Genomic DNA, 115,343 nt, shown 5'->3' with positions numbered 1-115,343 from the left:
GGGTCATCCTTGATGCTGAAAATGGGGAGCAAGCGCGGCGCAGGCCATCACGGCCGGCGCCGCACGGGTCATGCCGTAACCGCGTGAAGGTGAATCAGGATTGCCTGGTCGGGGTCCAGCACCGGCAGGGCAAGGCCTTCACGCATCAGGTACTCACCGGAGACGACGACCGGCTCGCCGGCCTGTTGTCCGCTGATCCACGCGGGTAGCTGCTTCATGCGTCGCTCCGGGTGCTCCGGCAGTTCCAGCAGCTCGAGCCGGTAGGCCGTGTCGGCTTGCAGGCCGGTCAGCGGCTGGGCGGCGGGCACGGCGTGACGAGGCATGGCCAGCTGGCTGATGCTGAAAAGGGCCTGCTGGCCATCCTGACTGACCACGCCGTGGGCATGCTGATTGTCATCCAGGCAATCCAGGCGCCAGCTTACACCGTTGTGCAGCAGGCCACGCAGCGCCTTGTAACGCGCTATCCAGCCGCGCAGTTCACTGCGCTCCGCCTGATCGAGCTGGCTGACATCCAGCTCCAGCCCCAGATGACCGAACAGCGCCGTGGAGGCACGGAAGGCAAGCGTCGTGCGGCGTGAGGTGGTGTGAGCGTGTTGCGGCCCGATATGCGCGCCCAGAAGCTCCGGCGGCAGTACGCGACTGGCCCCGCGCTGGATATGCGTGCGCTCGTGGGGGTCGTTGCAGTCAGACGTCCAGACGCGATGGGTGTGCCGCAGAATGCCGTGATCGGTGCGCGCGCCACCCGAGGCGCAACTCTCGATCTCGACGCCGGGATGCGCCTTTCGCAGGCGGGCCAGCAGTGAGTAGAGCGCGCTGACCTGAGCATGGGCGGCAGGCTTGCCACGTCCTTCCTCCGCCTGGCCTCCCGCGTGGGTCAGGTCGCGATTCATGTCCCATTTCAGATACTTGATCGGGTATTCGCTGAGCAGCGCATCGAGACGCGCAAACAGGTAGTCACAGACCTCGCGGCGGGTCAGGTCCAGCACGCATTGATAGCGTCCCAGTGGCTGCTCACGCCCCTCCAGCCCGAGAATCCATTCCGGATGGGTGCGGAAGAGTTCACTGTCCGGATTGACCATCTCGGGCTCGACCCACAGGCCGAATTCCATGCCGTGCGCTTGTACGGACTCGATCAGCGGCCCTAGCCCCTGCGGGTACTTGCCGGCATCCAGATACCAGTCGCCCAGGGCGGCGCGCTCGCCATCCCGGCCGACGAACCAGCCATCATCGAGCACGAAACGCTCGGCACCGACCTCACCGGCGGCAACGACCAACTCTTGGAGGCGCGTCGCATCGTGATCGAAGTAGAGCGCTTCCCAGGTGTTGACGTGTACCGGGCGCGGCTTGTCAGCCACCGGCCAGTCAAGGCGCGCGCGCAGGGTGCGATGCATACGCTGACTGGCGCCATTGATACCAGTATCCGACCAGGCCATCACCACTTCCGGGGTGGTCACGCTGTCGCCGGCGGCCAGCATCTGCTCGCCGGGCAGTAGCAGGGCGCCCATCTGCAATTGGGTGCTGCCATCGAACTGACGCTCGATCAGGGCGCGATGGTTGCCGCTCCACGCCAGATGCGCGGTGATGACTTCGCCACGCTGCTCGCTGAAGCCTGGTGTGCCGGTGATCAGTGTCGGCACACGTTGATGCGAGCTGCGGCCGCGACGGTTCTCGAGCGTGAAGGTGCCTTCGCTGAGACGATGACGCGTCTCGGTGAATTCCTGCACCCAGCGGCCACCGAAGCTCAGGCATTCCTCGAAGCGGACCGGCAGCGGCAGGCAGGCGGCCGCCAGCCATTCGAGCCGGTAGGGCGCTGAAGACTGATTGGTCAGGGTCGTCTGCTGACGCAATACGCCCTCGTGGGTGACGGTCAGCGCGAGCAGCACTTCCAGCTCGCTCAAGCTGTCGCGAAGCGTCAGGCGGGCGTGAGCGCCGGAGGCATCCGTCGAGCAGGCCACATCGCTCAGGCGCATCGCCGTCAGCCAGTCGCGGCCTTCGCGATCACCGATCAGCGCCGGATAGCCGGCAAAGCCGAGTCCGGCATCATTGAACAGGGTGTTCGGCGGCAGCTGATCCAGGCTGGCCTGGGGCGTGGCAGCACCGCTCATCAGGCGGTGCTGAGCCGGATTGATGGGCGCGATGCGCCCGAAATGGGCCAGCTTGAGCAGGCCATCGGCGAGATCCAGCTGCAGCTGGATGCCATCGGTACTCAGGCTCAACCACTGCTGATCACTTGACCAGGTCGCGTCAGGCGCAGCCGAAGGTCGGGAGGATGGGGCGTCTGCGGTCATCATGAGAGGTCCAGAAATAAAGAAAGATCAGAAAGGCAATGGCAGTGTCAGCCCAGCACCAGCGGTGGCTCTGCCAGTCCCTTGAAACCGTGCGCTGACAGGTCCAACGCGAAGAGGTCACCATCACCCGCCGCCTGATCCGGCGTGGCCATGCCTTCATGCGCCGTGGTGACATACAGCGTGCTCAGCCCCTCGCCACCGAACAGCGGGCACGAAGGCTGGCTGACCGGCAGCGCCACATGGGCAATTTCCTTGCCGTCGTGGTCCAGCCTTGCCACGCGGCCGGCCCCCCAGAGCGCAATCCACATATGACCATCGGCGTCGATCACGGCGCCGTCCGGGCCACCTCCGGCATCCCGCAGGTCGGCCCAGACCTCAGGGGCGTTGTATTCACCTGCCGAGGTGAGTGGCCAGCCATCGGCGTCCAGCTGCCAGCGCATCACCTGGCCGGTGACGGTGTCGGTGAAATAGGCGAAGCGGCCATCGGGTGAGAAGCATAGGGCATTGGGAATGGTCAGCCCCTTGAGCACTCGGTGCAGCTCTCCGCGATGCAGCCGATAGAGGCTGCCGGCACCGCTCTCGGCGTTGCAGCCCATGCTCGAGAGCCACAGACTGCCGTGACGATCGACCCGCGCATCATTGCTGCGCGTGGCCGGCGCTGCGTCCGCCTCGAAGGGCATGAAATCCTCCACGGCGCCAGTCTCGGGGGTGAAGCGCGAGAGCATCCCCTCTGCGACCAGCAGGTAATCGCCGTCTTGGGTAACGGCTGCATAGGAGGTGCGGCGCGCAAGTTGAGTGATGACGTGATCACTACCGTCAGCGGCCGCGTGATGCAGCTCGCCAGCGAGGATGTTAAGCCAGCGCACCCGCGCGGGCAGGGCCTTTGTCGTGGGCGTCCAACCCGGTCCTTCGCCCAGCTCGCAGCCACTGGCGACGAGGCGCTTGGCAGTGCCGAGGGAGGGTGATGCCGTCATCTACTGCTCCTTTTTTTGGTAGCCATTCTCGCCTGGCGCCACTTCAGTCCGCTGCCTGCCACGCCGCGACCAGCGTGCGAGCGCGTTCACCGACTTCGGCCGCGCTCAGGCCAGGCGTGTAGATGGCCGTGCCGAGGCCAGCGCCGTGGACACCCGCGGCGCGCCATTCGGCGAAGTTGTCACTGCCGATGCCACCGACGGCGTAAAGCTTGGTGTCCTTGGGCAGCACAGCCAGCATCGCTTTCATGTTGACGATGCCGACCTGAGTCGCCGGAAACAGCTTGAGGCCCGAGGCACCGGCGGCGAGGGCGGCGAAGGCTTCCGTCGGCGTGACGATGCCGGGCAGCGAGACCATCTCCAGCCGGCGGCTTTGGCGGATGACGTCGACATCGGCATTGGGCGAGACGATCAGACGGCCGCCCGCGGCATGCACGTCGCGCACCTGCTGCGGGGTCAGCACGGTGCCGGCACCGATCAGGATCTCGCCGCCATGCGCCCGATCGCAGTGCTCGACCAGCGCGACGATGCTCTCCAGCGGTTGAGGAGAGTTGAGCGGGACTTCGATGCGGGTGATGCCGGCAGCGATGATCTCGTCGGCGATGGCGATGATGTCTTGCGGTGTCACACCGCGCAGTATGGCGACCAGAGGCAGGCTCATGGCGATCTCCAGAAAAGGGGCTGTTCTAAATGGGGGAATGACGTGACTCACTGACGAGCAATGTCTGCAACGCTGAATCAATGGCTCACAGAGGCGTGACCCGATGACGACGCGCGGGCCGAGGACGAGCCACGGTCCGATGACGAGGCCTGCGCGGCTGTTCGTGCACGTTGGATACGTCCGAGCCCCGCCAGAATCATGTCAGCGTTGGCTGCAGTGGTGACCTGGTAGCCCAGATGTTCCAGCGCGACCTGATAGCGCTGGCACAGCACGGCGTCGCCGATCAGGGTGATGGTGGCGTGATCCGAAAGCTCCGCAGTGGCGCCCGCCAGCTCAAGCCCCAGCACCAGGCCGGACAGGCGTGCGCCCAGCAGCGCCTTGCGAGCGTCACCCTCAGGCAGACCAGTATCAAGCAGATCGCGGGCACGAATGCCGAACAGCTGCGCCGAGATGCGCTGAGGGGCGGCAAGCGCCGTGTCGATGCCCGCCAGATAGGCATCGCGCTGGGCGTCGTCGCTGAGATCTCCCGCGGCGACAGAGTGCTTGAGCACCGAATCCTGACTGAGCAGCTTGTAGAGCTCGCCGCTCATGAAGGTGCTGAAGCCGGTGATGGCGCCACTGGCGAGATGTGCCCACTTGGCGTGGGTGCCGGGCAGACACACCGCACCGCTGTAGTCGGGTTGGGCGGCGACCAGGCCCGCCAGCTGGGTCTCCTCGCCACGCATGACGTCAAAGGTAGGCTGCTGCTGACAGAGGCCAGGCACGATGGCGACGGCAAGGCGGCTGTCGCGGGTCGCGACATGGGTCAGCCGCTCACCGAGGGCCGCAAGTACATCATGGGCAGTTGTCTTCTCCGTGGGCAGTGGCAGGTAAGCCGCCTCCTGCCAGCCCTGACGCGCGCCGGCCATGCCACAGATCAGCACCGGCATGGGAGAGGTCGCATCGTCGGGCAGCCAGTCATTGATCAGCACGCGCAGCACATCCTCGAACTCATCCGCCGCCAGTCCCAGCATGCCGCGGGCACTGCTGGCCTGGGTGATGACTGCATCGTCGTCATTGACGGCCCAGGCGCGCAGATTGCTGGACCCCCAGTCGACGGCGATCCAGGTCGGCGTGACGCTGAGGGCGCTCACACTCGGCCTCCGTCTACCACCATCGGCTGGCCGGTCATCATGCGCGAGGCGCTGGAGGCCAGGAACAGGCACGGATTGATCATGTCCTCGACCGGAATGGCCTCTTTCAGACATTGCTGATCAATGCACTCGTTCAAGTCCTTGTCGTTGACCCACAGCTCGCGCTGACGCTCCGTCATCACCCAGCCCGGAATTAGGCAGTTGACGCGAATGGCGTCCGGCCCCAGCTCGCGCGCCAGCGCCTTGGTCATGCCCATGATGCCGGCCTTGGCGGTGACGTAGGTCGGATAGCCGCCCAGCCCCAGCATGTAGCTGTTGGAGGACAGGTTGATGATGGCGCCGCCACCCAGCGCGCGCATGTCGGGGGCGACGGCCTGGGCGGTGAAGAATTGCGGGCGCAGGTTGGTGGCGATGGATTCATCCCACTGTTCCACCGTCCACTCATCCAGCGTATGACGGGTGTCACGCGCGGCGTTGTTGACCAGCACGTTGATCAGGCCGTGGGCCTCACGCGCTTGGGCGACGGCGGCCTGCAGTGCCTCGATGTCCTGGATGTTGCAGGGGATGAACAGCGGACGATTGGCGTAGCGAGCTTCCATGGCGTCACAGAATTCGCTGGCATCGGACAGGCCAACGAAGGCGACCTTGGCGCCCTGGGCGAGGAAGCCTTCGGTCAGCGCGGCGCCGATGCCGGAGCCACCGCCGGTGATGAAGACGCTGGCGCCTTCGAGGTCCGGGTAGCGAAAGTCGGCGAAGGCGGGGCCTTCAGACGTGGATGATGCGGTACGAGTCATGTTGAATCCTTCCTTGAGCGTGACAGGCCTTCGGCGGAAGGCCTGTCCTGGCATGGCATCTAGGTTGTCAGCGGGTGCGTTGTGGCTTGCTCGGCATTACCACTCGGCGACGGAGCCGTCTTCGTGGGTCCACAGCGGGTTGCGCCAGCGATGGCCGACCTTTGCACGCTCCTCCACAAAGGCTTCGTCGATCTCGACCCCCAGCCCCGGGCCTTGTGGAATGGCGCAGAAGCCGTCCTTGATCGCCAGTGCCTCCTTGTCGACCAGGTAATCCAGTACGTCGTTGTCCTTGTTGTAGTGGATTCCCATGCTCTGCTCTTGGATGAAGGCGTTGTGACACACCGCGTCCAGTTGCAGCGAGGCCGCCAGCGTCAGCGGGCCGAGCGGGCAGTGCGGGGCCAGCGCCACATCGTGGGCCGAGGCCAGGGTGGCGATCTTCAGGCCTTCGCTGATGCCGCCACAGTGGGAGAGATCCGGCTGGATGATGTCGACCATGCCGTCCGCCAGCAGATCGCGGAACTGGAAGCGGGTGTGCAGGCGCTCGCCGGTGGCGATGGGCGTCGCGATGCCTTCGGCGATGTGCTTGAGCGACGGCAGGTGCTCAGGCGCGACCGGCTCCTCGATGAACATCGGGTGGAACTGCTCCAGCTCACGCAACAGCGCCTTGGCCATCGGACGATGCACGCGGCCATGGAAGTCGATGCCGATGCCCACATCCGGACCGACCGCATCACGAGCCTCGGCGACACGTGCCACGGCGTCATCGATCTTCTTGTGCGAATCGACGATCTGCATCTCCGGCGTGCCGTTCATCTTGAAGGCGGTGAAGCCCTGATCGACCAGCGCCTTGGCACCTGCGCCGACATCTGACGGGCGGTCGCCGCCGGTCCAGGCGTACATGCGCATCTTGTCGCGCACCGGGCCGCCGAGCAGCTGGTGCACGGGCACTCCCAGATCACGACCCTTCAGGTCCCACAGCGCCTGATCGATACCGGCGATGGCAGACATCAGGATCGGGCCGCCACGGTAGAAGCCCGCGCGGTACATCACGTTCCACAGGTGCTCGATATTGCGCGGGTCCTGACCGACCAGATAATCGGACAGCTCGTGCACGGCGGCCTCCACCGTCGCGGCGCGGCCCTCGATGACCGGTTCGCCCCAGCCATAACAGCCCTCGTCGGTCTCGATCTTGAGGAACAGCCAGCGCGGCGGCACTTGCCAGGTCTTGAGTCGGGTGATTTTCACGATTGCGTCCTTGTTGATAATGGGCGTTGGAACGAAGGTCAGCGCTAGGCGAAGCGGGTCGTTGTATTGGCCGTCATCGGCTGACGCCCGATCGGTATCAGAAGCTCAGGATCAGAAGCGGCGGTCCCCCAGCTGCGGGTGATCCGGCGAGAAGCCGAGGTCGCGCGCTGCGGTTTCCAGTACCCGCTCGGCGCAGGTCCGCGCCATCTCGGGCTGGCGCAGGCGAATGGCCTCCATCACCGCGCGGTGACGATCGAGGCTGGCGCGATGATGGCTGTGATCATGCTGCTGCGCGGACTGCTGGGTGCTGTGGATCAGTTGGCTGATGGAAGGGCGCAGCAAACTGCCAAGCTGTGTCCACACCAGATTGTGCGTGGCGTGGTAGATGGCTTCGTGGAAGGCGACATCGTGCTCGGCATGCGCCTCGCGCGAGCTGTCATTGGCGGTATTGACCATGCCTTCGAAGGCGCGCTCCAGGCGTGCGAGATCCTGGGCATTGGCCTTCATCGCGGCCAGCGCACTGACGTAGGGCTCGACGGAGAGGCGGAAGGCGTAGATCTCGCGCATCAGGTCCGGGTTGATACCGTCGAGGCCACTGACCCAATGGCTCATCAGCGGGTCCAGCAGCTGCCATTCGCTCATCTCGCGCACGATGGTGCCACGCCCGGCGGTGCGCTCCAGAAGCCCGGCGCTCACCAGCTGGGCCAGGGCGTTGCGAACACGGTTACGGCTGGCGTCGAAGCGCTGGCAGAGGTCAAGTTCACGCGGAAAGCTATCACCGGGGCCGAAGCTGCCCGCGAGGATTTCCCGCGCCATGCAGGTGGCGATAGCCTCCATGCTGCGCGGGGTCGCGTCGTCAGCCGAGGCGCTGTCAGTGGCGAGCGAGGCTGCCGCCAGAGAGTCGGTCATTGAGGTGCCTGTCGAGAAGAGAGGGTCAGGAGAGTCACTGCATCGCACCGCCTTGGAGTGCGGCGCTGACGCATGAGATTCCGAGCATCAGAATAAATGTCTGAACACACATTAATAAATGTCGGACATTTCAACAAGACGCACACACTTCAACTTTGGTCGCGCGAGAAGTTCGCCCGACACAGCTAACAAGGGCGCAGCCAACAACGAGGCGGGTAACAAGGGGGGAGTAAAAAGGGGGAGTAAAAAGGGTGCGTCCACAACGAACAGGGCCAGACACGATGTCTGGCGCCTGTCACGGTTGGGAAGACGGGTCAAATGCAAAGCGGGTCATCGGGAAGCGGGTCACAAGGAAAGCCTGATGTCATGATCAGCTCACGCCGATGGCGGGTAGCGAGCCAGGTGGCCATTGAGGGTCAATTGCCATTCCTTGAGTGTCTGGGCACAGGAGAGATCGAGCAGCGTAATCTCGAGCGTCGCGGTGTCTTCCAGGGATGACAGCAGCGATGCCAGGGAATCGGCGGTGGGCGGCGAGGCAGTGCCATTGGCTGGCGCTTCGAACAGTGGCTCATTGCCTTCAGGGCGGCGAGTCACTTTCTGCGCAGGCGAGATATCCCGACATTGATGGCCCATCACGATGAAGTTGCCCTCACTGACGCGGAAGACACGCAGCGGATGGAAGCAGGCATTCAGATGCGGGCCAAGCTTGGCATCAAGGGGGGCAAGTTGCCTGTCGCCAGCATCGCGGCGTGCTCCTTCCTTCCGGCTTAGGCGAAGATGGCATAGCGTGATGTGCTGCCCCATGGCGTCCTGACACTCACGGGAAAGTGCTTCGAGAGCGGCATCCAGCAATGCGCGGGTGAAGCAGCCGCTGTGGTTGTCGCGCCACCGGTTGGGGTCACGTTCTACCTGCTGCGGGCAGAGTCGATGCAGGGTGGGCGCCGGCGGTATCGGTTGCTCCGTCAGCACTTCACGCGCCGCCTGCAGCAATTCTGGCGGTAGATGTCCATGACGGTGTTTGATATCGCACAGCGCCTGGGCCTCACTGACCCCAGTATGACGCACCAGCTCGATGATCTGCACGACCAGCGCCAGAGTGCTGGCAGTGAGCGACGTCTCGCCATGAGAGGTCGCTGCAATATCGTGAGAGGCCTGTTCTGCCTGTGAGATGTCTGCATGAGGAGGGGCACCAAGCATGAACTGCTGACTGGCACGCAACAGGTCAGCTTCCGCGGGTGCCATCAGGGCATCTTCCATCATGCGTGCACCGACCTCGACATGGCGACGCAACAAGTGATATTGATCGAAATGGAGTTCATCGCGCGGCCGCAGCAGTGAGTCGGGCAGCGCCAGCTTGCCGATATCATGCAGCATGGCAACGCGCTCCAGCGTGGCGATTTCCTGGCGGTCCATCCCGAGTCGTGTCGCGATGGCGCCGACAAGATTGGCGGCCAGATAGTCTTCTCCCGAGCGCTCGGGACAGCGTTCCTCGCGGATCATGCGCATCACCGACCCGAGCCTGTCCTCGCCGCGCTGCTCAAGCTCATGCTCCAGCTGATTCATGCGCTGGCGCATCTGCAGCTGTCGTTCGCGATACTGGCGCAGGAAGGCGTAGCCAAAGGCCAAGCAGAGCATCAAGGTCACCAACAGCGTGATCAGGAAATGCCAACGCTCCAGCGCGTGCTTTTTCTTCATCAAGTCTGCGTGCGCCTTGAGGGCGGCTTCACTGATGTCATCGAGATAGACACCACTGGCGATGATCCATTGGAAGGGGGGATACAGGGCGGCGTAGGCGGTCTTGTCGACCTGCTCGGCGCCCGGGCGCTTGGGGAAACGGTAATCGAAGAAGATGCCACTGCCGTTCAAGACACCCTCGAGCTCGGTGCGATACGGGAAGCGGCCACTGCTGTCCTGGTACTCGGTCGACAGCAACTTGCCTTCGGTGGACGGCAGCAGAGGATGGATCAAGCGGCGTGCATAGCCCTCGCCCCCGGCTGGGTCCAGTATCTCGTTGATCCAGACATAGCGGCTTTCCTCGCGCTCGATACTCGCGTGCAGTGACTGTCTCAGCTCATTGGCGACCAGAAAAGCCACCATCTTCGGGTCGATATGCACCAACGCCCAAGGGGCCGGCTGCTGGCGACGATCAAGGCGCACGGCGCCGAGGCTGTCTTCCTCTTGCCCCAGAGGCACGGCAAACACCAGCCCGGCATCCGTGCCGCGCAGGAATTGTGCCTTGCGCACACCTGCGTTGAGGCGCTGATTCAGCTCCTGATTCCACCACTCAGGGTGGAGCGTGGTGGGGAGCTGCACGATGTCGATCCAGTCCGGGTCGATGCGCAGGTCCGGGAACTGGCGCAATAGTTCGGTGCTGATGAAGGAGCGATCACGACCACTCAGATGGCTGATGCCCAGTGATGGGGAGCGCATCGTGGTGATCAGAAGGCTTTGCAGACGATGCTCGTAATTGCGATGACGCGAGGCGATCATGCCCAGTGTCTGCTCCACCATCAGGCTGGCCTGTTGACGACGCTCCGTGGCGACCAGCATCTGGGTCGCCTGGGCCTGCAGAATATCCTGCTCGCGACTCTGCGATTCTTGAAATACCAGCAGACCGCCAAGCGAGAGACAGGAGAGTGCGGTCAACCCCAGCCACAGGCGCAAGGGTTTGCCGAACGGACGCTGTCTGTCCGAGGAGCGACGATCGGGCGGGCCGGTATCTGGCCCATGTCGAGTGAGATCACTATCCTTGATCATCGAGTCACGTCATCCATGAGTGATGCGGTGGTGCTGCGAAGGGCGATGATGGCACTGTTTCGAGCATAGCGGCTAGCGCAAGACCCAGAGGATATCGTTTCAGCCCTCTATGTCATCCAGCCAACGCTACGATGTTACCGCCCCAATGCCAAGTGAGGGCACTCAACACTTCGCGAAGCCCCAGTTCAGGGCACTTGCACGTTTTTCCTGTCGCGCGATGTCTTGCGAGCAGACGTTGAAAGGGGCATGATGAAGCTAGTTTTCTGTATGGCTTTCAAGAAGATATCTGTCATTTATCGATGGCTGTCCAGAAGAGGCTCGCTAACATCTTGATTTGAGGCGCGCCGATCGAGTGTTGAAGGTGTCGTGCATAAGCTGCAAGTCAAATTGTCGCTCATCGTCCTGCAGTGAACTCATAGCGTTGTCTTCTTGTTGTCGACAAGATCAAAAGTGGAAAATCGTGCATGAACCGACATGATGAAAAGATCATTGCTAGTGCTCGCAAGCAGCGTGCTCTCTTTGATGAGCTCGAAAAGGCGTTGGCGGAAGAGCTGAATGCGCTGGATCGCTCTTCTCAGTCTGTCCCCGCCGCCGAGTCGAACCACGACGATGACGAGGCGCGCGCCCAGAAGCGTGATGAGGAGTTCGTGGCGCGACTCGAAAGCCTGATCGCGGAATTCGATCTTGATCGTGAGGCCGCCCAGACATGGCTGCGAGAGCTTGAGGCATTCAAGGGGAACGCAGATTCAGAGTAAGCCCTTGTCTTGCCTGACTTATCCTGCGCTACGCTCTGAGCTACTCTTGATATACGTCCTGAGCTACGCAGGTATGAATCTACGTGTCGCGATGGTCTGATCAGGCCTGCAAGCGTGTAAGTACAACGCCCAGCACTTCTACCTGAAGGCTGGGCGTTGTGCGTTTTTCGCTTGGCTCACCTGGATCCGATGGATCATCTAGCCCGATAGATCTCCTAACGTCTTCTTATTGGCTTGGTGGCTTGCTGACCTGGCGATGACACCTCTAGCCTGTTGTCGACAAGCGCCCTTGGGCAAAGCTCCCACCAGCCCCAGGCCCAGAGCTGCGCCCTAGATCTCTTCCCAGATGGCTTCCTTCAATTCGTCTGTCAGGCCTTGCAGGCGTTGCAGGCGCTTGACGGTATGTTCCTGTACATCACTGACGATCTCCGTCAGGCACTCCTTCGACTCGTGAGGGTCAACGAACCCGGTGGATAGCAGGCACTGGCCCATTTCCATGCTCTTGGTCTGCCACATGCGAACAAACTCGATTTCCTGCTCATATGCCTTGAGGCTCAGGGTCCACCATACCTGCTGACAACGCATCAAGGGGGCGAGGGGATGCACGAGGTCATCGGGCCGATTCATCCAGGGTGGGGTGCTGAACATGGCAGCGAAAGGCTGTATCGGTTGATTGGCGAATGGCATTCTGGACTCCTGTCTCATGGTATCTGATAGCTGATGAGTGCAAACCTTGGGGGAAATACCTGCGGGGCGGCTGGTGTTTGGCGTTATTGTGACCAATAGTGATAGTGGCTGGTGTTTGGTGGCACAGGCTTCGTAACCTGAGCTGAGTTGAGCATAGCTCCCTCTGCTGGAATGCGCGCGAGCATCCTGTGCTGACCCCAGTCAACTCTGTCTTCAACAAGACTGGCTTCAACAACTCAGGCTTCAACAACTCAGGCTTCAACGACCCTGTCCTCAGACAACCCTGTGCCCAGATGATGAATTGAGTGAGGTCACCGACCAGGAGGCGATCATGATCAATGAAGTCAAATCCGTACTGGCAGCATTCTTTGGAGTCCAGAAGGAGGCCAATCGCAAGCGTGATTTCGAGCATGGCCATGCGCTGGACTTTCTGGTGGTGGGACTGGTGATGGCCGCACTGCTGGTGGGAGGGATGGCACTGCTGTCCACGGTCGTCGCCGGCTGATGAGCCGCTCAGGCGACTGAGACGAAACGCCAGACAAGATTCTTCAGATACGAAACATCAGGCATGAACAAAGCCCCCGCCCAGGAGACCATCCTGGACGGGGGCTTTGTGCTTGGCTCACTCGACTGTTTCTGCCTTCTACCCCGCGTCTGTTTGCCGGCAGAAACAGTAAGTGATCAAGAAGGGGCGGTCAGCGACGCGCGAACAGCGGCGTCTTCTGGTCGACACCGGTCTGGTAGCTGACGCTGAACGAGCTTAGGGCATGCAAGGCATCTTCCACGTACTGATCGTCACGCAGGGCGAAAGCACTGATGCCACAACGGCTCATGTAGTGGAGTTGATCCACCAGCACGTCACCGATGGCGCGAATCTCACCCTGGTAGCCGAAGCGCTCACGCATCAGGCGGGCGATGGTGTAACCGCGGCCATCATTGAAGTTCGGGAAGTCGACCCCCAGCAGTGGTGCGTCCGCCAGTGCCTTGCCCAGTTCCGGCGTGAGCTCGGTGTCACTGGCAAGCCAGGGCGCCAGATGATCAGAGCCTTCACCGGCGGCGACCAGCGCCTGCCATTCTGCCAGCGGCAGCAGGGCAGGTTGCTGATAGCTCGGTAGATTGCCGTCTTCATCCAGACTCACGACCTGCCAGGCATCTTCGCTCACCAGCTGATTCTGACGGATGACGCCACCCTGGCGCTGATCGGTCAATTCACGTGCTGATGTCATTTGTGCAGTCACCTCAGGCATAGACCCGCTCCTTGAACGGCTTCATGCCGATGCGGTGGTAGGTATCGACGAAGACTTCATCTTCCAGACGCTGCTCGACGTAGACCTGCAGCACCTTGTCGATGACGTTCGGCATGTCTTCGGCATTGAAGGACGGGCCGAGGATCTTGCCGAGCGTGGCGTTGTCGTCGCTGCGTCCGCCCAGCGAGACCTGGTAGAACTCCTGGCCTTTCTTGTCGACACCCAGGATGCCGATGTTGCCGACGTGGTGATGGCCACAGGCGTTCATGCAGCCCGAGATGTTCAGGTCCAGCGGGCCGAGGTCATACAGGAAGTCGAGGTCTTCGAAGCGGTCCTGCAGTGCCTGAGCGATGGGAATCGACTTGGCATTGGCCAGCGAGCAGAAATCGCCACCTGGGCAGCAGATCATGTCCGCCAGCGTGCCGACGGTCGGGTTGGCCATGCCGAGTTCTTCCAGCGCCTTCCAGAGTGTCTCGAGCTCATCGACAGGCACGTCAGACAGCACCAAGTTCTGCTCGTGTGTCACACGCAGTTCACCGAAGCCATATTGCTCCGCGAGGTCAGCCACGGCGTCCATCTGGTCAGCAGTGACGTCACCCGGGGCCAGTTCACGGCGCTTGAGCGACAGGGTGACGGCCTTGTAGCCCGGCACCTTGTGGCCGACGACGTTGTTGGTCACGAAACGCGCGAAGGCGCGGTTCTCACGGCGCAGGGTCTCGTAGGCCTCGATGGCCTCGGCGCTGACTTCACGGCGCTCAGGCTCGGGGAAGTAGCTGGTCGCCTTGGTGACGGCGGAGTCGGTGAGGGTTTCCGGGCCATCCTTGAGGTGGGCCCATTCTTCCTCGACGCGACGACGGAATTCCTCGATTCCCAGTGCCTTGACCAAGATCTTGATGCGCGCCTTGTACTTGTTGTCGCGACGGCCCCACTGGTTGTAGACACGCACGATAGCGTCCAGATAGGTCAGCAGGTGCTGCCAGTCGAGGCCTTCGCGCACGATGTCGCCGACCATCGGCGTACGGCCGAGACCGCCACCCGCCAGGATGGTGGCCTTGACGCTGCCATCGTCGGCTCGGTTGAGGCGAATGCCGATATCGTGGACCTGGATGGCAGCACGGTCGGCGCTTGCGCCGGTGACGGCAATCTTGAACTTGCGCGGCAGATAGGCAAATTCCGGGTGAAGCGTCGACCACTGACGGATCAGCTCACACCACGGACGCGGGTCGACGGTCTCGTCTTCCGCGATACCGGCGAACTGGTCAGTCGTGGTATTGCGGATGCAGTTGCCGCTGGTCTGGATCGCATGCATCTCGACCTGAGCCAGTTCGGCGAGAATCGCCGGGACATCTTCCAGCTTCGGCCAGTTCAGCTGCAGATTCTGGCGGGTAGTGAAGTGTCCATAGGAACGGTCATATCGACGACTGATGGCCGCCATGGCGCGCAGTTGGACAGCGCTCAACATGCCGTAGGGAATGGCGATACGCAGCATCGGGGCGTGACGCTGGATGTAGAGGCCGTTCTGCAGGCGCAGAGGGCGGAATTCTTCATCTCCCAGACGGCCCGCCAGATAGCGATCCATCTGGTCCTTGAATTGAGCTACTCGCTCGTCGACCAGTGTCTGGTCGTAGGTGTCATAGCGATACATGTCAGGGGTGTCCTGCGGTCGGGCATCAGATGATCGTCCACTGATGCGAATCTTGTTGATGCTGAAGCCACCATACCCTCTATTCTTTATTCTTTAAAAGAATAAATCCTCATAGTTTTCGACGATGGCGTTATTAAGAAGGCGCGTTGAGTTTGCCTACCAGCAGCGAAAAAGAAAAGGGCAGACAGCTGGAATTAGGGGCTGGGAATGTCACCATAGGCAAGGGCCAGCAACGATCTAGGCTTATACAAGCTTCAGGATGGGGGAGTGCTGCTCAAATCCTGCCGCTGGGCCTGTTCGCCACCATCGGGATAGAATTTGGCGATACCGTTATCGCCTGCAACAGCCATTCGATGAATCAGGTCTCATCGGTCCCGTAGTGATCAAGTGTATTGACAGATCCTGCTGTCAGGTGTTTGCGGTGCGGCGCAGTTGCTACCGGGCTTGGCGTGGTCGAGATAGAAGGGCCCTGTGAGACTGAGCAGAAACTGCTGGATCAGGCTGTCGAGGCGTATACCGTCAGTAACGGCTCTGCCGGCGCTCCTAGCATCGCAAAATGGTCACGCAGGCAAGGAACATAGCTGCGTCGTTATCGGGCCAGCAGGCGGATGATCCAGTGGGGGCTGATGAGCTCACAGCCGCCTAGCCACGCCTACGAGAAGGCTGATCTGCCACACCTGGATATACCAAATATTCTTGATCGGGAGTTTGATGTAAGGGGCCCAGACAGGTACGAACCGGCGACAAAATACCTATATTTGGGTAGGAGCACGCTGGGCTTATCAGGCGGTGGTCATTGTGGTGGTCAAGCGTTCAGAATGGACTTGACTGTCGTATTCTTGGCACATGTCGTTTCCTAAGCTCGGTTGCCTTTGGCAGGCTTGAGCCATGCGATCCTCGCATTTCCGGGGAAGCGTCTCTCAAAGTCCGGAATTGGCATTGGGCGACCGAAGAGGAAGCCCTGGAAAGCATAAACCCCCAAATCCTTGAATATTTTGGCTTGGCCAATTTTCTCTATTCCTTCAACCACGACCTGCATGCCGAACGACTTCGCCATGGAGACGATGATCTTCGCCAGTTCTCTGTCTCGGGGGGCGGTCTCGACATTCATGACGAAAGATCGATCAATCTTCAATATACCGAAGGGCAGTTCATGCAGATAAGAAAGACAAGAGAAGCCTGTGCCGAAATCATCCAGTGATAGGTTGATGCCCAGTTTGCGAATGGCATGCAGTTGGTCCCGAAGACCCGGCTTACTATCGAGCATCAGATTCTCGGTGACCTCAATTACAAGCTGTGAAGGATGAATCGTGTGGCGCTCGATTAGTGACTCGAGCTGATGCAGCATGTCTTGATCCCTGAATTGCATGACGGAAGCATTGACAGATAGGTAGCGTCCCTCGAACCCATCCATACGCCATTGACTTAGGATGCTGGCTGCTTCTTCCAACACCCAGTTGCCTATGGTAATGATTTGGCCGGTCTTTTCTGCCGCGGCAATGAATTCATTGGGTGGCACGAGGCCAAGTTCAGGATGCTCAAGTCGGATCAAGGCCTCCGCACCCAATAGTTCCGGGTTGTTTAGATTGGAGCTTTCTGCACGGAAGATGGGCTGTAGATAAAGACGAAACCAGCCCATGGTCAGGGCTTCGTCTATCAAGCGTTCCTTGAGGAATAAGGGTTCCCCATCTTCCAACGCGCTATCGCGAACGCAGGTGCGGTATTGATTGCCCCCCTCGTGTTTGATGTCGACCATAGTCAATTCAAGAAGGCGCATCAGACGACTGGGGCTTTCGTCATTTGCCTGAGCCTCAAGTCCTGCCATGCTGAAACTGATATTAATAGGCTCGCCAGACTTGAGAAGTGGGTGCGAGAAGGCCTTCTGAATTCGGCATACCAGCGTGCTCAGATTATCCTTTTCACAGGTCATGACGAACTCGTCACCCCCGGTGCGTCCAATCCAATCGGGATTACACTCCTTCAGCCGTGTGCCCACCTCTTTCAGCAGGAGGTCACCGTCCATGGGTCCCAAATGGTGATTGATGCTATGGAATCGATCAATGTTGACCAAAAGCAAGCCAAATGCAGTGTCATCTCCGATCAGCTGCTTTACGTGCTGATTGAGCGACATCCGGTTGGGTAACTGAGTCAATGGGTCTATCAGCTCGTGCTCCAGAAGTCGCTGTTGCGTCTTGGTCAGTTCGGTAATGTCTGTCAGCATCATCATTGTACCTTGCGACTGGCTGCCATTGGTGGCAGGAATGACCACCTGAACCTGGCGATCTTCCTGGTGTTGGCAGTTTAAGTTCATTACCAGTTCGTTGCAGGCGTTACCCAGTCGCAAGGCAGTACTGATGCGGTGAATATAATTTCCATTTTCACTACTGATGAGTGTATAGAATGGCATGCCGACAAGATGCTCACGCGCCCATCCGGTCACTTCCAGCATCCTCTCACTGACATCTTGTACCATGCCCTTCTTGTCAAGCACCATCAACAACGCAGGGGTATCACGATAGAAGTGCTGATAGCGCATTTCATTATCGCGCAGCACGCCCATCATGGTGAAGATCCTCTCACCAAGCTTGTTCAACTCCTCGATGACCTTGTTGATTTCGCGCGAGTGAACAGGGGGTGTGTGTTGGAATCTGGTGTGCTGACCTTCCAATTGGCCCATGCCATTTACAGCCTTTTTCAAGGGAGCCAGGACGTAATGCTTCAACTGCCACGAAAGCATCAGCAAGGTCGACAGAATGATGATGATGGCAATCGAGAATAGTACGGTTGCGCCTTGGTAACGAATAGTAACCAAAGGAGCGTTGGTGCTTTCGAGTTCAAGCCTGCCTACAGCCTGCTTGACCAGCGAGTTCTCATAGATGAGTGGTTGCGAGTATGTAAGAGGATCCAATGCTGCTCCGTTCTTGGTAATCTCCTTGACAAGCTTGCCTTCATGATCGAAATAGCGCACGGCATGAACGCTATCTTGATAACTAAGAGATTCTAGAAGGGCATGAACTTTCTGGTCGTCAAAATTCCATATGGCGTCTGGCATCGATAATGCCACGATATCAATCATCTCCTGATGGTCCTCATGCATGCGCTCAAAGGCTTCATTGGCATACAATTGATAACTAACGATTCCACTGATGGTACATATGGTGAGGACCAATGGTGCGAGGACACGCAATATTTTCCACCTGAGCGGTGACGCAGTCTCGCACTCTATATCGCTGGCCAGCGCGCGAGTCTTGGCGAGTTTCGAGGCATCATTTTTCACGCTGTACCCCTTCCATGGCAGAGGTTAGAGGTTTATGTTCCAGCGTTTTGGCAGTAGAGCTCTGGTATGCCGGTAGTGGCAGGAAAGGCGAAGCACTATCAGGCAAGTTCGCTACCTTCTCTACCCAGTGCCCCATCGGTTTGAGTGCCAGTGTCTCCATTGAGATCTCATCAAGATAAGAGTCGGGGGCAGCACTTGTGGCCAGGCCCATGGTGTAATAACGGGTGCCTAGCGCTTCAGACGTGATGACACCTCGCTGCAATGCTGCCAGCAATACAAGTGACCAAGCGGCGGCCAGGGCATCACCTCCTGCACTGGCCTCCAACTCTCCAGTACGGAGATGATTGATTCCCTGGCCAGTCCAGCCCATGCCGGCCACAAGCACATCCTTACCAGGGCGTAAGCCATTAACCTTGAGTGCGTCGATCGCCGCGATTGCCATCAGGTCACTGGCAGCCCAGACGACCCTTAGTGGCAGAGTACTATCCTGATGCTTCACATAGCGGTCCACTAGCCGAAAAGCATCTTCATAACTCCAATTCGCCTGAAATGTTCTATCTCTGTAAAGATAGGGGGCTTGACGCAAGGCATCTTGCATCCCCCGAAGCCTCAAGCGGGATGCTTCGTCGTGTTGCCCGCCCACGAGGGCAATAACGGCGCCCTCAGCTTTGCCATGCAGTATTTGATGTCTTTCGATAAGGGCCTGCATGGTGTCATGCCCTCCTTGCTGATGGTTCGGTGAGACATTCCCTAGCCAATAGGTATGACGGCCAACAACCATGCCTTCATCCTGGAGCTGCTCATGCGTCAGACTGTTGAGTATAATCATGACGGGTACTCCAGTAGCATCACTGGTGGCCAGGATCGGTAAGGCGAGGCCATGATTATTGGTAGTGATCAGTAGGTCGGGGGGATTCTTGCGCATCATGATCTTTGTGCCGAGCCGAAGAAATTCATCGGTATTTCGGTTGGCACTGACAGTTTCCAATGTCATTCCCAGCGAGGTAGCTGTGACAGAAGCTGCCATTATCATCTGTGACCAGAAAGCTTCTGTCGCATGTCCAGGGTTGAGGAACACGATATTCTGGATGGGCATGGATGGGGTAGTAAATTCCGCACCTGCCTGAGAAGACATCAATGGTGATAATAACAACGCACTTGTAATGACTTTTCTAGTCATTCTGACGCAATTTTGTAATAAAAATTGGCGTGTCAATTTCATGATGGCCCCATGCCTCAGGTGTCGATTTGATAATAAATGCTAAAAATTCTCCTGCTACGTCACGACGATCCTTCTTGAAGTGATGCTGGGCTAGTGTTGCGAAAGCCCTGCTTCATTGATTGTGAGTGATGTGGATTAATTTCATTTTTTTTGTTTCTAATATCGATCATCTGCCTCAATGTTATCATCGGATCAAATTCATAAGTGCCCAGAGGATCTTGCAAGCAAAAGGTTTTGAAATCAGCAGTTTCCCAACTAGGGGATTCCAGAATAGGGGCATATAGATCTACATTTTCATGAGTGATTTGGCTCATCGGGAACTGGACAATTCTTGGCGTCCAATTATCAAAATCAGCATGATCACGTATCATGACCATCGACCACGCTCCGGCCATGAAATGCCCTCCGTCGGTCAAAAGCATGCTACGCTCTGACACCCTCCTGATGCCCTCAGGCGACCAATTGAGTCCTGCCACCAAGACATCCTCGCCGGGCGTGAGACCAGCAGATTCGAGGGCAAGAATGGCTCCCTCCGCCATGGCATCATTTGCCGCCCAAATCAGGTCACTTTGACCGCCTGAGAGGTCGACCCACTTGAGGTATTGGGCTGTCAGATGTTCGGCATCCTGACTATTCCATCGCGCCTCGAGAATCCGATCTATGCTGATGGCCTTGTCTTTGGAAAAGCCAGCCACCATCCCTGCATTGCGTGCAATGGAAGCTGGAGTCTGGGTATCGCCTATCAAGGCAAGCCCCTGTAATTGACCAGCGGGAGATTTTTCTCGAGCTGTCTTGACCAATTGGGTTGCCATACGTTTCCCAGCGGTGTGATTGTCCGGAATGATACTACCTATCCAAGAGGAGTAGGTGTTGCCCGAGTCACCCTTACTCAGCGCCTCTTCGCGGGTGAGCCCGTTCAACAGCATCAGGACATGGGTGTCGTGGCTATCCGCAATCGTCAACAACTCGGAGGCCGCCTGCTCTTCATTGACCAGCAGGAGGTAATCCGGAGCAGCAGGTCTCTCCAGGACCTGAGTCGCGAGTTTCTTCAGCAGAAAGGGGTTGCGCTCGGCGTAGACGACTTCCAGTGAGATATTCAGGTCCAGGGCGGCCGCTTGCATGGTGTCGGTTACCATGTCCCAGAAGCGTTCGCCACGCAGTCCGGGGTTCACGAAGGTGGCTGTCAGCGGGCGCCCTGGCATTGCCTTCTGTGCACCTCGCGTCCTCGATTGGCCTGAAGAGTAGGCAGAGGTATGTGTTTTTTCGGAGGCTCGAGGCGTGAGATCGGAGTAGGAAGATCCAGAGGATGCGGCATTGACCAGCCCGCTGAGGGCAAGGCAACCACACAGCCCGATCAGCCTTCGCAAGCCAGGTTGTGCTCGTCCTGTCCTGATCGTGGCAGCGGACATGGCGTTCCCCCCGGTGCATTGACTTATGTTTCTATCAGGGTACACGACTGGGCAAGCTGAGCATGGACTTCAAACTGGCTGCTATTTACCAAGCTTCAACGATTGAACGACATATCTCATTATCTGTTGATGTCTTCCATAGGCTACAAGCGCGAGTGGCAGCAAAGGCTGCTGGATAGCCGCACCAGAGAACATCTTCAAAGGCGCAAGGCTTGCCACGCTCTGCGTTGCCAGATAAGCCCGAAGACGAGCGAGTTGAGCAGGCGATAAGCAAGCTGTATCGCCCAGATGGCGACGAGGCCGCCTTCCTGATGGACGCCCCACCACCAGGCCGCGGGCAGAAAGATCAGCCACTGCAGGCTCAAGGTGGCAAGCATCACGGTGCGATGGGCTCCGGCGCCCAGCAGTGCCTGGGCCAGCACGATGGCGGTGCAGTCGAGTACGATCATGGCGGCTGTCATCTGCAGCGGCAGCAGGCCCAGTTCGATCAATGGCGAGCGATGCAGGAACAGCCCGAGCACGCTTTCCGGCGCGACCCACAGCGGCAAGCCCAGCAACAGCAGACACGGCAGTGCCACACGCACGGTGTCCCACCCCCAGCGGTGGGCCTCTTCATGCTCACCGCTGCCCAAGGCCTGACCTACCAGGCTCATGGCGGCAAGCCCGAGCCCGACTCCGGGCAATATCAGCAGCAGGGAGAGATTCACCAGCACATGGCCGACCGCGACGCTGGCCGCATCGATCTGCCCGAGTATCCAGAACAGCATCGCGTAGCCCGCCGCGAACCATAGCTGCTGAAAGGAGTGGGGCACCGCCAGCTTGAGCAGCGTCAGGTAATGCGTCATCGGCGGCCAGGCATGCAGGACACCGTGCAGACTGCGCTCGCCCAGCGTCGCCTTGATCCATAGCGCCAATGCGACCAGCAGGGATAGCGTCGTACCGGCCCCGGCGCCATCCGCGCCCATCTGCGGAGCGCCGAACAGACCGTGGATCAGGATGATGCTGAGCACGACATTGACCGCCTGGGTGATCAACATGATGCGCAGATAGATGCCGGTGCGCTGCAGGCCATTCCAGAAACCTCGGAAGCAGAACGCCATGGCGACCGGGACCAGCCCCAGCACCCGCCATTGGAAATATGAGGCGGCCGTTTCATGCACGCCAGGCTGGTCATTGATCAGCGACAGCAGTGGCTCAGCCCAGTGATGACAGGCGAGGGTGACGGGAATGCCGATCGACAACGCGAGTACCAGGCCGGCATTCAGGCCTTCGCCACAACGCTCAGGCGCTTCCTCGCCCAGGCGTCGCGAGGTCTGGGCCTGGACGGCGGAAGACAGCCCGAAGATCAGCGCCGTGACCATGAACATGGCATAGCCACCGATCCCAACACCCGCCAGCGCCGTCTCGCCCAGGCTGCCGACCAGTGCCGCGTCGATCAGGTTGAGCAGGCTCTGCGACAGCATCGCTCCTATGATGGGCAGCGCTAGCTTCAGAATCCGTGTGTTGCGCGCAAGATCCCCCAGCATCAGACGCTCCCACGCGGGGAGTCGGAAAAATGAGAAGAGCAGGAGGGGGCAAAAGCCTCGAAGGCGGCTGACAAGCGGGAAATTAGGGAATGGGGCTGCGATGAACAGAACAGCGAGAAACCGAGCAGAGACAAACAGGACAGTGATAGGCAGAGCAGAGACAAACAGAGCAGTGATAAACAAAGCAGTGACAACGGCAGCACGGGCGACTCACGACAGCAGACAAGGAAGAGCGCCATGATAGCGCGCTCGGCAAACTGAAGACATCGGCTCACAGATAACAACGCGCCCCATCTCCTGAGAGGTGAGGCGCGTGGAGCTGTCATTGGCTGCATCAACCGGCGGGGCGGCTGATGGAGGGGATCAATCGGCGTAGGGATCGTAGCTCAGCACCGGCGACAACCAGCGTTCCATTTCGGAAAACTCCATTGCCTTGCGGCTCGCCAGGGACTGCACCTGATCGCGGGTAATCTTGCCGGTGGAGAAGTATTTCGACTCCGGGTGTGCGAAGTACCAGCCAGAGACGGCGGCTGCCGGCCACATGGCAAAGCTCTCGGTCAGCTCCATGCCGGCATGCTGCCCTGGTTCGAGCATGCGGAACAGCGTGGCCTTCTCGGTGTGATCCGGACAGGCCGGATAGCCAGGGGCCGGACGAATGCCGCGATACTTCTCGGCGATCAACGCCTCGTTGTCGAGTACTTCCTCGCTGTCGTAGCCCCAGAATTCCTTGCGTACGCGCTCGTGCAGGCGCTCGGCGAAGGCTTCGGCGAGACGGTCCGCCAGCGCCTTGACCATGATGGCATTGTAATCATCGCCAGCCGCCTCGTACTCCCCGGCCAGTTCATCCGCGCCATGTCCGGTGGTCACGGCGAAGCCACCGATCCAGTCCGGCTTGCCGCTGTCACGCGGGGCGATGAAGTCGGCAAGACTGTGACAGACGCCATCACGGTTCTTGGTCATCTGCTGACGGATGTGATGCAGGCGCTCGACCACCTGGGTGCGTGACTCATCGGCGTAGACTTCCAGGGTGTCGTCGTCGACGCAGTTGGCCGGCCAGAAGCCGATCACACCCCGGGCCAACAGCACCTTGTCATCGATCAGTTTGCGCAGCATCACCCTGGCATCGGCAAACAGCGAACGCGCCGCTTCCCCGACCACCTCATCCTGCAGAATCTTCGGGTACTTGCCCGCCAGCTGCCAGCTCATGAAGAAGGGCGTCCAGTCGATGCGCTCGACCAGTTCATTCAGATCGTAGTCATCGAAGACCTTGAGGCCGGTGAAGCTGGGGGCCGGCGGGGTGTAATGCTCCCAGTCTGGCTGGAAACGACGCTTGCGCGCCTCGCGGTAGTCGAGGTCCGCGGCCTTGGGGCGGCGCTTGGCGTTTCGCTCGCGTACCACGGCGTACTCGGTGCGAATCTGATCGACATAGGCTGCCTTGAGTTCCGGCGACAGCAGCCGCGAGGCCACGCCCACCGCGCGCGAGGCGTCGGTGACATAGATGACCGGCTGCTCATACTGCGGTTCGATCTTGACGGCGGTGTGTGCCTTGGACGTGGTCGCACCACCGATCAGCAGCGGCAACTCGAAGCCATGGCGCTGCATCTCCCTGGCGACATTGACCATCTCGTCCAGCGACGGCGTGATCAGCCCGGATAGCCCGATGATGTCGGCCTTTTCGTCGATGGCGGTCTGCAGGATCTTCTCCGCCGGCACCATCACGCCCAGGTCGATCACCTCATAGTTGTTGCACTGAAGCACCACGCCGACGATGTTCTTGCCGATGTCGTGGACATCACCCTTGACGGTTGCCATGACGATCTTGCCCTTGGCCTGGGTCTCGCCGCTCTTCTCGGCCTCGATAAAGGGGATCAGGTGGGCGACCGCCTGCTTCATGACGCGCGCCGACTTCACCACCTGGGGCAGGAACATCTTGCCGGCGCCGAACAGGTCGCCGACCACATTCATGCCGTCCATCAACGGCCCTTCGATGACCTCGATGGGTCGGGCTGCCTGCAGGCGCGCCTCTTCGGTATCTTCCTCGATATGGACGGTGATGCCCTTGACCAGCGCGTGCTCGATGCGCTGGTTGACCGACCAGCTGCGCCATTCGAGGTCTTCCTTCTTCTCGCCGCTGCTGCCATCGCCCTTGTACTGGTCGGCGATATCGAGCAGGCGCTCGGTGCTGTCATCGCGACGGTTGAGCACTACATCCTCGACGGCGTCACGCAGCTCCCGGGGCAGGTCGTCATAGAGCGCCAGCTGGCCGGCGTTGACGATGCCCATGCTCAGGCCCGCCTGGATGGCGTGATAGAGGAACACCGAGTGAATCGCCTCGCGGACCGGGTTGTTGCCACGGAACGAGAAGGACACGTTGGAGACACCACCGGAAATCATCGCCTGGGGCAGGTTGTCATGAATCCAGCGCGTGGCTTCGATGAAATCGACCCCATAGTTGTCGTGCTCTTCGATGCCGGTGGCGATGGCGAAGATGTTGGGGTCGAAGATGATGTCCTCGGCCGGAAAGCCGATCTCATCGACCAGCATCCGGTAGGCGCGCTCGCAGATCTCGATCTTGCGCTGAAAGGTATCGGCCTGGCCGACATCATCAAAGGCCATGACCACCACGGCGGCACCATGACGACGGCAGATCCGCGCCTGCTGACGGAAGCTTTCTTCGCCTTCCTTGAGCGAGATGGAATTGACCACCGCCTTGCCCTGGATGCACTTGAGCCCCGCTTCGATGATGTCCCACTTCGAGGAATCGACCATGATCGGCACGCGCGAGATATCCGGCTCCGAGGCGATCAGATTGAGGAAGCGCACCATGGCCTCCTTCGATTCCAACATGCCTTCATCCATGTTGACGTCGATGACCTGGGCGCCGTTCTCGACCTGCTCGAGGGCCACTTCCAGCGCGGTGGTGTAGTCCTCTTCCTTGATCAGGCGTCGGAAGCGCGCGGAGCCGGTGACGTTGGTGCGCTCACCCACATTGACGAACAGCGAATCCGACTGGATGTTGAAGGGCTCGAGTCCTGACAGGCGACAGGCCGGGGCGATCTCCGGCACCTGACGCGGCGGATACTGGTCCACGACACGCTTGACTGCACGGATATGCTCCGGCGTGGAACCACAGCAGCCGCCGATGATATTGAGCAGACCATCTGCGGCGAAGGTGCCGATGATCTCGGCCATTTCGTTCGGTGTTTGATCGTACTCACCGAACTCGTTGGGCAGGCCGGCGTTAGGGTGCGCGGAGACGAAGGTATCGGCTTTTTCGGATAGCTCACGCAGGTAGGGGCGTAACTCCTCGGCGCCCAGCGCGCAGTTAAGGCCGATACTCAGCGGGCGCGCGTGACGCACCGAGTTCCAGAAGGCTTCGGTGGTCTGTCCGGACAGCGTACGTCCCGAGGCATCGGTGATGGTGCCGGAGATCATCACCGGCAGCCGCGGATGGCCTTCATCGAACAGTTCTTCGAGGGCGTAGATCGCCGCCTTGGCATTCAAGGTGTCGAAGATGGTCTCGATCAGAATCAGATCCGCGCCACCCTCGAAGAGCGCCAATGCGGCCTCGCGGTAGTTGTCGCGGAGGATATCGAAGGTGACGTTGCGCTTGGCGGGATCATTCACGTCCGGCGAGATGGAGCAGGTGCGGCTGGTCGGGCCAAGCACCCCGGCGACGAAGCGTGGGATGCCAGTCTCGGCGGCTACGGCGTCCGCCGTCTTGCGCGCCAGGCGTGCCGATTCGAGATTGATTTCGTGAACCAGCGCCTGCATGCCGTAATCGGACTGCGACAGCTGAGTGGCATTGAAGGTGTTGGTCTCGACGATGTCGGCGCCGGCCTCGAAGTAGGCGCGGTGGATCGCCTCGACGATGTCTGGCCGGGTCAGCGCCAGCAGATCGTTGTTGCCCTTGATGTCGCTGGGCCAGTCTGCGAAGCGCTCACCGCGGAAGTCTTCCTCCTCCAGCCCGTAACTCTGCAACATGGTACCCATGCCGCCATCGAGGATCAGGATGCGTTCCTGCAGCGCCTGGCTCAGCGCGTCGGGCAAGGACAGAGAATGAGGAACAGGGGATTGGGCTTGCGCCATGACGGACTCCAGCGTACGTGACCTGTCGCGTTGTTTCCCGAGCGGGCAACTTTCTTTACCAGGCCAGTACCTTGCCAAGCCAATGCTTTGCCAAGCCAGCATCTTGCCGAGAAAGTCACACGCCACAGGCGCGAACTCATTGCTATTGAGAGGCGCCGGCGAGGGATTCGCTCACGAAAACCCCGCCTGGCCAGTTGGGGCTATCGTATCAGACTACAGAATCGTCACGATGAGCATGATTCATGCGCAACATGAGTCAGTCAGGAGTGCCCAAAAGGGAGTGGTCGCGCGCAGGGCACCAAACCCGAGTGATTTGCTCAGGATTGCGAGTGCAGCAGGTTTTCCTTAACATGGAGCCATTAGTCACCTGACATCAAGAGAGTCTCTGCGCCATGAGTGAGAGCATCCAGATTACCGATAGCGCCCAGGAGTATCTTGCTGAGCTGCTCGAGAAGCAGAACGTCGAAGGTATTGGCGTGCGCATCTTCATCACCCAGCCGGGCACTCCATATGCCGAGACCTGTCTCGCCTATTGCCGTCCGGGCGAGGAAGAGCCGACGGATGAGATCCTGGATCTGCCGAAGCTGAAGGTCTATCTCGACACGCACAGCGTGCCTTTCCTAGAAGAAGCGACCGTCGACTTCAATGCCGATCGCATGGGCGGCCAGCTGACCATCAAGGCACCGAACGCCAAGATGCCCAAGGTCAACGCGGATAGCCCGCTGGAAGATCGCATCAACTATATCCTCTATAGCGAGATCAACCCGGGGCTTGCGGCTCATGGTGGCGAGATCAAGTTGGTGCAGCTGACCGAAGAGCAGGTCGCCGTACTGCAGTTCGGCGGCGGTTGCCAAGGCTGCTCCGCCGTCGATCTGACCCTGAAGGATGGTGTCGAGAAGACGTTGATGGAGCGTATCCCGGAATTGACCGGTGTCCGTGACGTTACCGATCATACCGACACGACCAACGCTTACTACAGCTGAGGCCGGATCTGGCTTCAGGAGTGTGATCAGGCCAACGCCAGAGGCGATTCAGGCACAGGTCAGAAGCGCAATCTCCCATCGATTTTCGGTGGGAGATTTTTTTATGGGTACGACGTCAAGCCCATCAGGGGGCTGGGGCAATCTGGCGCGAGCCTGGAACATCTAAGCCAGGGGGGCGTATGAAGGAAGGCGCAGTGAAGATGCTGAGTGAAGTATTAGGGTTATCTGGTATCGTGGCAGTATTTTTTTCATGCTGGCAGTGCCCATCGGCTGGCCCGCGTGACACGTTTTACGTCGAACGTTTCCTCCCATCGTCAAGAGATAGCCTTCATGAGTCTGGCCAACCTGCGCTTTCGCACCATCAACATCATTATCTGTGCACTTTCCGCCTTGGCGGGATTGGTGTTGCTGGTCGTGTTGGCATTTATTACCCGCAACGTGTCCGACCTGCAGTATGACTGGCAGGAATATCAGCAGGCGCGCTCTGACAAGCCGCGCTTGGAAGGTCAGCTGACCAAGGCCCTGGGCTATGGTGGCATGGTGCATGACTTCAAGAATCTCGTGCTACGTCAGGACCCCGCGCTGATCGGCGAGGTGCAGAATGAGATCGGTGCCGCTCGCAGCGCTCTGAGCCGTTACCAGAGCCTTGGACTGACCCAGGAGGAGGAAAATGCGGTGGCGGGGCTGCGTGCCACTATCAGCCGTTATGAGCTTATGGTGCCTAGAATACGCACGATGATCGAGCAGGGGCGATCGAGTGGCGATATCGACAAGTTGGTCAAGATCGATGATTTCCAGGCCGTCTCGGGGCTGAATACCCTGCGGCGCATTTCCATCGCGGAGCTGCGTGACAATGACAATCCGCTCGAGAACGGCATGGGCAAGGCTCGCCTGGTGGCCAACCTGCGCCGTGATCTCGGCTATGGTGAGATGATCCACCACTTCAAGAATTACGTGCTGCGCAGTGACGCCATCTACGGTCAGCAGGCGGCGCAGGACATCGAATCGCTGCGCGCCACCCTGGCGGCTTATCGTGCGCTGGGCATGAATACGGCCGAGCAGCGTGCTATCCGTGATATTGCCGATGTCATCCAGTCCTACAGTGATCGTTTGAACAAGGTCAGCCAGTTACATGATCAGCAGACTGAGCTCTCGCCGCATGAGATCGATCAGCAAGTCAAGGTCAACGATGCTCCAGCGCTTAACGCACTGGCGGTGCTGGATCATGAAACCCGCATGCGGATCGGGGCTACTTCTGCTGCGGTAGGCAAGACGCTCAATCTGTTGGCCACGGTGGCCCCATGGGTCAATGGCCTGGCGTTGGCGATGATCGTGGTGCTGATCGGCATCTCGATGTGGCTGTTCGGGCGTTATGTCCTGGTGCCGATACGTCGTCTAACCCAGACCATGAATACCTTGGCCAACGATGATGTGAGCGTGGTGATCGATAGTACTCAGCACACCAATGAAGTGGGCCAGATGGCGCGGGCGTTGCAGAAGTTCAAGTACAACATCATCGAGAGCAACAACTACAAGAAGCGCATCACCCAACTGGCGATGCATGATTCTCTGACGGGGCTGCCCAATCGACAGCATTTCTATGAGCGGGTCGAGCATTGGCTCGAAAGCGTCAGTGACGAAGGCGGGCAGCTGGCGTGTCTCATGCTGGACATCGACAAGTTCAAGCCCATCAATGATACCCATGGCCATGCTGCCGGGGATGTGGCGCTCAAGGTGATCGCGGAACGACTCAATCAGGTGGTGCGCAAGGGCGATTTTGTCGCGCGTCTGGGAGGCGATGAGTTCGTGGTGCTGGTCCACAATGCCGACATCCAGGCAAATCTGGGTCGCCATGGCGAACTCGCCCAGCTGGCCAAGCGCATCATCGACAGCCTAGGCAAGCCATTCCTGTATGAAGAGCACAAGCTGGAAGTGGGCTGCAGCATCGGGATTGCCATCGCACCTCAGCATGGAAGCGACCGTGAACAGCTATCACACAATGCGGACATGGCGCTCTACGCCGCCAAGAATGAAGGCCGCAATTGCGCGGTGCAGTTCAGCCGCCATGATGAGCTGGGCCAGATTGTCGCGATCGCGAGCAAGAAGCGTGATGTGCAGAAACAGCAGTGACGGAAGCCTAGGGTTCGAGCACTAATGCAGAAGCCGCCTCAGCGGCATTGGCAACGATAGCAAGGCTAGATGCCGCATGAGCAGGCAATCTAACGGCGCCCCTCGGGGCGCCGTTTTGCGTCTGGTGGGGACAAACCACCTGCGGGCGGTGGGCAAGGGCGAGTATTGCCCGGTACTGGTACTGGCCCAGGCCCAGGCCTGCACGCTCACCGATACGGGTTTTGGATAATCATGTGTTATCCATGCGCTTCACAAGAATAATTTATGGTTTGCGATACCCATAACAGTTTGTTATGGTTTATAGCGAATTCGCCAACTGCGAAATATTTTATGAAAACCATGACAATGACTTCCACGATTCAGGGCCTGGCCCACCACACCCACGATGCCGTGATCAACCGCGCCAGCGCGCCGTTGTTCATCCGTCAGCCGACTACCGATGATGGTTGGGGCATCTATGAGCTGGTCAAGGCCTGCCCGCCGCTGGACCTCAATTCAGGGTATTCGTACGTTTTGCTGGCCACGCAGTTCCGTGACAGCTGTGCCATCGCGACAGATGAGGAAGGTGAGGTCGTCGGCTTTGTTTCTGGTTACACCCGCAACGACGCCCCGCAGACCTTCTTCCTGTGGCAGATCGCCGTCGGTGAGAAGGCGCGTGGTACTGGCTTGGCACGTCGTTTGATTGAAGCCGTGATGAAGCGTCCCGAAATGGCGCACGTGCGTCATCTTGAGACCACCATCACGCCCGACAACGAGGCATCCTGGGCATTGTTCACTCGCCTCGCCGAGCGCTGGCAGGTGCCGCTGCACTCGCGTGAGTACTTCTCCTCAGACCAGCTGGGTGGTGAGCACCTTGCCGAAAACCTGGTGCGCATCGGCCCGTTCCTGCCGAGCGACATCTAAGTGCTCGACGCGCTCAAGGCTCTTGTGCAATCAAGGCCCATGCGCAGCAAGGGCGGGTAGCAAACCGCAAGAAGTCCTGGACGGGACGCCGTCATGATTCTTGTGTCGGTCGTCGAGAAGAATCACGTCCCGTTCGGCAGATGTTCACGACAGGAAGGTTGTGACATCTCCTGCTGACCCCATGTGTTAGCGAGGTGGGGGCAGTGTCATTCGTTGGATCGTCTTTACATTCTGGTATGGCCTTTTAGTACGCGGCCATCCATCACCAGGGAGGTGACAGCATGAATACGCAGATTCTCGAACAGATGGAATCCGAGGTACGCACTTATTCGCGTTCTTTCCCGACCGTTTTCACCAAGGCGCAGAATGCTCACCTGTTCACCGAGGACGGCAAGCGCTACATCGATTTCCTCGCCGGTGCCGGTGTGCTCAACTACGGGCATAACCATCCGGCACTCAAGAAGGCACTGGTCGATTACATCAGCAATGATGGCATCATCCACGGTCTGGATATGTGGACTTCCGCCAAGCGCGATTTCCTCGAAGCGCTGGAGGAAGTGATCCTCAAGCCGCGTGGTCTGGACTACAAGGTCCACTTCCCGGGGCCGACCGGCACCAACGCGGTCGAAGCCGCCATTCGTCTGGCGCGCAAGGTTTCCGGCCGCCACAACATCGTGTCGTTCACCAACGGCTTCCATGGTGTGACCATGGGGGCACTGGCCACCACCGGTAACGCCAAGTTCCGTGATGCGGCGGGGCTGCCGGCGCAGGGTGCGCAATTCGTGCCCTACGATGGCTACATGGGTGAGGGCATCGACACCGTTGCCTACCTCGACAAGCTGCTCAAGGATTCCTCCAGCGGTCTGGATCGCCCGGCAGCAGTGTTGGTCGAGACCGTACAGGGTGAAGGTGGGATCAACCCGGCCTCCATCGAATGGCTCCAGCGTCTGGATGCCTTGTGCAAGGAGCACAAGATCCTGCTGATCGTCGATGATATCCAGGCGGGTTGTGGCCGTACCGGCAAGTTCTTCAGCTTCGAGCACGCCAACATCGTGCCGGACATCGTCTGCAACTCGAAGTCGCTGTCTGCCTCCGGTGTGCCGTTCGCGATGGTGATGATGCGTCCCGAGCTGGACCAGTGGAAGCCGAGCCAGTACAACGGCACCTTCCGTGGCCACGCCCTGGCCTTCGTGACCGGCGCCGCCGCGCTGCGCCACTTCTGGAGCGATGACAAGTTCGAGCGCGATATCCAGCGCAAGGGTCGTATCGTCGAAGATCGCTTCCAGAAGATTGCCGCCAAGGCCCGCGAGAACGGCTTTGAAGCGCACGAGAAGGGCCGTGGCCTGATGCGCGGTATCGATGTCCGTGACGGTGAGCTGGCCGATGCCATCACCTCACGCTGCTTCGATCAGGGCTTGATCATCGAGACCAGTGGTCACTCCGGTCAGGTCGTCAAGTGCCTGTGCCCGCTGACCATCCGTGACGAAGACCTGCTGGAAGCCCTCGATATCATCGAGGAAAGCGCTGCCGCAGTGCTGTCCAAGTAACGTTGTCTTCCCGCGGGGCGCCCGGTCATCGGCGTCCCGCGGGTCGTTGGCGAACCCTTGGTTTGCCATCCCCACCGATTGCCCATCCAGGTCACCCCTTCGTTTCGGTAATCGCCATCTGTCAGCTGTCGATGTCAGGCAGCCTAGTGAGGAAAACACATGATCGTTCGCAATCTCGAAGAAGCTCGCAACACTGATCGTCTGGTCAAGGCCGAGAATGGCAACTGGGATAGCACGCGCCTGCTGCTCGATGAAGATGGCGGCAAGTGTTCGTTCCACATCACCCGCATCTTTGAAGGCACCGAGACCCACATCCATTACAAGCATCACTATGAAGTGGTGTATTGCATGGAAGGTGAGGGTGAGGTCGAAACCTTGGCCGATGGCAAGATCTGGCCGATCAAGCCGGGCGACATCTATATCCTCAACGAGCATGATGATCACTTGCTGCGTGCTACCAAGACCATGCACCTGGCGTGTGTGTTCACCCCGGGCCTGACCGGCAAGGAAGTCCATCGTGAAGATGGCTCCTATGCACCCGCTGAAGCCTGAAACCCTGTCTCTTCGTGAGTGAGGTGCGAAGCGTCTGAGCTCAAAAGGACAAGCGTCAACCAGAAAGCCCCGTAGCCTTGCTACGGGGCTTTTGTGTCGTGATGGCGAGAAATCGCTGCGATATTGCCACACAGCAATGCATTCAGTGATTTACACGCTCAATTATCGTTTGTGAATCGCCAGTTGCCGATTCTGCCAGTCAACAGTGGAGGCGGGTATGCTCAAGTACGAACATGCGGTTATATCTCATAGAAGTACCAACGAGGCAGTATGCCATGGCAGATTCCGCTGCAAAGACGACCCTCGCGCCGGGTGGCCGGCCCGGCTTCAGGCCGGCGGCACCTCATCCGCGTGAAGAAGAGCGCCTCAATAGCCTGCATTCGCTGCATGTATTGGATAGTGACCATGAAAAACGCTATGACGATCTGACGCGACTGGTCGCTGATATCTTTGATGTGCCCATCTGCCTTGTGTCGTTGGTGGACGAAGACCGCCAGTGGTTCAAGGCCCATTGTGGGCTGGATGCACGGCAGACGGACAGGGATCTCGCTTTCTGTGCCCACGCGCTGCATGAAGAGCGCTTTCTGATCGTCAATGATGCGCGTCAGGATGAGCGCTTCTTTGATAACGCCCTGGTGACGGGGCCACCGCATGTCTGCTTCTACGCGGGTGCCGTGCTGCGTGACAGCAGCGGCCTGCCGCTGGGGACTCTGTGCCTGATCGACCACAAGCCCCGTCAACTGGATACGGCCCAGCTGAAGCGGCTGGAGCGTTGTGCCCTGTTGGTCGAGAATGAGCTGATCCAGCTCGATTCGCTGCTGGGAGAACGAGCACGCGCTACGTTGCAAGCCAATATCGACCCCATCACCGGCTACAGCCTGCGTGGGCGCTTTCTTCATAAAATGTCTGCTTGGCTGGAAGAATATGCAAGCCAAGGGCCGATACAAGTCATTCTGCTCAAGCTGACAAATGCTGAAAGACTGCGCAAGCAGCAGGGCGTCGACTTCTACGAAGGAGTTCTGCAGTCCCTGTCCAACCAGCTCAATGAAAATTTCGATGATGAGAGCCTGCTCAAGGGGCGCATTAGCGAAGATACCCTGATGATCCTGTTGCCGCGTGACCAGGCCTTGCATGGCATGCGCTGGCATCGCTTCGTGGAACAGCCTTGGTTATTGCATCTCTCCGCCAATACCCGACCTGATTTACTGATCGGAGCAGGCACCTTTGTAAGCGACAGCATGTCAGCGGCGGAACTAATCGGCGTGGTAGAAGAGGAGCTTGATTGTGCCAGTGAGTGGGCGCCAAAAGAGAAGGGCGTCCAGCTCGCGGATCTCACGGACAACCTCAATCTGCGCCTCGAGATGAATAACCGCTTTGCCCAGGCGCTGCGTGACAATGAGCTGTGCATCCATCTACAGCCCATCGTCACTGCGGGCAGCCAAGACCTCAGCGGTCAGGAAGTGCTGCTGCGCTGGCAAGACAAGAACCGCTGGATCACACCCCATCAGATGTTGCGCATCGCCAGACACGCGGGGCTGGATGAGGAGCTCGATATCTGGGTGCTGCGCAAAAGCTGCGGCTTGCTCAGCCAGTGGCTGGCGACCAGGAAGGGTAACGACATGTTGTTACCTCTGTCGCTGAATATCACGGCGTCGCGCCTGATCGAAAGCGAGTATATCGATACTCTGCGCCGTGTCCTGCGTCTTTACCGGCTCAAGGGAAATTGCCTGCGCCTTGATATCAGCGGTGTCGAGAGTCTTTCCGCGACGCCGGAGCCACTAGTATTGGCGATGAAATCGCTGGCCAATGACGGTATCAGTTTCTGTGTCGACCGTTTCGGCCCTGAGGATGACAGCCTGCGTCTAATAAGCATGCTGCCCATCACCAGCGTTAAACTGCATCCGCACTGGATCAGTCTGTTGCAGACCGATACGCGTCAGGGGCGCCTGTTGAAAGCCTGGACGGCGGCATTGCATGCCCTGGATATATCCGCCATCGCAGTTGGCATCGAACACTCACGCCAGCGTCAGGCAATGGTTGATTTGGGCTTTGATCAATTGCAGGGATACGCTTTTGGAGTGCCGATGGCGCCAGAAGACGATTACGGCAAGTGGTTGTCCAAGGTGGAGACATCGCTCGAACAGCATGCGGGTGGCTCCGGTGCCTCTTGAGAGTTGGGCTGTCAGGCGCTGGAATCGACAAAGGCTGGTGCTTTCAAGGACTGAAGCCATCAGGGGCCAACATAACTGCCGCGCAAGAGCTGTCATTTCGGCTCAGATGCTGGTGAGTCACAGGGGCAGCGCTGAAATGCCAAGGTGATATTAGCGGCTTCGAGGCCCAGTTTGCGCATCGAGGTCCGGTTCAGGATGCGACCATCCGGTTGCAGATACATCCAGTCATCCATGCTGAACTCCCAAGTACTGTCGTCGATCGGTACCTGGAGCACGTAGTTCATGCGCAAGGCATTACCGCGGGTCGTCGCTGTCGCTTCGCCCGTCACATCTGCCGCTCGACCGATCCATTGGCGATCACCCGCAGGGGTAAAGGTCCAGCGGCGGTGTTGCGTCTCGCCATCGGCATAGACGAAGTCTTCCTCCAGAATCAGCTGATTGCCTTGCATGCTGCCGATGACATCGACCACGAACCGCCGCGTCACCTCACCACGGTAATCCTGCACCATGCCCCAGCCACGTGTATGGCCCAGGAAGTAGTCATCGATGCGAAGTTCAGGGCCGCTGCCCGCGTAATCTTCTATCTGAGGTCCGCTACAGGCTGACAAGCCCGCTGCCATGATCAACACGGCTGCGCGGCCGCTGATGCAACGAATGCCGTTGTGCATGAATCCAGCGCTAGCTGACAGACAGGATGTGAAGAAGGGCATCGCTGACTCCGGTTCGCGCCCATCCGTGAGTCATCACGGTGCGCGGCAATGTTGGGTGACAAGATCTGCGGCGTGGATTACATGTGGCCGTAATTATTATACAACGATTGTGCGTGAGTTGTATCAAGGATAAGTTTATTCGCGCTCCTGAGCAACGGGCTGCTTGGCACTTGGATCGTGAAACAGGCCATCGCTGATGCAAGCCGACAGGTCCACCTCGCTGAGCCTGGCCCGACGAACTTGACCTGATGGGCCTTGCCAGATGAACCAAAGCAGCCGGCCATGCGGGTGCTTAGGTTCACTTATGGGTCCTGCAGGTGATTGTTCGTGTAATATATATTATGTTAAATACAACGTTTCGTGAGCATGCTAAAGCTGTGTGTGCATCAATGCTTGAGCGTCGATCTTCAGGCACCTGGCCTCCTCCGCGTGCATGACAGCTTCTGCATAGCTGCTTGTGAACCTCGTTCTGCTTGTCATTAAAGTCAGCCGATGGAGTCAGTCGACGTTCCCGCCTATCTTTTGCTGAGTGGCCTGCATTTGATCAGTTTGGCGACAGTCTGGCTCGCTTCGTCGGCGCACTCGCATCCGAGATCGTGTCGTTGCCATGCTGTGATCCCGCGCTGATGATGCAGTGGCATCCTGAACAATGCGCAAACAGTGAGGTCTGGCTGTGCAAGTTGCCGCGAAGGTTAGTCCTGTCTGCAGATTGAATTCCATCAAGGTTTTCGTCACCTGAAAACGACGCAAGCCAAGCTGGCGTTATATCTACAGCCGGCTGACAGCGGCTCTGACCCACGACTGGTGGGACCTTGTGTGGTCTGTCCTCGACTGGCGACAGAAAGTGATCGCTACGTTGGTGAATCGCAGGAAATGGCTCGGCGTCAGTTGCTGAAACGTGGACAGTCACCATTCGGGCTACGTATGATCGCCTCCAGTAACGCTTCGGTGCTAGAACGCCAAAGCTATACAAGGGAATACCCAGGCATCGTCGGATCAGTGTGCTGACTGACGATGGACAAGAATTATGTCTGCCGTTCACACAGGTTGTAGAGCGGCAGCAAGGCTGAACAGGAACCTTCTCCCCTATGCTGATCCGCAAGCTGCTATTGCCTGTTTCCTTGACCAGTGTCGTCGTCATGGCCGGCTGCGTCCCGGCACAACCGCAACCGCAGAAACCGGTATTGACGCCAGATGCCTTCTCGCAACGCATCGATGCCCTGCAGGAACAGCTGGCAGGCCAATGCAACGTCCAACAGCAGCAACTTGCCGACCAGCAGGCGCTGAGCCGCTCTCTGCGTCGTGACGTGCGAGAAGTCGGCAGTCAGCTGCGCCAGATCCATGCCGAGATGGAACAGCCCGCACAGCCGCAGGCCGTGGAAGCCTGCAAGGCCGTGACCGACAACCCCATCCTCGACAAGACCCTGCTTGGGCGCGTCGAGTGGGTCGGCTTCCCGAGCATCAGCAGCTACTTCAAGGCACGCGTCGACACCGGCGCCAATACCTCGTCGCTGTCGGCGCGTGATATCACCGAATTCGAGCGCGACGGCGCCAAGTGGGTCAAGTTCAAGCTCGCACTGCGGGATGACGGCAAGTATTTCGTGTCGGGCGATCGTGACAAGTGGGTCGAAGCCCAGGTCAGCCGCACGGTGACCATCATCCAGGCCTCCGGCCGCGAAGAGCGTCCCGTCGTCAGCCTGTTGATGACACTGGGTGACATCAAGCAGAAGGTCGAGTTTACCCTCAATGATCGTCGTGAGCTCACCTATCCGGTATTGCTGGGCCGTCGCTTCATGATGGACATCGCTGCGGTGGACGTCAGCCGTACCTTCATCAATGCACGTCCGGAGTATCCGGGCAGTGCACCCAGTAACGAAGCGGCCAAGGACGAGGACCCGAACGAAGGCAACCGGGACTGAGTGGCAAGCGCCCTCCTGTCTCCTTTGCCCGGCTTCGCTGCCTGACATGGCTCGGTGCGCCACCGAGCCATCATGACTGCTCCAGACATTTCAAGGACTCCCATGTCGCGTTTTGCTTTCTATCTTCTGGTCGGCCTGTTGATGCTGATCGGTGTGGGCCTGACCGCCTATCGCCATATTTCGTTTGATGTGCCCTGGGTACCCGGTGCACAGCAAAAAGTGTGGGATATCGAAGCCCAGGTGGCCTTCACGGCCACTGGCGGTCCGGTCAAGGCGTCGCTGGCGCTGCCGGAAAACCAGAAAGGCTACAGCGTTCTCACCGAGAACACGGCGTCCTCGGGCTTCGGGCTGTCCTATCTGGATGACCTGCCGGGCCGTCGTGCGGAATGGTCGATCCGTGAAGCGGCAGGCTCGCAGCTGCTGTATTACACCGTGACCATGCTGGAGTCCGACAACGCGACCCCTGCGGCCATCAAGCGCCTGCCGGCCCCTCAGGAAGTCTCCTGGGAGCGTCCCTACGATACTGCCGCGGCCCAGGTCATCGATCAGGCCCGTGAGCGCAGTGCCGATTCCTTCACCTTCGCCCGCGAGTTGATCAAACAGTTCGACAATCAGCGTCAGGGCGAGAATGCGCGCCTGCTGCTGACCCAGTTCGAGCGTCCCGAGCTCATGCTGCGCCTGCTCAATGAGGCCGGTGTCAGTGCGCGTCTGGTCAGCGGCCTGAGCCTGGAAGACGGTCGTCGTCGCCAGACGGTCTCGTCCTGGCTGCAGGTCTTCGCCGAAACGCCGCAAGGCAACGAGGCGGTGGAGATCGATGGCGCCGCTGCTGGGGACATCAACACCGACTGGGTGCTGATCAACCCGGAAACTGGCAAGCAAGGTGAGCCGGACAACCTGCTGCTGTGGGAAGGTCGTGGCGCGCCGATGCTGGAAGTTGAAGGTGGCGTGAATTCCCGCGTCAGCTTCTCGATGATCCGTCACAACGAGCCGGCGGCCGTCGCGGTGCGTAACAAGCTGGCCAATGACGAGCTGCTCAACTTCTCGATCCACTCCTTGCCTCTGGAAGAGCAGGCGCTGTTCAAGACCATCCTGCTGATCCCGATCGGCGCGCTGGTCGTGGTGCTGCTGCGTGTACTGGTCGGCCTCAAGACCTCCGGTACCTTCATGCCGGTATTGATTGCCCTCGCCTTCATCCAGACAAGCCTGGTGACCGGCTTGATCGGCTTCCTGCTGATCGTCTCGACGGGCCTGGTGATCCGCAGTTACCTGTCGCGGCTCAATCTGCTGTTGGTGGCGAGGGTCTCGGTGGTGATCATCACGGTGATCGCGATCATCTCCATCTTCTCGGTACTCGCCTATCGCTTCGGCCTGAACGCCGGCCTGACCATCACCTTCTTCCCGATGATCATCCTGTCGTGGACCGTCGAGCGCATGTCGATCCTGTGGGAAGAGGAAGGTCCCAAGGAAGTGCTCAAGCAAGGTGGGGGCAGCCTTCTGACCGCCGTGCTGGCCTATCTGGCGATGAACAATCCGTGGGTGCGTCACCTGACCTTCAACTTCCTCGGTCTGCAACTGGTGCTGATGGCCTTCATCCTGCTGCTCGGCAACTACACCGGCTATCGTCTGCTGGAATTGCGCCGCTTCAAGCCGCTGACGGAGGATTGAAATGCTCTCGTCATGGTTGAATCGCTTGTCTCGCAACTGGACCACGCCGGGCGCCTTGCGCGCCCGGGGGGTTGTCGGCATGAATCGCCGCAACATCGGGTACATCTCGAAGTACAACGACCGTCGTCTCTATCCACTGGTCGATGACAAGCTGCAGACCAAGCTGTTGTGCCAGAAGTACGGCCTGGCCTCGCCGGAGATGATCGGCAAGGTCGCCAGCCAGTTCGAGGTCGAGCGTGTCGTCGACATGGTGCGCGATCACGCCGGTTTCGTGATCAAGCCGGCCAAGGGCTCAGGCGGCAAGGGGATCCTCGTCATCGAGCACCATGATGGCGAAGAGTATGTGAAGCCCAGCGGCGCGCGCATCACGCGTGCCGACATGGAACGTCACGTCTCCAATATCCTGTCAGGGCTCTATTCGCTGGGCGGCTCACCGGATGTGGCGCTGGTCGAAGGCTTGATCTCCTTCGATCAGGCCTTCGCCGAGTTCACCTATGAGGGTGTGCCGGACATTCGTGTCATTGTCTTCAAGGGCTATCCCGTGATGGCGATGATGCGCTTGTCGACGGCGGCCTCGGATGGCAAGGCCAACCTTCACCAGGGCGCGGTCGGTGTCGGGCTGGATATCGGCAGTGGCTGGGCGGTGCGCGGCGTGCAGTACGATCGCCCGCAGTTCGCGCACCCCGATACCGGGCACGATATCTTCTCGCTCAAGGTGCCGCAGTGGGACACCCTGCTCGAGCTGGCTGCCGGCTGTTACGAGATGACCGGACTTGGGTATCTGGGCACCGACATGGTGCTGGATCGTCGTCATGGCCCGATGCTGCTGGAGCTCAACGCCCGTCCGGGGCTGGCCATCCAGATGGCCAATGGCGAGGGCCTGCGCAAGCGACTCGAGCTGATCGAGCGTCAGCCCGACGGTGTGCCGGTCGCCGAGCGTGTCGCCTTTGCGCGCAAGCACTTTTCGCGCAGCAAGGAAGATGTCGCCACTGTCGGCATGGCGCCGATCGCGGACTGATCCGTTGACGTGCCATCGGTAAAGACAAGAACACCCCGCCTTGGCGGGGTGTTCTTGTTTGATGATTCACTTGGCCTCAGCTCAGCCGGGGTCCATGCTCAACATCAGGCGACTGCCATTGGGCACCACCGGTGAGCGATGGATCAGCCCTCGCCCTTCGTTGCCCGGCCAGCACTCGCCCTTGAGCAACGCCAGGCTGCCCGGGCGCAGCTCATGTATCTCGCCAGGGGCCAGGCAGATGTCCTGATGGCCGGGTTGGCCGTGGCCCAGAGCCAGTCTGTCGGCGGCATGTTCCGGCAGCCACTGGGTGCCCGGGCCGTCGTAGGTCGTCACCAATCTGACCGGGATGCGATCGACATGAAAGCGCGGGCACATGGCGCTCTGGGTCATCTCCAGTCGCATGCCGATATCCTTGACCTCGAAGAGTTCGCCCATGGCCTCACCCAGCACACGGATATCATCTATCAGCGCAGCCCCGGCATCCGGTGCGGGAAGGTAGCGCTCCAGCGCCTCACGCATATCACTGATCGGTCCACGCCAGCGCATGCGCAGCGGGTAGGCACCCGAGGACTGAGCCTTGACCGCCATCTTCAATGCCGCATCGATGCGGCGTTGCATCACGGCCAGACTGATATCGGGATCGAAGATGGCTCCCAGGTCATGTGCCTCGTGCCCGATATGCCAATGGGTTGCGGGCCTTGGCGCCGACGCGAGAGTCGAAGGTGACGAGCTGGCCGCCGGGGGTGGCACGGGCCGTGTGTGAAGGGTTGGGTGCAGCGCCTCGAACTGGGCCATGTAATTCTCCTGTCAGGGATGGTCGGTGGTCTATCATCGCGACCAGAAAGCCATTATTGTTATGTTATATCATATTGTTCTGTTGTCCACGACTTCATGTCGGCTCCCGCACCGTGCGTTGCCTTTGAGTGACTCACGCAGCCCCGATGCCTTTGCCGGTGGCCCGTCATGGTCCAATTGCCCTAGAATAAGCATCTGGTCATTCAGGCTGCGCGCTGACGCCCTTATTCTCTTCGCGCTTGACGCCTTTTGACATCCGGGATTCACGACACTCAGGATTCTTCATGCCAGAGCCACTTTCGCTGATCGACCAGGCCGAACGTCAATGTCTGGCGCGCGGTGTGCGATTTACGCCGATTCGGCGACGTGTACTGGAAATGATCGCGACCAGTCATGGCGCACTCAAGGCGTATGACCTGCTGGATCAGCTCGCCAAGGAACATGGCGCTGCCCGCCCTCCCACGATCTATCGTGCACTGGAGTTCCTGCTCGAACAGGGCCTTGTCCATCGCATCGAATCACTCAATGCCTACCTTGCCTGCCACTGCCCGGAACATCAGCACGGCTTTCAGCTGTTGATCTGCCGCGGCTGTGGTCGTGTCGAGGAAATGCATGATGACGATCTCGGCACCCGGCTTGTCGCCAGCGCCGATCGCCATGGCTTCTCGATCGAACGCCAGACCATCGAACTCGAGGGGCGTTGCAAGGAGTGCACCTCTCCAGCAGCTTCCTTGGCAGAAAACGCCCAGTGAACGGCGCTTGCGAGCGCTTTTGGTACGATATAACATTTGCCCCCCCCACGGAGGACGTCATATGCTGGACATCCGCATCACGCAGGCGCAGGTCGTCAATGAAGGCACCATTTCCACTCAGGATGTGGGCATCAAGGACGGGCGTATTCACGCCATCGCCAGCGACCTGTCTCATCTCGATGCACGTGAAGTGATTGATGCCGCTGGCCGACATCTGCTGCCGGGCATGATCGATGATCAGGTACACTTCCGTGAGCCGGGTCTGACCGCCAAGGGCAACATCGCCACCGAGTCAGCCGCTGCCGTGGCCGGGGGGATCACGACCTTCTTCGACATGCCCAACGTCAAGCCGGCGACCCTGGACAGCGATGCACTGGAGGCCAAGTTCGCCGTGGCGGCCGGCCGTGCCCATGCCAACCATGCCTTCTATCTGGGTGCCAGTAACGACAACCTGGAAGCGATCAAGACGCTGGACCCGAACCAGACCTGCGGCATCAAGATCTTCATGGGCGCCTCTACCGGCAACATGCTGGTCGATGACCCTGAGATTCTCGAAGGCATCTTCAAACATGCACCGACGCCCATCGTCACGCATTGCGAAGACACGCCGATGATTCTCGAGAACGAAGCGCGCTGGCGTGAGCGTTTCGGGGAAGATGTGCCCTTCTCCGAACACGGTCTGATCCGCTCGCGCGAAGCCTGTATCAAGAGCTCCCGTCTGGCGATCGATCTGGCGACCCGCAACGGTACCCAGCTGCATGTCCTGCACCTGACCACCGCCGAGGAAATGGCGCTGTTCAAAGCCGGGCCGATGAAGGGCAAGCAGATCACCGCCGAAGTCTGCGCGCACCACCTGTGGTTCAGCGACGCCGATTACGACACCCGTGGCAGCCTGATCAAGTGCAACCCGGCAGTGAAGACCGCTGAAGACCGCGCCGCCCTGCGCGCTGCCGTGATGGATGGCCGTATCGATATCATCGCCACCGATCACGCACCGCATACCTGGGAAGAGAAGCAGAACCCGTACTTCAAGGCGCCTTCCGGCCTGCCGCTGGTGCAGCATGCCCTGCTGTCACTACTCGACCAGGTTCAGGACGGCATCTACGACCTGGCGACCCTGGTGCAAAAGACCAGTCACAACGTGGCGGATCGCTTCTCCATCGTCGATCGCGGCTATATCCGTGAAGGGGCCTTCGCTGACCTCGTGCTGGTCGACCTCAATGGCGAGACCAGCGTCACGCGTGACAATGTGCTCTACAAGTGTGGCTGGAGCCCCTTCGATGGCGTGACCTTCAAGGCACGTATCGATGCGACCTTCGTCAATGGCGTGAAAGCCTACGACGGCAAGACCGTCAATCCGTTGGCCAACGGCCAGCGTCTCTCGTTCAACCGCGGCTGATAGCGGTCCTGGCGTGCCGGTTCTCGGCACGCCCTGCCCGCATCAGGCCGTGATCACTAGCAAGGAAGTGGTGTCATGAGTATGCATGTGGGCTCTCCCCTGGCGTCTCGCCAAGTGTTGTGTGAAAAGCTGCTGTCCCGAATCCAGCGCACGCTGGGTCCGCGGGCCGCGCGTGCCCTGCCGCTGAGTGTGCTGGGCGCGCTTGCCGCGCTTTCCACACCTGCCGCTCACGCCCAGGACGGTGCTCCTCTACATTTAGCTGTCAGCGTACCCCCCATCGAGTGGATGGTCGATCAGTTGGCCGGTGAGCATGTCGAGATCACCACGCTGGTCAAGCCGGGCGACAACCCGCACGCCTACGACCCGACCCCGCGCCAGGTGGCCGAGCTGTCGACGGTTCCCCTCTATCTCGCCATTGGCGTACCCTTCGAGCAAGTCTGGTTGCCGCGTCTCGAGAAGAACAATGCCGACATGCAAGTGGTGCATCTTGAGGAGGGCCTCAATACACGCCACTTCGGCAGTGGCGAAGCGCATCATCATGATCATGGCGCGGATCACGACGAGCATGAGCATGAAGCCCACGCGGATCACGACGAGCATGAGCATGAAGCCCACGCGGATCATGACGAGCATGAGCATGAAGCCCGCGCGGATCACGACGAGCATGAGCATGAAGCCCACGCGGGTCACGACGAGCATGAGCATGAAGTCCACGCGGATCATGACGAGCACGAGCATGGCGATCTCGGCGAAGCCGATCCCCACCTCTGGCTGGACCCTCAGCGCATGCAAACCGTCGTCGAGCGTTCCGCCGAGGTGCTCGAGGCACGCCTGCCGCAGCATGCCAGCGAGATAGATGCCAATGAGCAGCGTTTGCTCAAGTCCTTGAGCGAGCTGGATGAGCAGATCGCGCAGATGCTGGCTCCCTACAAGGGCCGCAATTTCTTGATCTTCCATCCCAGTTTCGGTTATTTCGCGGACCGCTACTCGCTCGAGCAGCATGCCATTGAAGTCAGTGGCCGTGAGCCCACGCCGCGCGAGATGGCCACGCTGATCACGCGTGCCAAGGATGAGAATATCGGTACCATCTTTGTCTCGGGGCAGTTCTCCCAGACGGCGGCCAAGCGGATCGCCAGCTCCCTGGAGGCCGAAGTGGCCGTACTGGACCCGCTGGCAGAGGACTATCTCGACAACCTGAAGCACGCCACCGCAGCACTCAAGGCGGGTTTTGAGTTGACTGATCGCCAGTAATTTCCGGCGAGGTATTGCGCATATCGTCTGATCTTGCACAATACCGCGCCCCATCGAAAAGGCAGACGGGCGCTCATGCGCCCGTCTGCGTTGCAACGAGGTAGCTTACGCCATGGTCAGCCCCACCTCCGTCGCGCGCCCGCGCACGGACAGCCATCCGGAGGCGACAGCCACCGGGCGCAGTGTCGGACCGGTCTTTCGCCCGGTACCGGCAGATGCACCGGATGCCATTGATATTCGCGGCGTAACCTTCCGGTATGGCGAGCAGATCATTCTCGATGATGTCGACTTTCAGGTCGGGGCTCGCGAGATCGTGGGGCTCATCGGGCCCAACGGTGGCGGCAAGAGTACACTGCTCAAGCTGATACTCGGTCTTCACAAGCCAGCAGCTGGCTGTGTTGGCGTGCTCGGGCGGACGCCTCAGGCTGCCGCGCGACATATCGGCTATGTGCCACAGTTTGCCAACTTCGTGAAACGCTTCCCTATTCGCGTGGAAGATGTCGTGCTGATGGGACGTCAGGGGCGTCGCCGTCAGTGGGGCCCCTGGCCACGTTCGGACCGTGAGGCGATCGGTGCCGTGCTGGAAGAAGTCGGTATCAGTCACCTGCGCCGTCGACATATCGATGCCCTCTCCGGCGGTCAGCTGCAGCGTGTGCTGATCGCCCGCGCCCTGGCGGCCGAGCCTCAGCTATTGCTGCTTGATGAGCCCACCGCGAGTGTCGACAGCGACGGCGAGCGCTCCTTGTTCGAGCTGTTCAATCGCTTGGCCAACCGCATGAGCGTGGTAGTGATCAGTCACGATCTCGGCTTCATCAGTGACTACGTCGATCGGGTCGCCTGCCTCAACCGCAAGATGATCGTCCATGACACCGAGGCACTCACCGCTGAATCGATCGAGCGGCTCTATGGCGAACACGTCCAGATGATCCATCACCATCACTGATGCCGCGGCCGGTGACTGTCCCTCTGACCTGTTTCACTTCCTTCACGTCGCCCGCTCTGCGCTCTAGGCTTACACTACATGAATTTCATTACCGCCCTGGGCAGCCAGGATTTTCTCCAGAATGCCCTCTTCGCCGGTCTGCTGGCCAGTCTTGCCGCGGGCCTGGTCGGCCCCTATGTCGTGGTGCGCCGCATCGGTTATCTGGCGGGGGGAATCGCCCATACCGTGCTCGCCGGCATGGGGATCGCCTACTTCATGGGCGCAAGTCCCTTGGTCGGCGCCTTCATCAGCGCCATTCTTGCCGCGCTGTTGATCGGCTACATCAGTCTCAAGGGCTTTGATCAGGAAGACACTGTCATCGGTGCGCTGTGGGCCATCGGCATGGCCACCGGCATCCTGTTCATCAGTCAGACCCCGGGTTACAAGGTCGATTTGATGAGCTACCTGTTCGGTAACTTGCTGCTGGTGCCCGCGGAGGCCATCGGTACCCTCGCCTGGATGGTGGGAGGCCTGGCGCTGGTGCTGTTGCTGGTGCATCGCCCGCTGACTGCGGTGATCTTCGATGAGGAGTTCGCACGTCTGCGCGGCGTCCCGGTCAAGACGCTCTACCTGTTGCTGCTGGTAATGGTGGCGATCACCGTCGTGCTGCTGTTGCAGGCGGTGGGGTTGATCATGGTGCTGGCCTTGCTGTCCTTGCCTGCCGCGCTTGCCGGCCATCATGCGCGCTCACTGGGCATGATGATCGTGATCGCGAGCCTGGCGGCCATGGCCTTCACCACCGGCGGGCTGGCGCTCTCCTGGCAGTTCGACCTGCCCGCCGGCGCGACCATCGTGCTGGTGGCCGGCATCGCCTACCTGCTGTCGCTCATCTGGCGCAGCGCCCGTGGCGGACTGCGTCGCTGATTCGCGGCTTGTGACACTGAATACTGCGTGAGCCCCTACCGGCGTGACATGACGCTTGAGGGGGCTTCGATATGGACTCTGCAAGGAAACACCCCGATGGCTCAGGATGGACTGCTCAAATCGCTGGAAAATGCCGACGTCGGCGAGAAGGTCGCGCTGGAAACGCTGATCGAGGCCTTGCCCTGGAATGGCGACGGTCTGATTCCCGCCATCGCACAACAGCATGACAGCGGCGAGATACTGATGATGGCGTGGATGAACGCCGAAGCTCTGCGCGAGACGCTCTCCACCGGTCGCGTGTGCTACTTCTCTCGCTCGCGCAGCAAGCTGTGGCGCAAGGGTGAGAGCTCGGGCCAGCAGCAGAAGCTGGTCAGTACACATCTGGACTGTGATGGCGACACCCTTCTGGTCAAGGTCGATCAGACAGGCCCTGCCTGCCATACCGGCCGCAAGAGCTGCTTCTACTGGCGCCTGGATGTGGAAGGTGCCGAGATTACCGATCCGCCGATCATTGATCCGAACACCCTGTATGGCAACGCCTGAACGTCGCCACTACCTCAGGCGCGGCATGTCGTCGGTAATGACGCGCCTGCTGACCGGCTTGCTGCGCGGCTATCAGCTGGTGCTCAGCCCACTGCTGGGGCCGCGCTGTCGCTTCTACCCCTCCTGCTCCAGTTATGGGCTGGAGGCCATCAAGGTGCACGGGCCTCTCAAGGGGTGCTGGCTCACCGCCAGGCGTCTGTCGCGCTGCCACCCGCTGGGCGGGCCGGGTGGCGTGGACCCGGTGCCACCGCGCAAGGGGCGCGCCTCGTCTGCCAGCTGCTGCGATGCGCATGATCAGGATGGCGCGCCCAGGCCTTGAGGGCATGCGCCTTGCGAGTGACCGGGTCGTGTGCCCTGCGAGCGGCGGAGTCTTGTGGATGTCTGTGCGCATGTGAAGTATTTCTGTGTTATCATTCACATGTGTATGGCGTCAGCTGTGACGCCATCGTCAGTCAGCAGGAGAATGTCATGTCCACCGCAGCCGCCCTCGATCGTGTGTCGCCGACCAGCCCTGGTGCGGGCCGCGTTGCCCTCAAGTCCTTCTTCAACATCATGGAGAAGTGGCAGTGCAGCGCGGCGGATCAGCGCGTGCTGTTAGGGGGCATCGGCACCACCACCTACCACAAGTACCGCAAGCTGCCGGAAGTACGCCTGCCCAACGACACCCTGGAGCGTATCTCCTACGTGATGGGGATCCACAAGGCCCTGCGCATCCTGTTCAGCAATACGCCCGAGATGGCCCATGAATGGGTACGTCGCCCCAATCGTGCGGCGCCCTTCAATGGCCAGAGTGCGCTGGACTACATGCTGGCCGGGCAAGTGGTCTCGCTGGCCGACACTCGCCGTTATCTCGACGGAGTGCGTGGATGAGCGAATGGACGAGCGAAGGCAAGCATGCCGATGACTCTGCCCTGCCCCCCTTGACGCTGCCGGACTGGCAGAACGCCTGGCGCGTGATCTCCAGCGCCTTCCCGCCCATTTCGGTATTCGAGGACATTCTCGAGCCTGATGAGCTGGAGATGGCGTTTGCCATCGAGGCGCTGACCAATGACCGCCTGCGTGAAGAAGCCGGCGAACTGAGCCGTGTCGCGCCGCAAGACCGCATCAGCGGGCCGGGTTCCACGCCGGTGATGGCGGCCTTCACTCACATCGGGCGTGCCTCGCGCTTCACCGATGGCAGTTTCGGGGTCTATTACTGCGCCAGTACGCTGGATACCGCGATCAGCGAGACCCGCTTCCACATGGCGCGCTTTCTGGCCGATACCGCGCAGCCCAGCCAGGAAATGACCATGCGCAGTTACGTCAATCGCGTGACACAGTCACTGCATGACATTCGCGAGGGCCATGACGCCCTCTGTCAGCCAGACATGGCCAGCTACCCTGCCGGCCAGGCCTTTGCCGCCAGGTTGCGAGAGGCTGGCAGCTTTGGCCTGCTCTATCCAAGCGTGCGCCACGCCCAGGTGGATGCAGGCGCCGAGTGCGCCGCCATTCTGCGTCCGCCGGCGGTCAGTATCCCCATTCAGGGGCCGCACCTGCGCTATGTCTGGGATGGGCAGCATCAGGCCATGACGCATGTGCTGGAAGTGCGCGAGCATCGCTGAGGGTGTGCAGACGCCCTGCTGAACAGGCTGAAATTAGCCTGAGAACGCCCTGAGAAATTCTTGAGAAAAACCCAAAAAAGACGCCCGCCATTCCGCTCGAAATCTCGAGACTGGAATGGCGGGCGTCTTGCGTTACTCATGTCGGCCCAGACCTGAAGCATCAGAGCTAAAGCATCAGAGCGAGAGCGGCAGGCCTCAGGCGTTGGCGTGTAGCTCGGCGACGCCGTAGATACGCTTGAGCATCGCATGCAGGCCGTTGGAGCGCGTCGGCGACAGGTGCTTGTCGAGGCCGAGTTCATTGAGAAAGGTCGGCTGGGTGGCGACGATTTCCTGCGGCGTCCGATCGTTGTAGATGCGCAACACCACGGCGATCAGGCCTGCCACGATGGCGGCGTCCGAGGTCGCCTGGAAATGCAGGCGCTGCTCGCTGCCTTCGCCACGCACTTCGGGGTGAATCCAGACGTTGGACTGGCAGCCGTCGATCTTGGTCTCAGGGCCTTTCAATGCCTCCGGATATTCCGGCAGCGCCTTGCCCATGTCGATGATGTACTGATAGCGGTCCATCCAGTTGTCGAAGAAGCTGAATTCCTCGACCAGTTCCGCCTGCGCTTGTTGCGCGTCGCTCATGCTGACTCCCGATGATGTCACTGCAAAGTGTCTGAAGATACGCTGTCGCCATGATAACGCCTGACCTCGCCGGACGCACGGCGCCTTCGGGTCTGAGCGCCTGTAGCAGCGCTCATGGGTCGTGTTCTGGCGCCTCAGGCAGATGGCCTGGCGTCGCCAGCGAATGTCTGGCCATCTGCTGCTGCCACTCGCTGTCCTCGGCGTGCAGGTAGCGAGATGTCGTATCCAGTCGCGAGTGTCTGGCGGAGCGCGACAGAAAGCGCAGCTCTACCCCAGCCTGTGCCTGATGGGTGATCGCGGTGTGGCGCAGCCAGTGAGGGCTTGCCTGATCGAGCGTGCGTGCCATCAGCTCGCTGGCATCGCCGGGACTCTGGATTCGCTGGCGCATGTCGATGGCGGCCTGTGTGAATGTTTGCTTGATCAAGCGGTAGAGCTGGTTGTCGCCGAGCGGTGTCGTGCCATCCAGGCGCGCCAGCAGTGGCAGCGACTCGTCGGCGGGCAGTGCCTGCGGCAGATCACTGAGCCCGCGCAGGCGTCGCCAGCGAACCAGTGCTTCGAGCATCGGCGGCGGCAGCGGGATCTCGGCCAGCTTGGCGCCCTTGCCGATCACCCGCCACCACCACTGGCCTTCCCGCTTGACGATATCGCCCATCCTCGCGGCGGCCATTTCCGCAATGCGTGGCGCCATCAAGTAGGCGAACGCGAACAGAAAGCGCTGGCGCTCGGCCACGAAGCGCTCGCGGGACACCCCATCCTCAGGTGAAGCACCGAGCGGTGTCAGCTCCTCGCAATGCGCTTCGATGTGCCCCCACAACCAGTCCCACAAGGGGCGCTCGAGATAGCGTTCGATGCGCAGCGTGCGGTTGTCCATGCGGCGCTTGTCACGCATCAGGCGGAACGGGTTGCGTGACAGGTAGCCGGCCTCGATCAGCCAGGCATACATGCCCTGCAGGGTCACCAGGCTCTGACGGCGGCTGGTGGGGGCCAGCGGGCCGCGAAAGGGTCGCCACTGAGGATGCTTGCGGGCGCGCACGCTACCGATCCAGACCTCTGCAGGCTGAGGGTCGGCCAGAAACGCCTCGAAGTGCTCGAGTCGTTCGCGATCCAGACTGGCCAGGGCGGTTTCTCTGCCCTGCTCTCCCTCAGCCTTGAGCCATAGCAGCAGGCGCTCCGCCTCCTTGCGATAGGCGCGCAGCGTCTGAGCGCTGTGACGATACTCGTTGAGCCAGGCGGCCACAGCCTCGACATCGGTGCGGGCGCGAATCAGTGAGCGGCCGTCGGTAGCCGTCAGCTGGGCTTGCTGCTGCACTCTGGATAGCTCGCCCTCCAGATGCCCGACCAGCGCCGTGATACCGTCATGCGTGCTTTCTTTCACCGATCAGCTCCCGTTGCAGCATCTTGGCTGTATATCGCCCGTCTGGCGCGTCATATCAAACGTGCGCCGCTCTGTGGCGCCCCTATTCTTCTCTTGTCTGCCCTTCCTGCCCTGACCTTCCCTGTTCTGACCAGGCTTTCCCTGTCCTCGGGGCTGATTGTGACGTTACGGCCATGATAATTCAAGATAAGGCGCGTAATCATGAATTTATCAGTCTGCTCGTATCGTAAATTACATATTACGTAATATGTAATTATCTTTATCTTGTCAGAAAACATCGCTAAGATGGGCACCAGGCTGATGACAGGCTGACGGCAGAAGAAGGCGAGCGGCATCCAAGGTATTGCTCTCGCCAGATGGCGTGGCCCATCCGCTGCCTTTACGTTACGAGAGTGCGTGCTGGAGAGTGGTAGTTGGCCGCGCTTCGTGGCGTAATGGCGGTCAAGCAGCAACGACTGACGACGTATCAATGACAGACTACGTATCAATGACGGACTAAGGACGGAGATTCCCATGGCGCGCACTGGCGTCCAGTACGAGGATGTACAACGAGCCATCGAGTCACTGATGGCGCGGGGCGAGGCCCCGAGCGTGCAGAAGATTCGTGAAGTGCTGGGGACCGGCAGCTTCACCACCATCAGCGATCACCTGCGTGACTGGCGCCAACGCCGCGCCGAGAAGCGTGATGAGCCGCTGAGCCAGGCCATGCCTGACAGTCTCACCGAGACCCTGGCCACGGTCTGGAAGGAAGCGCAGTCACTGGCCAATGAAAGCTTGGTGCACTATCGCCAGGAAGCGGACAAGCAGACCGTCGAGGCGCGTGAAGCCGAAGCGCAGGCACAGCGCCGCGCGGAAGATGCCGAACAGCGACTCAGCGCCCTGTCCGAGCAATTGGCCCAGGTGCAGGCGCGACTTGAAGAGCGCGTGCAGGCCCTGGCGACATTGACCAATGAGCAGGAACATTGGCAGCAGCTGCAGGACAAGCTCGAAAAGCGTCTGACCCTGGCCCAGGAAGACATCGCGGCCATGGAGCGCACGCGCGAAGTCGACCATGAGCGCCATCAACAGGCAATTCAGACGCAGGAAAGCGAGTGGAAGGAACGCCTCGCGCAGGAAGAGGCGCGTCATGAGGTCAGCGAAACGCGCCTGATGAAGATGCTGGATGATGCGCGCCTCGAGAAGAGTGAGCTTGACAAGCAGCACCGGCGCCGTCAGGAGCAGCTCGAGAAGCGCGTCGAGCGTCTCGATGCCCAGGCGGCCGAGCAACGCAAGCAGCTGCAGGAAGAAGAGCGTCGCCGTTTTGAAGAGACATCGGCTCGCCAGCAGCGCGAGACGGAGCTCAAGGACATGCGTGCGCAGCTGGAGCACTCCTCTGCGGAATACTCACGCCTAGAGGCTCAGCTTGGGCAGTTGACGCACGAGAATAAGCTGCTCAAGGAGCGTCTGGCCTTTGCGCCCTTGCCGCCCTTCGTATGCTGAAAGCCTTGTCGAGTGATCACCACGCACTTGTGGCATGATTCCCGTGACTGACGTGAGTAATGCACACGAAAACGCCGCCCAGATGGGCGGCGCTTTCTGTCAGTGCTGTCGTGCTCTCATTCTGGTGATACCACTCTCTTGATACCGAGCCTGTAATGTCAGAGTCGTCAGTGTCGTGATGACGACACCATCGTGTTGCCAAGAGGTTGTCGAAAGTGTGGTGAACCGCTCACAACAGCTCTTCCGCTACCAGCGCCAGACGTGAGCGCTCAACGCACTTGAGTGTCACGTGACTGGCATGCGGCCACGAGCTGAAGCGCTGCACTGCCACCGCAAGGCCACAGGTGTTGGCGGTCAGATAGGGAGTGTCTATCTGGCCGACGTTGCCCAGCAGTACCACCTTGGTGTTGGCGCCCGCCCGTGTCAGCAGGCCCTTGAGCTGCTTGGGTGTCAGGTTCTGGGCTTCATCGATGATCAGGAAGGTGTCGCTCAGCGTACGGCCACGCATGAAGGACGGTGAGCGAATCTGGACACGATTGCCGATCCAGGCGCGCGTGGCCTCCTCGTTCCAGGCGCTGGTGCCTTCTCCCTCCTTGCGCAGCAGGTTGTCCATGTTGTCGTGGAAGGCGCCCATCCACGGTGACATCTTCTCTTCTTCGGTGCCGGGCAGAAAGCCAATCTCTTCGCCCATCGCGATCGGCGCGCGGGTGAAGATGATGCGTTCGAAACGCTTCTTCTCCAGTGTCTGCTCGAACGCGGCAGCCAGCGTCATGTAGGTCTTGCCGGTGCCGGCACTGCCCGCGATTGACACCATGTCGACGCTGTCGTCCATCAGCAGGTTGAGGGCAAAGTTCTGGCGACTGTCATGGGCATTCACTCCCCAGGCGCTGCGCTCGTTGCGATAGTTCTGCAGCACTTCCAGGCGTGCATAGTCGTGCTCCAGCTCGCGTACGATGGCCTCGAAGCTTGCACCATCATCGCCATCGCAATCCGCGATCAGCATGCCGGGGTACCAGTCCTTGGGCATCTGGCCGGACAGATCGTAGAAGGTGCGATGGTGTTCTCGCGTGACGGTGACATCGACCTGCAAGTCGTCCCACACGCCCTGGCCATCAGGACCGGCTTCATGAAACAGCTTGACGCCCTCGATCATGGCATCGCTGTCGGTGAAGGCGCGGTCCGTCAGATAGTCCTCCACCGCCATCCCCAAAGCGGCGGCCTTGATGCGCAGATTTATGTCCTTGGTGACCAGGATGACCGAAGCGTCCTGGCAGCGTGTAGCCAGGCTGCGGGTCTCGGCGAGAATGCGATTGTCGGCACAGGCGTCGCTCTGATCGACGTGGCCGGAGAGAAAGTGCAGGTTGCCCGCACCATTCATGGAGGGCGGGAGCGGAATTCCACGCAGGATTTCCTGAGGTGTGACATCCGCGGTGAGATCGGACAGCGTACGGCTGATCTGGCGGGCGGTATGGGCAATCTCCTTGTGGCCATTCTTGTGCTTGTCCAGCTCCTCCAGCACCGTCATCGGGATGACGACATCATGCTCGTCAAACTGGAACAGGGCTGAGGGGTCGTGAATCAGCACGTTGGTATCGAGGACGTACAGACGACGGGACTGCTTCTCGACTCTTACCATTGGCGACATGCCTTCCGTTGGAGTGTGCCCCTTGAACCTAGCATGGTGAATATGTCGATCGTGTTGCAAAAACGCGTTCAGATTTCACGCAAGCCTTGCAGACAGGTCACGCAAGGCAGGCGCATACTGTGGCTCCCTCATGAAATGCCCTCTTGCCCGGTACCTGACAGCATCATGTTGAGCAGCATCACCTTGCAGCCGAGAGAGCAAGCCGCGCCGCACGCAACGTCAGCGCTTCAGGCATGAAAAAGCCGCCCACAGAGAATCTCGGGGGCGGCTTTTGTTTATCCCCTCACGGCATCGGCCGTGAGGGTTGGTGCTCAAACGCTACCTTGTCGAGCGGATAGCGCTTAGGCGTCAGGCAACGGCGGGTTGCTGACGGCGTCGACGTACCTGCAGGAAGCCGATCAGCCACAGCAATGCCAGTGCCGGCAGCATGGCGATTTCCTTCGGCGGACGCTCAGCTTTCTGCTGGATGCCATCGATGGTGAAGTCGAAATCGATGCCGGCCTGCTGTGCCACGCTGCCGTACTCGATCATGCTGACCAGCACTTGCTCGTCGCTGATATCCAGCGTCAGGCCGACATCGGTCAGGCGGGCTTCGCCACTCTCGGCGTCAGAAACCGGCAGCAACACGGTCTTGGAGACCTCGTCGCCATCCAGGTTGATGCCCGAGACGTGAATCGGCAGCTTGCTGTCCACCGGCGCTTCGGCGATCAGCGCTTCAATCTGCTGCGGCGCGGCCATGGTGGTGGGCGGATAGATCATGTCCCACCAGTAGCCCGGACGGAACAGCGTGAAGGTGATCAGCAGCAGGCCGATGGTCTCGTACCAGCGCGTACGCGTCAGCCAGTAGCCTTGCGTCGCCGCCGCGAAGACCAGCATCGCCGCGACGGCCGAGGCCACCGTGATCGCCAGGTGCCAGTAGCTGTCGATGTTCATCAGCAACAGGTTGGTATTGAAGATGAACATGAACGGCAGGATCGCGGTGCGGATATCGTAGGTGAAACCCTGGATACCGGTCTTGATCGGGTCTGCCTTGGCAATCGCGGCCGCCGCGAAGGCGGCTAGCCCCACCGGTGGCGTGTCATCGGCCAATATCCCGAAGTAGAACACGAACAGGTGCACGGCGATCAGTGGCACGATCAGGCCGTTTTCCGCGCCCAGATTGACGATGACCGGTGCCATCAGGGTCGAGACGACGATGTAGTTGGCAGTCGTCGGCAGGCCCATGCCCAGGATCAGGCTGATCACGGCGGTGAAGAGCAGGATCAGCATCAGATTGCCGGCCGAGATGAACTCGACGAAGGCGGTCATCTTGAGGCCCAGCCCGGTCAGGGTCACGGTGCCCACGACGATACCTGCCGCCGCGGTGGCCACGCCGATGCCGATCATGTTCTTGGCGCCGATCACCAGGCCATGGAAGAGGTCTTCGCCACCCTGTTGCGCGGCGCCACCGACATTGCCTTGGTTGCGGAAGATGGCCACCAGCGGACGCTGGGTCACGGTGATGAAGATCATGAACAACACGGCCCAGAAGGCCGACAGCCCCGGTGACATGCGTTCGACGGTCAGACACCACACCAGTACCACGACCGGCAGCAGGAAGTAGAGACCGACCTTGACGGTCGGGCCGACCGGCGGCAGTTCATCGATGTCGCCTTCCCCAAGTTCCGGGAAGCGTGCCGAATAGGCGATCAGTGCCACATAGGAGGCCAGCAGCAGCGGCAGCACGATCCAGACCGCGCCATCCCCCGCCAGGGTCTTGATCCAGCCGATGCCGTAGTAGACGACCAGCGTGAGTATCCCCATGCCAATGAAGACGGTCAGGAAGGTCAGCAAGGTCGCGATCATGTTGGTCTTCTGGGTGCGCTTGAGGCCTTCCATGCCGGCCTTGCACGCTTCCAGGTGCACGATGTAGATCAGAGCGATGTAGGAGATCAATGCCGGCAGCAAGGCATGCTTGATGACGTCAAGGTAAGGAATGCCGACGTATTCGACCATCAGAAAGGCTGCGGCACCCATGATCGGCGGCGTCAGCTGGCCATTGGTGGACGCTGCCACTTCCACGGCGCCCGCCTTGGTGGCCGGGAACCCGACCTTCTTCATCAGCGGGATGGTGAAGGTGCCGGTGGTGACGACGTTGGCGATGGAGGAGCCGGAGATGATGCCGGACAGGCCAGAGGCGACGACGGCGGCCTTGGCCGGTCCGCCACGCATATGGCCGAGCATGGAGAAGGCCATGCGGATGAAGTAGTTGCCGGCGCCTGCACGCTCCAGCAAGGCACCGAACAGCACGAACAGGAACACGAAGTCGGTGGAAACGCCGAGCGCGACTCCGAACACCCCTTCCGTGGTCAGCCACTGGTGGCCGAGCAGCTTGTTGAGGCTGGCCCCGGCATGCGCGATGACATCGGGCATGTAGGCGCCGAACAGGCTGTAGAGCAGAAAGACGCTGGCGACGACCGCCAGTGGCGGCCCGAGTGCGCGACGCGTGGCTTCCAGCAGCAGGACCAGGCCGATCCCCGAGAACACCAGGTCCACGGTGGTATAGGCGCCAGCGCGGCGTGCCAGCTCATCACTGAAGATCAGCACATAGGCGACACCCGCCACGGCGAATATCGCCAATGCCCAGTCATAGAGAGGAATGCGGTTGGCGGGGGCACCCTTATAGGCCGGGTACGCCACGAAGGCCAGCGAGATGGCAAAACAGAGATGTACGGCGCGCGCGGTGTCGGAATTGAGCAGTGACAGCGGCGAGGCGTGATAAAGCTGAAACAACGACCATGCCAGTGGAATCAGCCACATGAAGTGGCGGCCCACGAAGCCCACGGGATGACGGCCGCCGGTTTCCGACTCCAGCATCTCGAGGACTTCAGCATCATGATGCGTCTCGGCGTCTGGCGCCTGAGACGTTGCTGCAGTTTGGGTTTTGGTCATTTTGTGTGATCCGGTACGCGAGTCAGGCGATGGCTGACAGTTCACCTTCTTGCTCGACCAGAAGGCGCTGCTCAACCACATGCTTATCAAGCTGGTTACGTCTTCAGTATGTCCGGCCTGACAGATGTTTCCATTGATTCACCCGATCAGGGCGTAAATTTCCTGAACGATGTCCTGAACGGGCAGTGAGCTAGGCTCGTGACGAGCGTGAGACCTTGCCTGGTCACGCCTGTCCATGCTGCGGCTGCCGTCACGCCACTTGCCACTCGCAGGCAAGTCTTTATTGCGCAATGACGGCGGGTGTCTCTGCTGCGCTTTCCCTGCTTGGCCTTTTCCTGCTTGGCCCTTTCCTGCTCGACCTGAGTGGCCGTCCGGGAATGCAGACTTTCCACAAGCACGGAGACCGCAACGAGTGCGGTCTCCGGTAATTCCCTGTGCTCCCTGCGCTCGGGTCCTTGAGCGCAGGGTGAGCGTTCATGCACGGCGCCTCGCAGGCGAGGCGCTCAGGGCATATCACTCGCTCAGCAGGCCAGCTTCCTTGTAGTACTGCTTGGCGCCATCGTGCAGCGGCGCCGTAAGGGAAGCATTGACCATCTCTTCCTTCTTCAGGACCTGGAACGCCGGGTGCAGGCGCTGGAACTGATCGAAGTTGTCGAACACGGCCTTGACCACTTCGTAGGCGACGCGGTCTTCGACTTCGGTACTGGAGACGATGGTGGCACGGACACCGAAGGTGGTCACGTCGTCATCGTTGCCGCGGTACATGCCACCCGGGATAGTCGCGACGGAGAAGTAAGGCTTCTCTTCGACCAGCTTGGTGACGGCGTCGCCGGTGACATTGACGATGTTCGCGTCACAGGTGGTGGTCGCTTCCTTGATGGAACCGGACGGGTGACCCACGACGTAGACGTAACCGTCGATCTTGTTGTCACACAGTGCAGAAGACATCTCGGAAGCCTTGAGTTCGGAGGCCACGGAATACACGCTAGTGTCCTTGCCCTGCGAGGACAGCAGAGTGTCGATGGTCGAGCGCTGACCGGAACCTGGGTTGCCGATGTTCATGCGCTTGCCTTCCAGCTGATCGAACTCGGTCACGCCGCTGTCCTTGCGAGCGACGACAGTGAACGGTTCCGGGTGCAGGGAGAACAGTGAACGCAGGTCCTTGTTCGGGCCGAAGTCTTCGAAGTCGCCCTTGCCTTCATAGGCATTGTAATGCGCGTCAGACTGGGCAACGCCCATGTCCAGCTCGCCGGTACGGATGCTGTTCAGGTTGTAGCCGGAACCGCCCGTGGATTCGACGCTGCAGCGAATGCCATGTTCGGCCTTGCCACGGTTGACCAAGCGGCAGATTGCACCACCAGCCGGATAGTAAACGCCTGTTACACCGCCGGTGCCGATGGTTACGAAGGTCTGCTCGGCGGCGCTGGCGCCTCCGGAGATCCCCATCAGGCCAAGACCTGCGGTCGCGACCGCCGCTGTCAGCGACTTCTTGATCATGGTCATGTTGAAACTCCCTTTGCTGGCTTGTTATTGGTCTTGCCGTCATGCACCTCGATACCGGCCAGGCCCTTGCTTTTATCGCGTGTGAAACAAGCCGATTTTCAGGCTTATCCACTGCCACATGGCTGATATTTCAGTAATTTGAGGTGCATAACGCTGCACTGAGACTAGCATAGCTGAAGTGCGCGAGTACCAGCTTGTCATGCTTTGTGCTACGAAAGGTGTAGGTGTTGGCAGTGAACTGCGCAGGTAACGACGTGTAGATGGCCACTAGAGGATTGCCGCTTCCTCATGGCGTGCAACTGTCAGCACGGATTCAAGTGGTGGCTGCTGCAGACCGTGTAACCTGCAACGTTACTCAGTAACCATGACTCCCCTTTTGCAGTCCATTCGCGTCAGGGTGCAGGCAAAGACGCATGCAAAAACGCCCCACGGCAAGGCCGTGGGGCGTTCTGTTTTCGATGTTCTATTTCGACGTTCAGTCTTTTCGAAGCTCAGTCCTTTCGCTGAGCCGTCTTGGCGACTGGCTTGTCAGGTGCGCGTGACACTGCGCATGGTGACGAACTCTTCCGCTGCCGTCGGGTGAATGCCCACGGTCAGGTCGAAGTCGGCCTTGGTCAGGCCGGCACGCACGGCGATGCCGATGCCCTGCAGGATCTCACCGGCTTCATCACCGACCATGTGCACGCCGACGACCTTGTCGCTGGCATCATCGACGATCAGCTTCATCAGGCTGCGTTCATCGCTGCCGGATAGAGTGTGCTTGAGCGGACGGAAATCGGCGGTGTAGACGCGGATGCTGTCGAACTTCTCACGCGCGGCTTCTTCGCTGAGGCCGACGGTACCGATGTTCGGATGACAGAATACCGCTGTCGCGATGCTGTCATAGTCCAGGCCACCCACGACACCGTCGCCGAAGTGCGCACGCACCAGGTGCATGGCCTCTTCAAGCGCCACCGGCGTCAGTTCCGGGCCACCGATGATGTCGCCCAGCGCGAGAATTGACGGGGTGGTGGTCTCGAAGCGTTCGTTGACGCGCACGGTGCCATCGACATTCAGCGCCACATCGACATTCTCGAGCCCCAGGCCTTCGATGTTCGGCTTGCGACCGGTGGCGGCGAGGATGCAATCCACTTCCAGCACCTGGCCATCGCTCAGGCGCACGCTGTAGACGTCGCCTTGCTTGTCGATGGACTCGACCGTGGTGTTGAAGTGCAGGTTGACGCCCTTCTTGGCCATCTCGTCACGCGTGAACTCGCGCACTTCGTTGTCGAAGCCGCGCAGGAACAGGTCGCCGCGATAGCTCAGATGCGTCTCGGCACCCAGGCCATTGAAGATGCTGGCGAACTCGACGGCGATATAGCCACCACCGATGACGAAGAAGCGCTTCGGGAAGCTTTCCAGATCGAAGATGCGGTTGGAATCCAGCGCATGTTCACGACCCGGGAAGTCCGGCAGGAACGGCCAGCCCCCGGTGGCGACCAGAATCTTGGCCGCGGTGTGGCGCTCGCCATTGACGACGACGGTATTGGCATCGGCGATGGTGGCACGGCCTTCGATCAGCGTGGCGCCGGAATTGTTGAGCAGATTGCGATAGATACCGTTCAGACGAGAGATCTCGGCGGTCTTGCGATCGCGCAGGGTCGCCCAGTCAAAGCGAGGGGCGTCCCCCAGATCCCAACCGAAGCCTGCGCTGTCCTTGAAGGAGTCATGGTAGTGGGCAGCGTAGGAGTAGAGCTTCTTGGGCACGCAACCGACATTGACACAGGTACCGCCGAGGTAGCGGTCTTCTGCCACGGCAACGCGGGCGCCAGTCGCGGCGGCGGTACGGGCAGCGCGAACGCCGCCGGAGCCGGCACCAATGACGAACAGGTCGAAGTCAAACTGGCCTGTCGCAGGCTGATGGGTCTGATCGGTCACGGGAATCTCCTTGATGAATTGGCCACATGGTATCAGGACTCGTGCGGCCTCGGGAGTCCCGTGTCGCTGGGCACGGTTACCCGCGTTTCGGCCTTCAGGTTGACCCTGTGGCCTGTGACACGGTAAATATGTCTCAAGCATGTTAGACAAAAGTTACAACGTGCTGGCACAGGGGCAAGTACCGTCATTGGCGAAGCGCTCCGCGGGCGCGTAACATTGTTGTTCTTAACACTGTCGCTCGTCGCATCAACACTCTGATGTCTTCCTGACGCTGAAGTGAATGCCTGCCTGTTGGCCTGAGCCAAGAGGCTCTCCGCCCGAGGGGCATCACGGTCAACGCCTCTGTGTGAGAACTATCCCCTGCCCCCCGTCATTTGAAAAAGTGGTCTCCCTGCCATGAGCAATATCGAAAAGCTGCTTGAGCAAAACAAGGTCTGGGCTGAATCCATGACCGAGCGCGACCCTGAGTTCTTCAAGCGCCTCTCGGACCAGCAGAATCCTGACTTTCTGTGGATCGGCTGCTCGGATTCCCGCGTACCGGCCAACCAGATCATCGACCTGCCGCCCGGCGAAGTCTTCGTTCATCGCAATGTCGCCAACCTGATCCACTACAACGACATGAACGCGTTGTCGGTGATCCAGTACGCCGTCGATGTCCTGAAGGTCGAGCACATCATGATCGTCGGCCATTACGGTTGTGGTGGCGTGCGTGCCTCGATCACCGGCGGTGACAATGGCATGGTCGACTACTGGCTTCACACCCTGCGTGAGCTCTACAACCTGCACTATGACGAGCTCAAGGACTTGCCGCTGGATGAGCAGGTCGACCGCATGTGCGAACTCAATGTCCGTTCTCAGGTGCAGAACCTGGCCAGAACCAAGATCCTGCAGCGTGCCTGGGAGCGCGGTCAGAAGCTGGAAGTGCACGGCTGGGTCTACGGCCTTTCCGATGGTCGCGTGAACAACCTCGATTGCACCATCAGCAATCTGTCACAGGTCCCGCAGCTGTATCGCGTGGACCGCATCGAGCCTTTGCCGCAGCAGGACTGAGCAGGCCAGCCTGACCTGATCCAGCTGCCGATGCCGCAGAGTGCCGGTAGCATCGTCAGCAGTGCCTCCAACGCGCCTCCCACTCGGGAGGCGCGTCGCGTTTCAGCCTCCCTCTTGTCAAGACTGGCCCTCAGCCGCCTTACCTCAAACGCTCCTCCCCTTGCCAGTGCTTGGTCGCGAGTGTTTGTCAGCGGCGACTGCCAAGGCGCCTGCCCACCTGACTTGCAATGTTCTGATCACTCTATGGTTTGGCGTCTATTGAATGGGATCAAGGCTCGCGATCATCCGCGCAGGAAAGTCTTTCACGTGTTTTCAGCGCAGCGTTCGGGGATTTGACAGCGCAGTATCGACCTTGCAGCCCTTCGTGGAGGGCCTCTGAGGCGCAACTTTGGTCGCAGTACGCCATGCGCACCAATCAAGTGCAGAGACTGCACGCATTGAAAAATCACTGCTCATCCTGGCGTCTTTTCTGCCACTGATGGTGTCTGTTTATCGCCAGGTGGCCTGAAGTCTGGGTGGCGGTATTCAGCGTACGCAAGGTCTCTCAAACAGGCGCCGTCGACTGACGGAACTGATACACACCACGGCCATGCAGCGCCCGAGAATTCCCCCAGACCTCGATCATCAATATTGCTTCAAATAGTTGATTCTATAGGAGTTTAATTGTCATTAAGGCTTGCAGCGTGAACGAGGCAGGCCAGTGTCATGGTGGCTTGCCCGGCAGGTGATAGGGCTGATTCGAACCGCATTTCCCCGACAGGAGACGCACGTAGCTCACGGCGTTATTGAGGTGAGAGATGGCATTGTCGTATGACATCCGGTGTGTCGCTTCGTCGATCTCGCGCCCTGCACCAGCCTGGATGATGTTGCGTGGTCAGGAAAAGGCTATTCACCACCTGAATCCGGCTACTCAACATTTCGATTGTCTCCATGCAGCCAGCCTCACTACTGTGAAAGCGCATCCTTGCGTGATGTCCTGACAGGGACAACGCGAAGAGAGCCACAAGAACAACCAAACATCACAAGCAAAGGGAAGCTCATGACCCGTCAGAATGCCTTCCAGACCCTCTTCCACAAGAAGACCCTGTGCGCGCTGATCGGCAGCGCGACATTGGCCATGGCGGCTCCGGCAATGGCCGCCGAAGACGTCACCCTGCGCATGGCCTACGACGCTGACCCCGTGACCCTCGATATCCACGAGCAGCTCTCCGGCGGCACCCTGCAGCTGTCGCACATGGTCTACGACCCGCTGATTCGCTGGAACAAGGATCTCGGCTTCGATGGCCGCCTGGCCAAGAGCTGGGAGCGTGTCGATGACAACACCATGCGCTTCCACCTGCGCGAAGGCGTCAAGTTCCACTCCGGCAATGACTTCTCCGCCAAGGATGTGGTCTGGACCATCGAGCGCCTCAAGAAGAGTGCCGACTTCAAGGCCATCTTCGCGCCGTTCACCGACGTCAAGGCTGTCGATGACTACACCGTGGACCTGGTGACCGAGAAGCCCTTCCCGCTGGTGCTCAATGCAGCCACCTACATCTTCCCTATGGACAGCGCCTTCTATACCGGTGAGACCGAAGACGGCAAGGCCAAGGACGAGATCGCCAAGGCGGCCAACACTTTCGCCTCACGCAACGAGTCCGGCACGGGCCCCTACAAGGTTGCGGACCGTCAGCAAGGCGTGAAGATCAGTTTCGAGCGCTTCGAGGATTACTGGGATACCGAATCCCCGGGTAACGTCGATGACATCGTGCTGACGCCGATCAAGGAAAACGCCACGCGTGTCGCGGCGCTGCTCTCCGGCGACATGGACTTCATCGCGCCGGTACCGCCGACCGACCTCGAACGCATTCGCAAGCAGGACGGCGTGCATCTGGTCGAGATGGGCGGCACCCGCATCATCACCTTCCAGATGAACCAGGAGCGTGTCGAGGCCTTCAAGGACAAGCGTGTCCGTCAAGCCGTCAACTACGCCATCAATCAGGAAGGCATCGCCCAGAAGCTGATGAAAGGCTTCGCGACGCCCGCCGCCCAGATGTCACCGGATGGCTATCAGGGCCACAATCCTGAGCTGACGCCGCGCTATGACGTGGCCAAGGCCAAAGAGCTGATGAAGGAAGCCGGCTACGAGGATGGCTTCGAGATCAGCATGATGGCGCCCAACAACCGCTATGTGAACGATGCCAAGATCGCCCAGGCCGTGGCCTCGATGCTGGCCAAGATCAATATCAAGGTCGATCTGAAGACCCTGCCCAAGGCCCAGTACTGGCCGGAGTTCGATGCGCGTGCGGCTGACATGATGATGATCGGCTGGCACTCGGATACCGAAGACAGTGCCAACTTCTTCGAATTCCTGACCTTCTGCCCGGACGCCGACAGCGGTGTCGGCCAGTACAACTCAGGCAACTACTGCAACCCGGACGTCGACAAGATGGTCACCGAGGCCAACCTGGAGACCGATACCGAGAAGCGCGCCAAGATGCTGCAGGCCGCCGAGAAAGCCGTCTACGACGATGCTGGTTTCGTGCCGCTGCACTGGCAGAACCTGGCCTGGGGCGCGCGTGATGGCGTCAACATCGAGCCGGTCCTCAACGTGATGAACTTCCCGTATCTGGGGGATCTGGTCATCGACCAGGAGTGATCCCGCCGCGTGAGTAAGGGACAGGCAAGATGGATGGGATGTGGAAGGCGGCTGTGAAGGTCTGATTCCGTGCTCTCAGCTCACCCACTCCCCATCGATTCCTCACTCACCCCTCGCGTCAGGCATGGCAGGCAGCCAGAGACAGTCAACGGAGTCAGTCAACACGTGAAACGCTGACACTGAGTTCTCTGGTTGCCCTGCTGACCTGAACGCGACGACTTACCCCCGCCTGTCGTTTTCCTCACTATCGCCTATCGGTGATGGGTTGGGGAGCCTGTGCCCGATGACAGGCCAGCGACAGGCGGGATTCCTGACACCCAGCGTGATCGGTCAGCATGGCCAGGGCCGACACGCGCGAGACCGTGATGTTCACGAGGAAGGTGGCGATCCATGATTGCCTTTCTGATCAAACGCCTGATGCACGCCGTACTGGTCATGTTCGTGATCAGCATCATCAGCTTCGCCATCCAGGACAACCTGGGCGATCCGCTGCGCGAGATGACCGGCCAGGCCGTGTCGGAAGCCCAGCGTGAAGTCATGCGCGATGAAATGGGCCTCAACGACCCCTTCATCACCCAATATCTGCGTTTTGCCGGCAATGCCCTGCAAGGGGACCTCGGCACCTCGTATTTCTACAAGCAGCCGGCGACCGAGGTGATTCTCAAGCACCTGCCCGCTACGCTGGAACTGGTGATGGCCTCGAGCCTGATCATCATCCTGCTGTCTGCCCCCATCGGGGTGTTCGCAGCGATCCGTCCACGAAACTGGCTGTCCCGCCTGTTCATGGGCACCTCGATCATCGGTATCTCGGTGCCGGTCTTCCTGACCGCCATCGTGTTGATCCAGCTGTTCGCGATCGGCGTGACGGTGGACTGGTTCCCCAGCGACACCACCTGGGGCAGTGTCCTGAACGGCATGCTGTCCACCGATGGCGGCATGCCCTCCTACGGACGTGGTGAGCTGGTGCACGTCGCGGGCACCTGGTCGAGCGGCTTCTTCACCGCCGACGGCCTCTGGCACCTGGTGCTGCCGGCCATCTCGCTGGCCTCGATCATGCTGCCGCTGTTCATCCGCCTGATTCGTGCCGAGATGATGGAAGTGCTGCAGTCGGACTACATCAAGTTCGCGCGCGCCAAGGGTATCGGCCTCAAGCGTATCTACTTCCTGCACGCACTGAAGAACACCATGTTGCCGGTGATCACCGTCGGCGGCGTGCAGATCGGCACCATGGTGGCCTACACCATCCTGACCGAGACCGTCTTCCAGTGGCCGGGCATGGGCCTGATGTTCCTCGAGGCCATCACCCGCTCCGACATCCCGCTGATCGTGGCTTATCTGATGATGGTCGGCGTGATCTTCGTGATCACCAACACCCTCGTCGATCTGATCTACGGACTGGTCAACCCCACCGTCAAGCTTGCGGGGAAACCGGCATGAGCCAATCCAACACTCAGTCCAACACCCAATCGAGCAACGCGCCCGTCACCCCGAAGACCAGCTCCATCGTGGTCCCCGGCCGTTGGCAGCGTTTCCGCGAGTCCTATCTGGTCTACAGCTTCAAGCGTGACTGGATGGCTCAGGCCTGTCTGCTGGTGTTCATCGCCATGGTGCTCGGGGCCTTCCTCGCGCCGTGGATCGCTCCGGCTGACCCCTATGACCTGGCCAGTATCGACATCATGAACTCGGAGCTGCCGCCGGCGTGGATGGCGGGCGGTGATCCGGCGTTCCTGTTGGGCACCGATGCCCAGGGGCGAGATCTGCTCTCCACCATTCTCTACGGCACGCGCGTGTCACTGTTGATCGGCTTCGGCGCGGTCATCCTGCAGGCGCTGCTCGGCGTGACCTTCGGGCTGCTGGCGGGCTATCTGGGCGGGCGTATCGATGCCTTCCTGATGCGCATGGCCGATATCCAGCTGTCGTTCTCGACCCTGATGGTCGCCATCGTGGTGGGTGCCATCATCAAGGCGACCTTCGGTGGCGCCGCCTTCTCGGACTACGCGCTGATCCTGTTGATCCTGATCATCGGGCTGGCGGAATGGCCGCAGTATGCGCGTACCGTCCGCGCTTCGGTGCTGGCGGAGAAGAACAAGGAATACGTCGATGCCGCGCGGGTGATGGGCTTCCGCTCCCGTCGCATCATGTTCCGTCACATCCTGCCCAACACCCTGTCGCCGATCTTCGTCATCTCCACGGTGCAGATCGCCAACGCGATCATCTCGGAGGCGGCGCTGTCCTTCCTCGGCCTCGGCATGCCGGAGACCCAGCCGTCGCTGGGGTCACTGATCAAGTCCGGCTTCGACTACCTGCAGTCGGGCAGCTGGTGGATCACTCTGATCCCCGGTGGCGTGCTGATCGTGCTGGTCCTGGTCATCAACCTGCTGGGCGACTGGCTGCGTGACGTCATGAACCCGCGTCTCTACAAGGGCTGAAGCCGAGAGGAGTCAAGACAATGGCACTACTTGAAGTCAACAATCTCGACGTCCGCTTCGCCATGCGAGGCGGTGAGGTGCGCGCCCTGCGCGACGTCAGTTTCACCCTGGAACGCGGTGAGCGGCTGGGGATCGTCGGTGAGTCGGGGGCCGGCAAGTCGGTCGCGGCCTTCACCATCCTGAATCTGATCGCCAAGCCGGGCTACATCGCCGGCGGCGAAATCAAGTTCGATGGGGAAGTGCTCAACACCCTCAAGCCCAAGGCGATGCAGTCGATTCGCGGCAACCGCATCTCGATGATCTTCCAGGACCCGATGATGACGCTCAACCCGGTGTTGACCATCGGTGAGCAGATGATCGAGTGTCTGAAGGCGCACCGTCGCATCTCCCGCAAGGATGCGCGCGCCATCGCCCTGCACAAGCTCAATCAGGTCTTCATTCCCTCACCGGAGAAGCGCCTGGATCAGTACCCCCATGAGCTGTCCGGTGGCATGCGACAGCGCATCATCATCGCCATCGCGCTGCTGCTGGACCCGGACATCATCGTCGCCGATGAGCCGACCACCGCACTGGATGTGACCATCCAGGCCGAGATCATGGAGCTGTTGCTGCTGCTGTGCGAGAAGCACAACGTCGGGCTGATCCTGATCACCCACGATCTGGGCGTGGTCAGCCAGGTCACCCAGCGCACCCTGGTGATGTATGCCGGGCGTGTCATCGAACAGGGTCCGACCCGCGAGATCATCAATGATGCTCAGCACCCCTACACCCAGGGGCTGATCAACGCCCTGCCCCAGATGGCCACTCCGGGCAGCCGTCTGAACCAGATTCGTGGCTCAATGCCGACCCTGACCAAGATTCCGGCCGGCTGCGCCTTCAATCCGCGCTGTGACTTCGCGGCGAATATCTGCCTCGAGAAGGTGCCGGCCTTTGCCCACTCCGGCAACTGCAAGGTGGCCTGTCATATGGTCGATGCCATGGTAGCCGGCGAGCGCTGGACCCCGATCATCACCGATGCCAATGGCAATGGCACCACACCCACTGACAGCCACCGCACGGAGGTGAACGCATGAGCGCGGCAATTCTGAAGGACACTCAGTCCTCCTCCCAGGCTTCCACCACCCGTGTGGATAGCGCCGAGCTTGGCGAAACCCTGGTGGAAATCCGTGATCTCGAGAAGCGCTTCTCCTTGTCCGGTGACTTTCTCGAGCAGCTGACCTTCGAGAAGGGACGCCTGCGTCGCAAGCAGGAATATGTGCACGCCATCAATGGCGTCACGCTGGATGTCAAGCGTGGTGAGGCACTGTGCGTGGTCGGGGAATCCGGCTGTGGCAAGTCGACGGTCGCACGTACCGTGATGGGGCTTCTCAAGCCCAGCGGTGGAGAGATCCGTTTTGACGGTACCCGCATCGATGACATGGCCCCGCGGGACCTGCTGCCCTACCGTCGTCGCATGCAGATGATCTTCCAGAATCCCTATGCGTCGCTGAATCCACGTATGACCATCCAGCAGACCCTGGAGGAGCCGCTGCGCTTCCATCAGCCGAACCTCAAGGATGGCGAGATCCGTGACAAGATCGAGGAGGTCATGCGCTCGGTGGGCATTGACCCCGACTGGGGCAAGCGCTTCGCCCATGAATTCTCCGGCGGGCAGCGTCAGCGTATCTCGATCGCGCGCGCACTGGCGGTGGATCCGGAATTCATCGTCGCCGATGAGCCGATCTCGGCGCTGGACGTGTCGATCCAGGCGCAGGTGCTCAACCTGATGATGGAGGCGCAGGAGCAACGCAACCTGACGTATCTGTTCATCACCCACGACCTGGCCGTGGTCGAGCACTTCGGCACCCGCGTCGCGGTGATGTACCTGGGCACGCTGTGCGAGCTGGCGGACACCCGCTCACTGTTCGCCCGCCCGCGTCACCCCTACACCCAGGCATTGATGTCGGCGATCCCGCGGCTGCACGATGACAAGCCCAATCACATTCGCCTCGAGGGCGAGGTGCCGACGCCGGTCAATCTGCCTTCGGGCTGTGTCTTCCATGGCCGTTGTCCGCATGCCAATCAGCGTTGCCGCACGGAGATTCCGCGCCTGATCGCCACGGACACCGGTCAGGTCGCCTGCCACGCCGTGGAAGAAGGCCGCATCGACTGATGGGATGGCAGTGACGAAAGTGGTGACGGCGATGTGATGGGCGCCATCGATCATTGTGTTTCCGACCCCAAGCAAGGAAAGACCGCGCAAGGTTGCCATTGTCATCGGCAACCTTGCGTCTTGCCCTCATTGACGATTGCATCTCGCGTTTTGTGTGGGCAAGATTTCGCACATCCGCGATTGACCAACAGGTCAATTGACGCCATTGCCCACGATGATAGAAGAAGATTCAGCGTGGCACCGGGCCCCGATGACGCATCCTCAAGATACTCTGGTGTGACACGTCCGAAGAGATGTGCGCCCGACCTCCTGACATGGCCTGTTCCCAGGCCGACGAGGCACTCCGATTACATGGAAATTCGCTGGCTCGAAGATTTCATCGTTCTGGCTCAGACCCGACATTTCTCGCGGGCTGCCGATGCACAGAATGTCTCTCAGCCCACCTTTTCCCGCCGCATCAAGTTGCTGGAAGAGGAGATGGGCACCACCTTGATCAATCGTCAGACCCTGCCGCTGTCGCTCACTCCCGCCGGAGACGAGTTTCTCCAGCTGTGCGAGCAGATCACCGAGCGCGTGCGCATCACACGCGAACGCCTGCAGGACATGGCCCAGCAGCAAGCCAGCAAGATATCGCTGGGGGCACCGCAGTCTCTGGTGTCGCACTTCCTGCCTGATTGGCTCGATCAGCTTCAGCTGCGTGAACAGGTGCTGCCCTATCTGCGTGCCACCGGCTGGCTGGCGGCCGACTATTTCCACGGCCTGGATCGCGGCGAATGTGATCTGGCGCTGTGCTATTGGCCCCAGGCACGGGTGGACCTGGGCTTTGAGCTGGACAGCTACCAATACCTGGTAGTCGGCGAAGAAACCTTCATTCCGCTGTGTGCGCCCGGCGCGGATGGTAACCCCCGCCATCAGTTGCCGGGCACACGGCGCAATCCGCTGCCGTTCATCAGCCCGCATCCGCGCGCCGTCGTCGCCACCTCGCTGATGGCGCATCTCGCTCAGGTCCCGATTCAGGCGCACCTGGTCACCATGAACGAGAATATCCAGGCGGCCAACATCAAGGCGCTGGTGTTGCAGGGCTATGGCATCGGCTGGTTGCCGCAGCGACTGGCCTCAGAAGAAATCGCCTGCGGCAAGCTGGTGCGTGCCGGTGACTCGCGCTGGAATCTTGGCCTGCATATTCGCCTGTATCGCCCGCGCGTGCCGCGCCACGACAGTGTCAGTGAACTCTGGCACCAGCTGGAAGCCCATTTCTCGTGAGTCATCCGGGCAGGAGGGGCGCAGACGCTGATTCAGCGACGCTCTTGCCTCCCCTTCTTTCATTCTCCATCACCTCACGCCATTGACGCTCACTTCTCCATGCCAGGCGTGACGACCGTTTGCAAGGAAACATGATGTCCGACAGCCAGCTCAACGACCCGACCATCACCCACGCCGCGGCACACCGCGCCCATCTGGCGGCGCTGCAAACAGGCTACGAAGTCGCCATGCAGCAGCACGATCTGGACGCCATCGTCCTGCACAGTGGCAAGCCGAAGCGGCATTTCGCCGATGATCAGGACGCCAGCTTCAAGTCGCATGCCCATTTTCTGCATTGGGTGCCGATGGCGGGTCTCAGCGATAGCTGGCTGGTGATCCGCCCGGGTGAGCGTCCGACGCTTTATCTCTATGCCCCCGATGACTTCTGGCATCTGTCACCCAGCCTGCCGACGCCGGACACTGCGCCATGGGCCGAGCATTTCGAGATCGTCCATCTGCGCAAGCCGACACTGCCACAGCGTCCCGAGGGCCGCGTGGCGCTGCTGGGTGAAATCGCCGAGCTCAACCCGCAGGTGGTCAGCGAATTTGAGGCACTGCCCAACCCGTTCGGCCTGGTGCGCCAGCTCGACGAGGGGCGCGTCTGCAAGAGCGAATTCGAGATCGCCTGTCTTGAAGAAGCCAGCCTGCGCGCCGCGCGTGGCCATCTGGCTGCCCGACGTACCTTCATGGAAGGCGGTGCGGAGCTCGATATCCAGTTGGCCTATCTTGGCGCGTCTCGCCAACGGGAATCGGATGTGCCTTACGGCAATATCGTGGGTCTCAATGCGCATGCCGCGGTTCTGCATTACCAGCATTATGGTTTGCAGGCTCCTGCTGCCCGTCACAGCCTGCTGGTGGATGCCGGCGCCAGCGTGCACGGCTATGCCTCTGACATCACGCGCAGCTGGGCGGGCGACGATGCGCTGCCGCTGTATCGCGCCCTGATCGAGGGTGTGGAGGCGCTGCAGAAGCGTCTGATCGCAAGGCTCGCACCCGGCGTGGACTACGTCGATCTGCATCTTGAGATGCATCGCGAGCTGGGTGAGCTGCTGCGGGAGCTGGGCGTGGTGTCGCTGCCCGCCGAAGATCAGGTTGCACAAGGGATCACGGCAGCCTTCTGTCCGCATGGTCTCGGGCACCTCCTGGGGCTGCAGGTCCATGATGTGGCGGGCCGCATTCCTGATCACACCACCGGCGATATCCGTCATCCGCCGCAAGGTCACCCGATGCTGCGCCTGACGCGTGTGCTGGAGGCCGGCATGGCCATCACCATCGAACCGGGTTGCTATATCATCCCCATGTTGCTGGAGCCGCTGCGCAACGATGCACGCGGTGAGCATATCGACTGGAAGCTGGTCGAGGCTTTGGCTCCGCATGGTGGTGTGCGTATCGAGGACAATCTGGTCATCACCGCAGACGGTGCCCTCAATCTGACACGCAGCCCGGCGACAGGTCTGTAATCAGGCCTGTCACGACGCCGTCGGCCCCTCGCTGTAACACTTGCGGTCACGTCTGCCTCACGCCGCCATGGGTCCTGTGCCGATGGCGGCTTTTTGTCGCGTGACCCAAGGCTGAGTATTCGAGCGCCAGGCCGGGAATGTGATCCAGGGCGAGCTAGCCCCATTGGCGTCGATGCGTATGCTGCACTGCGACTAGCGATTGGCGTCGCCAAGTGAAATGATGCCAACGACATCCGTGTAGAAATTCCTGTCAGATCTTGCTGCAGGCCACCGCCATCAAGGGCATGCCCATCACCCGATCACCAACGTCATCGCCCAGGCCTGCCACTGGAGCTACCTCACATGCCGCACTCCATCTTCACGTCAGAGTTTCGCCCTGCCCTTGGCCTGCGCAATCGCCATGTCCAGACCTTGTTGCCCCGCCTACTGCCCCGCGCGCCCCTGAGTCGTCGCACCGAGATTCTCAATCTTCCCGATGGTGACTTCGTCGAGCTCGCCTGGGTCATCAGTGACGGTCATGAAAAGCGTGAGCGTACGACGGCCCTGAGCGAGGATGCGCCTCTGTTCGTGCTGTTTCATGGCCTTGAGGGTGACTTGAGCTCGCCCTACGCCCGTGAGCTGCTCAACGCGGCCGCTCGAATGGGCTGGCGACCGGTGATGATGCATTTCCGTGGCTGCGGGCAATCTCCCAACCGCCTGCCACGCGCCTATCACAGCGGGGATACCGCAGACGCCTATTGGGTGCTCGGCGAGCTCGGGCGACGCTATCCGCACGCCATCAAGGTCGCCTGTGGCGTATCGCTGGGCGCCAACATGCTGCTCAAGCTGGTGGCTGAACAAGGCGGTGATGGCCTGGACCTGGCTGGCGCGATCGCCATCAGCGCCCCGCTGGATCTGGCGGCCAGCGCGGATGTGCTCAATCACGGCTTCTCACGCCTTTACCAGCGCCATCTGCTCAAGGGCCTGAAGGCCAAGGTGGCGGCGAAGCTTGCCAATGGCCCGCTACCCATCTCGATCGGAGCGCATCAGTTGACCCAGCTGAACAGTTTCTGGGCCTATGACAACGAAGTCACCGCGCCCCTGCATGGCTTCACTTCGGCGAGTGATTACTACACGCGCTCCTCGGCGGGCCGTCTGCTGAGCGAGATCGAACTGCCGACGTTGATTCTGCAATCACTGGATGATCCCTTCATGCCACGCGACCTGTTCGCACGCTTCCACCAACCCTCCGAGGCCGTGCGTATCGAGCTCAGTGAGCGCGGTGGGCACGTCGGCTTCGTCGAATGGCGCCGTGGGCGACTGAGCTCCTGGTTGGCTCGCCGTGTCAGTCAGCAACTGGAGGCCTGGAGCGGGCTGCCCAAGCCACAAGCGCAGGCCGAGGTGCAGAGCGAAGCGCACTGAGCTATCTGTACTGAGCTACCTGCATTGAACTGGCGGGCATTGAACTGGCGGGCTTGACTGCCACTCAGGCACCACCACGCATTCCCCTCCCTGGTTGCCTTGTCCTTGGGGCATTTCTTGCCTCTTTTTGCTTCTTCCACCCTTGCTTGCCTTCCCACCCTCAGATCCGGTGGGAAGCCCTGAGCCCTGACTACGACCGTATGCGTTTTGGGTAGTCAAATTTAGAGCATTAAAAACGATAACGGTATACGGGATGATGGAGTGAAGGATGACACGGATCACTGTCACGATTCAGGGAGAATGGTAGACTGCGCGCCCATCCTACGTTCAAGACTCTACTGGCCTGATAATGAACCTGATTTTTCGCCTGGTGCTCGGCATCGTGGCTGGCATACTGCTGGGACAATGGGCTCCTGAATCCCTGATCCGCGCCCTGCTGACCTTCAAGGTACTGTTCGGTGAGCTGCTGGAATACGCCATTCCGCTGATCATCCTGTTCTTCATCATGAGCGGGATCGCACGTCTCGAGCGCTCCTCGGGCCGTCTGCTGACCCTGACCATCGTGCTGGCCTATGCCTCGACGACGCTGGCAGGCCTGTTGGCGGGCATCGTTGGCCTGGAGGTCGTGCCGCATATCGTGCAACAGGACCAGCTGCCGGTCAGTCATGCCATCAAGCACTTGAGCCCCTACTTCACGCTGGATATTCCGCCACTTACCGATATCAGCACCGCGCTGGTGACGGCCTTCCTGTTCGGCATCGGCATTTCCGCCACCGAGCATGACGGCATGCGTCAGCTGGCCGACGGTGGGCGGGACATCGTCGAGCGCTTCATCGCCAAGGCGTTGATTCCTGCCCTGCCGTTCTATATCGCCGGCCTGTTCTGCGAGATGACGATCGCGGGCACGGTGGCCAATACCCTCAAGAGCTTCGGCATGATCCTGCTGCTGGCGCTGACCCTGCACTGGCTGTGGCTGAGCTTGCTCTACGTCACCAGCGGTACCAGTACCGGACGCTCGCCCATGAAGGCGCTGGCCCACATGCTGCCCGCCTACTTCACTGCGGCCGGGACCATGTCTTCCGCGGCCACTATTCCGGTCACCGTGCGCCAGATGCACCTCAATCACATCTCGCCGTCCGTGGCGAGCTTTGCGGTGCCGTTGCTGGCCACCATCCACATGTGCGGCAGTGCCATCACGCTGACCGTGTGCGCCATTGGCGTGATGCTGGTCACTCCCTCATTGGCAACGCCTGAGCTCACCACACTGCTCCCGTTCATCGCCGCACTGGGCGTGACCATCATTGCCGCGCCCGGCTCGCCCGGCGGGGCCGCAGTGACCTCGGTGGGGGTATTGCAGAGCCTGCTGGGCTTCGATGCCGCCGCCGTCGGCCTGATGATGGCGCTCTATCTGGCGCAGGACAGCTTCGGCACCGCGTGCAACGTCACCGGCGATGGTGCCCTGGTGCAGTGGATCGATCGCTTTGCAGAAGCCGAGCAGGATCGTCAGCGCTACTGCTGACACCGTGCATCGCAGCGCCTGACCTAAGGCTGCTCCAGACAGAACAAAGCCTCATGGTGGCCGTGAACTTCGCGGCGACCATGAGGCTTTCGTGTTTCTCAGCGGTAATCTCTCAGCACAGTCTCATGGCAGCCATGTCCTGCCTGTCTTGAGACTGTGCCAGGCTGTCAGCCGATGGGACAGCTGATTCCCGTGCCTTTCAGACCGCAGTAGCCACCCGGATTCTTGGCCAGATACTGCTGGTGATATTCCTCGGCGTAGTAGAACTCGCGCAGCGGTGCGACCTCGGTGGTGATGCGGCCGAGACCGGACTGATCCAGCGCCTGCTGGTAGTCGGCCATGCTCTTCTCGACGATGGCGCGCTGGTCTTCGCGGGTGTAATAGATCGCGCTACGGTACTGGTTGCCGATGTCATTGCCCTGACGCATGCCCTGGGTCGGATCATGGGCCTCGAAGCTGGCCCGCAGGATCTCCGGCAGACCGATCACCGTCGGGTCAAAGATCACGCGTACGACCTCGGTGTGGCCTGTCTTGCCGGTACAGGTCTCTTCATAGCTCGGATTCGGCGTATGGCCGCCGGCATAGCCGACCGCCGTCACCTTGACGCCCGGCAGCTGCCAGAAGAGGCGCTCGGCTCCCCAGAAGCAGCCCAGCCCCAGCACGATCTCCTCACACTCACTGTCGAACGGCGGTACAATCGAGCGGCCATTGACGTGATGAACGCCGCTGATGCGAACCGCTTCACTGCGCCCTGGCAAGCTGTCCTGCGCTGAAGGAATGGTCTGCTTATCTTCCGTTATCCACATGGCGGACTCTCTCCTGTGTCGCGTCGTGCAATCGTGTATAGGTTCAATGATGTCATCTCTGCCCCCCAAGATCTGCCCCTGCCAGCCCAACAGCGCAAAGGCGCGACGCTACGCCGATTGCTGTCAGCCGATTCATGCTGACATCACCCGCGCCGAACGCCCCGAGCAATTGATGCGCGCCCGCTACAGTGCCTTTTGCCTGTCGCTCAGCGATTTCCTGATCGACAGCTGGGACCCGGCCCATTGCCCGGCACGCGCCGATCTCGAAGGTGCTGGCCCGCAATGGCTGGTATTGGAGATTCTGGACAGCGGACAAGATGCCGATACCGGCATGGTACGCTTTCATGCCACCTTCTTCGAGCAGGGAAAGTTCCAACAATTGCAGGAACTTAGCCGCTTCCATCACGATGGCCATCACTGGCGTTATGTCGACGGTGATGCCGAGTGGCAGACACTGACGCCAGGGCGCAACAGCCTGTGTCCCTGTGGCAGCGGCAAGAAGATCAAGCGTTGCTGCACTGCGTGACCGTCAGCGTCTTGTGCTGACGCGCGTGCGCTTGAGATTGAGATTGAGTTCTCGAGCATAAGCGTTGCGAGCCCTTCGAAACGAGCGCTTTGAGACAAGCTCATTGAAACGCCCCCTCCAAAACGAGACAGCCCCCACCGAACCTGTCGATGGGGGCTGAAGCTTAGGCAATCAATTGGCCTGACGTGTCATCTGTCCTTGCCGACTCTGGGCGCCAGCTCGCTGCGACCCAGCGAGAAGCTGTAGAGCAGATCCACGGCCTGCGCCGTGCCAGACACCGCTTCGGCATACAGATTGCGGAACAGCTTGTAGCGCAGTGTCAGCTCCGCGATCGGCGAGAACAGCCCGACGCCGTAACTGAGTTTCAGGTCCGGGGCGATATAGCCGCTGACCACCACCTGGCTGTCATCGCCGCTGCCGGAGCTGTCCAGACTCAGGTCGCGCACACCGAAGGTTTCCCCGATCTGGCCGACCACCTGACCACTTTGCGCCAGCGACATGCCGATCAAGGCGGACGTGACCGCACTGTCGCTGCTGGTGTCGCTGTCCAGGCCCTCACCGCGCAGCAGATAACTCAGTGCCGAGGACTCATCCATCGACGGGTCCGAGAAGATCTCGACGCTGGGTGACGAGGCAAGTCCGGTCACACGCACTCCTGCGGTCACGTCGTCCTCGGTGTTGTCAGGATCACGGATCGCCTCGATATTCAGACGGGGGCTAGAAGGCGGTCCGGCCAGCAAGACCTGCCCCTTGCTGATCTGCAGGTCCTGCCCGAAGCTCTTGTAGGTTCCGTCGACCAGATTGACCTCACCGAAAACCTGCACGCCGCCCTTGGACTGGCGCACATCGAGATCGCCTCTGAGCTTGGTCTTGAGCCCCATCGCCTCCAGGCGCGCATCCGGCCCGATATGGATGCCGATACGCACATCCAGCGCCATGCCGGCCTCGTTGAGCGCCTTGGCGGTATCGCTGCCATCGGCAAGCTCGGCCGGGTTGGAGGTGTTCTCATCACTGGGACGCTCGATGATGATGGTGTCACTGGAGGGTGACACGGCAGACGGCGGCACCTGGTCCACTTCGATGCGTGTCCACGGCACCTTGACGTCCCCCCGCAGCTTGAGCAGCGTGGGGCTGGCATTGATCTCGAGATCCGGCGCGACGCGCATGCGGCCGATCCCGGCGATATGCAGCTCGAGCGGATTCTTCGCACCGTCGAGGTTCAATGATGCCGTCCAGTCCTCAAGCGTCGGCCAGGCTGCCTCGCCATCGATGCCCCAGCGCGCATCATTGCCCACCAGATAGCCATCGATATCGGCACTGTTGCCATCGAAGTCGACGGTGAACTGGGCATCCGACAGCGACACCGGCAGGCCTTCGCCCTGCACCTTGACGCCGGTCAGCGCGATCGGGCCGGTCAGCGACGGCAGGCTCAGGTTGCCGCCGACCTCGACGTCACCCGCCAGATTGCCTTCCAGCTGAGTCATGCCCGCCACCAGCGGACGATACGGCGAGAGGTCGATGTCGCGAATGGCCAGCGAACCATCCAGCTGACCTGCGCCCGCCGGGTCGAGGACCGACACGGTGAGACCGATGCCGCCAGCGCTGTCGAGACGAATCTGGGTATCGAGATCGGCCTTGTCGGGCGTGGCCTCCAGCGCCAGTTGCAGGGTGGTCTCCGGCAGAGACCAGGCATTGCCGTCGGCGTCTTCGCCGGCCAGCGTCAACTTACCCGCCAGCTCCGCGTCAGCATTCCAGCGTTGGCCACCCTGCTTCCAGCTTGCCGTGATCTTGCCGCCCGTGGCACCGCCGATGGTCCAGCTCTCCGGCATGGCGCTCTGGGCCATGTCCAGCGGAATCCCCTCGAGCGTCACCACGGCCTGACCGTCATTGCCCGCGCTCAAGGGCTCGGCGACACAGATCTGGCCGCCCTGTTCACGACTCAGGCAGAACGGCTGCACCAGCACGCTACCCTTGGCGAGATTGGCATCGAAGCTCGCCGGCGTGTCGAAGTTGAAGTCCCCGAAATCAGTATTCGCCGTCAGCGGAGACAGCGCACCGCGATAATGCTCACGCGTCTTGTCGAGCCCACCTTTGAGAGTCAGCCCCAGACGAGACAGCGGCATCTCACCGGCCATCTCGGTATCGAACTGCAGGGTGTGATCGCTCAGGAAGCCTCCCAGCGTCAGCGCGACCGTCGCGATCTGCTGTCCGCCAGCTCTGACATCATCGGCATTCAGAGCGATATCCAGTGCCGGGTCATCGATCCCCCGCTTGCGGGCATCGACCCCGGCCGACAGCGCCAAGTCGGAGATACGGTTCTCACCGATCTGCAGACGCCGTGCGGTGAAGTTGCTGGCCAGCTGAGGCTTGTCGAGCGTGCCCGAGGCATCGATCTTGCCCTTGAGCTCACCCGCGATATCCGGCGTCAGGGTCGAGAGCGCCGGAAAATCGATGTTGGCCGCCAGGGTGATGGTCTTGGCAATCTTGCCTTTGGCGCTCAGCCGGTTCTGGCCCTGACGCAGCTCCAGCGCGTTGACGTTCCATTGCATGTCGGCATTGCCTGAAAGCTTGCCAGTCAGCGTGAGCGGACGCTCGAGCAAGGTGCCATGAATATCCAGCTTGCTGACATCCACGGCCCACGGACCTTGCTGCGGCTGTTGGAAGCTGGCCACGAGATTGCCACTCAGCTCACCACGCACGGCTTTCTGACCGCCTCCGGTCGGGGCCGGCAGCAAGTCCTCGGGATGCAGCTTGTCGAGGGCTAGCTCGGCCGCAACCTGGATACCTTCCTGCCAGTGAATCTCGCCGCGGGTGGTCGCGGAGCCACGCTTGAGGGCGATCTTGAGCGGCTGCCAGCGGTAATGCGCGAGATCACCGTCGCCTGTCAATGACAAGGTGGCGCGTGGAATGTCACGCCCCTCGATGATGGCATCCAGCGTGGTCGTATACCCCGACAGTGAGCCCTTGGCGACCAGCGCCAGATTCTCGACACTATAGTCAGGCGTCGAGGAGGCAGCGGCAGCGGTGCCGGACGTATTCTTGCCATCCTTGGCTTGAGTCGCTGTCTGAGCGCCCGTCTGCGCATCCGCGGGGGTGCCATCAGAGGCATCAGCGACGGCGGCAAAGGGCCAGGTGATCCGCTCGGAGCTCAGGCGCGCCTCGAAGGGAAGATCACTGTCCAGTACATCCGCGCTGGCCACCAGCTCAGCGGCAAGTGGGCCGTCGGCCTTGAGAGAGGCTTCAAGATCCGCCAGCGAGCCTTCCAGAGACAGGCGCAGCTTTTCATGACGCACGGGGTCAATCAGGGTCTCGGCATTGAGCGTGGCGCTCAGCGGATACTCGTCCTTCAAGGTGACCTGCGCCACGAGATCGGCGTTAACGTCGCGGGAATCGACCTCGAGACGCGAGAGCGTGATGTCATGCCCTTCCGCCTTGAGTGCCAGCGACAGGCGACTGACCTCATACGGGCTTGGCCCCTTGAGCGCAAAGTCTTCAATGGCGAGGTCGGGAACCTCGATGGTCAGCGGAAGATAGACTTCCGGCAAGGCGATGCGCCCGGCCTGTGCTGGCTCATCCGTGGTTTCAGCGGCAGTCGTGTCAGATACTTCTGCGGCGTCATCCGTGATGGCCTTGTTCGAGATGGTCTCATTCGAGATGGCCTTGGCGGCGCTCTCGGCTTGAGACGCCACGACCTGAGTGTGGACCACTTCACTTGCCGCTTGCTGAGCCTCAGGCGTGATGCTCACTCCCTCGAGGCTGGCAGTGTCTGACGTCGTTTGCGCCGCGGCGGCATCGGCGGGAATGAAACGACTGGTGATCAGGCGTGTCTCGCCAAGCGTCAGCGTACTCACTGACAGCGCGGCCGAGGTATGGAAATGATCAAAGGTGACGCGACTGCCATCCGCCAGCGCCAGGGCGAAGTCATCAATGGCGACCTTGCGCACCTCGATGGGAATCGGCACCACGATGGGCACGTTGAGGCTCTCACCGCTCTCCGCTTCCGGTTCAGTGCTGGCACCGCTATCGCTCAGGGTGATCGCGAGACCACTGGACTCCAGCGACTCGAGGCACAGCTTGCCCTTGAGCAGACAGTCCTCGCCCCAGACCAGTGACATCGAGTCGGCATTGACGGCCAGCCCCGGCAGGTCCAGCGAGACATCCTTGAGTGACAGCGCTTCCAGCGGTGAGCCGGAGGCCCGGGAATAATCGATGAAGCCACGCGAGCGCCCCTGATCGAGCACCAGCCCGGTGCCCCACGGAGACAGCACGCCCCCGACCAGCAGCATCGTCAGCCCGATCAGGAACACGAGCAGCCATATCAGCAACCGGATGACCAGGCCGCCCCGACGTACATAGGGATTAGACAATTCCAACATCTCCATATCTTTTTTATCAGCTCACCCGCTCAGCTGAGGGTCCTTTGCTGGCGCTTGATCCGCACGACACACGTTTTAGAGACGCGGCCCGCTCAGAATTCCGGCCCGATCGAAAAGTGAATACGGTAATCGTTGTCATCGTCATCGAAGGGATGGGCGATATCGAGACGAATCGGCCCCACCGGCGAGATCCAGCGAATCCCCATGCCGGCCGCCGTCTTGAGCTCGAGTGCGTCCCAGCCATTGAAGGCGTTACCGGCGTCGTAGAAGGTCGCGCCCCACCAGTCGCCGGTCAGGCGGTAATCGTATTCCAGGCTGCTGGTGAGCAACGAGCTACCGCCCTCCAGATCGCCGTCATCATCTTCCGGGGCGAGTGTTTCGTAGGAATAGCCACGCACACTGTTGTCGCCCCCGGTGAAGAAGCGCATCGAAGGTGGAATGTCATCAAAATTGTCGGTATCGACGTGGCCGACGCCCATGCGCGCGACGAACCGATGGTTGTCGCCGATGGAGCGTATCCAGTTGGTGTTGAACTGGGAGCGCAGGAAGGTCACGTCCGAGCCCCACAACTGATCGCCGTACTCGAAAGTCAGTTGTTGGCGGTCGCCCCACATCGGGAAGGTCTTGGGACGGGTGCGGGTACGATTCCAGCTTACGCCGGGATACAGCAGCAGCACGGCTCCGGATTCGTCCGCCTGGGTGTAGTCCTCATAGGTGGAACCGAAGAACACGCGCTGGGTCCAGCCATTGTCGAACTTCCATTCGCGGGTGAAGCGCACGGTGGTCTCGAGACTCTCGGTATCTTCATCGTCGGTGTTCGACATCCCGTACTCGAGGATATAGCTATCCTTGAGCGGGTCTTCGAGCGGCATGCGGTATTCGCCCTCGAAGGTCTGTTCCGGCGAGGACAGGAACAAGCTGTTGGTCAGGCTATGGCCATAGCGATTGACCCACGGCATCTCCCAGCTGAACTGCAGGCGTGGCCCGACATCCGTCGCGTAGCCGATACCGGTCTCGAACTTGTGACGGTCAGCGGGAATCAGGCTGATGTCCACGGGGATGATGGGGCCGTTGGCCGTCTTGACCGCGGCCTCCAGCGCATCGCCCGTCAGCACCGGCGTGTCGTTGCCAGCGGCTTCTTTAGTGCCAGCCACAGCGGAGCCAGCGTCATCAGCCTCCGCCTCGATTTCAGTCCTCTCGACATCGGCAAGCCATGACCCCTCATAGCCCTGTGCCTCGGCATAAGGGGTCTTGATCTCGCTGTCGGGGCTGGTGGTCTTGAGTTCGGCGCCCGGATTGAGCTGTGGCTTGATCGCGGCCGAGCGGAACCAGCCGGCCTCACTGAGCCGCTGGTTGAACTGGTTCAACTTGTCGGCTTCGTAATAATCTCCCGTCTTGAACGGCTGCATGGCCTTGACGCGATCCAGCTCTATCTGACTGTTGAGGTAGGTGATATCGCCAAAGCGGTAGCGCTGACCGCTCTGCATGACCAGATAGATGCGTGCCGAGTGCAGCCAGGGGCGTACCTCGATGCGCTGCTGGGAGAAGGAGGTGTCGAAATAGCCGCGTTCGAGGCTGAGCGACGTCAGAGTCGACTTGAGGCTGTCATAGCGTGAGTGACGCAGCACATCGCCTTCCTCGAGGTCGGCGTCGGCCAACACCTTCTTCATGACCTTGTCACGCGCGGCGTCGCCCTCGAGTCGCAGCTCCAGCGTCTCGATGGTGACCGGCTCACCGGCATCCACCGTCACGACCACATCATCGCCGCCCAGCAGCCCCTTCTCGGGATAGCGGAGCGTGATCTGGGCATCGTAGTAACCGAAGGCCTGCAGCGCTTCCTGGGTGCGCCGGATGATCTCATCCTCATAGCGCTCGGCCGGCGCATCGCCCTCGAGCGTCATCCCGGCCAGGAAGTTGACCACATTGGTGGCCGTCGCGCCCTTGACGCCCTTGACGGCGGCATCGATCGCCAGCGCCTGGGATGCGAAGCACAGACCGCCACACAGGATCAGCGGCGTCAGATAGCGATGCGGCAAACCGCGCGGCCCGGTCGCTCGAGCAGGCTCTTTGTTGTCGCCACTCATGATTCGTCCTTTGTTGAGTGCTGGTGGAAAGCACTGTCCATCGTTCCCGTTCATCATGTCGTGCGGCGCTCGGTCATCACGGGGCGTTGCACATGGCCTGCCTGGATGGCGGGCCACGCCATATCGTCGTTACTTGTATCCCTGCTTCACAGGCTCAACGGCGCTCTAGTCGATTGACGCGCTGTTCCAGTTCAGACACCTGACCCAGCAGTGACGCGACACGTCCGCTCAGCTGACGGCGGCTGGCATCCAGCGAGCGCAACTGCTCTCGTGTGTCGTTTGACGCCCCCTGTGAGCTGGCTTCCAGGCCGGCACTGAGCGCTGTCTGCTGACGGCGCAGCTCGCCCAGCTGGGAGGCCAGTGAGCGTTGCGCGGTCTCAAGCGCTGCCAGCTCGTCAAGCGGCGCGAAACGGCCCTTGAGCTTGCTGGCCAGTTCATCGCCATCAGCAGCCGCCACCGGCTCCGGCAGTGCCTTCAGCGTCTCGCTCAGTTGCTGCTGCGCTTGCTGCAAGTCACGCGTCTGGGTCTGTTGCGTGTCCAGGTCCGTCTTGAGTGCCGTGAGTCGAGTCTCGAGCGAGGCCAACTGCTCGGCGCTAACGCTTTCAATATTGCTCTCGATATCGCTCTGCAAGGTCTCGATGCGGGTAGCCAGCGTGTCCAGGGTGCTGGAGGTCTCGTCCACCAGCGGCTCGAGGTGTCCAAGCGTGGCCGACTGGGCGTCCAGGCGCGCGCCCAACGCTGCACGGCCATCACGGCTGAGCGATTCCAGCGCCGCCATCGAACCTTGCAGCGCCGTGATCAGGGTCGCGTGATTGTCACCTGTCTGGGCAAGCGTCGTGACGCGACCCTCCAGACGATCAAGCGCCTCGTCCATGGCGGTCAGACGCGCTTGAGCGCCATCCGCGTCCTTTGTCACCTTGTCTTCCAGCGCCTCGAGGCGCGCGACGGCCTCACTCGACAGGGACGCCTTGTCCTTCTGCAGGGTGGTCAGCGCCGGCAGCACAGTGTCATTCAACTGGCTGTCCAGGGCGCTGAGTTGCTCACCCAGCGCATCACGCAGTTCGCTCAGGCGCTCATCGCCCTGCCGCTCAAGCTGGGCCACGGAACGTTCGAGTTGACTGACGCGCGCGCCAAGCTGATCGCGTTGATCGCCCCCGAGGGTCTGCAGGTCATGTAGCTGCCACTGTTGCCAGCCCACCACGCCCCCCAGGGCAAGGAGGCAAAGCCACGTCGGCCAGCGTCTGGGCGCGGGGGGACGAGTGTGATGCACGCCAAGCGCATCGTCGGGACGCGCGACCAGCGCATCGTCCGGTGAGTCATTGAGAGACGGTTCAGCATTGTGCGGCCGCATTCTGGCTCCAGTTCCGGCAGTCAATCAGCAGCGAAAGGGGCAGCGCAGCATCTTCGGGCTTGTCGGTGGGCTCACTGGCCCCATCGCAGAAGATGCAAGACGACCGAAAGTGCGCTTTTTCGCGATACTGTATAAAAGTACAGTCATACAGGTGCTACAAAAGATAAGTCACGGTTCACGTACAGGAAATCGAGTCTAACAGCTGACCTCGGTCATCTCATCAGGTTCCCGCGATGGCCCGCCATCGAGGGCAGAGTGGCAGGAATGGGACAAGAGCCTGGCAATGAACGCGAGCCTTGCAAGACACTTGAGAGGATACCGCGGTCAGTGCCCACCGGCGTTGGCCTGTCGGTGTCTGGGTGCTATAGTGCCAGACACTGCGATACGCGCAGCCTCTGTCTTCGTAGCTATCTGGATTCACAAGGTTTTTCACGCTGATTGCACATTTCATGCGCGTAGCCACGGCATGAAGGATGCACGGCGAGTCATGCACTTTCGCCCTTGCCCGCTGCCTGAGCGGGCGGCCAGTTTCAGGGCTGGGAGTGATGCTGGTCGCGGAGCTTGAGACTGTGCTTGTCTGGCCCTACTCCATCACGCGATGGCAGGTCAGGCATTGAAATACTCAGCCCCAAGCCCCACGAAGGCAGAGTACGACCCAATTGGTGAGGAAAAGGAGCTGATCCCCATGGCATTTGAACTTCCAGCACTGCCGTACGAAAAGAACGCACTCGAGCCGACCATCTCTGCCGAGACCCTTGAGTACCATTACGGCAAGCATCACCAAGCCTATGTCACCAAGCTCAACAGCATGGTCGAAGGCACTGCTGACGCAGAAAAATCTCTCGAAGAGATCATCCAGAGCGCCCAGGGTGGTCTGTTCAATCAGGCGGCTCAGGTGTGGAACCACACCTTCTACTGGCACTGCCTGTCCCCGAATGGTGGTGGCGAGCCGTCCGGTCCGCTGGCAGACGCTATCGTGGCCAAGTGGGGCTCCGTTGCTGACTTCAAGGAAGCTTTCAACACTTCCGCCGCTGGCAACTTCGGTTCCGGTTGGACCTGGCTGATCAAGAACGCCCAGGGCGAGCTGGAAATCGTCAACACTGACGATGCTGACACCCCGATCGCCAAGTCTGGTCAGACTCCGCTGCTGACCGTCGATGTCTGGGAGCACGCTTACTATGTCGACTACCGTAATGCACGTCCGAAGTACCTGGAAAGCATCTGGAACATCATCAACTGGGAATTCGCTGCACAGAACTTCGCAGCCTGAGCTTTTCCAGATTGAGTTTGGCTAGACCGAGCTTTGCTAGCCTCAGGAAGCCGAGTCGTTTACCGCTCGGAACTCCAGCTGAGCCAAGGCATTCAACGTCACCCTGATATGACGCCTGAGTGCCCTGCTCTAAAAACCCCGCCACTTGGCGGGGTTTTTTTCGTTCAAGACAACGTCACCCTGCCGCGATCCTGCTACACGCAAGGCTTGGCTACGCTAAGGAATGCGCCGTCAGAAGAAGAATCTCGCCTGTCGACTTGCAAACCACGGCGTTGCCCCTATCTAATGATGTAGAAGTAGAACGTATGCTCTACTCGTTGCGTGCCTTTGATCGTTCACAGGGCCTCAACGACAAGAGACTCGACGGCATTGTTGGCACACGCTGCTTGAAATGCATTCTTTGACTGCACGAAATACATACTTTTAAAAAGGGAATACCGATGCCCACTGATACCTCGACCTCCTCACTGCCCGACTCCATGCTGGCGATCGTGACCACCGGCCATGGGGGTTATGAATGCCTCGAGACGCAGCAGCGCCCGGTGCCGACACCCGGTGAAGGCGAGGTGCTGATCAAGGTGCTGGCAGCTGGCATGAACAACACCGAGATCAATACGCGTCTGGGCTGGTATTCCTCCACGATCACCACCGCGACCCAACAGGCCAGCAGCGTGCATGACAACGCGGATGCAGAGACGGCGACTGACAAGCCGGCGCCGCCGGAAGGTGGCTGGAAGGGAGAGACGCCCTTCCCCCTGATACAGGGCACGGATTGCTGTGGCGAGGTGGTGGCATTGGGCCCGAATGCGGATACCAGCCTGCTGGGCAAGCGCGTGCTGGTACGCTCCTGCATGCGCAGCGAGGGCTGGGACTCACTGGAAAATGAATGGATGGGCTCGGACTTCGACGGCGCCTTCGCGCAATTCGTCAGCGTGCGCGCCAGTGAAGTGTTCGCGGTGGACTGTGACTGGAGCGATGTCGAGCTTGGCTCCCTGCCCTGCGCCTACGGCACGGCGGAAAACATGCTCGAACAGGCAGAGCTCAAGGCGGGAGAGCGTGTGCTGATTCTGGGCGCCTCGGGCGGGGTCGGTTCCGCCGCGTTGCAGCTGGCCAAGCGCCGCGGCGCGACGGTGTATGCCGTGGCGGGCGTCGCCAAGCATGAGGCTCTTGCAGAACTCGGCGCCGACAAGCTACTGGACCGCAAGGCCGACCTGATCGAGCATCTGGGCCACGAAAGCGTCGACCTGGTGGTCGACAATGTCGCGGGCGACAACTTCCCGATCATGATGAAGCTGCTCGCGCGTGGCGGCCGTCTGGTGACTACCGGCGCCATCGCCGGCCCGATGGTGACGCTGGACCTGCGCGACCTGTACCTCAAGAATCTGCGACTGCTAGGCACCACTGCCTGGTGTGAAGCCACCTTCCCCAATCTGATTCGCTATGTAGAGCAAGGCGAGATTCGCCCGCTGATCGCGGCCAGCTTCCCGTTGACCGAGATCGTCACTGCCCAACAGCAGTTTCTGAGTAAGGGCCACGTGGGCAAGTTCGTGCTCGAGCCCTGGGCTTGAAGACAGCCTGGCGGTCATCATGAAAAGCTTGGGCCCCATGATAAAAGCCTGACGCTCACGACAAAAAGCCCTCATCCGGTTCCGGATGAGGGCTTTTGCATACCGAGCACGCAAGGGTCAGCCTGAAGATGCATCAGTTTGAGAGAAAATCAACTTCAGAGCGCGTCAGCCTGTTCCACCGAGTTGCCCATCAGGGGCTGGCACGGCGGCCGATACCGCGATAGACCAGTCCCTGGCTTGCCACGTAACGCGGGTCGAAGATGTTGCGGCCATCGAGCACCAGGCCCGCGCCTAGCTCACGCTTCAGGCGCTGCCAGTCCGGGTTCCAGTAACACTTCCACTCGGTGACCAGCATCAAGGCATCAGCCCCCTCCAGGGCGTCATACATGTTGCCATCGACCAGCTCCAGCAACGGATGCGCGCCACAGGCCTCACCCAGCGCCGACAAGGCCGCGGGATCATGTACGCGAACGCGCACGCCCTGGGCCCACAGCGCTTCCAGCAAGGTCAACACCGGCGCATGGTCGATACGCGCGGTACCCGGCTTGAATGCCGCACCCCAGATCGCCACGGTACGGCCGCGCAATTCACCATCGAAGTGCTGCCACAGCTTGCGGAACAGCGTCTCCTTCTTGGCTTCGTTGATGTCGAGCACATGCTCGAGCAACATCGATTCACGCCCTGTCTGGTACTGGACATCAGCCAGACGCATCAGGTCACGCGAAAAGTTCGGGCCACCAAACCCACAACCCGGATAGAGATAGCCGAAGCCGATACGCGGATCGGCGCCCATGCCCTGACGCACATATTCCACATCGACGCCGAGGGAGTCGGACAGACCCGCCACTTCGTTCATGTAGCTGATACGCGTCGCGAGCATGCCGTTGATGGCCAGCTTGGTCAGTTCGGCGGCGCGGCGTGGCATGATCTGGAAGACATCTTCACGTCGGTTGAAGGCACGCAGCAGCTCCTGCACCCGCAGGGTGGCAGGTTCCGCTTCGCTGCCCAGCAACCAGCGGGCCGGACGCTCGAAGGTGGCCAATGAACGGCCCTCTTCCAGCATGTCCGGCAAGGCGACGGCGTACTGGTCGTCACGCGGGAGCAACGCCTCGAAACGCTCGGTCGTGCCCACCGGGAAGGTCGAGTTGTTGACCAGCACCAGCGGCTCATCCAGGGTCGCCACCAGCTGCTCGACACGGCTCAGCGCGCTTTCGCGCTGGTCCGGCGAGACGGCGATCCAGTGGATATCGATGCGCCGCAGTGACTCGAGCCCATCGATGAGGGTGAGATCGCCGCGCTCCCGATGGCGATCAAGGCGTTCACGCAGGCCTGGCTCACTGTTCAACCAGTCGACGTGTTCCAGGGCAGCCCAGTCCATATCCTCATGCGGCCACCACCAGACACGGTGACCCACGCTCGCCAGAGCGGCGCTGGCCGTTGCCGCCGCCAGTTCGCTTCCGTGCACCAGCACCTGCATGGCTTATTTCTCCTGGTAGCGAGTCAGCAGCTCGCGGAAGCCTTCACCGAAGGTCGGGTGACGCTTGGCGAAGGAAAGAGTCGCTTCAAGATAGCCCAGCTGGTGGCCACAATCGTAGGTGTCACCGGCCATGCGGTAGGCCGCGACGGCCTTGTCGTCACGCAGGGTGTCGATGGCATCGGTCAGCTGGATCTCACCACCGGCGCCCGGCGGAGTGTTCTCCAGAAGCTCGAAGATACGGCCCGGCAACAGATAACGGCCGATGACCGCCAGGGTCGACGGCTCGGTGCCCGGGGCCGGCTTTTCGACCATGCCATTGATCAGGGCGGACTTGCCGGCTTCCGGCGTGTCACCGTCGATCGCGACGATACCGTACTTGTAAGCCATGTCCTGCGGAACATTCTCGACCATGATCTGGGCGGCGTTGGTGGCTTCATAGGCCTCCATCATGCGCGCCAAATCATTCTTCTCGAGCCCTTCGCCATCAACCAGCACGTCCGGCAGCATGACGATGAACGGCTCATCACCGACGATCGGCTTGGCACACAGCACGGCGTGGCCCAGGCCCAGCGGCTCCGGCTGGCGCACGCTGATGATCTTGACGTCATCCGGGATGATGTTACGCAGCTGTTCGAGCAGCTCGAGTTTGCCCTTGGCTTCCAGGGTGGTTTCCAGCTCGAAGTGCTTGTCGAAGTGGTTCTCGATGGCGTTCTTGCTGGAATGGGTAACCAGCACGATTTCCTTGATACCGGCTGCGACCGCTTCTTCCACCACATATTGGATCACCGGCTTGTCGACGATGGTGATCATTTCCTTGGGGATGGCCTTGGAGGCCGGGAGGCAACGTGTGCCGAGACCGGCAACAGGCAGAACAGCCTTGCGTATCATGTAGCGTCTTCCTTGTGTCTATGTCGTGATGAGGACCATCGAAGGACCTCCACCGGGTTACTGCCGTCGAAGCCAATCAACGACCATCCTTCATCATAGGCAGAGATTATGCCAGTTTGATCAAGGAGTGCGAAATTCCTGCACTATCTGAGGCTTGGTGAGCGCGACCACCTTGTGGAGCGCCATCAGCGGCGCATGGCGCGCCCGAGCAGCGCACCGACACTGTCGCTATCGGGCGACTCTACCACGCCATGTTCCGTGACGATGGCATCAATATACTCATGCGGTGTGACATCAAAGACCGGGTTGAAGACATCGATGTCCTGCGGCGCGATCTGGCGACCACCCGCCTCACGCAGCTCGTCGGCGCCGCGCGTCTCGATGGGGATGTCCGCGCCACTGGCCAGGGTGCCATCGAACGTGGCCAGCGGGGCCACGACCATGACCTTGATGCCGTGGGCACGCGCCTGAACGGCCAGCGAGAAGGTGCCGATCTTGTTGGCCGTGTCGCCGTTGGCAGCAATGCGGTCCGCGCCGACGATCAACCAGCGCACCCCTTCCGGCGTCCGGGCCCCCTGCTGCATGATCAACGAGGCTGCGCCTTCCACGGCCAGCCGTGCGGGTATCTTCTCCTGCACCAGCTCCCACGCCGTCAGGCGAGAGCCTTGCCACCAGGGGCGTGTTTCGTTGACATGCACACGGCCAAGAATGCCCTGGGCGTAGGCGGTACGGATCACGCCCAACGCCGTACCGTGGCCCCCAGTGGCCAGTGCGCCGGTATTGCAGTGGGTCATGACCTCGCACTGCGTCTCGCCTTGCGCAAGGGAGGCCGCAATCACCTGGGCACCAAACTCGGCCATGCGCAGATTGTCGTCCAGATCCTGCTCATGAATGCGCACGGCCTCCTTGAGCAACGCTTCATACGGGGCCTGCGATTGGGTGGCGTGTGCGGCAATCACCTTGCGCATGCGATCCAGCGCCCAGAACAGGTTCACCGCTGTAGGGCGCGAGGCAGCCAGCACATCACAGGCACTGGCCAGGCGTGACGGCCAGTCGCCGGCCTCGCGGTTGATGACGAAAGCCTCCAGCGCCACGCCATAGGCGGCGGCGATCCCGATGGCCGGTGCACCGCGAACCACCATGTCGGTAATGGCAGTCGCGACCCCGCGTGCATCCTCAAGCAGCACCTCACGGGTCTCACCCGGCAGCAGGCGCTGGTCGAGCAACGCAAGCTTCACCGCCGGATGAGTGACATCAGAAGTGACATCATGAGTGACGCCAGCGCGGGCATCGGGCTGGACTACTGCCGTGTCTTCTTCCCGCGACGCACACTCCTGCTGGCTTACCCAGCGAATCGGAACCAGGCTCATGACCACTCCCCGTTGCTACATGACAATAATGACGACTGGCCATCACGTGTGGCGCGACGTCCTGCCCCATCGTAACGCAAGTGCCCGTCATGATGAGTTTTTTGCGCTGGACGCTGACCCGCGACGGCAGTCGGATTAGAATGGTGGAATCGTGCCCGAGGGTAAGGTGCCTGTACAGGCCTGCCATCTCCCGAACAGCACTTCCGTAACGGTAAGGATGCAAAGATGAGCGATAACGACACCCAGCAAGATGCCCAGCCCCAGGACCATCTGGGCAATGTCGATGCCAGCGAGATCGCCAAGTTCTCGGCATTGGCCAGTCGCTGGTGGGACCGTGACAGTGAATTCAAGCCACTGCATGACATCAATCCGTTGCGGGTCGACTATATCGACACCCACGCTGGCCTGGCAGGCAAGCGCGTGATCGACGTCGGCTGCGGCGGCGGCATTCTCTCCGAAGCCATGGCGCATCGTGGTGCCCAGGTGACGGGTATCGACATGGGTGAGGCGCCACTTTCCGTTGCCCGCCTGCACCAACTGGAGTCCGGTGTCGAGGTGGACTATCGCCAGACCACCGCCGAAGCCGCTGCAGAAGAGATGGCCGGCCAGTTCGACGTCGTCACCTGTCTGGAAATGCTCGAGCACGTGCCAGACCCATCCTCGGTGATCGCGGCCTGCGCACGGTTGGTCAAGCCCGGCGGCATGGTGTTCTTCTCGACCATCAACCGCAATCCCAAGGCGTATGCCTTCGCGATTCTCGGCGCGGAATATGTGCTGCAGATGCTGCCACGTGGCACTCACGAGTATCGCAAGTTCATCCGTCCGGCCGAGCTGGGTCGCTGGACACGTGATGCGGGCCTCAAGATGGAAGGCTCCAACGGAATGACCTACAACCCGCTGACGCGCAAATATCGCCTGAATGCCTCCGACCTGTCGGTCAACTACCTGATGCACACCCGTCGCCCCACAGAGGAAGAGCTTGCGTGAGCCTGCCGGCAGCGTTACCTCGTCCCGCCGCCTTGATCTTCGATCTCGATGGCACCCTGGTGGACACCGCGCCGGACCTGGCGCGCGCCACCAATGAGCTGCGTCAGCATCACTGCCTCCCCCCCCTGGAGTACGAGGTGATCCGTGCCGAAGTCTCCCACGGTGGCAGTGCACTGGTGACCCTTGCCCTGGGCCATGATCTCGACCATCCCGAGCATGCTGCCGAGCGCACTCGTCTGCTGGATTTCTACGCCCGCGATGTCGCGGCGCACAGTGTGCTGTTCCCGGGCTATGACGCCCTGATCGAGATCTGTCAGCGCGCAGGCCTGCCGTGGGGCATCGTGACCAACAAGCCCCGTCAGTTCGCCGAGCCGCTGATTGCCGCGCTCGAGCTTACGCCCGGCTGCCTGCTGTGTGCCGATGACCTGCCGGTCAAGAAGCCGCATCCAGAGCCTCTGTGGGAGGCGGCGCGCTGCCTCGGCGTCGATGCTTCCGAATGCTGGTACCTGGGAGATCATGACCGTGACATGCAGGCGGCGCGCGCAGCGGGCATGCTGGCGGTCGCGGTGCGCTATGGCTATGTGCGTGACGGCGATGACGTGGATGCCTGGCCTGCCGACGTATGGTTTGACACCTCGGAAGAGGTCGTCAATGCCGCACTAAGGGCAGCGGACTTGCGCTGACCGAGCGACACGCGCGAAGCTCACACGAATCAGTCCCCACGAGCAAGTGATCCGCAGCTGAATATCAGAAGATAGACACACGCAGCTAGAAACAGGCAGTTAGTAACAAGAACGCCGACGGCCATGGCCGTCGGCGTTCTTGTTGTGAGGCGTAACGACTGGCCCGCCTGGCGGCGTTACTCGTCATCCAGTGAGGAGATGACAGCTGACAATGGCTCAGACTTTCGGCGGCTGGGCATCGAACATCTCGCCGGTACGACCACGACTGTCCGGCCCCATCAACCACAGATAGGTCGGCATGATGTCGGCGGGCGTGCGCAGGGTATCGGGGTCTTCGGCCGGAAACGCCGACTTGCGCATCGGAGTCCGCGTGCCACCGGGATTGAGCGTATTGACCCGCACCTGACTGGTATTCTCCAGTTCCTGAGCCAGCATCTGCGAGAAGCCTTCCGTAGCAAACTTGGAGACACTGTAGGCGCCCCAGAAGGCACGCCCCTTGCGCCCGACACTGGAGCTTGTCAGCACGACTGAGGCGTCCTTCGAGGCCTTGAGCAACGGCAGCAATGCCTGGACCATCCAGATGGGGCCATTGATATTGACCTGCATGACCTGCTCCCACAGCGCCGGATCATACTGCTCGAACGGAGTGATCTTGCCCAGCAGGCTAGCGTTGTGCAGCAGACCATCCAGTCGACCGAACTCGCTGTGCAGGGTGTCAGCCATCTGCTGATAATCCTTTAGCGAAGCCCCTTCGAAGTTGAGCGGATAGATGGCCGGCTGTGGTGCTCCCAAGGCCTCGATCTCGTCATAGACTTCTTCCAGCTTGGCAATGGTTCTGCCCAGCAATATCACCGTCGCCCCATGACGCGCATATTCGACTGCCGCTTCACGCCCAATGCCGGACCCCGCCCCGGTCACCAGAATGATCCGCCCTTTCAGCATGTCGCCCGGGGCCTGATAGTCGATCTTGCACTCTGCCATGGTGATATCCCTGTCTGAGATCTGTCGTCAACGCCGATGAGAGTCACTGCCTCTTCACCGACAATACTTGCTTGGCCACATGAATCGAATGAAGCGCACTCGGGTCGCCTGCCGATGGCATAAGGCGCCAAGCGCCACATAAGACAAAGCCCGCACCTGGTAGAATACCAAGCGCGGGCTTTGCGGAATACAGATGGCCAATGGCCACGGGCACTCAGGCGCCGGAGGACAGGAAGTCCTTGGCCATGGTGCCAGCCTTGCTGTCCGGATACTGCTGGACCAGCTTCTCGAGCAAGGAGCGACTTTCCTGCGCCTTGCCTTGACGCGCCTTGACCAGTCCCAGCTTGTACATCGCATCCGGCACCTTGCTGGATTGCGAGAATTCGCTGATTACGGTCTCGAAGGCCTGGGCGGAAGCATCCAGCTGGTTCTTGGCCGAATACAGCTCGCCCAGCCAATAATGTGCATTGGCTGCTAGATTGGAATCCCCATGGTCCACCACGAAAGCTTCAAAGGCGACAATGGCACCGTCGAAGTCGCGAGACTGAACCTTGGCGAAGGCATTCTCGTAATCCTTCTGGGCCGCTGCACCGCTGTCGGCATTGCTGACGCCATTGGTGTTGGCTGTACCACCGGCACTTGCGCCGCCAGTGACTGCCGCTGCTGCCTGTGAATCGACAACCTGACCGTTCTCCCCGGCGGAAGTGCCACCAGAAACCCGCTGTTCCAGATCCAGGTAGCGTTGCTGTGACATCTCGGTCAGGCGCTTGAACTGGTATTCCAGCTCATCGATTCGACCGCGAAGTCGGGCAATTTCCTGTGCCTGTTCGTCGAGTTGATTGAGAAGGGTCAGGGTGCCGCCGCCACTCAAACGAGTATTGGCCTGCTGATAGAGCGAGTTTGATTGCCCAGTGAGGTCCTCGACCGTCGGTGCGGCCAAAACGGACAACGGGAGCAACAAGGCTCCCGCACCGAACAACCCTTTCAGGCTGTGTTTCATGCTGTCGGCTCCGCCGAATCATCATGGTATCGCGCAAGCAAGCCCGGGGTTCAAGGTCACGCCTCTTGCCCGGGCCAGCTCAACACAAGTTTCTAGCGTCTCCACGCCTCATGAGAGAGTCGCGGAGATTAATCGTGCTTAGTAGTCGAAGACCACACGACGGTTCTTGGCATAGGAAGACTCGCCGTGGCCCTGGACTGCCGGACGCTCTTCGCCGTAGGAGACGATCTCGATCTGTGACGGAGACACGCCCTGGACAGTCAGGAAGCGTGCGACAGACTTGGCACGACGCTCGCCCAGACCCAGGTTGTATTCACGAGTACCGCGCTCATCAGCGTGGCCTTCCAGAACGACATTGGCGCTGGTGTTGGCTTTCAGGTACTGAGCGTGACCCATCAGGACGCTTTCGAACTCAGGACGGATGGTGTCCTTGTTGAAGGCGAAGTAGATGGTACGCACGTCAGGCATGGTGGCGTTGCTCATCTGGTTGGCATTGGTGTTGGCACCAGTATTCATGCCGGCAGTGTTCGCACCGCTGTTGGCTGAATCCATGTCGCCGTCCTGAGCGCCGCCGCTGCTGGAACAACCTGCCATCACGCTCAGGGACAGGGCAACCAACAGACCTTTTGCATACGGGGTGAACTGCATTGTGAAACTCCTTGCTCTAATGGGTACGAATGCCAAGCCTTTCTTGGAGGCTCAGTTGCATTCTAGTGGTTTAGTTCAGGAACGGCGACCACGCAGGTTCACGCACGTCGCCTTGTGCTGACGGCAGGGAGAATTGTGCCCTTCCGTCTGCCGACACCTGGCCCAGGACCCCGCGGGTTCCTTGCTGAGTGGCATATATCACCATAGTGCCATTCGGCGCAACACTTGGTGATTCATCCCACTGAGTATCGGTCAGGGAGGTAACCCGACCGCTCTTCAGATCTTGCTTGGCAACCTGATAACCGTTGCCTGCGCGGTTGATCATGAACAGGTTCTCTCCATCGGGTGAGATGCGCCCGCGGGAGTTGTAATTGCCGGTATATGTCACACGCTCCGTGCCGCCGGACAGATCAAGTCGATAGATCTGTGGGGAGCCTGCACGATCTGAGGTGAACACCATACCGCTGCCATCCGGCAACCAATCCGGTTCGGTATCGATCGCAGGATTGTTGGTCAGACGCTGGAACTGACGGCTGGCAATATCCATCACATAGATTTCCGGCTGGCCATCCTTTGACAATGCCATTGCCAGTTTACGACCATCCGGCGACCAGGCCGGGGCACCATTGATGCCTCGGAAACCTGTCAGTTTTGCACGACGACCACTACCCAATTCCTGCACATAGATAGCGGGACGTTCGGCTTCAAAACTGACATAGGCCAGCTTCTTGCCATCCGGCGACCATGCCGGTGACATGATCGGTTCATCGGACGCCAGAACCTCCTGACTATTGTGGCCATCTGAGTCCGCCACGTACAGGGCAAAGCGAATATTGTCGCCAACACCTTTGGCGGTAATGTATGCGATTTTTGTCGAGAAAGCACCGCGAATTCCAGTAATTTCCTCAAATATTTCATCGCTCATATAATGGCCACGCGCGCGCAGCTCACCATTGCTTCCGGTGATGACTTCGCCAAGCATGCGCTTGTTGCCCAGCACGTCCATCAGCTCATACTGGATGCTATAACCACCATTGCTGGCCGACTTTACCTGCCCCACCACGAGGTAACTGGCCCCCAGGCGCTTCCAGTCATTGATGAAGACGTCCTGCGTCGTGCCCGGCAACGCGATCAGATTGTCGCGCTTGATCGGGTCGAACTGGCCACTGCGCGCCAGATCATCGGAGATGATACGTGCGAGGTCCTGCGGCAGACTTCCCCCGGTCAGATTCTCGAACGGCACGACAGCGATAGGTGTGGCGCTGTCATTGCCCTTGGTGATCTCGATGGTCAGGTCAGCTCTTGCCAGGCTGGTCACTGCCAGCAAGGCGGCTGCCATCATCCATGCGGTCAATCGTCTCATCGGCCCAGGTCCTCTGGATTGAAGTACAGGTTGAAGTTTCGGAACTGGCTCTTGGCACCAGCCGGCAGGTCCTGCATCTCGGTAAACGGCGCCGCTTTCTGGATCGCCTGAACCGCGGAGCGATCGAAGGCGGCGTTACCACTGCTCTTGCTGACCGCAGCCGACACCAATTCGCCTGTCGGCAACAATGACACTCTCAGCGTGACCGTCATACCGGGAACGGAGCCCGAGGGCCGATTCCAATTCTGTCCGACATACTTCTTGAGCAGGTTCTCAAAGCTGTTGGCTGCCTGAGCGGCCTGTTTGGCGCCACTGATGGCGTCACTTTCACTGTCTATCAGGCTATCCAGCGAGCCGGCAGAGGCCTGAGCCGCTTTCTCGGCAAGTGCCTTCTGGCGTGCGGCCTCAGCGGCCGCCTTCTTGCGCGCTTCTTCCGCCGCCTTGGCCTTGGCTGCTTTCTCCTTGGCGGCCTTGTCCGCTGCTGCCTTGGCTGCCTTTTCCTTCTCGGCCTTCTCCGCTGCTGCCTTGGCCTTGGCTGCCTTTTCGGCTTCCGCCTTCTTGGCTTCAGCGTCTGCCTTGGCCTTGGCGGCCTTTTCCGCTTCGGCTTTCTTGCGCGCTTCTTCTGCAGCTTTTTCCTTGGCGGCCTTTTCGGCTTCGGCCTTGGCAGCCTTTTCGGCTTCCGCCTTCTTCAAGGCATCGGCCTTGGCCTGCTTTTCCGCTTCGGCCTTCTTGCGATCAAGGGCAATCGCCTTGGCTTCCTCTGCACGCCTGGCCGCTTCTGCCTTGGCCTTTTCGGCAGCTGCCTGCTCAGCCCTCAACTGCTCAGCCGCCTTGGCCTGCTCAGCCGCCTTCTGCTGTTGCGCCTTCTGGGCAGCCGCCTTTTCCTCGGCGGCGCTGCGTTGCTGTTCCGCTGCAAGCTCTGCCTCTCTGGCCGCCTCTTCCTTCGCGCTCTGGCGTTGATCCGATTCTTCGGCCGCATCACGCGCCTTGCTGGACTTCGCCTGCTGGGCCTGATTGGTCGTGGTCTCGGTACTGACCAGTGTCGCGTTGACGATGGTGGTGTTGGTCTTCTCCGGTTCGGATTCTGGCCAACTCACCAGAGTCAGAATCAGGATGCCCAAGTGCAGGCCAACGGCCAGCACCACAGGCAATCCCAACCCGACCCGCTGTTCTATCTCTGGCTGACTCATCCATCAGCCCTCGGTCGGTGGTTCTGAAATCAGCCCGACATTGGGGACGCCGGCGCCCTGCAGCGTGCTCATCAGCCCCATGACATCGCCGTAGGGCGCTGTTCTGGCGCCCTTGACCAGCACGGGCGTCTTGGGCTTCTCTGCCACGATGGACGCGACCTTGCTGCCCAGTTCATCCAGTGCCACCGGCGTGCGCTTGTCTTCATCCGATCCCAGATCGATGTAGTAATTGCCGCTGTCGTCCAGCGAGACGATCAATGGCGTCACATCATCGGGATTGTCGATCGGCTTGGAGGTGACCTTGGGCAATTCGACCTGAACCCCTTGCGTCATCATCGGCGCGGTGATCATGAAGATAACCAGCAACACCAACATGACGTCGATGAAGGGCACCACATTGATCTCGGAGGACAGCTTGCGCTTGTGGCCTCTGCTATACGGTCCTTTCATTGACTCGACTCCCTTCAAGCGTCGTTGCTGCCACGACCGTGCAGATTACGATGCAGAATGGAGTGAAGCTCTTCGGCGAAGTCTTCATAGCGACCCAGCAGCTGATCAGCACGACTCGCCAGACGGTTGTAGAAGATGACGGCCGGGATGGCGGCGAACAGGCCCATGGCAGTCGCGACCAGTGCTTCGGCAATCCAGGGGGCAACGGTAGTCAGAGTTGCCTGCTGAGCCGTACCCAGTGCCTGGAAGGAGCCCATGATGCCCCACACGGTGCCGAACAGACCGACATAGGGGCTGACGGAGCTGACCGTGGCCAGAAACGGCAGGTGCACGTTGAGGCGCTCTTCTTCACGTGACAGCGTGACGCGCATGCTGCGTTGCACGCCATCCATCACCGCATCGGCATTGCTGGACTTGGGTTTGAGGCGGCTGTACTCGCGGAAGCCGGCACGGAATACGCCATGGGCGCCCGGGGTGGATTCTTCATCTGCCGGCAATTCACGATAGAGGTGATTGAGGTCGACCCCGGACCAGAAGCGCTTTTCAAAGGCCGCGTAAGCCTGCTTGGCACGGGACAATGCCATCCCGCGCTGAAAGATCACCACCCAGGATGCAATGGAAGCTGCCAGCAACAGCAACATGACTGCCTGAACGACCAGACTGGCGTTCGCGAACAGCGAAATGATCGACATCGAATCTTCCACGGAAATCCCTCTTTACTTGGTTCAGTCTGTGCCACCGTCACTCAGTGACACGATAAATAATCTGTTCATCAGCCTGGCGTCTCTGTGCCTGGCTGACAGCGGCCTCATCGCGCCTTGTGGTCTCAGACCTCAAGAGCCGCGAGCAATTCCCCGGGCCAGCGCCTGGGGCGCAAGGTCGTGGCATCGACGCAAGCGATCACGACTTCCGCTTCGCTCAAGACCTGCTCACCGCGCAGCGCCTTCTGGGTGAACGTCAAGCGTGCACCGCGCAAGGCGCCTGCCGTTGCCGTCACGGTCAGCAGGTCATCCAGGTGCGCAGGACGAAGATAACGATTTGTTACACTGTGTACTACCAACTGAATGCCTTTTTCAAGCAAGGCTTGCTGCGTGAAGCCCTTCGCACGCAACCATTCACTGCGCGCACGTTCCATGAAGCGCAGATAATTTACGTAGTAGACGATGCCACCGGCATCAGTATCCTCGATGTAGACGCGCACAGTGTGGTGAAAACATGCAGCTTCCCCCTTCAACGTATTTCCAGCGTCTTCAGATGTCATGACGCATCATTTCCTTCCTGTCCCAGCCGCGCCTGCTCTTCACGTGGGGTGATCCCGAAGTGCAGATAGGCCGAGCGTGTGATCAGACGCCCGCGCGCCGTGCGCATCATGAAGCCCTGTTGAATCAGATAGGGCTCCAGCACATCCTCGATGGTATCGCGCTCTTCCCCGATGGCTGCCGCCAGTGAATCGACCCCGACCGGCCCGCCATCGAACTTCTCGATCATCGCCAACAGCAGTCGACGGTCCATATGATCCAGGCCGTGACTGTCGACGTTGAGCATGTTGAGCGCCTTGTCGGCCACTTCCAGCGTCAAGCGGCCATCCGAGCGCACTTCGGCGAAGTCACGCACCCGGCGCAGCAGGCGATTGGCGATACGCGGCGTGCCGCGGGAGCGACGCGCAATCTCCAGCGCCCCTTCCATCTCGACTTCCATGCCGGAAAGCCTGGCACTGCGCGCCACGATGTCGGTGAGTGACTCGATATCGTAGAACTCGAGGCGTTGAACGATGCCGAAGCGATCGCGCAGTGGCGCCGTCAGCAGCCCCGCGCGCGTCGTCGCGCCCACGAGGGTAAATCGTGGCAGTTCAAGCTTGATCGAGCGGGCCGCGGGCCCTTCACCGATCATGATGTCGAGCTGATAATCTTCCATCGCCGGATAGAGCACTTCCTCGACGGCCGGTGACAGGCGGTGAATCTCGTCGATGAACAGGACATCGCCTTCCTGCAGGTTGGTCAGCATCGCTGCCAGATCCCCTGCCCGTTCCAGCACCGGCCCGGAGGTCGACTTGATATCGACACTCATCTCGCTGGCGATGATGTGCGCCAGCGTCGTCTTGCCGAGACCGGGTGGGCCGAAGACCAGGGTGTGATCCAGACTGTCGCCTCGTCCTCGTGCGGCACTGATGAAGATTTCCATCTGCTCGCGGACGATGGGCTGTCCGATGTAGTCACTCAGCGTGCGTGGCCGGTTGGCGCGATCGATCCGCTCTTCCGGATCATGCGTCGCCGCGGAGATCAGTCGGTCCGACTCCATCATGATGCTTGCTCAACTCCTGATGACGCAGGTCACGCACATGACGCGGATCATGGGCCATGAGCATGCGTCAGTGGCAGGTGGCAAGGTTGGCCAGGGCGGTGCAACGATCTAGCGCATCTGCGTTCAAGCGCGCACTTTCTACCCCAGTAACCTGCCAATCCCTAGTCAATAAATCCAATCACAATGCGCCGTTTCCTTCACGGAAACTATAGGGCGCATGTTTGCTGCTCCGGCGGGGCCTCAGCTGGCCATCTTGCGCGCCAGTGCCGCCTTGATGAGCGCTTCCGTGGAGGCGCCGGTCTCGAGCCCGGAGAGCATCTTGGCCGCCTCGACAGGCTTGTAGCCCAGAGACACCAGCGCGGCTTCGGCATCCGCCAGAGGATGGGTGACCGGCGGTTGCGGCTGGGAGGCACGCGCCATTTCATCCAGCCCATCATCCGCCGGCAGCGTCCAATGCTTGAGGCGATCGCGCATCTCGATGATCAGTCGATCCGCCGTCTTCTTGCCGACGCCCGGCAGTCGTGTCAGCGCTCGGCTATCTTCGTCGTGAACACAACGAATGAAATCGGACTGCTCCATTCCTGACAGAATCGCCAGCGCCAGTCGCGGACCGACACCGGAGATCTTGATCAATTCACGGAACAGACGACGCTCGGGCTCCTTGCCGAAGCCATACAGCAACTGCGCGTCTTCGCGCACCACCAGGTGGGTGTAAAGCTGGCAATGTTCACCCACGGCCGGCAAGCCCAACAGGGTGTTCATCGAAGCTTCCAGTTCATAACCGACACCCTGTACGTCAAGCACCAGCTGCGGCGGTTGTTTTTCCAGCAATGTCCCGGTCAGGCGTCCAATCATGTTGCGGCTGTCCTTGCTCGGCAGAGAACGTGTTCGGTGGGATCGTGCTGCTCGCAGACCCGATTCTCTGCACGGATTGTTACAATGCGGGCAAGCCTACCAAAGATGAAGCGCAGGCGGCATGTCCCAGTGTCACGACGAATTTGTCGCATCTTTCTGACAGTCATACCTGGGGTGATGGCACGAAGCCTGATGCCACGCGGCTTGGCGCATCACGCAATCGGCTGCTGCCAGGCTTGGCAGACACTCTACAAGTGACTGAAAAATCGCTATTAATTGAGCACAATACCGCATTTGTCGCTCAGCGGCATGTCAGGCGTCGGGCTCGAAGTCTCGCCAACTGCTGCTACGCCGCACGCGGGTTCCCTTGCGTCGACTGGTATTCCCCAATCCCAAGGCTTCCAGCTGGTCATTGCCGGGCGTCAGGCGTCGACGCGCGAAGCAATGCGTCAAGGCGATGGCCAGCGCATCGGCGGCATCGGCCTGTGGCGTGGCGGAGAGCTTGAGCGTATGCGTGACCATATGCTGCACCTGAGACTTCTCGGCGGCACCGGTACCGGTCACGGCCTGCTTGATCTGCCGCGGCCCATATTCGAATACCGGCAAGCCGTGATTGGCCGCACACACGATGGCAGCCCCGCGCGCCTGACCCAGCTTGAGCGCTGAATCGGCGTTCTTGGACATGAAGACCTGCTCGATGGCGAATTCCGCGGGACGATGCAGGGTGATCACCTCGCTGATGCCGGCATAGATCTGCGCCAGGCGCTGATCCAGGCTGACCTGTGACATGCGAATGCAGCCACTGTCCACATAGCGAGGCTGAGCCACAGAGACATCCAGTACCCCATACCCGGTCAGACGTGAGCCCGGATCGATGCCAAGAATGATCATGCTGCCGCCTCGTCTCTCACACCTTGCGTCTTCGCTGTCGTCATCACGCCATCGCTCTTACTGTGTATATAACCAGCCACCATGCCACAAAAAAGGCGGTGCGACACTGTCATTGCCTGACGTGAACGCCAGCAAACAGTCTCGCACCGCCTTGTCAGGCTTGCTCGCCCCTTTGCCTACCAAGCCAAAGGGGCAAACCCGCACCGCGGAACCGCCCTTGTCTGATCGAATCAGTCCAGACGGCCCCACCAGTCACTCTCTCGGTCATGCGCCGCTGAATCAGGCCTGGCCGCTTTCGTCCTCGACCTTGACCTTCTGACGCAGACGGATGTTCAGCTCCTTGAGCTGCTCGCTGCTGACTACGCCCGGGGCGTCGGTCATCATGCAGCCGGCGCTCTGGGTTTTCGGGAAGGCAATCACTTCACGAATGGTCTTGGCGCCGGTCATCAGCATCACCAGGCGGTCGAGACCGAAGGCCAGACCACCGTGGGGCGGCGCGCCGAACTTCAGGGCGTCGAGCAGGAAGCCGAACTTCTCTTCCGCTTCTTCTTCACCGATACCCAGCACTTCAAACACGGTACGCTGCATGGCCTGATCGTGGATACGGATGGAGCCGCCACCCAGCTCGGTACCGTTGATGACCATGTCGTAGGCGCGAGACAGTGCCGCTTCCGGGTTGGCCTTGAGCTCTTCCGGCGTGCAGGACGGCGCGGTGAACGGGTGGTGCAGCGCGCTCAGACGGCCATTGGCATCGGCCTCGAACATCGGGAAGTCGACGACCCACAGCGGTGCCCACTCGCGGGTGTAGAGGTTGAGGTCTTCGCCCAGCTTGACGCGCAGCGCACCGATGGCCTCGGCCACGATGTCGGCCTTGTCAGCACCGAAGAACACGATGTCGCCATCGACGGCGCCACAGCGGTCCAGCACTTCATCCACGACGTCTTCCATGAACTTGACGATCGGCGACTGCAGCCCCTCGATGCCCTTGGCACGTTCGTTGACCTTGATCCATGCCAGGCCCTTGGCACCGTAGATGCCGACGAACTTGGTGTAGGCGTCGATTTCCTTGCGTGACAGGCTGGCACCGCCCGGCACACGCAGCGCGGCGACACGGCCCTTGTCGTCCTTGGCCGGTCCGGAGAAGACCTTGAAGTCCACGCCGCTCATCAGGTCATCGACATCGACCAGTTCCAGCGGGATACGCAGGTCCGGCTTGTCGGAACCGAAGCGGCTGATGGCCTCGGAATACGGCATGGTCGGGAAGTCACCCAGCTCGACATCGAGCACTTCCTTGTAGAGGCCACGGATCATGGTCTCGGTCATGCCCATGATGTCCTGCTCGTCGACGAAGCTGGCTTCGAGGTCGATCTGGGTGAACTCCGGCTGACGGTCAGCACGCAGATCTTCATCACGGAAGCATTTGGCGATCTGGTAGTAACGATCGACACCGGCGACCATCAGCAGCTGCTTGAACAGTTGCGGAGACTGCGGCAGCGCGAAGAAGCTGCCGGCGTAGGTGCGGCTCGGCACCAGATAGTCACGTGCACCTTCCGGGGTGGCACGTGTCAGGATCGGGGTTTCGATGTCGAGGAAGCCCAGTGCTTCGAGTTGGGCGCGCACGCTGTGAGTGATGCGCGAGCGCAGACGCAGCTTCTCGATCATGTCGGGACGACGCAGGTCGACATAACGATACTTGAGGCGAACTTCCTCACCGACCTTGTTGTGGTCGTCGAGCTGGAACGGCGGCGTCTGTGCGGTGTTGAGCACTTCGACGTCCTTGGCCAGCACTTCGATCATGCCTGTCGGCATGTTCGGGTTCTGGGTGCCTTCCGGGCGCAGACGGATACGGCCCTTGATACGCAGTACGAACTCACTGCGCGCCTTGTCGGCAGTGGCGAAGGCATCGACGGTGTCCGGATCGACGACGATCTGGGCGATGCCATCACGGTCGCGCATGTCGAGGAAGATGACGCCACCGTGGTCGCGACGGCGGTGCACCCACCCGCACAGAGTGACATCCTGATCGATCAGGGTCTCGTTCAGTTTGCCGCAATAGTGGCTGCGCATGTTGATTCCTTGTTGCTCAAATTCATGATCGACGCGCTGATGCGCATCTGTCTCAGAGGGCCTGCCGTTGGCGATGAGGGTCAAGGGTACCTGTTGGGTGCCCTTGACCCTCATCACGCTGATGCCTGACGCACTATCCCAGCTGTATCAGGCGGTGCTGTCGCTACCACCGGCCAGATTCTTCTTGCTGCCGGACTTGAAATCCGTCTCGTACCAGCCACTACCTGCCAGACGGAACCCGGCGGCGGAGACCAGCTTCTCGAGCTGGTCCGTCTTGCACTCCGGACACTCCGTCAGCGGCGCAGCGCTGATCTTCTGCAACTTGTCCATCCGATGGCCACAGGCCTTGCAGTGGTATTCATAGATCGGCATGGTTTTCTTTCCTGACGATACTGGTCACGGGGCTGTCTGAGCACCGTGAACCATGACAATGTTATGCCTTGCGGCGCGTCTTGCGTTCAGCGCACCTGCGGCCTCAACATGAGAGATTTCGCAAGCATCAGCAAGAGACGCCTACAATAAGGCCAGTTGAGCGGCTTTCAAGTCAAAGCGAAAGGGGCACATTATAGCGTGCTCGGCCCCGTGCGGGGCAACACCCAAGCACAAACCGGCCCAGACGCTACGTATTCGTCATTTCCGGGCCAGCCTTTATGTCTTCCTGTCTGTTTTCCTACGCCATCATGAGGCACCTATGTCCGATCACGATCGTACTGCGCAGTCTCCCTCTCGTTCTTCCATGCCCGCTTCCTCTCACTGTGAGCCCACCTCGTCCACCGGCGCGCCGCAGGCCGTCATGCTCGATGCCGGCTCCGTCGGTGACGGACTGGACTTCTCGCGCCTCGAGGCCCGTCTGGAAGGATTGGTCTGTCATGACGCCACCGCATCCGAGGAAGTGGTGCCACGACTGAGAGGTGCCTCCATCGTGCTGGTCAACAAGGTACGCATCGAGGCGCACCACATGGATGAGCTGCCGACCCTCAAGCTGATCGCAGTAATGGCGACCGGCACCAACAATATCGACATGGCGGCCGCCGAAGCACGTGGCATTCGGGTCATGAACGTCAATGCCTACGGCACTCATTCGGTGGCGCAGCACACCTGGATGCTGCTGCTGGCACTGGCAGGCCGCCTGCCGGAATACCAGACCGACATCGCCGCGGGCGAGTGGCAACGCAGTCCGACTTTCTGTCTGATGGGCCGCCCCGTGGTGCAGCTGTCCGGCAAGCATCTGGTCATCATCGGCAAGGGAGAGCTGGGCACTGCGGTGGGCAGGCTGGCCGAGGCGTTCGGCATGCGCGTGACCTTTGCCGCCCGACCGGGCACCGTCCCCACCGCCGAGCGCCCCGCGCTGGAAAGCCTGCTGCCCCAGGCTGACGCCATCAGCCTGCACTGCCCGCTGACCCCAGAGACACAGCATCTGATCGATGAGCAGGCGCTCGCCGCCATGAAGTCAGGTGCACTGCTGGTCAATTGCGCCCGCGGGGGCATCATCGACGAGGACGCAGCGCTGGAGGCACTGGCCACCGGACAACTCGGCGGCCTGGCGGTGGATAGCCTGCCGGAAGAACCGCCACGTGAAGGCCACTCGCTGCTCTCGGCCCTGGAAAGCCAGCATCATTCGGCGAGTGCGCCCTTGAACCTGATCGTCACGCCGCACAATGCCTGGATCAGCCAGGAGGCGCGCCAGAACATGCTCGATCTCAGTCTGGCCAATATCGAGACATTCCTGAACGAACACGCCTGACACGGCCACACCCTCGTTGCGCCAGCCACTGACGCCGAGTGGCAGGTGCGAGCGGCAGGTCACGAAAAAGCCCCCGAACCGGCATATACGCCAAGTCGGGGGCTTTTTCGTGAGTGGTCAGCATCAACGGATGCGGATATGCATGCCCGCCGCCTTGAGGGCATTGCCTTCAGTGTCCCACGACACCACACGACCACGAGAGCTCAACAGTACCCACCGGGTGCCGATCGCTCGCTCTTCACCCTCCTTGTCGTCGTCCTCTAGCGCACCTCCCTTCTGCACACCGCCAGCCTCGCTTGTCCCGACTTCCATGCCTGCTTCGTTCATTCCCATCGCCTCGATCTGCTGAAGGTCCTCTTCCTGCGGCGCACGCATCCGGTACTGGCACTCAAAGCTTTCGCCATAGGTAGTGATGATCTTGTGCCTGATCGCATGTACCTGCTCGAGATCCTCCGGGTGAATCAAGCGATCGAAGTCCATTTCGCGCATTGCCAACGGCTCGTGGCCCGAAGCGCCGAGCATCTTCCAGAGATTGGGATGGATGCGCACGATGCGTTCAGGAATGTCCATTTCCCACAGGCTATCGCCGCTTGCTTCGAGGGAATCCAGCAGGCGACGCTCGCTGGACTGCAATTCCTTCTGGGTCTGGCGCAGCCGCTGATACATCTCTTCGGCGGTGGCGTTGGCATCATCCAGCTCGACGATGCCACTGCTGCCCACGGACTCGACCTCCGCGCCCATGCCGATGCGATGCAGTCGTTCACGCAGCTCGGCCAGCGGCACCGAAAGGCGACGGCTGATGTGATGCGTGCGCCAGCTCATGAGAATGAAGAAGGCGAAATAGAACAGGATCAGGCCACCGACCAGCGCCATGCCGACCAGCTGGAAGTTGCGTCCGATCTCGGCGGTACGGAAGAAGACTGCGCTCTCCTCGACCATGCTCAACATGATCCAGCCGTTGCCCGGCAAGCGCTCCCACGCCACCTTGTAGGGCGCCCCCGCCACATTGACGCTCTCCAGGCCACGACGCTGCTCGAGGATACGGGGCGCGAGCCCCTTGAAGACATCATGACCTTTCAGGTCCAACTGGGCGGGCCGAATGACATCCTCTTCCTGGAGGTCATTGGCATCGGGAATTTCCAGCGGCAGCAGCGACAACAACTGCTCACCGGCCCGCGGGACGGCGAGTGAGCGTCCCTCGGCATCGAAAAGCATCGCAAAGCCCTGCCAGGGCAGCTCCATCGCCAGCACCTGATTGACGATCACGTCCAGGGTCATGTCGACGCCGGCGACGCCGAGAAACTCGCCTTGCTTGGAATAGAAGGGACTGACGGCCGACGTCATCCAGCCATTGCCGGCCGGGTCTTCGTAGATGTCGGTCCAGATGGTGTTTCGCGAGGGATTTGCCTCTGGCGCGGCCAGATAGAAGAAGGAGAAATCACGACAATCGTGGTCGGCTGGCACCAGCGAGGCCAGATCGACATAGGGGAAAAGGCGGACATAGCAGTCGGCCATCGTGGTGAAGGACTGCACCACGGCCGAGTGCGAGGACACGACACTGCGCATGATCGGGTCGACCGCCGTCATGCGCAGCGCCAGGGGAATGTCCTGCTCGAAGTCTGGCAAGGCGGGATAGAAGCCGCTGCCCTGATTGTCCGCCGTCTGCTGACTGGCCCAGACACCGCTGGGCAGGCTTGCGTGACGGGCAATTTCGCGAGCCGTTACCCCAGAGCTGGCATCGCCCATGGCCAGCTCGCCAGCCTGAACACCGAGCCCGCGCGACAGGTTCTGGACATGCTCCAGCTGCCGGCTGAGTGATTTGGCCTCCCGTAGCATTGCCAAATTGAGCTCACTGCTCGACTGGGATTGCAGGTAATTGAGGTTGGCATCCCGAATCTCGTCATTGGACACGAAATACACCGCCACCAGGGCGGTCTCGACCAACAGCAATGGAATCATGGTACTGGTGAAGAGTGCTCGCCAGACCCACTTCTTGATCGTGACGGCGGGTTGCTTCGACTCCGACATGGGCGACTATCCTGAATCCAGCGAGATGCGGGCAGTATGCACTTTCTCTTGCGTTCCAAAAGGCTAATAGCTTCAACGCTTAATCATGACCAAAAGGTCAGACCTTGGTGATACGACTGGGGACAGGCGGCCAAGGCTTTGCTAGGATGCTCGCCCCCAAGGAGGCTGCATGCTTTACAACTACGGTTCTATCAATATCGATCACGTCTATCGGGTACCTCACCTGGTACGACCGGGTGAAACCCTGGCGAGTCTCTCCTACCGTCAGGTACTGGGTGGCAAGGGTGCCAACCAGTCGCTCGCGCTTGCGCGCGCCGGAGGCGACGTCACGCACTGGGGCCGCCTTGGCAACAGTGATCGCTGGGCACTTGAGCCGCTGGAAAGCGCCGGTGTCATCACCTCGCAGGTCGAGCTGAGCGCCAGCGCCAGTGGCCACGCCATCATCCAGGTGGACGACCACGCCGAGAACAGCATCATTCTGCATCCGGGTGCCAATCACGGTTTCACCGATGAGCATCTCGCGACGCTGTTCTCCGGCGTGACACAGGGAGATTGGCTGCTGCTGCAAAATGAGTGCAACGCACTGGGCAAGGTCATCGAATTGGCACATGCCAAGGGCATGAAGATCGCCTTCAATCCGGCCCCGATGGGGGCTGATGTCCTGCGCCTGCCGCTGGAACACTGCCAGGTGCTGTTCCTCAATCGTGGTGAAGCGGCACAGCTGGTCGAGCTGGAAGAGAGTGCGCCTGTCGCCACCCTGCTCGCCGCGCTGCACACTCGTCTGCCTGACACCGAAGTGGTCATGACTCTGGGCAGTGAAGGCGTCTGCTACCAGTTGGGGGAACAGCACATCCAGCTGCCGGCGCATCGCGTCAATGCCGTGGACACCACCGCGGCGGGCGACACCTTCATCGGCTATTACCTGGCAAGCCAGATCGAAGGCCAGAGCATCGAAGAAAGCCTGCGTCGTGCCAGTACCGCCTCTGCCCTGTGCGTGAGCCGCGAAGGCGCAGCGCCGAGCATTCCGCTGGCCAGTGATGTCGCCGCTGCCCTGGCCGAATGGCCGACACTCGACGTCCTGAGCAACTGAGTCTTCGAGCAACAAGTCTCTGAACGACTGAACTACCTGCACGGGGCACTACCACGTGGCCCGTGCCGTGCCCGTGTCACCTCATGGGCGCCCTGTTGGCGTAACGCCCTCTATTGCAGGTCACTTCTTTCACGAGGTCAGCATGAAAACACCGATTATCTTTGATACCGATCCGGGCGTGGATGATGCCCAGGCGATTGCCATCTGTCTGGCGCATCCGGACATCGAATTCCTCGGCATGACCACCACCTTCGGCAACGTTACCATCGAAACGGCCACCTCCAACGCCCTGCTGCTGGGCGAACTGGCGGGCCAGGAGATTCCGGTCGCCCAGGGCGCTGCCCAGCCGCTGGTCAAGGACAAGTTCCCGGCGCCGGCGCACATCCACGGCGCCAATGGTCTCGGCAACATGGAGATCCCGGAGCCCAAGGGCAAGGCGCTGTCCATCAGCGCACCGCAGTTCATCGTCGAGCAGGTCAATGCGCGTCCGGGCGAGATCACCCTCGTCGCCGTCGGCCCGCTGGGCAATCTGGCCACCGCACTGCAGCTGGACCCGAGCATCATCAGCAAGGTCAAGCAGGTCGTCATCATGGGCGGCTCCATCCGTGAAGGCGGCAACGTCTCACCGGTCGCCGAAGCCAACATCTTCAATGACCCGCATGCCGCCGCCAAGGTGCTGACCGCCGGCTGGCCGCTGACCATGGTCGGTCTCGATGCGACGCACCGCTGCGTGCTGTCTCCGGCCCATGTCGAGCGCATCCGCGTCGCGCAAGGCGCACTCGGCGAAGTGCTGTCCGGCAGCTATCAGTTCTACAAGGCCTTCTATCAGGAAGCGCGTGGCATCGATGGTTGCTGCCCGCACGACAGCTGCGCCCTCGCCTGGCTGATGAAGCCGGAGCTGTTCACTACCGAGCGCGGCCACCTGAATGTCGAAGTCGAAGGCCTGGCCGAAGGTCAGACGCTGTTCGCGCCTGAGGGTCGCGAATTCCTCGGCAACCAGTGGTCCCAGACGCCGCTGGTCGACGTCTGCCTCAATGCCCAGGGCGACAAGGTCGTCGAGTGGATCACCGACGTGCTGACCGCCAAGGCGTCCTGATCCGGCGCCCGGCAGGCCCGCCTGGGTCTGCCATCGGGCTTACCATCAAACCGAGCCAACGCCCGCCAGCAATGACGCTGACGGGTGTTGGCTCGGTTTGTGCATTCGCGCTTGTTCACCTTCCCCTATCCTTACCTCTTCTCCTCTTCGGCGTCTCTCCTTTTACCGCAACTGCCTTCCCACCCCGAACACCGAGAGGTACCTGAGTTATGGATAATCTTTCAGCAAGATAACGGGATAAACTTTTGAATACCCCTTACCAGACGAGAGTGAATGGCGAGCCGTTCGGCGCATGCACATAATCTGATACGCTAGCGGAATCTCACTGGGCAAGCGCCTCATACGCCGCCCCATCCTGCCTGCCACGGAGCTCATCATGCCTTCGACGACAACGTTGCCCTCTGCCCCCGCTGCAACGCTTCGCACTCAGGATTCTCCCGCGATCGCCGACACCCAGTATGACTGCCTGGTCTTCATCGGTCGCTTCCAGCCCATGCACCATGGCCATGTTGCCGTGATGGAAGAGGCCCTGCGCCTCGCGCGGCAGGTCATCGTGCTGGTCGGTTCTGCCTGGCAGGCACGTTCACTGCGCAACCCGTTCACCTTCTCTGAACGTACGCGCATGATCCGCAGCTGCTTTGACGATGCCGACAATGCGCGCCTGGAAATCGTGCCGTTGCTGGATGCCCTCTACAACGACGATGTCTGGGTACGTGATGTGCAGCGCAAGGTACGCGATATCGCGCGTCCGCAGGCCAATCGAATGCCGAGAATCGCACTGATCGGTGCCAATCGTCGTGACAGCAACAGCCAGTCAAGCTACTACCTGAGCCTCTTTCCGCAGTGGGAGTCAGTGGCGGTGCCACTGCGCGAGGGGATGGAGGCCAGCCGTATTCGTGAGGTCATCTTCACCGAGCGCGCCCGCGCCGAGGATTGGCTGGACAACGAGGGACGTGAGCTTCTGCCACCGCCGGTGGCTCAGCACCTGCATGGCTTCCTGGAGGAGACCGCGTGGCAAGGGCTGGTCGAGGAACGTCGCCTGCTGGAGCAATATCGCGCCGCCTGGAGCGATGCGCCCTACCCGCCACTGTTCATCACGGTCAACGCCGTGGTGGTGCAGTCCGGCCATGTGCTGCTCACCACGCGTCGCGCGGCGCCCGGCAAGGGGCTTTATGCCCTGCCTGGCGGCTTCGTGCAACCCCAGGAGCGCCTGCTGGATGCCTGCCTACGTGAGCTCAAGGAACGTGTACGCCTCAAGGTGCCGGAACCAGTCCTGCGTGGCTCTCTGCGCGGTCAGCGTCTGTTTGACGCGCCGCATCGCAGCTGGCGCGGACGCACCCTGACTGAGGCCTTCTACTTCGCCCTGCGACCGGAGCAGCAGCTACCCAAGCTCAGAAGCGGCGGTGGGGAGAACGAGGAGCAGGCACGCTGGGTCGCTTTGGCGGACCTGGAGCCGGACACCCTCTTCGAGGATCATTTCTACATCATTCAGAACTTCCTGGGCCTACATGCGGGCCAGAGCGGTTTCTGACGGCTGGAATGTGGTTCACACACGAAAACGGCAGCCCAGTGGGCTGCCGTTTTCGGTCAAGAGACACGCAGGTCTACTAAACCAGCAATACACCGGTAAGGCTCAGGCTTCGAGGAAGTCGCGCGGCAGGTTCATCAGCTGTTTCCACAGCTTGTCGATGCCGGGCTTGTGGACCAGCGAACACCGATAGAGACGAATCTCCAGCGGGATATCCCACGCCTCGTTTCCCGCGCGCACCAGCTTGCCGCTTTCCAGCTCATCGCGAATGCAGAAATCCGGTATCCACGCCATGCCGACGCCCTGCAGGGCCATGCCCTTGAGGCCCTCGGCCATCGCCATCTCATAGACGGTGCGCAGGCGCAGGCGCAGCGGATCATTCTTCAAAAGCATCTTCACGCTGCGACCCAGAAATGCCCCCTGGGTATAGGACAGCAAGGGAATCGCATCCTGGCTGGTCTCGCTCTGCCCGGTCAGCGGGAAGCGGGGCTCGCCATTCTCCAGCGGCACGCACACCGGCAGCATGTTGACCTTGGCGACCGAGAAGGATGGGAAGGCCTCGGCGTCCAGCTGCATGCTGGCGTAAGGGTCGTAATAGGCGAGCATCAAGTCGCAGTTGCCTTCGCGCAGCGAGTGAATGGCGTCGCCGACATTCATCGCGGAAAGGCGTGTCGGCAGCTCCCCCAGGCCCTGCTGGAGACGCGAGATCCACTTGGGGAAGAAGGCCAGCGCCAGCGAATGCGCGGCCGCGATATCCAGGGTCTCGTTGGCCATGCCCAGCCCGCGCAGGTGGGCGAGACACTCTGACAGCTGCTCTGTCAGGTTGCGCGCGGTGACCAGGAACAACTGGCCCTCCGGCGTCAGACTGACCGGGGTCGTCGAGCGGTCGACCAGCGTAGTGCCCACGGCCTGTTCAAGCGCACGGATGCGGCGACTGAACGCAGGCTGGGTAACGTGTCGCAGGCGAGCCGAGGTGGAGAAGCTGCGGGTATTGGATAGCGCAACGAAATCTTCCAACCACTTAGTTTCCAGGTTCACCCGAACTCCCAAAAATGTCGAACATGCCCGGGCGAGGCTTGCCTGGCCGGTCATGCAAGGTCTTGTCATGGAGAATGGTGCGTCGCGGCGCACCACCACCTTCGTCTTATGCGTTTGACGTATACGGCAGCGTTGAATGGCATTGGCCGCCGAGGGGCTGCGCTGGTTACCCTTGTCCACCTAGCCGCCATTCAAGCGCCACAGTGTACTTCAGCCAGGAGTTCCGCCCAAGTGAACCATCTCTCGGAAACCCCCATCGCCGCCAATGCCACCCCGGCAACTTCCACGCCGGCCGACTTGAGCCATGCCGAGCGTGAGGCACTGGCCAACGGCTTCCGACTTGAAAAGGATCTCCTCGGGCGCGAGCCGGTGCCGGCTGACGCCTACTATGGTGTGCAGACCCAGCGCGCGCTGAACAACTTCCACCTGTCCGGTGTGCCGCTGTCGCACTTCCCGCGTCTTGTCGAAGGTCTCGCGCTGGTCAAGGCCGCCGCCGCCGAAGCCAACCATGCGCTGGGCTATCTCGAGACACGCGAGCACGATGCCATTCAGCACGCGTGTGCACGTCTGATGAATGGCGATCATCACGATCAGTTCGTGGTCGACATGATCCAGGGCGGTGCCGGCACCTCGACCAACATGAATGCCAACGAAGTGATCGCCAATCTTGGCCTGGAATTCCTCGGCTACGAGAAAGGGGATTACCAGCAGCTGCACCCCAACAATCACGTCAACATGGCGCAGTCCACCAACGACGCCTACCCGACCGCCATCCGTGTCGGCCTGCTGCGCAGCCACTCGATGCTGGTGGACGCGCTGAGCGAACTGGCCAATGCCTTCGCCACCAAGGCGCTGGAATTCGATGACGTGGTCAAGATGGGCCGCACCCAGCTGCAGGACGCGGTGCCGATGACGCTGGGTCAGGAATTCCGCGCCTTCGCCAACACTTTGCGTGAAGACGTCGACCGCATTGCCAACCTCAATGAGTTGCTCAAGGAGGTCAATCTGGGCGGGACCGCGATCGGCACCGGCATCAATGCCGACCCGCGCTACAGCGCACTGGCGATCGAGGCTCTGGCGCGTCGTTCCGGCATCGACTTCCGTCCTGCGTCGGACCTGGTCGAGGCCACCAGCGACATGGGTGCCTTCGTGCTGTTCCACGGCATGCTCAAACGCCTGGCGGTCAAGCTGTCCAAGATCTGCAACGATCTGCGCCTGCTGTCTTCAGGCCCACGCACCGGCTTCAACGAGATCAACCTGCCGCCTCAGCAGCCGGGCAGCTCGATCATGCCGGGCAAGGTCAACCCGGTGATTCCGGAAGCCGTCAATCAGGTCGCCTTCGATGTCATCGGCAACGACACCGCGCTGACCATGGCGGCGGAAGCCGGCCAGCTGCAGCTCAACGTGATGGAGCCGCTGATCGCCTACAAGCTGCTCGACTCCATCCGCCAGCTGAGCCGCGCCATGACCATGCTCAAGAATCGCTGTGTGATCGGCATCACCGCCAACCGCGATCGCTGTGCCGAGCTGGTCAACAACTCCATTGGCCTGATCACCGCACTCAACCCGTATATCGGCTATGACAATGCCACTCGTATCGCGAAGGAAGCCCTGACCAGCGGGCGCAGCGTGCTGGAACTGGTGCGCGAGGAAGGCCTGCTGGATGAAGCTCGCCTGGAGGCACTGCTGTCCCCGGGGGCCATGACGCGCCCACGCCAGATGAAGGACTGAGTGGTCCTGGGAACCTGAAAGCAACTCGATAGCATGTCAATGATGAAACCCGCCCAAGCAATTGCTTAGGCGGGTTTTTGTTTGGGTCTACACAGCACGCGGATCCCGCGGATAGAAGCGTTCGGGTTGTGCCTCGATATGATCGAAATGCTTGGTGTTCTTATAGGGCATCTTCATGAAGCCGGATATTCCCAGCCCCGAGATCAGCGGCACGGCATCGAGAATGTCCGCCAGCAGACGCGCGAATTCCTGCTCTCGCGAGGGGTCCAGCAGCCGATAGTAACTGTGAATCTTGAGGTGGTGTGGCAGGGCTTCGAAGATCAACATGCCGGTGTGGTGGATGGCATTGAGTGACTCCAATGCCTTCAATATCTCCTCGGGCAGCACCAGCAGTTCCTCAGGGTCCGGTCCGTCCTCGAAGTAGGAGTGCACACGCGAGTCATCTTCAAGCTCCGGCACCGCGCTTACCTCATAGCTCAAACGAGGTCTGGCCTCGCCGTCTGCCGTCGGCGCGAAGACGAAGGCGGCCTCCGGGTCTTCCCGCTCCAGATGCAGGGTATCGCGGGCATTGAACAGACACGCCTTGAACACGCCCCGGCGATAGATGGCACGCGCCAGAGCGACCATGTTGTTGATCGCGACGACGAAGGCGGCCTTCAGGGCAGGGTCATGCAGGTGCAGCGCGGTATCCACGAAGATGCCTTGCGGCTCCCAGCGAATCGCCAGACCGCCGACGATCGGGTATTTGCCCAGACGACTGACCGCGGCCAGGAAGGCTTTTTCGGTGCCTCCCATGCCTTGCATGAAGTTCTTGTAGTAACGATCCAGCTGGACATCATTGACGGCGTTCAGCGCGTTGCCAGCGTGTTCACCGGACTCGTCTGTCTCGAAGGCCTCACGCAGGAAGGATTTGCGCGAGGTATAGACAACCGTGTCGATCTCCCGCGTTGCCGGCCTCACCCAGACCGGCAGCAGAGACTGTGGCGGCTCGAGAGGCAATTCCGGCATTACCAGCCGCGAGATCCTGCCCATCTCGCGCAGGAAATAGTCGCCGGCCTGCATACGCAGCTGCGGGTCATCCGCCAGCATGCCGTCAAGCAGACGCGCGAATTCCCGCGGCAACCCCAGCGACACCGCCGGGATGGCGCGCACGCCGAAGCGACACGATTGCCCAGAAGCCAGGGCGTAAAGAGTGGCGGCCACACCCTGCTCATCAAAGCGCGGCGAGGACAGCGCTCCATTGAGCTGCTCCTCACCGATGAAATAGACATCGCCCAGGCGCGCATTGGTCTGTTGCAGGTTATCCGACATCAGCTGCATCACGTTGGTGGTAATGAACTGCTGATGTTCATCGAGCTGAGCGAACACCGAACTGCCCCAGTCGATCAATGCCACCTGCTCCCGCTCGACATCGAAGACCAGATTCGACGGCTTGATGTCGCCATGCACGACCGGTGGCGTGCCTCCCCCTGTCGATGTCCCGCGCAGCGACTTGAGGATGTCGGCCAGCTGGCTGGCGATCTTGACCACCAGACGCGGCGACATGCGCCCATGACGCAGCGAATATTCCTCGAGATTGATGCCCGGTGCACGCTGCATGACCAGAATCGACTGCCGCCGTACCCGCTGATAGCTGATCAGACGCGGAATCAGCGGGTGGGCAACCTGGTCGAGCATGTAGGCCTCTTCCTCCAGGCGGTCCTGCAGTGCCTGGGGCAGAGTCACCCGCGTGAACTTGAAGACGTGCTCTTCACGCGTGCGCCGGTCTTCGCCCAGGCGCCAGCCCGCGAACACGAAACCGTAAGCGCCCTTGCCAACCAGATGGATATCCCGGTATCCAAGCCCCTCGAGCTGGGTGATACACAGCGCCACCCAATCCTTGAGCTTCTTGGCATCATGATGCGAGAGCAGGTAGATCGACTGCTCTTCCGGGATATAGAACTGTTGCAGGCGCTCGTGGGCGCGCGCATCACTCATGCAGGATGCTCTCTAGCCGGCCCCTGGATCAGACAGCGCCTCATGACAGCGACAGCAACATTTCGTCAGGGTGCTCCAGATAGTGTTTCCACAGATTGCTGAAGCGCGCGATGGTTCCGCCATCGATGATGCGATGATCTCCCGCCCAGGT

89 protein-coding genes and 1 pseudogene (1 of these 90 only partly in view) are annotated in these 115,343 nt (G+C 60.6%); 42 read left to right on the top strand and 48 right to left on the bottom strand.

The window, feature by feature from the left end:
• Positions 1–68: 68 nt before the first annotated feature.
• The 8 genes from NH396_RS11780 to NH396_RS11745 all read right to left on the bottom strand — a co-directional run bounded on the left by NH396_RS11780 (position 69) and on the right by NH396_RS11745 (position 10,758).
• On the bottom strand, positions 69–2,291 hold the full coding sequence (locus NH396_RS11780; RefSeq protein WP_253063895.1) for an alpha-galactosidase: 2,223 nt from the start codon (positions 2,289–2,291) through the stop codon (positions 69–71).
• Positions 2,292–2,335: 44 nt separating this feature from the next.
• Positions 2,336–3,262, bottom strand: a complete 927-nt coding sequence (locus tag NH396_RS11775) for an SMP-30/gluconolactonase/LRE family protein (RefSeq protein WP_253063893.1) — start codon at positions 3,260–3,262, stop codon at positions 2,336–2,338.
• 43 nt (positions 3,263–3,305) lie between these two features.
• Positions 3,306–3,920 (bottom strand): 2-dehydro-3-deoxy-6-phosphogalactonate aldolase, encoded by a 615-nt coding sequence (locus NH396_RS11770; RefSeq protein WP_253063882.1) that lies wholly within the window; start codon positions 3,918–3,920, stop codon positions 3,306–3,308.
• Positions 3,921–3,997: 77 nt separating this feature from the next.
• Positions 3,998–5,053, bottom strand: coding sequence for a 2-dehydro-3-deoxygalactonokinase (locus tag NH396_RS11765; RefSeq protein ID WP_253063880.1), 1,056 nt, complete (start codon positions 5,051–5,053; stop codon positions 3,998–4,000).
• Positions 5,050–5,847, bottom strand: a complete 798-nt coding sequence (locus NH396_RS11760) for an SDR family oxidoreductase (RefSeq protein WP_253063878.1) — start codon at positions 5,845–5,847, stop codon at positions 5,050–5,052. Before NH396_RS11760 ends, NH396_RS11765 begins: the two co-directional genes overlap by 4 nt.
• 96 nt (positions 5,848–5,943) lie before the next feature.
• On the bottom strand, positions 5,944–7,092 hold the full coding sequence (gene dgoD / locus NH396_RS11755; RefSeq protein ID WP_253063876.1) for a galactonate dehydratase: 1,149 nt from the start codon (positions 7,090–7,092) through the stop codon (positions 5,944–5,946).
• A gap of 111 nt (positions 7,093–7,203) precedes the next feature.
• Complete coding sequence (locus NH396_RS11750) at positions 7,204–8,001, bottom strand: FadR/GntR family transcriptional regulator (RefSeq protein ID WP_253063866.1); 798 nt, start codon at positions 7,999–8,001, stop codon at positions 7,204–7,206.
• 375 nt (positions 8,002–8,376) lie between these two features.
• Positions 8,377–10,758 carry a cache domain-containing protein gene (locus NH396_RS11745; RefSeq protein WP_253063864.1) on the bottom strand — a complete coding sequence of 794 codons (2,382 nt, stop codon included), beginning with the start codon at positions 10,756–10,758 and terminating at the stop codon, positions 8,377–8,379.
• Between the two features lie 464 nt (positions 10,759–11,222).
• Here NH396_RS11745 and NH396_RS11740 point away from each other — a divergent pair, with 464 nt between their 5' ends.
• Positions 11,223–11,513, top strand: coding sequence for a hypothetical protein (locus NH396_RS11740; protein WP_253063862.1), 291 nt, complete (start codon positions 11,223–11,225; stop codon positions 11,511–11,513).
• Between the two features lie 330 nt (positions 11,514–11,843).
• Here NH396_RS11740 and NH396_RS11735 read toward each other — a convergent pair whose 3' ends face one another.
• Positions 11,844–12,200, bottom strand: coding sequence for a hypothetical protein (locus NH396_RS11735; protein WP_253063860.1), 357 nt, complete (start codon positions 12,198–12,200; stop codon positions 11,844–11,846).
• A 331-nt stretch (positions 12,201–12,531) separates the two neighbouring features.
• On the opposite strand from NH396_RS11735, the gene NH396_RS11730 reads away from it, so the two are divergent.
• Positions 12,532–12,705: a DUF2970 domain-containing protein gene (locus tag NH396_RS11730; RefSeq protein WP_082388754.1), complete on the top strand. Its 174-nt coding sequence runs from the start codon at positions 12,532–12,534 to the stop codon at positions 12,703–12,705.
• A 190-nt stretch (positions 12,706–12,895) separates the two neighbouring features.
• Here the strand turns inward: NH396_RS11730 and NH396_RS11725 are convergent, their stop codons facing one another.
• The 7 genes from NH396_RS11725 to metH all read right to left on the bottom strand — a co-directional run bounded on the left by NH396_RS11725 (position 12,896) and on the right by metH (position 26,615).
• Positions 12,896–13,426, bottom strand: coding sequence for a DUF934 domain-containing protein (locus NH396_RS11725; RefSeq protein WP_253063858.1), 531 nt, complete (start codon positions 13,424–13,426; stop codon positions 12,896–12,898).
• 13 nt (positions 13,427–13,439) lie between these two features.
• Complete coding sequence (locus NH396_RS11720) at positions 13,440–15,092, bottom strand: nitrite/sulfite reductase (RefSeq protein WP_253063856.1); 1,653 nt, start codon at positions 15,090–15,092, stop codon at positions 13,440–13,442.
• Between the two features lie 856 nt (positions 15,093–15,948).
• Complete coding sequence (locus NH396_RS11715) at positions 15,949–18,369, bottom strand: GGDEF domain-containing phosphodiesterase (protein WP_253063854.1); 2,421 nt, start codon at positions 18,367–18,369, stop codon at positions 15,949–15,951.
• Entirely contained in the window at positions 18,359–19,591 is a 1,233-nt protein-coding gene (locus NH396_RS11710) for an ABC transporter substrate-binding protein (protein ID WP_253063852.1), read from the bottom strand. Before NH396_RS11710 ends, NH396_RS11715 begins: the two co-directional genes overlap by 11 nt.
• A 59-nt stretch (positions 19,592–19,650) precedes the next feature.
• Positions 19,651–21,000, bottom strand: coding sequence for an ABC transporter substrate-binding protein (locus NH396_RS11705; RefSeq protein WP_253063851.1), 1,350 nt, complete (start codon positions 20,998–21,000; stop codon positions 19,651–19,653).
• 197 nt (positions 21,001–21,197) lie between these two features.
• The gene (locus NH396_RS11700) at positions 21,198–22,526 is read right to left on the bottom strand and encodes an MATE family efflux transporter (protein WP_253063849.1); all 1,329 of its coding nucleotides are present in this window, start codon (positions 22,524–22,526) and stop codon (positions 21,198–21,200) included.
• 363 nt (positions 22,527–22,889) lie between these two features.
• Positions 22,890–26,615: a methionine synthase gene (metH, locus tag NH396_RS11695; RefSeq protein WP_253063847.1), complete on the bottom strand. Its 3,726-nt coding sequence runs from the start codon at positions 26,613–26,615 to the stop codon at positions 22,890–22,892.
• Between the two features lie 392 nt (positions 26,616–27,007).
• On the opposite strand from metH, the gene nfuA reads away from it, so the two are divergent.
• From nfuA to NH396_RS11660, 7 genes and pseudogenes are all read left to right on the top strand, one after another.
• Positions 27,008–27,598: a Fe-S biogenesis protein NfuA gene (nfuA, locus tag NH396_RS11690; protein ID WP_175088784.1), complete on the top strand. Its 591-nt coding sequence runs from the start codon at positions 27,008–27,010 to the stop codon at positions 27,596–27,598.
• Between the two features lie 330 nt (positions 27,599–27,928).
• Complete coding sequence (locus NH396_RS11685; protein ID WP_253063845.1) at positions 27,929–29,728, top strand: sensor domain-containing diguanylate cyclase; 1,800 nt, start codon at positions 27,929–27,931, stop codon at positions 29,726–29,728.
• Positions 29,729–30,067: 339 nt separating this feature from the next.
• Positions 30,068–30,631, top strand: coding sequence for a diaminobutyrate acetyltransferase (ectA, locus tag NH396_RS11680; protein WP_233593255.1), 564 nt, complete (start codon positions 30,068–30,070; stop codon positions 30,629–30,631).
• Between the two features lie 281 nt (positions 30,632–30,912).
• The gene (ectB, locus tag NH396_RS11675; RefSeq protein WP_253063843.1) at positions 30,913–32,178 is read left to right on the top strand and encodes a diaminobutyrate--2-oxoglutarate transaminase; all 1,266 of its coding nucleotides are present in this window, start codon (positions 30,913–30,915) and stop codon (positions 32,176–32,178) included.
• A 159-nt stretch (positions 32,179–32,337) separates the two neighbouring features.
• Positions 32,338–32,730, top strand: a complete 393-nt coding sequence (locus tag NH396_RS11670) for an ectoine synthase (RefSeq protein ID WP_176677115.1) — start codon at positions 32,338–32,340, stop codon at positions 32,728–32,730.
• 233 nt (positions 32,731–32,963) lie between these two features.
• A pseudogene (locus NH396_RS17180) lies at positions 32,964–33,470 on the top strand (GAF domain-containing protein); the annotation flags it as partial.
• Between the two features lie 102 nt (positions 33,471–33,572).
• The gene (locus NH396_RS11660) at positions 33,573–34,901 is read left to right on the top strand and encodes a GGDEF domain-containing phosphodiesterase (RefSeq protein ID WP_253063831.1); all 1,329 of its coding nucleotides are present in this window, start codon (positions 33,573–33,575) and stop codon (positions 34,899–34,901) included.
• Positions 34,902–34,993: 92 nt separating this feature from the next.
• On the opposite strand, the gene NH396_RS11655 is transcribed toward NH396_RS11660, so the two are convergent.
• Positions 34,994–35,611 (bottom strand): DUF3833 domain-containing protein, encoded by a 618-nt coding sequence (locus NH396_RS11655; RefSeq protein ID WP_253063829.1) that lies wholly within the window; start codon positions 35,609–35,611, stop codon positions 34,994–34,996.
• Positions 35,612–36,699: 1,088 nt separating this feature from the next.
• Here NH396_RS11655 and NH396_RS11650 point away from each other — a divergent pair.
• The 3 genes from NH396_RS11650 (at position 36,700) to NH396_RS11640 (ending at position 40,213) form a co-directional block, all read left to right on the top strand.
• Positions 36,700–37,530 (top strand): ATP-dependent zinc protease, encoded by an 831-nt coding sequence (locus NH396_RS11650; RefSeq protein WP_253063819.1) that lies wholly within the window; start codon positions 36,700–36,702, stop codon positions 37,528–37,530.
• 102 nt (positions 37,531–37,632) lie between these two features.
• A complete protein-coding gene (locus NH396_RS11645; protein ID WP_253063817.1) occupies positions 37,633–39,195 on the top strand; it encodes an inactive transglutaminase family protein in 1,563 nt (520 codons plus the stop codon).
• 1 nt (position 39,196) lies between these two features.
• The gene (locus tag NH396_RS11640) at positions 39,197–40,213 is read left to right on the top strand and encodes an alpha-L-glutamate ligase-like protein (RefSeq protein ID WP_253065285.1); all 1,017 of its coding nucleotides are present in this window, start codon (positions 39,197–39,199) and stop codon (positions 40,211–40,213) included.
• An 81-nt stretch (positions 40,214–40,294) separates the two neighbouring features.
• Here the strand turns inward: NH396_RS11640 and NH396_RS11635 are convergent, their stop codons facing one another.
• Positions 40,295–41,008 carry a DUF1826 domain-containing protein gene (locus NH396_RS11635; RefSeq protein ID WP_253063813.1) on the bottom strand — a complete coding sequence of 238 codons (714 nt, stop codon included), beginning with the start codon at positions 41,006–41,008 and terminating at the stop codon, positions 40,295–40,297.
• A 284-nt stretch (positions 41,009–41,292) separates the two neighbouring features.
• On the opposite strand from NH396_RS11635, the gene NH396_RS11630 reads away from it, so the two are divergent.
• From NH396_RS11630 to NH396_RS11590, 9 genes are all read left to right on the top strand, one after another.
• On the top strand, positions 41,293–41,760 hold the full coding sequence (locus NH396_RS11630; protein ID WP_253063811.1) for a transcriptional repressor: 468 nt from the start codon (positions 41,293–41,295) through the stop codon (positions 41,758–41,760).
• A 61-nt stretch (positions 41,761–41,821) separates the two neighbouring features.
• The gene (locus NH396_RS11625) at positions 41,822–43,159 is read left to right on the top strand and encodes a dihydroorotase (RefSeq protein ID WP_253063809.1); all 1,338 of its coding nucleotides are present in this window, start codon (positions 41,822–41,824) and stop codon (positions 43,157–43,159) included.
• A gap of 75 nt (positions 43,160–43,234) precedes the next feature.
• On the top strand, positions 43,235–44,410 hold the full coding sequence (locus tag NH396_RS11620; RefSeq protein ID WP_253063807.1) for a zinc ABC transporter substrate-binding protein: 1,176 nt from the start codon (positions 43,235–43,237) through the stop codon (positions 44,408–44,410).
• Positions 44,411–44,522: 112 nt separating this feature from the next.
• A complete protein-coding gene (locus NH396_RS11615) occupies positions 44,523–45,353 on the top strand; it encodes a metal ABC transporter ATP-binding protein (RefSeq protein WP_253063805.1) in 831 nt (276 codons plus the stop codon).
• 78 nt (positions 45,354–45,431) lie between these two features.
• Complete coding sequence (locus NH396_RS11610) at positions 45,432–46,256, top strand: metal ABC transporter permease (protein WP_253063803.1); 825 nt, start codon at positions 45,432–45,434, stop codon at positions 46,254–46,256.
• A 96-nt stretch (positions 46,257–46,352) separates the two neighbouring features.
• Positions 46,353–46,799, top strand: coding sequence for a phosphoribosyl-AMP cyclohydrolase (hisI, locus tag NH396_RS11605; RefSeq protein ID WP_253063801.1), 447 nt, complete (start codon positions 46,353–46,355; stop codon positions 46,797–46,799).
• Positions 46,786–47,118, top strand: coding sequence for a membrane protein insertion efficiency factor YidD (gene yidD, locus NH396_RS11600; RefSeq protein WP_253063799.1), 333 nt, complete (start codon positions 46,786–46,788; stop codon positions 47,116–47,118). The genes hisI and yidD overlap by 14 nt, the downstream gene beginning before the upstream one ends.
• 149 nt (positions 47,119–47,267) lie before the next feature.
• Positions 47,268–47,669 (top strand): MbcA/ParS/Xre antitoxin family protein, encoded by a 402-nt coding sequence (locus NH396_RS11595; protein WP_176677103.1) that lies wholly within the window; start codon positions 47,268–47,270, stop codon positions 47,667–47,669.
• Positions 47,666–48,400 (top strand): RES family NAD+ phosphorylase, encoded by a 735-nt coding sequence (locus NH396_RS11590; protein WP_253063797.1) that lies wholly within the window; start codon positions 47,666–47,668, stop codon positions 48,398–48,400. Before NH396_RS11595 ends, NH396_RS11590 begins: the two co-directional genes overlap by 4 nt.
• A 195-nt stretch (positions 48,401–48,595) precedes the next feature.
• On the opposite strand, the gene NH396_RS11585 is transcribed toward NH396_RS11590, so the two are convergent.
• A complete protein-coding gene (locus NH396_RS11585; protein ID WP_054556665.1) occupies positions 48,596–49,027 on the bottom strand; it encodes a SufE family protein in 432 nt (143 codons plus the stop codon).
• A gap of 112 nt (positions 49,028–49,139) precedes the next feature.
• Positions 49,140–50,402 carry a site-specific integrase gene (locus NH396_RS11580; protein WP_253063795.1) on the bottom strand — a complete coding sequence of 421 codons (1,263 nt, stop codon included), beginning with the start codon at positions 50,400–50,402 and terminating at the stop codon, positions 49,140–49,142.
• 513 nt (positions 50,403–50,915) lie between these two features.
• Between NH396_RS11580 and NH396_RS11575 the strand changes: the two genes are divergently transcribed.
• Positions 50,916–51,881, top strand: coding sequence for a DNA-binding protein (locus tag NH396_RS11575; protein WP_253063793.1), 966 nt, complete (start codon positions 50,916–50,918; stop codon positions 51,879–51,881).
• Positions 51,882–52,110: 229 nt separating this feature from the next.
• Here the strand turns inward: NH396_RS11575 and NH396_RS11570 are convergent, their stop codons facing one another.
• The 4 genes from NH396_RS11570 to gorA form a co-directional block, all read right to left on the bottom strand.
• The gene (locus tag NH396_RS11570) at positions 52,111–53,517 is read right to left on the bottom strand and encodes a PhoH family protein (RefSeq protein ID WP_253063791.1); all 1,407 of its coding nucleotides are present in this window, start codon (positions 53,515–53,517) and stop codon (positions 52,111–52,113) included.
• A gap of 357 nt (positions 53,518–53,874) precedes the next feature.
• Positions 53,875–56,457, bottom strand: coding sequence for a TRAP transporter permease (locus NH396_RS11565; protein ID WP_253063789.1), 2,583 nt, complete (start codon positions 56,455–56,457; stop codon positions 53,875–53,877).
• A 513-nt stretch (positions 56,458–56,970) separates the two neighbouring features.
• Positions 56,971–57,960 (bottom strand): TAXI family TRAP transporter solute-binding subunit, encoded by a 990-nt coding sequence (locus tag NH396_RS11560; RefSeq protein ID WP_176677098.1) that lies wholly within the window; start codon positions 57,958–57,960, stop codon positions 56,971–56,973.
• Positions 57,961–58,488: 528 nt separating this feature from the next.
• Positions 58,489–59,877 carry a glutathione-disulfide reductase gene (gene gorA, locus NH396_RS11555; protein ID WP_253063787.1) on the bottom strand — a complete coding sequence of 463 codons (1,389 nt, stop codon included), beginning with the start codon at positions 59,875–59,877 and terminating at the stop codon, positions 58,489–58,491.
• A 396-nt stretch (positions 59,878–60,273) separates the two neighbouring features.
• On the opposite strand from gorA, the gene can reads away from it, so the two are divergent.
• The 10 genes from can (at position 60,274) to NH396_RS11505 (ending at position 73,828) form a co-directional block, all read left to right on the top strand.
• On the top strand, positions 60,274–60,927 hold the full coding sequence (can, locus tag NH396_RS11550; protein WP_043334249.1) for a carbonate dehydratase: 654 nt from the start codon (positions 60,274–60,276) through the stop codon (positions 60,925–60,927).
• A gap of 1,039 nt (positions 60,928–61,966) precedes the next feature.
• The gene (locus NH396_RS11545; protein WP_253063785.1) at positions 61,967–63,565 is read left to right on the top strand and encodes an ABC transporter substrate-binding protein; all 1,599 of its coding nucleotides are present in this window, start codon (positions 61,967–61,969) and stop codon (positions 63,563–63,565) included.
• A 390-nt stretch (positions 63,566–63,955) separates the two neighbouring features.
• Positions 63,956–65,002: an ABC transporter permease gene (locus NH396_RS11540; protein ID WP_175088773.1), complete on the top strand. Its 1,047-nt coding sequence runs from the start codon at positions 63,956–63,958 to the stop codon at positions 65,000–65,002.
• Positions 64,999–65,994: an ABC transporter permease gene (locus tag NH396_RS11535; protein WP_176677093.1), complete on the top strand. Its 996-nt coding sequence runs from the start codon at positions 64,999–65,001 to the stop codon at positions 65,992–65,994. The genes NH396_RS11540 and NH396_RS11535 overlap by 4 nt, the downstream gene beginning before the upstream one ends.
• 20 nt (positions 65,995–66,014) lie before the next feature.
• Positions 66,015–67,067 carry an ABC transporter ATP-binding protein gene (locus NH396_RS11530; protein ID WP_084589505.1) on the top strand — a complete coding sequence of 351 codons (1,053 nt, stop codon included), beginning with the start codon at positions 66,015–66,017 and terminating at the stop codon, positions 67,065–67,067.
• Complete coding sequence (locus NH396_RS11525) at positions 67,064–68,146, top strand: oligopeptide/dipeptide ABC transporter ATP-binding protein (RefSeq protein ID WP_253063783.1); 1,083 nt, start codon at positions 67,064–67,066, stop codon at positions 68,144–68,146. The genes NH396_RS11530 and NH396_RS11525 overlap by 4 nt, the downstream gene beginning before the upstream one ends.
• A gap of 351 nt (positions 68,147–68,497) precedes the next feature.
• Positions 68,498–69,409, top strand: coding sequence for a LysR family transcriptional regulator (locus tag NH396_RS11520; RefSeq protein WP_253063781.1), 912 nt, complete (start codon positions 68,498–68,500; stop codon positions 69,407–69,409).
• A 134-nt stretch (positions 69,410–69,543) separates the two neighbouring features.
• Positions 69,544–70,908, top strand: a complete 1,365-nt coding sequence (pepQ, locus tag NH396_RS11515) for a Xaa-Pro dipeptidase (protein ID WP_253063770.1) — start codon at positions 69,544–69,546, stop codon at positions 70,906–70,908.
• Between the two features lie 342 nt (positions 70,909–71,250).
• The gene (locus NH396_RS11510; RefSeq protein WP_176677088.1) at positions 71,251–72,309 is read left to right on the top strand and encodes a hydrolase; all 1,059 of its coding nucleotides are present in this window, start codon (positions 71,251–71,253) and stop codon (positions 72,307–72,309) included.
• 349 nt (positions 72,310–72,658) lie between these two features.
• A complete protein-coding gene (locus tag NH396_RS11505) occupies positions 72,659–73,828 on the top strand; it encodes a dicarboxylate/amino acid:cation symporter (protein ID WP_253063768.1) in 1,170 nt (389 codons plus the stop codon).
• A 167-nt stretch (positions 73,829–73,995) separates the two neighbouring features.
• Here NH396_RS11505 and msrA read toward each other — a convergent pair whose 3' ends face one another.
• Positions 73,996–74,634 (bottom strand): peptide-methionine (S)-S-oxide reductase MsrA, encoded by a 639-nt coding sequence (msrA, locus tag NH396_RS11500; RefSeq protein ID WP_131432038.1) that lies wholly within the window; start codon positions 74,632–74,634, stop codon positions 73,996–73,998.
• Positions 74,635–74,683: 49 nt separating this feature from the next.
• Here msrA and NH396_RS11495 point away from each other — a divergent pair, with 49 nt between their 5' ends.
• Positions 74,684–75,160 (top strand): YchJ family metal-binding protein, encoded by a 477-nt coding sequence (locus NH396_RS11495; RefSeq protein WP_253063766.1) that lies wholly within the window; start codon positions 74,684–74,686, stop codon positions 75,158–75,160.
• A 188-nt stretch (positions 75,161–75,348) separates the two neighbouring features.
• Here NH396_RS11495 and NH396_RS11490 read toward each other — a convergent pair whose 3' ends face one another.
• The 3 genes from NH396_RS11490 to NH396_RS11480 form a co-directional block, all read right to left on the bottom strand.
• The gene (locus tag NH396_RS11490) at positions 75,349–79,536 is read right to left on the bottom strand and encodes a translocation/assembly module TamB domain-containing protein (RefSeq protein WP_253063764.1); all 4,188 of its coding nucleotides are present in this window, start codon (positions 79,534–79,536) and stop codon (positions 75,349–75,351) included.
• Between the two features lie 92 nt (positions 79,537–79,628).
• Positions 79,629–81,620, bottom strand: a complete 1,992-nt coding sequence (locus tag NH396_RS11485) for an autotransporter assembly complex family protein (protein ID WP_253063762.1) — start codon at positions 81,618–81,620, stop codon at positions 79,629–79,631.
• 154 nt (positions 81,621–81,774) lie between these two features.
• Positions 81,775–82,971 (bottom strand): hypothetical protein, encoded by a 1,197-nt coding sequence (locus NH396_RS11480; protein WP_253063760.1) that lies wholly within the window; start codon positions 82,969–82,971, stop codon positions 81,775–81,777.
• Positions 82,972–83,656: 685 nt separating this feature from the next.
• On the opposite strand from NH396_RS11480, the gene NH396_RS11475 reads away from it, so the two are divergent.
• Entirely contained in the window at positions 83,657–84,241 is a 585-nt protein-coding gene (locus tag NH396_RS11475) for a Fe-Mn family superoxide dismutase (RefSeq protein WP_253063758.1), read from the top strand.
• 440 nt (positions 84,242–84,681) lie between these two features.
• On the top strand, positions 84,682–85,809 hold the full coding sequence (locus tag NH396_RS11470; protein ID WP_253063756.1) for an alcohol dehydrogenase family protein: 1,128 nt from the start codon (positions 84,682–84,684) through the stop codon (positions 85,807–85,809).
• Positions 85,810–85,999: 190 nt separating this feature from the next.
• On the opposite strand, the gene NH396_RS11465 is transcribed toward NH396_RS11470, so the two are convergent.
• From NH396_RS11465 to mtnA, 3 genes are all read right to left on the bottom strand, one after another.
• Entirely contained in the window at positions 86,000–87,286 is a 1,287-nt protein-coding gene (locus NH396_RS11465) for a nucleotide sugar dehydrogenase (protein ID WP_253063754.1), read from the bottom strand.
• 3 nt (positions 87,287–87,289) lie between these two features.
• Positions 87,290–88,174 (bottom strand): UTP--glucose-1-phosphate uridylyltransferase GalU, encoded by an 885-nt coding sequence (galU, locus tag NH396_RS11460; protein ID WP_054556681.1) that lies wholly within the window; start codon positions 88,172–88,174, stop codon positions 87,290–87,292.
• A gap of 185 nt (positions 88,175–88,359) precedes the next feature.
• On the bottom strand, positions 88,360–89,544 hold the full coding sequence (gene mtnA / locus NH396_RS11455; protein ID WP_253063744.1) for an S-methyl-5-thioribose-1-phosphate isomerase: 1,185 nt from the start codon (positions 89,542–89,544) through the stop codon (positions 88,360–88,362).
• A 270-nt stretch (positions 89,545–89,814) separates the two neighbouring features.
• Here mtnA and ubiG point away from each other — a divergent pair, with 270 nt between their 5' ends.
• A complete protein-coding gene (gene ubiG / locus NH396_RS11450) occupies positions 89,815–90,531 on the top strand; it encodes a bifunctional 2-polyprenyl-6-hydroxyphenol methylase/3-demethylubiquinol 3-O-methyltransferase UbiG (protein ID WP_306424409.1) in 717 nt (238 codons plus the stop codon).
• Between the two features lie 2 nt (positions 90,532–90,533).
• Positions 90,534–91,214, top strand: coding sequence for an HAD-IA family hydrolase (locus tag NH396_RS11445; RefSeq protein WP_253064045.1), 681 nt, complete (start codon positions 90,534–90,536; stop codon positions 91,212–91,214).
• A 216-nt stretch (positions 91,215–91,430) separates the two neighbouring features.
• Here the strand turns inward: NH396_RS11445 and NH396_RS11440 are convergent, their stop codons facing one another.
• The 13 genes from NH396_RS11440 to NH396_RS11380 all read right to left on the bottom strand — a co-directional run bounded on the left by NH396_RS11440 (position 91,431) and on the right by NH396_RS11380 (position 103,332).
• Positions 91,431–92,195: a YciK family oxidoreductase gene (locus tag NH396_RS11440; RefSeq protein ID WP_253063740.1), complete on the bottom strand. Its 765-nt coding sequence runs from the start codon at positions 92,193–92,195 to the stop codon at positions 91,431–91,433.
• A gap of 214 nt (positions 92,196–92,409) precedes the next feature.
• Positions 92,410–93,195 carry a tol-pal system protein YbgF gene (gene ybgF, locus NH396_RS11435; protein WP_253063738.1) on the bottom strand — a complete coding sequence of 262 codons (786 nt, stop codon included), beginning with the start codon at positions 93,193–93,195 and terminating at the stop codon, positions 92,410–92,412.
• 138 nt (positions 93,196–93,333) lie between these two features.
• Positions 93,334–93,843, bottom strand: coding sequence for a peptidoglycan-associated lipoprotein Pal (pal, locus tag NH396_RS11430; RefSeq protein ID WP_176677077.1), 510 nt, complete (start codon positions 93,841–93,843; stop codon positions 93,334–93,336).
• A 70-nt stretch (positions 93,844–93,913) separates the two neighbouring features.
• Positions 93,914–95,206, bottom strand: a complete 1,293-nt coding sequence (tolB, locus tag NH396_RS11425) for a Tol-Pal system beta propeller repeat protein TolB (RefSeq protein ID WP_253063728.1) — start codon at positions 95,204–95,206, stop codon at positions 93,914–93,916.
• Entirely contained in the window at positions 95,203–96,396 is a 1,194-nt protein-coding gene (gene tolA, locus NH396_RS11420) for a cell envelope integrity protein TolA (RefSeq protein WP_253063726.1), read from the bottom strand. The genes tolB and tolA overlap by 4 nt, the downstream gene beginning before the upstream one ends.
• A 3-nt stretch (positions 96,397–96,399) precedes the next feature.
• A complete protein-coding gene (gene tolR / locus NH396_RS11415) occupies positions 96,400–96,846 on the bottom strand; it encodes a protein TolR (protein ID WP_175088752.1) in 447 nt (148 codons plus the stop codon).
• 14 nt (positions 96,847–96,860) lie between these two features.
• Complete coding sequence (tolQ, locus tag NH396_RS11410) at positions 96,861–97,538, bottom strand: protein TolQ (protein ID WP_253063723.1); 678 nt, start codon at positions 97,536–97,538, stop codon at positions 96,861–96,863.
• A gap of 134 nt (positions 97,539–97,672) precedes the next feature.
• The gene (gene ybgC / locus NH396_RS11405; RefSeq protein ID WP_253063721.1) at positions 97,673–98,107 is read right to left on the bottom strand and encodes a tol-pal system-associated acyl-CoA thioesterase; all 435 of its coding nucleotides are present in this window, start codon (positions 98,105–98,107) and stop codon (positions 97,673–97,675) included.
• Positions 98,104–99,147, bottom strand: a complete 1,044-nt coding sequence (gene ruvB / locus NH396_RS11400; protein ID WP_176677071.1) for a Holliday junction branch migration DNA helicase RuvB — start codon at positions 99,145–99,147, stop codon at positions 98,104–98,106. Before ruvB ends, ybgC begins: the two co-directional genes overlap by 4 nt.
• Positions 99,148–99,387: 240 nt before the next feature.
• Positions 99,388–100,002, bottom strand: coding sequence for a Holliday junction branch migration protein RuvA (gene ruvA, locus NH396_RS11395; RefSeq protein ID WP_043333607.1), 615 nt, complete (start codon positions 100,000–100,002; stop codon positions 99,388–99,390).
• A gap of 312 nt (positions 100,003–100,314) precedes the next feature.
• Complete coding sequence (gene ruvC / locus NH396_RS11390; RefSeq protein ID WP_253063719.1) at positions 100,315–100,893, bottom strand: crossover junction endodeoxyribonuclease RuvC; 579 nt, start codon at positions 100,891–100,893, stop codon at positions 100,315–100,317.
• Positions 100,894–101,172: 279 nt separating this feature from the next.
• Positions 101,173–102,960 carry an aspartate--tRNA ligase gene (aspS, locus tag NH396_RS11385; protein WP_253063717.1) on the bottom strand — a complete coding sequence of 596 codons (1,788 nt, stop codon included), beginning with the start codon at positions 102,958–102,960 and terminating at the stop codon, positions 101,173–101,175.
• Positions 102,961–103,107: 147 nt separating this feature from the next.
• Positions 103,108–103,332 carry a zinc ribbon domain-containing protein gene (locus tag NH396_RS11380; protein WP_043333602.1) on the bottom strand — a complete coding sequence of 75 codons (225 nt, stop codon included), beginning with the start codon at positions 103,330–103,332 and terminating at the stop codon, positions 103,108–103,110.
• Positions 103,333–103,651: 319 nt separating this feature from the next.
• Between NH396_RS11380 and NH396_RS11375 the strand changes: the two genes are divergently transcribed.
• Positions 103,652–104,704: a D-2-hydroxyacid dehydrogenase gene (locus tag NH396_RS11375; RefSeq protein ID WP_306424407.1), complete on the top strand. Its 1,053-nt coding sequence runs from the start codon at positions 103,652–103,654 to the stop codon at positions 104,702–104,704.
• A gap of 123 nt (positions 104,705–104,827) precedes the next feature.
• On the opposite strand, the gene NH396_RS11370 is transcribed toward NH396_RS11375, so the two are convergent.
• Positions 104,828–106,732, bottom strand: a complete 1,905-nt coding sequence (locus NH396_RS11370; protein WP_253063715.1) for a hypothetical protein — start codon at positions 106,730–106,732, stop codon at positions 104,828–104,830.
• Between the two features lie 169 nt (positions 106,733–106,901).
• On the opposite strand from NH396_RS11370, the gene NH396_RS11365 reads away from it, so the two are divergent.
• The 3 genes from NH396_RS11365 (at position 106,902) to NH396_RS11355 (ending at position 110,449) form a co-directional block, all read left to right on the top strand.
• Complete coding sequence (locus NH396_RS11365) at positions 106,902–107,822, top strand: ribokinase (RefSeq protein ID WP_253063713.1); 921 nt, start codon at positions 106,902–106,904, stop codon at positions 107,820–107,822.
• Between the two features lie 142 nt (positions 107,823–107,964).
• Positions 107,965–108,918, top strand: a complete 954-nt coding sequence (locus NH396_RS11360; protein WP_253063711.1) for a nucleoside hydrolase — start codon at positions 107,965–107,967, stop codon at positions 108,916–108,918.
• A gap of 376 nt (positions 108,919–109,294) precedes the next feature.
• Positions 109,295–110,449, top strand: a complete 1,155-nt coding sequence (locus tag NH396_RS11355) for a bifunctional nicotinamide-nucleotide adenylyltransferase/Nudix hydroxylase (protein WP_253063709.1) — start codon at positions 109,295–109,297, stop codon at positions 110,447–110,449.
• Between the two features lie 102 nt (positions 110,450–110,551).
• On the opposite strand, the gene NH396_RS11350 is transcribed toward NH396_RS11355, so the two are convergent.
• Positions 110,552–111,484 carry a LysR substrate-binding domain-containing protein gene (locus tag NH396_RS11350; protein WP_054556694.1) on the bottom strand — a complete coding sequence of 311 codons (933 nt, stop codon included), beginning with the start codon at positions 111,482–111,484 and terminating at the stop codon, positions 110,552–110,554.
• 321 nt (positions 111,485–111,805) lie between these two features.
• Here NH396_RS11350 and NH396_RS11345 point away from each other — a divergent pair, with 321 nt between their 5' ends.
• Positions 111,806–113,215, top strand: a complete 1,410-nt coding sequence (locus NH396_RS11345) for an aspartate ammonia-lyase (RefSeq protein WP_253064042.1) — start codon at positions 111,806–111,808, stop codon at positions 113,213–113,215.
• Between the two features lie 87 nt (positions 113,216–113,302).
• Here the strand turns inward: NH396_RS11345 and NH396_RS11340 are convergent, their stop codons facing one another.
• Complete coding sequence (locus NH396_RS11340; protein WP_253063707.1) at positions 113,303–115,192, bottom strand: protein kinase; 1,890 nt, start codon at positions 115,190–115,192, stop codon at positions 113,303–113,305.
• Between the two features lie 40 nt (positions 115,193–115,232).
• Positions 115,233–115,343: the end of a dihydrolipoyllysine-residue acetyltransferase gene (locus NH396_RS11335; RefSeq protein ID WP_253063705.1), read on the bottom strand. It continues 1,701 nt past the right edge of the window; the window shows 111 of its 1,812 coding nt (coding positions 1,702–1,812); its start codon lies beyond the right edge, outside the window; the stop codon is at positions 115,233–115,235.

It is taken from the genome of Cobetia sp. Dlab-2-AX, from assembly GCF_024124625.1.
Taxonomy (GTDB): Bacteria; Pseudomonadota; Gammaproteobacteria; order Pseudomonadales; family Halomonadaceae; genus Cobetia.
This window is presented reverse-complemented; position numbering and strand designations above follow the sequence as displayed.

What these genes read in the sequence shown, in the direction of transcription:
- NH396_RS11470 (WP_253063756.1), top strand. Translation starts at nt 84,682, where the DNA reads ATGCCCACTGATACCTCGACCTCCTCACTGCCCGACTCCATGCTGGCG.
- NH396_RS11615 (WP_253063805.1), top strand. Translation starts at nt 44,523, where the DNA reads ATGGTCAGCCCCACCTCCGTCGCGCGCCCGCGCACGGACAGCCATCCG.
- NH396_RS11740 (WP_253063862.1), top strand. Translation starts at nt 11,223, where the DNA reads ATGAACCGACATGATGAAAAGATCATTGCTAGTGCTCGCAAGCAGCGT.
- NH396_RS11610 (WP_253063803.1), top strand. Translation starts at nt 45,432, where the DNA reads ATGAATTTCATTACCGCCCTGGGCAGCCAGGATTTTCTCCAGAATGCC.
- NH396_RS11595 (WP_176677103.1), top strand. Translation starts at nt 47,268, where the DNA reads ATGTCCACCGCAGCCGCCCTCGATCGTGTGTCGCCGACCAGCCCTGGT.
- NH396_RS11535 (WP_176677093.1), top strand. Translation starts at nt 64,999, where the DNA reads ATGAGCCAATCCAACACTCAGTCCAACACCCAATCGAGCAACGCGCCC.
- pal (WP_176677077.1), bottom strand. Translation starts at nt 93,843, where the DNA reads ATGCAGTTCACCCCGTATGCAAAAGGTCTGTTGGTTGCCCTGTCCCTG.
- NH396_RS11650 (WP_253063819.1), top strand. Translation starts at nt 36,700, where the DNA reads ATGCTGATCCGCAAGCTGCTATTGCCTGTTTCCTTGACCAGTGTCGTC.
- NH396_RS11780 (WP_253063895.1), bottom strand. Translation starts at nt 2,291, where the DNA reads ATGATGACCGCAGACGCCCCATCCTCCCGACCTTCGGCTGCGCCTGAC.
- NH396_RS11685 (WP_253063845.1), top strand. Translation starts at nt 27,929, where the DNA reads ATGAGTCTGGCCAACCTGCGCTTTCGCACCATCAACATCATTATCTGT.
- NH396_RS11480 (WP_253063760.1), bottom strand. Translation starts at nt 82,971, where the DNA reads ATGCGGCCGCACAATGCTGAACCGTCTCTCAATGACTCACCGGACGAT.
- can (WP_043334249.1), top strand. Translation starts at nt 60,274, where the DNA reads ATGAGCAATATCGAAAAGCTGCTTGAGCAAAACAAGGTCTGGGCTGAA.
- ectB (WP_253063843.1), top strand. Translation starts at nt 30,913, where the DNA reads ATGAATACGCAGATTCTCGAACAGATGGAATCCGAGGTACGCACTTAT.
- NH396_RS11520 (WP_253063781.1), top strand. Translation starts at nt 68,498, where the DNA reads ATGGAAATTCGCTGGCTCGAAGATTTCATCGTTCTGGCTCAGACCCGA.
- NH396_RS11710 (WP_253063852.1), bottom strand. Translation starts at nt 19,591, where the DNA reads ATGAAATTGACACGCCAATTTTTATTACAAAATTGCGTCAGAATGACT.
- NH396_RS11585 (WP_054556665.1), bottom strand. Translation starts at nt 49,027, where the DNA reads ATGAGCGACGCGCAACAAGCGCAGGCGGAACTGGTCGAGGAATTCAGC.
- NH396_RS11570 (WP_253063791.1), bottom strand. Translation starts at nt 53,517, where the DNA reads ATGGTAAGAGTCGAGAAGCAGTCCCGTCGTCTGTACGTCCTCGATACC.
- NH396_RS11340 (WP_253063707.1), bottom strand. Translation starts at nt 115,192, where the DNA reads ATGAGTGATGCGCGCGCCCACGAGCGCCTGCAACAGTTCTATATCCCG.
- NH396_RS11590 (WP_253063797.1), top strand. Translation starts at nt 47,666, where the DNA reads ATGAGCGAATGGACGAGCGAAGGCAAGCATGCCGATGACTCTGCCCTG.
- NH396_RS11730 (WP_082388754.1), top strand. Translation starts at nt 12,532, where the DNA reads ATGATCAATGAAGTCAAATCCGTACTGGCAGCATTCTTTGGAGTCCAG.
- NH396_RS11700 (WP_253063849.1), bottom strand. Translation starts at nt 22,526, where the DNA reads ATGCTGGGGGATCTTGCGCGCAACACACGGATTCTGAAGCTAGCGCTG.
- mtnA (WP_253063744.1), bottom strand. Translation starts at nt 89,544, where the DNA reads ATGAGCCTGGTTCCGATTCGCTGGGTAAGCCAGCAGGAGTGTGCGTCG.
- NH396_RS11750 (WP_253063866.1), bottom strand. Translation starts at nt 8,001, where the DNA reads ATGACCGACTCTCTGGCGGCAGCCTCGCTCGCCACTGACAGCGCCTCG.
- NH396_RS11775 (WP_253063893.1), bottom strand. Translation starts at nt 3,262, where the DNA reads ATGACGGCATCACCCTCCCTCGGCACTGCCAAGCGCCTCGTCGCCAGT.
- ybgC (WP_253063721.1), bottom strand. Translation starts at nt 98,107, where the DNA reads ATGACATCTGAAGACGCTGGAAATACGTTGAAGGGGGAAGCTGCATGT.
- NH396_RS11770 (WP_253063882.1), bottom strand. Translation starts at nt 3,920, where the DNA reads ATGAGCCTGCCTCTGGTCGCCATACTGCGCGGTGTGACACCGCAAGAC.
- metH (WP_253063847.1), bottom strand. Translation starts at nt 26,615, where the DNA reads ATGGCGCAAGCCCAATCCCCTGTTCCTCATTCTCTGTCCTTGCCCGAC.
- NH396_RS11530 (WP_084589505.1), top strand. Translation starts at nt 66,015, where the DNA reads ATGGCACTACTTGAAGTCAACAATCTCGACGTCCGCTTCGCCATGCGA.
- tolR (WP_175088752.1), bottom strand. Translation starts at nt 96,846, where the DNA reads ATGAAAGGACCGTATAGCAGAGGCCACAAGCGCAAGCTGTCCTCCGAG.
- NH396_RS11645 (WP_253063817.1), top strand. Translation starts at nt 37,633, where the DNA reads ATGTCGCGTTTTGCTTTCTATCTTCTGGTCGGCCTGTTGATGCTGATC.
- NH396_RS11575 (WP_253063793.1), top strand. Translation starts at nt 50,916, where the DNA reads ATGGCGCGCACTGGCGTCCAGTACGAGGATGTACAACGAGCCATCGAG.
- ruvB (WP_176677071.1), bottom strand. Translation starts at nt 99,147, where the DNA reads ATGATGGAGTCGGACCGACTGATCTCCGCGGCGACGCATGATCCGGAA.
- NH396_RS11725 (WP_253063858.1), bottom strand. Translation starts at nt 13,426, where the DNA reads ATGACATCAGCACGTGAATTGACCGATCAGCGCCAGGGTGGCGTCATC.
- NH396_RS11760 (WP_253063878.1), bottom strand. Translation starts at nt 5,847, where the DNA reads ATGACTCGTACCGCATCATCCACGTCTGAAGGCCCCGCCTTCGCCGAC.
- NH396_RS11745 (WP_253063864.1), bottom strand. Translation starts at nt 10,758, where the DNA reads ATGATCAAGGATAGTGATCTCACTCGACATGGGCCAGATACCGGCCCG.
- NH396_RS11735 (WP_253063860.1), bottom strand. Translation starts at nt 12,200, where the DNA reads ATGCCATTCGCCAATCAACCGATACAGCCTTTCGCTGCCATGTTCAGC.
- NH396_RS11360 (WP_253063711.1), top strand. Translation starts at nt 107,965, where the DNA reads ATGAAAACACCGATTATCTTTGATACCGATCCGGGCGTGGATGATGCC.
- ybgF (WP_253063738.1), bottom strand. Translation starts at nt 93,195, where the DNA reads ATGAAACACAGCCTGAAAGGGTTGTTCGGTGCGGGAGCCTTGTTGCTC.
- NH396_RS11565 (WP_253063789.1), bottom strand. Translation starts at nt 56,457, where the DNA reads ATGACCAAAACCCAAACTGCAGCAACGTCTCAGGCGCCAGACGCCGAG.
- NH396_RS11365 (WP_253063713.1), top strand. Translation starts at nt 106,902, where the DNA reads ATGCTTTACAACTACGGTTCTATCAATATCGATCACGTCTATCGGGTA.
- aspS (WP_253063717.1), bottom strand. Translation starts at nt 102,960, where the DNA reads ATGCGCAGCCACTATTGCGGCAAACTGAACGAGACCCTGATCGATCAG.
- NH396_RS11635 (WP_253063813.1), bottom strand. Translation starts at nt 41,008, where the DNA reads ATGGCCCAGTTCGAGGCGCTGCACCCAACCCTTCACACACGGCCCGTG.
- galU (WP_054556681.1), bottom strand. Translation starts at nt 88,174, where the DNA reads ATGATACGCAAGGCTGTTCTGCCTGTTGCCGGTCTCGGCACACGTTGC.
- NH396_RS11355 (WP_253063709.1), top strand. Translation starts at nt 109,295, where the DNA reads ATGCCTTCGACGACAACGTTGCCCTCTGCCCCCGCTGCAACGCTTCGC.
- NH396_RS11640 (WP_253065285.1), top strand. Translation starts at nt 39,197, where the DNA reads ATGCTCTCGTCATGGTTGAATCGCTTGTCTCGCAACTGGACCACGCCG.
- yidD (WP_253063799.1), top strand. Translation starts at nt 46,786, where the DNA reads ATGGCAACGCCTGAACGTCGCCACTACCTCAGGCGCGGCATGTCGTCG.
- NH396_RS11670 (WP_176677115.1), top strand. Translation starts at nt 32,338, where the DNA reads ATGATCGTTCGCAATCTCGAAGAAGCTCGCAACACTGATCGTCTGGTC.
- NH396_RS11705 (WP_253063851.1), bottom strand. Translation starts at nt 21,000, where the DNA reads ATGTCCGCTGCCACGATCAGGACAGGACGAGCACAACCTGGCTTGCGA.
- NH396_RS11545 (WP_253063785.1), top strand. Translation starts at nt 61,967, where the DNA reads ATGACCCGTCAGAATGCCTTCCAGACCCTCTTCCACAAGAAGACCCTG.
- NH396_RS11560 (WP_176677098.1), bottom strand. Translation starts at nt 57,960, where the DNA reads ATGACCATGATCAAGAAGTCGCTGACAGCGGCGGTCGCGACCGCAGGT.
- NH396_RS11510 (WP_176677088.1), top strand. Translation starts at nt 71,251, where the DNA reads ATGCCGCACTCCATCTTCACGTCAGAGTTTCGCCCTGCCCTTGGCCTG.
- tolQ (WP_253063723.1), bottom strand. Translation starts at nt 97,538, where the DNA reads ATGTCGATCATTTCGCTGTTCGCGAACGCCAGTCTGGTCGTTCAGGCA.
- tolB (WP_253063728.1), bottom strand. Translation starts at nt 95,206, where the DNA reads ATGAGACGATTGACCGCATGGATGATGGCAGCCGCCTTGCTGGCAGTG.
- nfuA (WP_175088784.1), top strand. Translation starts at nt 27,008, where the DNA reads ATGAGTGAGAGCATCCAGATTACCGATAGCGCCCAGGAGTATCTTGCT.
- ruvA (WP_043333607.1), bottom strand. Translation starts at nt 100,002, where the DNA reads ATGATTGGACGCCTGACCGGGACATTGCTGGAAAAACAACCGCCGCAG.
- NH396_RS11440 (WP_253063740.1), bottom strand. Translation starts at nt 92,195, where the DNA reads ATGGCAGAGTGCAAGATCGACTATCAGGCCCCGGGCGACATGCTGAAA.
- NH396_RS11655 (WP_253063829.1), bottom strand. Translation starts at nt 35,611, where the DNA reads ATGCCCTTCTTCACATCCTGTCTGTCAGCTAGCGCTGGATTCATGCAC.
- pepQ (WP_253063770.1), top strand. Translation starts at nt 69,544, where the DNA reads ATGTCCGACAGCCAGCTCAACGACCCGACCATCACCCACGCCGCGGCA.
- NH396_RS11475 (WP_253063758.1), top strand. Translation starts at nt 83,657, where the DNA reads ATGGCATTTGAACTTCCAGCACTGCCGTACGAAAAGAACGCACTCGAG.
- msrA (WP_131432038.1), bottom strand. Translation starts at nt 74,634, where the DNA reads ATGTGGATAACGGAAGATAAGCAGACCATTCCTTCAGCGCAGGACAGC.
- NH396_RS11380 (WP_043333602.1), bottom strand. Translation starts at nt 103,332, where the DNA reads ATGCCGATCTATGAATACCACTGCAAGGCCTGTGGCCATCGGATGGAC.
- NH396_RS11485 (WP_253063762.1), bottom strand. Translation starts at nt 81,620, where the DNA reads ATGAGTGGCGACAACAAAGAGCCTGCTCGAGCGACCGGGCCGCGCGGT.
- ectA (WP_233593255.1), top strand. Translation starts at nt 30,068, where the DNA reads ATGACAATGACTTCCACGATTCAGGGCCTGGCCCACCACACCCACGAT.
- hisI (WP_253063801.1), top strand. Translation starts at nt 46,353, where the DNA reads ATGGCTCAGGATGGACTGCTCAAATCGCTGGAAAATGCCGACGTCGGC.
- NH396_RS11370 (WP_253063715.1), bottom strand. Translation starts at nt 106,732, where the DNA reads ATGTCGGAGTCGAAGCAACCCGCCGTCACGATCAAGAAGTGGGTCTGG.
- NH396_RS11720 (WP_253063856.1), bottom strand. Translation starts at nt 15,092, where the DNA reads ATGTATCGCTATGACACCTACGACCAGACACTGGTCGACGAGCGAGTA.
- NH396_RS11495 (WP_253063766.1), top strand. Translation starts at nt 74,684, where the DNA reads ATGTCATCTCTGCCCCCCAAGATCTGCCCCTGCCAGCCCAACAGCGCA.
- NH396_RS11620 (WP_253063807.1), top strand. Translation starts at nt 43,235, where the DNA reads ATGAGTATGCATGTGGGCTCTCCCCTGGCGTCTCGCCAAGTGTTGTGT.
- NH396_RS11505 (WP_253063768.1), top strand. Translation starts at nt 72,659, where the DNA reads ATGAACCTGATTTTTCGCCTGGTGCTCGGCATCGTGGCTGGCATACTG.
- NH396_RS11540 (WP_175088773.1), top strand. Translation starts at nt 63,956, where the DNA reads ATGATTGCCTTTCTGATCAAACGCCTGATGCACGCCGTACTGGTCATG.
- NH396_RS11375 (WP_306424407.1), top strand. Translation starts at nt 103,652, where the DNA reads ATGTCCGATCACGATCGTACTGCGCAGTCTCCCTCTCGTTCTTCCATG.
- NH396_RS11525 (WP_253063783.1), top strand. Translation starts at nt 67,064, where the DNA reads ATGAGCGCGGCAATTCTGAAGGACACTCAGTCCTCCTCCCAGGCTTCC.
- tolA (WP_253063726.1), bottom strand. Translation starts at nt 96,396, where the DNA reads ATGAGTCAGCCAGAGATAGAACAGCGGGTCGGGTTGGGATTGCCTGTG.
- NH396_RS11625 (WP_253063809.1), top strand. Translation starts at nt 41,822, where the DNA reads ATGCTGGACATCCGCATCACGCAGGCGCAGGTCGTCAATGAAGGCACC.
- NH396_RS11630 (WP_253063811.1), top strand. Translation starts at nt 41,293, where the DNA reads ATGCCAGAGCCACTTTCGCTGATCGACCAGGCCGAACGTCAATGTCTG.
- NH396_RS11490 (WP_253063764.1), bottom strand. Translation starts at nt 79,536, where the DNA reads ATGTTGGAATTGTCTAATCCCTATGTACGTCGGGGCGGCCTGGTCATC.
- ruvC (WP_253063719.1), bottom strand. Translation starts at nt 100,893, where the DNA reads ATGATCATTCTTGGCATCGATCCGGGCTCACGTCTGACCGGGTATGGG.
- NH396_RS11465 (WP_253063754.1), bottom strand. Translation starts at nt 87,286, where the DNA reads ATGCAGGTGCTGGTGCACGGAAGCGAACTGGCGGCGGCAACGGCCAGC.